The sequence below is a fragment of the Thermodesulfobium narugense DSM 14796 genome (assembly GCF_000212395.1).
GTDB classification, from domain to species: Bacteria; Thermodesulfobiota; Thermodesulfobiia; order Thermodesulfobiales; family Thermodesulfobiaceae; genus Thermodesulfobium; species Thermodesulfobium narugense.
Genome location: NC_015499.1, coordinates 913,839 through 1,029,181, shown reverse-complemented (window position 1 = coordinate 1,029,181; position 115,343 = coordinate 913,839). Strand labels below are relative to the sequence as shown.

At 29.9% G+C, this 115,343-nt stretch carries 111 protein-coding genes and 3 tRNA genes (2 of these 114 cut by a window edge); 77 read left to right on the top strand and 37 right to left on the bottom strand.

All coding sequences use genetic code 11. From position 1 onward, the window contains the following. The 8 genes from pepV to THENA_RS09650 form a co-directional block, all read left to right on the top strand. Window positions 1-119: the end of a dipeptidase PepV gene (gene pepV, locus THENA_RS05215; protein WP_013756376.1), read on the top strand. It extends 1,264 nt beyond the left edge of the window; the window shows 119 of its 1,383 coding nt (coding positions 1,265-1,383); its start codon lies beyond the left edge, outside the window; the stop codon is at window positions 117-119. Window positions 120-177: 58 nt separating this feature from the next. Next, window positions 178-2,094, top strand: coding sequence for an OPT family oligopeptide transporter (locus THENA_RS05210; protein WP_013756375.1), 1,917 nt, complete (start codon window positions 178-180; stop codon window positions 2,092-2,094). Window positions 2,095-2,097: 3 nt separating this feature from the next. Next, window positions 2,098-2,451, top strand: coding sequence for a PqqD family peptide modification chaperone (locus tag THENA_RS05205; RefSeq protein ID WP_013756374.1), 354 nt, complete (start codon window positions 2,098-2,100; stop codon window positions 2,449-2,451). Window positions 2,452-2,461: 10 nt separating this feature from the next. Next, on the top strand, window positions 2,462-2,830 hold the full coding sequence (locus THENA_RS05200; RefSeq protein ID WP_013756373.1) for a hypothetical protein: 369 nt from the start codon (window positions 2,462-2,464) through the stop codon (window positions 2,828-2,830). A gap of 28 nt (window positions 2,831-2,858) precedes the next feature. Next, a complete protein-coding gene (locus tag THENA_RS05195; RefSeq protein ID WP_013756372.1) occupies window positions 2,859-3,953 on the top strand; it encodes a branched-chain amino acid aminotransferase in 1,095 nt (364 codons plus the stop codon). A gap of 25 nt (window positions 3,954-3,978) precedes the next feature. Further along, window positions 3,979-7,101 carry a UvrD-helicase domain-containing protein gene (locus tag THENA_RS05190; protein WP_013756371.1) on the top strand — a complete coding sequence of 1,041 codons (3,123 nt, stop codon included), beginning with the start codon at window positions 3,979-3,981 and terminating at the stop codon, window positions 7,099-7,101. Next, the gene (locus THENA_RS05185; protein WP_013756370.1) at window positions 7,094-9,943 is read left to right on the top strand and encodes a PD-(D/E)XK nuclease family protein; all 2,850 of its coding nucleotides are present in this window, start codon (window positions 7,094-7,096) and stop codon (window positions 9,941-9,943) included. The genes THENA_RS05190 and THENA_RS05185 overlap by 8 nt, the downstream gene beginning before the upstream one ends. Before the next feature lie 62 nt (window positions 9,944-10,005). Continuing rightward, window positions 10,006-11,016, top strand: coding sequence for an MORN repeat-containing protein (locus THENA_RS09650; RefSeq protein WP_013756369.1), 1,011 nt, complete (start codon window positions 10,006-10,008; stop codon window positions 11,014-11,016). A 114-nt stretch (window positions 11,017-11,130) separates the two neighbouring features. On the opposite strand, the gene THENA_RS05175 is transcribed toward THENA_RS09650, so the two are convergent. Further along, a complete protein-coding gene (locus THENA_RS05175; protein WP_013756368.1) occupies window positions 11,131-11,610 on the bottom strand; it encodes a peroxiredoxin in 480 nt (159 codons plus the stop codon). A 134-nt stretch (window positions 11,611-11,744) separates the two neighbouring features. On the opposite strand from THENA_RS05175, the gene THENA_RS05170 reads away from it, so the two are divergent. The 5 genes from THENA_RS05170 to THENA_RS05150 all read left to right on the top strand — a co-directional run bounded on the left by THENA_RS05170 (window position 11,745) and on the right by THENA_RS05150 (window position 17,129). Beyond that, window positions 11,745-13,706, top strand: coding sequence for an acetate--CoA ligase (locus tag THENA_RS05170; RefSeq protein WP_013756367.1), 1,962 nt, complete (start codon window positions 11,745-11,747; stop codon window positions 13,704-13,706). Window positions 13,707-13,754: 48 nt separating this feature from the next. Continuing rightward, window positions 13,755-14,165, top strand: a complete 411-nt coding sequence (locus tag THENA_RS05165; protein WP_013756366.1) for a hotdog fold thioesterase — start codon at window positions 13,755-13,757, stop codon at window positions 14,163-14,165. A gap of 237 nt (window positions 14,166-14,402) precedes the next feature. After that, a complete protein-coding gene (locus THENA_RS05160; RefSeq protein ID WP_013756365.1) occupies window positions 14,403-14,609 on the top strand; it encodes a hypothetical protein in 207 nt (68 codons plus the stop codon). Window positions 14,610-14,742: 133 nt separating this feature from the next. Beyond that, complete coding sequence (locus tag THENA_RS05155) at window positions 14,743-15,315, top strand: hypothetical protein (protein WP_013756364.1); 573 nt, start codon at window positions 14,743-14,745, stop codon at window positions 15,313-15,315. 167 nt (window positions 15,316-15,482) lie between these two features. Continuing rightward, window positions 15,483-17,129, top strand: a complete 1,647-nt coding sequence (locus tag THENA_RS05150; protein ID WP_013756363.1) for a formate--tetrahydrofolate ligase — start codon at window positions 15,483-15,485, stop codon at window positions 17,127-17,129. Window positions 17,130-17,161: 32 nt separating this feature from the next. Here THENA_RS05150 and THENA_RS05145 read toward each other — a convergent pair whose 3' ends face one another. Both THENA_RS05145 and THENA_RS05140 read right to left on the bottom strand, forming a co-directional pair. Beyond that, on the bottom strand, window positions 17,162-18,661 hold the full coding sequence (locus tag THENA_RS05145) for an MFS transporter (RefSeq protein ID WP_013756362.1): 1,500 nt from the start codon (window positions 18,659-18,661) through the stop codon (window positions 17,162-17,164). A 138-nt stretch (window positions 18,662-18,799) separates the two neighbouring features. Continuing rightward, window positions 18,800-19,363 (bottom strand): DUF996 domain-containing protein, encoded by a 564-nt coding sequence (locus tag THENA_RS05140; RefSeq protein WP_013756361.1) that lies wholly within the window; start codon window positions 19,361-19,363, stop codon window positions 18,800-18,802. Between the two features lie 79 nt (window positions 19,364-19,442). On the opposite strand from THENA_RS05140, the gene THENA_RS05135 reads away from it, so the two are divergent. The 10 genes from THENA_RS05135 to THENA_RS05090 all read left to right on the top strand — a co-directional run bounded on the left by THENA_RS05135 (window position 19,443) and on the right by THENA_RS05090 (window position 31,054). After that, on the top strand, window positions 19,443-20,774 hold the full coding sequence (locus tag THENA_RS05135; protein WP_013756360.1) for a deoxyribodipyrimidine photo-lyase: 1,332 nt from the start codon (window positions 19,443-19,445) through the stop codon (window positions 20,772-20,774). Between the two features lie 57 nt (window positions 20,775-20,831). Continuing rightward, complete coding sequence (locus tag THENA_RS05130) at window positions 20,832-22,037, top strand: class I SAM-dependent methyltransferase (RefSeq protein ID WP_013756359.1); 1,206 nt, start codon at window positions 20,832-20,834, stop codon at window positions 22,035-22,037. Between the two features lie 27 nt (window positions 22,038-22,064). Then, entirely contained in the window at window positions 22,065-23,003 is a 939-nt protein-coding gene (locus THENA_RS05125; protein ID WP_013756358.1) for a YbgA family protein, read from the top strand. A 96-nt stretch (window positions 23,004-23,099) separates the two neighbouring features. Then, a complete protein-coding gene (gene def, locus THENA_RS05120; protein WP_013756357.1) occupies window positions 23,100-23,597 on the top strand; it encodes a peptide deformylase in 498 nt (165 codons plus the stop codon). Between the two features lie 28 nt (window positions 23,598-23,625). Next, window positions 23,626-24,543: a methionyl-tRNA formyltransferase gene (fmt, locus tag THENA_RS05115; RefSeq protein WP_013756356.1), complete on the top strand. Its 918-nt coding sequence runs from the start codon at window positions 23,626-23,628 to the stop codon at window positions 24,541-24,543. Window positions 24,544-24,546: 3 nt separating this feature from the next. Next, window positions 24,547-25,809 (top strand): RsmB family protein, encoded by a 1,263-nt coding sequence (locus tag THENA_RS05110; protein WP_013756355.1) that lies wholly within the window; start codon window positions 24,547-24,549, stop codon window positions 25,807-25,809. Beyond that, the gene (gene rlmN / locus THENA_RS05105) at window positions 25,802-26,863 is read left to right on the top strand and encodes a 23S rRNA (adenine(2503)-C(2))-methyltransferase RlmN (RefSeq protein WP_013756354.1); all 1,062 of its coding nucleotides are present in this window, start codon (window positions 25,802-25,804) and stop codon (window positions 26,861-26,863) included. Before THENA_RS05110 ends, rlmN begins: the two co-directional genes overlap by 8 nt. Before the next feature lie 50 nt (window positions 26,864-26,913). Then, window positions 26,914-28,032, top strand: coding sequence for a bifunctional diaminohydroxyphosphoribosylaminopyrimidine deaminase/5-amino-6-(5-phosphoribosylamino)uracil reductase RibD (ribD, locus tag THENA_RS05100; RefSeq protein WP_013756353.1), 1,119 nt, complete (start codon window positions 26,914-26,916; stop codon window positions 28,030-28,032). Window positions 28,033-28,109: 77 nt separating this feature from the next. Then, a complete protein-coding gene (locus THENA_RS05095) occupies window positions 28,110-29,768 on the top strand; it encodes an NAD+ synthase (protein WP_013756352.1) in 1,659 nt (552 codons plus the stop codon). A 20-nt stretch (window positions 29,769-29,788) separates the two neighbouring features. Then, entirely contained in the window at window positions 29,789-31,054 is a 1,266-nt protein-coding gene (locus tag THENA_RS05090; protein ID WP_013756351.1) for a homoserine dehydrogenase, read from the top strand. A gap of 8 nt (window positions 31,055-31,062) precedes the next feature. On the opposite strand, the gene pgeF is transcribed toward THENA_RS05090, so the two are convergent. From pgeF to THENA_RS05055, 7 genes are all read right to left on the bottom strand, one after another. Then, the gene (gene pgeF / locus THENA_RS05085; RefSeq protein ID WP_013756350.1) at window positions 31,063-31,830 is read right to left on the bottom strand and encodes a peptidoglycan editing factor PgeF; all 768 of its coding nucleotides are present in this window, start codon (window positions 31,828-31,830) and stop codon (window positions 31,063-31,065) included. Then, a complete protein-coding gene (locus THENA_RS05080; protein WP_013756349.1) occupies window positions 31,827-33,512 on the bottom strand; it encodes an AAA family ATPase in 1,686 nt (561 codons plus the stop codon). The genes pgeF and THENA_RS05080 overlap by 4 nt, the downstream gene beginning before the upstream one ends. Before the next feature lie 33 nt (window positions 33,513-33,545). Next, window positions 33,546-34,343: an NAD(+)/NADH kinase gene (locus tag THENA_RS05075; protein ID WP_013756348.1), complete on the bottom strand. Its 798-nt coding sequence runs from the start codon at window positions 34,341-34,343 to the stop codon at window positions 33,546-33,548. Between the two features lie 15 nt (window positions 34,344-34,358). Next, window positions 34,359-36,260 carry a 1-deoxy-D-xylulose-5-phosphate synthase gene (gene dxs, locus THENA_RS05070; RefSeq protein WP_013756347.1) on the bottom strand — a complete coding sequence of 634 codons (1,902 nt, stop codon included), beginning with the start codon at window positions 36,258-36,260 and terminating at the stop codon, window positions 34,359-34,361. Window positions 36,261-36,294: 34 nt separating this feature from the next. Next, window positions 36,295-36,747, bottom strand: coding sequence for a divergent PAP2 family protein (locus THENA_RS05065; protein ID WP_041437943.1), 453 nt, complete (start codon window positions 36,745-36,747; stop codon window positions 36,295-36,297). Further along, the gene (locus THENA_RS05060) at window positions 36,728-37,471 is read right to left on the bottom strand and encodes a polyprenyl synthetase family protein (protein WP_052296061.1); all 744 of its coding nucleotides are present in this window, start codon (window positions 37,469-37,471) and stop codon (window positions 36,728-36,730) included. Before THENA_RS05060 ends, THENA_RS05065 begins: the two co-directional genes overlap by 20 nt. A 92-nt stretch (window positions 37,472-37,563) precedes the next feature. Beyond that, a complete protein-coding gene (locus tag THENA_RS05055; protein WP_013756344.1) occupies window positions 37,564-40,743 on the bottom strand; it encodes an AAA family ATPase in 3,180 nt (1,059 codons plus the stop codon). A gap of 70 nt (window positions 40,744-40,813) precedes the next feature. Between THENA_RS05055 and THENA_RS10255 the strand changes: the two genes are divergently transcribed. The 38 genes from THENA_RS10255 to THENA_RS04865 all read left to right on the top strand — a co-directional run bounded on the left by THENA_RS10255 (window position 40,814) and on the right by THENA_RS04865 (window position 75,740). Next, window positions 40,814-40,996: a 4Fe-4S binding protein gene (locus THENA_RS10255; protein ID WP_013756343.1), complete on the top strand. Its 183-nt coding sequence runs from the start codon at window positions 40,814-40,816 to the stop codon at window positions 40,994-40,996. A 25-nt stretch (window positions 40,997-41,021) separates the two neighbouring features. Continuing rightward, complete coding sequence (locus THENA_RS05045) at window positions 41,022-41,234, top strand: 4Fe-4S binding protein (RefSeq protein ID WP_013756342.1); 213 nt, start codon at window positions 41,022-41,024, stop codon at window positions 41,232-41,234. Window positions 41,235-41,459: 225 nt separating this feature from the next. Then, entirely contained in the window at window positions 41,460-42,335 is an 876-nt protein-coding gene (gene ftsY, locus THENA_RS05040) for a signal recognition particle-docking protein FtsY (protein WP_013756341.1), read from the top strand. Between the two features lies 1 nt (window position 42,336). Beyond that, window positions 42,337-43,650, top strand: coding sequence for a signal recognition particle protein (locus THENA_RS05035; RefSeq protein ID WP_013756340.1), 1,314 nt, complete (start codon window positions 42,337-42,339; stop codon window positions 43,648-43,650). Window positions 43,651-43,681: 31 nt separating this feature from the next. Then, the gene (rpsP, locus tag THENA_RS05030) at window positions 43,682-43,927 is read left to right on the top strand and encodes a 30S ribosomal protein S16 (protein ID WP_013756339.1); all 246 of its coding nucleotides are present in this window, start codon (window positions 43,682-43,684) and stop codon (window positions 43,925-43,927) included. Window positions 43,928-43,929: 2 nt separating this feature from the next. After that, entirely contained in the window at window positions 43,930-44,175 is a 246-nt protein-coding gene (locus THENA_RS05025) for a KH domain-containing protein (protein ID WP_013756338.1), read from the top strand. Between the two features lie 8 nt (window positions 44,176-44,183). After that, complete coding sequence (gene trmD / locus THENA_RS05020) at window positions 44,184-44,945, top strand: tRNA (guanosine(37)-N1)-methyltransferase TrmD (RefSeq protein WP_013756337.1); 762 nt, start codon at window positions 44,184-44,186, stop codon at window positions 44,943-44,945. Between the two features lie 2 nt (window positions 44,946-44,947). Then, complete coding sequence (gene rplS, locus THENA_RS05015) at window positions 44,948-45,298, top strand: 50S ribosomal protein L19 (RefSeq protein ID WP_013756336.1); 351 nt, start codon at window positions 44,948-44,950, stop codon at window positions 45,296-45,298. 9 nt (window positions 45,299-45,307) lie between these two features. Continuing rightward, a complete protein-coding gene (gene lepB / locus THENA_RS05010; protein WP_013756335.1) occupies window positions 45,308-45,823 on the top strand; it encodes a signal peptidase I in 516 nt (171 codons plus the stop codon). After that, entirely contained in the window at window positions 45,787-46,407 is a 621-nt protein-coding gene (locus tag THENA_RS05005) for a ribonuclease HII (protein ID WP_083816143.1), read from the top strand. Before lepB ends, THENA_RS05005 begins: the two co-directional genes overlap by 37 nt. Then, on the top strand, window positions 46,400-46,753 hold the full coding sequence (locus THENA_RS05000) for a YraN family protein (protein ID WP_013756333.1): 354 nt from the start codon (window positions 46,400-46,402) through the stop codon (window positions 46,751-46,753). Before THENA_RS05005 ends, THENA_RS05000 begins: the two co-directional genes overlap by 8 nt. Next, on the top strand, window positions 46,750-48,276 hold the full coding sequence (locus THENA_RS04995; protein WP_013756332.1) for a YifB family Mg chelatase-like AAA ATPase: 1,527 nt from the start codon (window positions 46,750-46,752) through the stop codon (window positions 48,274-48,276). Before THENA_RS05000 ends, THENA_RS04995 begins: the two co-directional genes overlap by 4 nt. Next, the gene (gene dprA, locus THENA_RS04990) at window positions 48,269-49,309 is read left to right on the top strand and encodes a DNA-processing protein DprA (RefSeq protein ID WP_013756331.1); all 1,041 of its coding nucleotides are present in this window, start codon (window positions 48,269-48,271) and stop codon (window positions 49,307-49,309) included. Before THENA_RS04995 ends, dprA begins: the two co-directional genes overlap by 8 nt. After that, window positions 49,306-52,518, top strand: a complete 3,213-nt coding sequence (locus THENA_RS04985) for an FAD-dependent oxidoreductase (protein WP_013756330.1) — start codon at window positions 49,306-49,308, stop codon at window positions 52,516-52,518. The genes dprA and THENA_RS04985 overlap by 4 nt, the downstream gene beginning before the upstream one ends. Before the next feature lie 61 nt (window positions 52,519-52,579). After that, entirely contained in the window at window positions 52,580-52,957 is a 378-nt protein-coding gene (queD, locus tag THENA_RS04980; RefSeq protein WP_013756329.1) for a 6-carboxytetrahydropterin synthase QueD, read from the top strand. Further along, entirely contained in the window at window positions 52,954-53,883 is a 930-nt protein-coding gene (argF, locus tag THENA_RS04975) for an ornithine carbamoyltransferase (protein ID WP_013756328.1), read from the top strand. The genes queD and argF overlap by 4 nt, the downstream gene beginning before the upstream one ends. A 23-nt stretch (window positions 53,884-53,906) precedes the next feature. Next, window positions 53,907-54,584: a hypothetical protein gene (locus THENA_RS04970; protein WP_013756327.1), complete on the top strand. Its 678-nt coding sequence runs from the start codon at window positions 53,907-53,909 to the stop codon at window positions 54,582-54,584. Window positions 54,585-54,590: 6 nt separating this feature from the next. Beyond that, a complete protein-coding gene (locus THENA_RS04965; protein WP_013756326.1) occupies window positions 54,591-55,211 on the top strand; it encodes a precorrin-2 dehydrogenase/sirohydrochlorin ferrochelatase family protein in 621 nt (206 codons plus the stop codon). Continuing rightward, entirely contained in the window at window positions 55,202-56,497 is a 1,296-nt protein-coding gene (gene hemA / locus THENA_RS04960; RefSeq protein ID WP_013756325.1) for a glutamyl-tRNA reductase, read from the top strand. Before THENA_RS04965 ends, hemA begins: the two co-directional genes overlap by 10 nt. Further along, window positions 56,494-57,306 (top strand): cytochrome c biogenesis protein CcsA, encoded by an 813-nt coding sequence (gene ccsA / locus THENA_RS04955; protein WP_013756324.1) that lies wholly within the window; start codon window positions 56,494-56,496, stop codon window positions 57,304-57,306. Before hemA ends, ccsA begins: the two co-directional genes overlap by 4 nt. Window positions 57,307-57,318: 12 nt before the next feature. Next, window positions 57,319-58,212, top strand: a complete 894-nt coding sequence (hemC, locus tag THENA_RS04950; protein ID WP_013756323.1) for a hydroxymethylbilane synthase — start codon at window positions 57,319-57,321, stop codon at window positions 58,210-58,212. Next, complete coding sequence (locus tag THENA_RS04945) at window positions 58,184-59,212, top strand: interleukin-like EMT inducer domain-containing protein (protein WP_013756322.1); 1,029 nt, start codon at window positions 58,184-58,186, stop codon at window positions 59,210-59,212. Before hemC ends, THENA_RS04945 begins: the two co-directional genes overlap by 29 nt. Then, window positions 59,212-61,392, top strand: coding sequence for a type I DNA topoisomerase (topA, locus tag THENA_RS04940; RefSeq protein WP_013756321.1), 2,181 nt, complete (start codon window positions 59,212-59,214; stop codon window positions 61,390-61,392). Before THENA_RS04945 ends, topA begins: the two co-directional genes overlap by 1 nt. Window positions 61,393-61,395: 3 nt before the next feature. Next, window positions 61,396-62,736: a methylenetetrahydrofolate--tRNA-(uracil(54)-C(5))-methyltransferase (FADH(2)-oxidizing) TrmFO gene (gene trmFO, locus THENA_RS04935; protein ID WP_013756320.1), complete on the top strand. Its 1,341-nt coding sequence runs from the start codon at window positions 61,396-61,398 to the stop codon at window positions 62,734-62,736. Beyond that, window positions 62,723-63,619, top strand: a complete 897-nt coding sequence (locus tag THENA_RS04930; protein ID WP_013756319.1) for a tyrosine-type recombinase/integrase — start codon at window positions 62,723-62,725, stop codon at window positions 63,617-63,619. The genes trmFO and THENA_RS04930 overlap by 14 nt, the downstream gene beginning before the upstream one ends. 22 nt (window positions 63,620-63,641) lie before the next feature. Next, a complete protein-coding gene (gene rph / locus THENA_RS04925) occupies window positions 63,642-64,367 on the top strand; it encodes a ribonuclease PH (RefSeq protein WP_013756318.1) in 726 nt (241 codons plus the stop codon). Window positions 64,368-64,386: 19 nt separating this feature from the next. Beyond that, a complete protein-coding gene (locus THENA_RS04920; RefSeq protein WP_013756317.1) occupies window positions 64,387-65,001 on the top strand; it encodes an MBL fold metallo-hydrolase in 615 nt (204 codons plus the stop codon). Window positions 65,002-65,033: 32 nt separating this feature from the next. Continuing rightward, window positions 65,034-66,236 (top strand): molybdopterin molybdotransferase MoeA, encoded by a 1,203-nt coding sequence (locus tag THENA_RS04915; protein ID WP_013756316.1) that lies wholly within the window; start codon window positions 65,034-65,036, stop codon window positions 66,234-66,236. Window positions 66,237-66,289: 53 nt separating this feature from the next. Continuing rightward, window positions 66,290-68,194, top strand: a complete 1,905-nt coding sequence (locus THENA_RS04910) for a molybdopterin biosynthesis protein (RefSeq protein WP_013756315.1) — start codon at window positions 66,290-66,292, stop codon at window positions 68,192-68,194. A 2-nt stretch (window positions 68,195-68,196) separates the two neighbouring features. Beyond that, window positions 68,197-69,171, top strand: a complete 975-nt coding sequence (moaA, locus tag THENA_RS04905; protein ID WP_013756314.1) for a GTP 3',8-cyclase MoaA — start codon at window positions 68,197-68,199, stop codon at window positions 69,169-69,171. A gap of 1 nt (window position 69,172) precedes the next feature. Next, window positions 69,173-69,637: a cyclic pyranopterin monophosphate synthase MoaC gene (gene moaC / locus THENA_RS04900; RefSeq protein ID WP_013756313.1), complete on the top strand. Its 465-nt coding sequence runs from the start codon at window positions 69,173-69,175 to the stop codon at window positions 69,635-69,637. A 31-nt stretch (window positions 69,638-69,668) separates the two neighbouring features. After that, window positions 69,669-70,166: a MogA/MoaB family molybdenum cofactor biosynthesis protein gene (locus THENA_RS04895; protein ID WP_013756312.1), complete on the top strand. Its 498-nt coding sequence runs from the start codon at window positions 69,669-69,671 to the stop codon at window positions 70,164-70,166. Further along, entirely contained in the window at window positions 70,153-71,295 is a 1,143-nt protein-coding gene (locus tag THENA_RS04890; RefSeq protein ID WP_013756311.1) for a molybdopterin-binding protein, read from the top strand. Before THENA_RS04895 ends, THENA_RS04890 begins: the two co-directional genes overlap by 14 nt. Before the next feature lie 196 nt (window positions 71,296-71,491). Continuing rightward, window positions 71,492-72,466 carry an AMIN domain-containing protein gene (locus THENA_RS04885; RefSeq protein WP_013756310.1) on the top strand — a complete coding sequence of 325 codons (975 nt, stop codon included), beginning with the start codon at window positions 71,492-71,494 and terminating at the stop codon, window positions 72,464-72,466. 50 nt (window positions 72,467-72,516) lie between these two features. Next, window positions 72,517-73,215 carry an orotidine-5'-phosphate decarboxylase gene (gene pyrF, locus THENA_RS04880; protein WP_013756309.1) on the top strand — a complete coding sequence of 233 codons (699 nt, stop codon included), beginning with the start codon at window positions 72,517-72,519 and terminating at the stop codon, window positions 73,213-73,215. Further along, a complete protein-coding gene (locus THENA_RS04875) occupies window positions 73,212-73,829 on the top strand; it encodes a phosphoribosyltransferase family protein (protein WP_013756308.1) in 618 nt (205 codons plus the stop codon). The genes pyrF and THENA_RS04875 overlap by 4 nt, the downstream gene beginning before the upstream one ends. Next, on the top strand, window positions 73,826-75,076 hold the full coding sequence (locus tag THENA_RS04870; RefSeq protein ID WP_013756307.1) for a histidine kinase dimerization/phosphoacceptor domain -containing protein: 1,251 nt from the start codon (window positions 73,826-73,828) through the stop codon (window positions 75,074-75,076). The genes THENA_RS04875 and THENA_RS04870 overlap by 4 nt, the downstream gene beginning before the upstream one ends. A 34-nt stretch (window positions 75,077-75,110) precedes the next feature. Continuing rightward, complete coding sequence (locus THENA_RS04865) at window positions 75,111-75,740, top strand: ANTAR domain-containing response regulator (RefSeq protein WP_013756306.1); 630 nt, start codon at window positions 75,111-75,113, stop codon at window positions 75,738-75,740. Here THENA_RS04865 and THENA_RS04860 read toward each other — a convergent pair. Next, window positions 75,727-76,776, bottom strand: coding sequence for a hypothetical protein (locus THENA_RS04860; RefSeq protein WP_013756305.1), 1,050 nt, complete (start codon window positions 76,774-76,776; stop codon window positions 75,727-75,729). The two genes, THENA_RS04865 and THENA_RS04860, sit on opposite strands and share 14 nt — an antisense overlap. Window positions 76,777-76,901: 125 nt before the next feature. Between THENA_RS04860 and THENA_RS04855 the strand changes: the two genes are divergently transcribed. From THENA_RS04855 to THENA_RS04845, 3 genes are all read left to right on the top strand, one after another. Beyond that, window positions 76,902-77,672 carry an inositol monophosphatase family protein gene (locus tag THENA_RS04855; RefSeq protein ID WP_013756304.1) on the top strand — a complete coding sequence of 257 codons (771 nt, stop codon included), beginning with the start codon at window positions 76,902-76,904 and terminating at the stop codon, window positions 77,670-77,672. Between the two features lie 230 nt (window positions 77,673-77,902). Next, window positions 77,903-78,475, top strand: coding sequence for a hypothetical protein (locus THENA_RS04850; RefSeq protein ID WP_041437940.1), 573 nt, complete (start codon window positions 77,903-77,905; stop codon window positions 78,473-78,475). A 134-nt stretch (window positions 78,476-78,609) separates the two neighbouring features. Beyond that, on the top strand, window positions 78,610-79,005 hold the full coding sequence (locus tag THENA_RS04845; protein ID WP_013756302.1) for a hypothetical protein: 396 nt from the start codon (window positions 78,610-78,612) through the stop codon (window positions 79,003-79,005). Window positions 79,006-79,052: 47 nt separating this feature from the next. On the opposite strand, the gene THENA_RS04840 is transcribed toward THENA_RS04845, so the two are convergent. After that, complete coding sequence (locus THENA_RS04840) at window positions 79,053-80,894, bottom strand: aldehyde ferredoxin oxidoreductase family protein (protein ID WP_013756301.1); 1,842 nt, start codon at window positions 80,892-80,894, stop codon at window positions 79,053-79,055. 243 nt (window positions 80,895-81,137) lie between these two features. Between THENA_RS04840 and THENA_RS04835 the strand changes: the two genes are divergently transcribed. The 3 genes from THENA_RS04835 to THENA_RS04825 are packed head-to-tail and all read left to right on the top strand — an operon-like array spanning window position 81,138 to window position 84,781. Then, a complete protein-coding gene (locus THENA_RS04835; RefSeq protein ID WP_013756300.1) occupies window positions 81,138-83,162 on the top strand; it encodes an LUD domain-containing protein in 2,025 nt (674 codons plus the stop codon). A 1-nt stretch (window position 83,163) separates the two neighbouring features. After that, the gene (locus THENA_RS04830) at window positions 83,164-83,583 is read left to right on the top strand and encodes an LUD domain-containing protein (RefSeq protein ID WP_013756299.1); all 420 of its coding nucleotides are present in this window, start codon (window positions 83,164-83,166) and stop codon (window positions 83,581-83,583) included. Between the two features lie 10 nt (window positions 83,584-83,593). Continuing rightward, window positions 83,594-84,781, top strand: coding sequence for an MFS transporter (locus THENA_RS04825; protein WP_013756298.1), 1,188 nt, complete (start codon window positions 83,594-83,596; stop codon window positions 84,779-84,781). A gap of 13 nt (window positions 84,782-84,794) precedes the next feature. Here THENA_RS04825 and chrA read toward each other — a convergent pair whose 3' ends face one another. Next, the gene (gene chrA / locus THENA_RS04820) at window positions 84,795-85,997 is read right to left on the bottom strand and encodes a chromate efflux transporter (protein ID WP_013756297.1); all 1,203 of its coding nucleotides are present in this window, start codon (window positions 85,995-85,997) and stop codon (window positions 84,795-84,797) included. A 214-nt stretch (window positions 85,998-86,211) separates the two neighbouring features. Beyond that, on the bottom strand, window positions 86,212-86,577 hold the full coding sequence (locus THENA_RS04815) for an ArsR/SmtB family transcription factor (RefSeq protein WP_013756296.1): 366 nt from the start codon (window positions 86,575-86,577) through the stop codon (window positions 86,212-86,214). Window positions 86,578-86,786: 209 nt separating this feature from the next. On the opposite strand from THENA_RS04815, the gene THENA_RS04810 reads away from it, so the two are divergent. Then, on the top strand, window positions 86,787-86,999 hold the full coding sequence (locus THENA_RS04810; RefSeq protein WP_013756295.1) for a hypothetical protein: 213 nt from the start codon (window positions 86,787-86,789) through the stop codon (window positions 86,997-86,999). Window positions 87,000-87,535: 536 nt separating this feature from the next. Here THENA_RS04810 and THENA_RS04805 read toward each other — a convergent pair. The 11 genes from THENA_RS04805 to THENA_RS04755 form a co-directional block, all read right to left on the bottom strand. Beyond that, complete coding sequence (locus THENA_RS04805) at window positions 87,536-88,333, bottom strand: hypothetical protein (RefSeq protein ID WP_013756294.1); 798 nt, start codon at window positions 88,331-88,333, stop codon at window positions 87,536-87,538. A gap of 65 nt (window positions 88,334-88,398) precedes the next feature. Further along, the gene (locus THENA_RS04800) at window positions 88,399-88,923 is read right to left on the bottom strand and encodes a PocR ligand-binding domain-containing protein (RefSeq protein ID WP_013756293.1); all 525 of its coding nucleotides are present in this window, start codon (window positions 88,921-88,923) and stop codon (window positions 88,399-88,401) included. Between the two features lie 296 nt (window positions 88,924-89,219). Next, complete coding sequence (locus tag THENA_RS04795; RefSeq protein WP_013756292.1) at window positions 89,220-89,555, bottom strand: hypothetical protein; 336 nt, start codon at window positions 89,553-89,555, stop codon at window positions 89,220-89,222. An 86-nt stretch (window positions 89,556-89,641) separates the two neighbouring features. Then, window positions 89,642-90,673, bottom strand: a complete 1,032-nt coding sequence (locus tag THENA_RS04790; protein WP_013756291.1) for a sulfite exporter TauE/SafE family protein — start codon at window positions 90,671-90,673, stop codon at window positions 89,642-89,644. Between the two features lie 149 nt (window positions 90,674-90,822). Then, the gene (gene rho / locus THENA_RS04785) at window positions 90,823-92,424 is read right to left on the bottom strand and encodes a transcription termination factor Rho (protein ID WP_013756290.1); all 1,602 of its coding nucleotides are present in this window, start codon (window positions 92,422-92,424) and stop codon (window positions 90,823-90,825) included. 71 nt (window positions 92,425-92,495) lie between these two features. Next, the gene (gene hflX, locus THENA_RS04780) at window positions 92,496-93,752 is read right to left on the bottom strand and encodes a GTPase HflX (protein ID WP_013756289.1); all 1,257 of its coding nucleotides are present in this window, start codon (window positions 93,750-93,752) and stop codon (window positions 92,496-92,498) included. 5 nt (window positions 93,753-93,757) lie between these two features. Next, the gene (locus tag THENA_RS04775; protein WP_013756288.1) at window positions 93,758-94,975 is read right to left on the bottom strand and encodes an LL-diaminopimelate aminotransferase; all 1,218 of its coding nucleotides are present in this window, start codon (window positions 94,973-94,975) and stop codon (window positions 93,758-93,760) included. A 17-nt stretch (window positions 94,976-94,992) separates the two neighbouring features. Beyond that, window positions 94,993-95,067: transfer RNA gene (locus tag THENA_RS04770), tRNA-Gly, on the bottom strand. 13 nt (window positions 95,068-95,080) lie between these two features. Beyond that, window positions 95,081-95,164 (bottom strand) — tRNA-Leu (locus tag THENA_RS04765). Window positions 95,165-95,230: 66 nt separating this feature from the next. Continuing rightward, window positions 95,231-96,100, bottom strand: coding sequence for a carbon-nitrogen hydrolase (locus THENA_RS04760; RefSeq protein ID WP_013756287.1), 870 nt, complete (start codon window positions 96,098-96,100; stop codon window positions 95,231-95,233). A 4-nt stretch (window positions 96,101-96,104) separates the two neighbouring features. Next, window positions 96,105-97,127, bottom strand: coding sequence for an agmatine deiminase family protein (locus THENA_RS04755; RefSeq protein WP_013756286.1), 1,023 nt, complete (start codon window positions 97,125-97,127; stop codon window positions 96,105-96,107). A 60-nt stretch (window positions 97,128-97,187) separates the two neighbouring features. Here THENA_RS04755 and THENA_RS04750 point away from each other — a divergent pair, with 60 nt between their 5' ends. The 4 genes from THENA_RS04750 to THENA_RS09645 are packed head-to-tail and all read left to right on the top strand — an operon-like array spanning window position 97,188 to window position 101,634. Further along, window positions 97,188-97,997 carry a J domain-containing protein gene (locus THENA_RS04750; protein WP_154645316.1) on the top strand — a complete coding sequence of 270 codons (810 nt, stop codon included), beginning with the start codon at window positions 97,188-97,190 and terminating at the stop codon, window positions 97,995-97,997. Continuing rightward, a complete protein-coding gene (locus tag THENA_RS04745; RefSeq protein ID WP_013756284.1) occupies window positions 97,994-99,814 on the top strand; it encodes a WD40 repeat domain-containing protein in 1,821 nt (606 codons plus the stop codon). The genes THENA_RS04750 and THENA_RS04745 overlap by 4 nt, the downstream gene beginning before the upstream one ends. 50 nt (window positions 99,815-99,864) lie before the next feature. After that, window positions 99,865-100,335 carry a hypothetical protein gene (locus tag THENA_RS04740; protein ID WP_013756283.1) on the top strand — a complete coding sequence of 157 codons (471 nt, stop codon included), beginning with the start codon at window positions 99,865-99,867 and terminating at the stop codon, window positions 100,333-100,335. Window positions 100,336-100,341: 6 nt separating this feature from the next. Next, entirely contained in the window at window positions 100,342-101,634 is a 1,293-nt protein-coding gene (locus THENA_RS09645) for a GGDEF domain-containing protein (protein ID WP_013756282.1), read from the top strand. Here the strand turns inward: THENA_RS09645 and THENA_RS04730 are convergent. Together THENA_RS04730 and wrbA are read right to left on the bottom strand one after the other, a co-directional pair. After that, the gene (locus THENA_RS04730; protein ID WP_013756281.1) at window positions 101,631-102,599 is read right to left on the bottom strand and encodes a 2-hydroxyacid dehydrogenase; all 969 of its coding nucleotides are present in this window, start codon (window positions 102,597-102,599) and stop codon (window positions 101,631-101,633) included. The two genes, THENA_RS09645 and THENA_RS04730, sit on opposite strands and share 4 nt — an antisense overlap. 18 nt (window positions 102,600-102,617) lie before the next feature. Then, window positions 102,618-103,277, bottom strand: a complete 660-nt coding sequence (wrbA, locus tag THENA_RS04725) for an NAD(P)H:quinone oxidoreductase (protein ID WP_013756280.1) — start codon at window positions 103,275-103,277, stop codon at window positions 102,618-102,620. Between the two features lie 121 nt (window positions 103,278-103,398). On the opposite strand from wrbA, the gene THENA_RS04720 reads away from it, so the two are divergent. Then, window positions 103,399-103,474 (top strand) — tRNA-Thr (locus tag THENA_RS04720). A 65-nt stretch (window positions 103,475-103,539) separates the two neighbouring features. On the opposite strand, the gene THENA_RS04715 is transcribed toward THENA_RS04720, so the two are convergent. Both THENA_RS04715 and THENA_RS04710 read right to left on the bottom strand, forming a co-directional pair. After that, complete coding sequence (locus tag THENA_RS04715) at window positions 103,540-104,085, bottom strand: flavodoxin family protein (protein WP_013756279.1); 546 nt, start codon at window positions 104,083-104,085, stop codon at window positions 103,540-103,542. Window positions 104,086-104,200: 115 nt separating this feature from the next. Continuing rightward, window positions 104,201-105,415 carry an MFS transporter gene (locus THENA_RS04710; RefSeq protein ID WP_013756278.1) on the bottom strand — a complete coding sequence of 405 codons (1,215 nt, stop codon included), beginning with the start codon at window positions 105,413-105,415 and terminating at the stop codon, window positions 104,201-104,203. Between the two features lie 180 nt (window positions 105,416-105,595). On the opposite strand from THENA_RS04710, the gene THENA_RS04705 reads away from it, so the two are divergent. After that, window positions 105,596-106,480, top strand: a complete 885-nt coding sequence (locus THENA_RS04705; RefSeq protein ID WP_013756277.1) for a LysR family transcriptional regulator — start codon at window positions 105,596-105,598, stop codon at window positions 106,478-106,480. Window positions 106,481-106,507: 27 nt separating this feature from the next. Here the strand turns inward: THENA_RS04705 and THENA_RS04700 are convergent, their stop codons facing one another. Genes THENA_RS04700 through THENA_RS04690 form a run of 3 tightly spaced genes read right to left on the bottom strand, consistent with a single transcriptional unit; the run spans window position 106,508 to window position 109,245 of the window. Then, window positions 106,508-106,855 carry a DsrE family protein gene (locus THENA_RS04700; protein WP_013756276.1) on the bottom strand — a complete coding sequence of 116 codons (348 nt, stop codon included), beginning with the start codon at window positions 106,853-106,855 and terminating at the stop codon, window positions 106,508-106,510. 53 nt (window positions 106,856-106,908) lie between these two features. Then, window positions 106,909-108,636, bottom strand: coding sequence for a thioredoxin domain-containing protein (locus THENA_RS04695; RefSeq protein WP_013756275.1), 1,728 nt, complete (start codon window positions 108,634-108,636; stop codon window positions 106,909-106,911). 54 nt (window positions 108,637-108,690) lie between these two features. Further along, a complete protein-coding gene (locus tag THENA_RS04690; RefSeq protein WP_013756274.1) occupies window positions 108,691-109,245 on the bottom strand; it encodes a helix-turn-helix domain-containing protein in 555 nt (184 codons plus the stop codon). A gap of 149 nt (window positions 109,246-109,394) precedes the next feature. Here THENA_RS04690 and THENA_RS04685 point away from each other — a divergent pair, with 149 nt between their 5' ends. Both THENA_RS04685 and THENA_RS04680 read left to right on the top strand, forming a co-directional pair. After that, window positions 109,395-110,105, top strand: a complete 711-nt coding sequence (locus THENA_RS04685; protein WP_013756273.1) for an AzlC family ABC transporter permease — start codon at window positions 109,395-109,397, stop codon at window positions 110,103-110,105. Then, on the top strand, window positions 110,092-110,433 hold the full coding sequence (locus THENA_RS04680) for a branched-chain amino acid transporter permease (RefSeq protein WP_013756272.1): 342 nt from the start codon (window positions 110,092-110,094) through the stop codon (window positions 110,431-110,433). Before THENA_RS04685 ends, THENA_RS04680 begins: the two co-directional genes overlap by 14 nt. A gap of 8 nt (window positions 110,434-110,441) precedes the next feature. Here THENA_RS04680 and THENA_RS04675 read toward each other — a convergent pair whose 3' ends face one another. From THENA_RS04675 to THENA_RS04665, 3 genes are all read right to left on the bottom strand, one after another. Continuing rightward, window positions 110,442-110,849 carry an arsenate reductase ArsC gene (locus THENA_RS04675; RefSeq protein ID WP_013756271.1) on the bottom strand — a complete coding sequence of 136 codons (408 nt, stop codon included), beginning with the start codon at window positions 110,847-110,849 and terminating at the stop codon, window positions 110,442-110,444. A gap of 86 nt (window positions 110,850-110,935) precedes the next feature. Continuing rightward, window positions 110,936-112,315, bottom strand: a complete 1,380-nt coding sequence (locus THENA_RS04670) for an MFS transporter (protein ID WP_218914889.1) — start codon at window positions 112,313-112,315, stop codon at window positions 110,936-110,938. A gap of 55 nt (window positions 112,316-112,370) precedes the next feature. Continuing rightward, a complete protein-coding gene (locus THENA_RS04665; RefSeq protein WP_013756269.1) occupies window positions 112,371-113,402 on the bottom strand; it encodes a radical SAM protein in 1,032 nt (343 codons plus the stop codon). A gap of 132 nt (window positions 113,403-113,534) precedes the next feature. Here THENA_RS04665 and THENA_RS04660 point away from each other — a divergent pair, with 132 nt between their 5' ends. Beyond that, window positions 113,535-114,224 carry a type 1 glutamine amidotransferase gene (locus tag THENA_RS04660; RefSeq protein ID WP_013756268.1) on the top strand — a complete coding sequence of 230 codons (690 nt, stop codon included), beginning with the start codon at window positions 113,535-113,537 and terminating at the stop codon, window positions 114,222-114,224. Between the two features lie 8 nt (window positions 114,225-114,232). Here THENA_RS04660 and THENA_RS04655 read toward each other — a convergent pair whose 3' ends face one another. Beyond that, the gene (locus tag THENA_RS04655) at window positions 114,233-114,604 is read right to left on the bottom strand and encodes a hypothetical protein (RefSeq protein ID WP_013756267.1); all 372 of its coding nucleotides are present in this window, start codon (window positions 114,602-114,604) and stop codon (window positions 114,233-114,235) included. A 106-nt stretch (window positions 114,605-114,710) separates the two neighbouring features. Then, window positions 114,711-115,343 carry the 3' portion of an SIMPL domain-containing protein gene (locus THENA_RS04650; protein WP_013756266.1) on the bottom strand. The gene runs 111 nt beyond the window's last position, so 633 of the gene's 744 nt are visible here — the last part of the coding sequence; its start codon lies beyond the right edge, outside the window; it ends in the stop codon at window positions 114,711-114,713.

Sequence of the window (115,343 nt, the reverse complement as noted above, 5' to 3'; positions counted from 1 at the left end):
CCCTTTTTGAAGGTGAAGAGGATTTGTGTCACCAGGCAAACGAATTTGCTAAGATTTCAGACTTAATTAAGTGTTCTGCAATATATGCTGAAGCGTTGTTAAAATTATCAAATTGCTAAGATCTAAAAAGCTAAACTAAACTAATTAAATTTTTAATCTATAGAAGGTGAAAAGATAATGGAAAATAGAAAGAAACTTAATTACCTAAACGTCTCTGGACAAGAATATGTACCTTATATATCCGCTGATAAGGTTATTCCAGAGTTTACAGTGACAGCAATTTTACTTGGTGTTTTTTTGGCAATAGTTTTTGGTGCAGCCGATGCATATTTAGGTATGAAAGCAGGTTTGACGGTTAGTGCTAGCATTCCTGCTGCAGTTATGTCTATGGGTATTTTGAAGGGTATTTTCAGAAGAGGTACGATTTTAGAGAACACCATTGCTCAAACAATTGCTTCTGCAGGTGAAGCAATCGCTTCAGGAGTAATATTTACAATACCTGCTTTGTTCTTGTGGGGATATAATCCTGGACTTTTGGAAGTTGACACAATGGCATTACTAGGTGGTGTTTTAGGAGTAGTTTTAATGGTACCACTTAGAAAGCTTCTAATAGTTAATGAACATCACAATTTACCTTATCCAGAAGGGACAGCCTGTGCGGAAGTTTTGGTTGCTGGGGATCAAGGTGGTACAGGTGCAAAAACAGTCTTTATGGGTATAGGTGTTGGAGCGTTGTATCAATTTTTGATGGACGGCTTGGGTCTTTGGAATGAGACTCCTGATTGGGGTATTCCTGGATTAAAAGGAGCTGCAATAGGTTTTGATACGTTGCCTGCTCTTTTGGGCGTAGGATTTATAATAGGACCAAGAGCTTCCTTTACAATGCTTACAGGAGGTATGCTTAGTTGGCTTGTTTTGATGCCTTTGATTTCATATTTTGGTAGCGGATTAACTGCTCCAATTTATCCTTCGAAAGTACCTATTTCACAGATGAGCTATTGGGCGCTGTGGAGCACTTATATTCGCTATATTGGAGCAGGTGCTGTTGCAGTTGGAGGTTTGATAACGCTTATAAAATCTTTGCCAACTATTATTGGATCTTTTGACGCAACAATTAAAGGTTTAAGTAAGAATAAAAATAACAATGGTATTAAAGACATACGTACTCAAAGCGATATGCCATTTTTATTGCTCTTAATTATTGTAGGTATTATATTTTTCTACGTAGCTCTTACCCCCCAATTCAATATTGGATTCCTTGGTGCATTTCTTATGTTAATATTTTCTTTCTTCTTTACAACGGTGTCATCTAGAATTGTCGGTATTATTGGTTCATCTAGTAACCCTGTGTCAGGAATGACAATAGGAACAATAATTTTGGTGGCTATAGTTTTTAGATTGTTTGGTTGGGTTGGAGATACTGCAATGGTTGCAACACTTATAACAGGTGCTTTAGTTTGTATTTCAATTGCAGTTGCTGGGGATACATCACAGGATTTAAAAACGGCATTTTTAGTCGGCGCTACTCCTAAAGCTCAGCAATATGGAATGATTATAGGTGCTGTTGCATCATCCTTTGTAATTGGTTCAATTTTAGTCATGCTTAGTCATGCTTATGGTTTTGGAACAAAGGAATTGCCTGCTCCACAAGCTATGCTTATGTCTTTGGTTATTAAGGGTGTAATAGGTGGCACAATGCCATGGGCATTAGTAGCAATCGGTGGTTTTGTAGCTATTATTGCTGAGATTTTAGGCTTGTCTGTTTTAGCTTTTGCTGTTGGGATGTATTTGCCAATTTTAACGTCTGCTGCAATTGCAACAGGTGGATTATTACAACTGGTTCTTTCCAAAACTGTTAAAGATAAGGATATTTTAAAAGCTAAGATAGAAGAAGGGGTCCTCTTGAATTCCGGCTTAATTGCTGGAGGATCTTTGATGGGTGTAATTCTTGCCTTTCTAGTATATGAAAATATTAATATTGCAGTTAACTTTACATGGGGCGGATTTGTTAATGCTGTTTCTCTCTTAATTTATTTCCTCTTGGCAGTTGGCGTTTATATCTATCTTATGAAGAAAAAAGTTGAGGTAGAATAAATTTTGTTTGGAAGCAAAAAAAATAAAGGTAATCTTTTGGAAATGTATCCTGTAAAAAATTCAAATGTCTCAGATGAAATGATAGACGGTCAGCTTAAGCTGACCGTCTATCATGCTGGTATTTTTCGTTCAACATATGAAAAATGGTTCCCTAATTATGGTAAGAGCTTTATTAATTTAGATAAATATGGCCAATTTGTATGGCAGCACTGTACAGGAAATTTTACTGTAAATGATATATTTATTCAAATGCAAAAGCACTTTAGCAACGAACCAGATCTGACTCTTGAAAGACTTGTTGTCTTTATTAGAATTTTGGTTAATAATAAATTAATTAAATTGTTGAAGGAAAAATGAGGGTTTTTGTATGAACATTGAGTTTTATATTTTGGGCACTCTATCCTTTGCAATTATGGGAGCTTTGCTTTATATATATGGTTATAAGCGTTCCTATAATATGCCGAAAGAACTTCAAAAGCAAATAGGCTTAAAACTTGAAAAGAAGGTAATATCATTTATTTCAAGTCATTCACAAGGAGTTACTTTAAATGATGTTGCAAATGCAATTAAAGATGTGAAAGTAGGAAGTCATTTTCAAGGGTATAAATTTAGTGTAAGCGATCCTTTAATTGCTGCTGAAGCAGTTTTAGACAAATTAATAGAAACTAATAAAGTTAAAAAAATAAAAAATAAAAATACAACGAAGTATTTTTTAGTGAGCGAAGAAGTAAAATAAAATTATCTTTAATTTAGGAGGATTACAGATGGAGATTAGTTACAAATTGAAAAGTAAATCAGATAGAAGATCTGAACCTTTTAAACCTACCTCAACTCTTTCTTTTGGCCAATTAAGAACAGATCATATGTTTTTGTTAAATTATGAAGATTCAAAATGGCAAAATGCTAGAATAGTGCCATATTCAGATATTCCAGTTTCCCCGGGTGCAATTGCAATTCACTATGGCCAGGCTCTTTTTGAGGGCGCAAAAGCTTTTATGCATGAGGATGGTGAAATATATTCATTTAGAATTGATAAGAATGCTAAAAGATTAAATGTGTCTGCTGAAATTCTTTGTATGCCTCAACTTGACGAAGAATTACAAATAAAGGCTATTCATGCTCTAATAGATGTTGATAGATTATGGTTTCCGCTTCAAGAAGGAGCATCGCTTTACATAAGGCCATTCATGTTTGCGACAGAAGACTCCCTTGGAGTACATCCATCTAGTAAATATATTTTTGCTGTTATACTGTCGCCTAGTGGTCCTTATTATCCTGCTGGATTTACTAAGCCCATTAAACTTCTTATTACAAAAAAATTTCATAGAGCTGTGAGTGGAGGTACAGGTGCCGCAAAGGCTGCGGGAAATTATGCTGCTTCTTTAAGAGCTGGAGAATTTGCAAAGAAATTTGGTGCTAGTCAGGTATTGTATTTGGATTCTGAAAACAAATACATAGAAGAAGCAGGAGCAATGAACCATTTTCATATTGAAAAGGATGGTACAGTTGTTATACCTGAGTTTACAGACACTATTTTAAGGAGCATTACATCAGAGTCTATTCTTGAGTTACAAAATGTTTTAGGTTTAAAAGTTGTACAGAGAAGGGTTTTATTGGACGAATTTGTTGAAAAAATTAAATCAGGCGAAATAATAGAAGCTGGAGGATTTGGCACTGCTGCTGTTATTTCACCAGTTGGGGAATATATTTTTGAAGATGGTTCGTCGATAACAGTAGGAGATGGAAAAGTAGGAAAATATACGAAAAAAATTTATGAATATTATACTGGCATACAAAACGGCAAAATAAAAGCTCCAGATGGTTGGTTAAAGAAGGTTGAAAGAATCAATAAAGATTAATATTATTTTGTGTGGATAGTATTCTTTGGAAGATGGGTTAAAGAGAGTATCAAGATTACAAAGAGATGATGAACTAACTTTTCCCCACTTTTATTTAGTAAGCGCATCTGCAGGTTCTGGCAAAACTTATACTTTGTGTATGAGGTTTTGCCAGTTTTTGTTGTCAAAATGTATACAAAATAATAATTTATCAAATATCATTGCTCTAACGTTTACAAAAAATGCTGCAAACGAAATGAAGCAAAGGATTTTGGAATGGTTAAAAAGAATATCTCTAGGTTTGTTAAGCGAAGATGATAAAAATAATTTAATTGAATTACTATCTCTCCCCTTTAATGAAATCGTTACTCGATCTGAAAAGCTAATAGATTTAATATTTAATAATTTTTATGAATTTCAGGTAAGCACGATCGACAGCTTTATGTCAAAAATTTTTAAGGTGATGGCATTTGAAACTAACATTTTAGCAAGTAATATAAAAATTGATATTGAAGAAATAATTGATTTTGCTGTTGATAAATTCATACAAGACATTGATTTTCTTGAGCTTGAGGAGTTTATAAAAGTTATTGCTTCAAACAACTCTATAAGCTTTAACCCAAAAGAAGATTTGAAAAAAAATTTATTAACTTTATTGAATTTAGAGAATAGGAAACTAGGATACTTTAAAGAAAATAAGGATATTGAGCCAGCTTTAGATAAAGTAAAATTACTCATGAGAAATTTAGCTTTATTGGCTGAAAAGTCTTTAAGAAAGAGTTTTAAGCTAAACGGAAAAATTAAAGAAGAGAATTTCTATAAACTTATAGAAAAATTAAATAATCCTGAAAAAAATATAATCAACATTATTAAAAGTATTTATAAAACCTTCCCCTTTAATAAAGAAAAAAGTGATGATTATATCTATTTGAAATCTGAATGGGAAAAAAATATTTCTGAGATATACACATATTTACCAATTTTGAGTCAAATAAGATTTCAGCCATACATTAAATTGCTTAGTAAATTCAAATTAACTTTAGAAAATTGCTATAAAGATTTTGGTGCTATTTATATTGGCAACATGAATAAAATGATTTTTGAAAATCTTAATGAAGAAACTATTACAAAGATTCAGTTTTGCTTAGGAAGTTACGTTTATCATATTTTAATAGATGAATTTCAGGATACAGATGAAGTTCAATGGGCCTGTATAAAAAAACTTTGTGATGATCTTTTGTCTAGAAATGGTTCAGTCTTTGCTGTCGGGGACATAAAGCAGTCTATTTATAGTTTTAGAGGGGCCAACTATAAGATTATGAAGGAAACAATAGAAAAACCAACTAAAAATACTTTTTTGCTGAATCTTGAGAAAAATTTTAGAACTGATGGAATTATAATTGAAAATATCAAGAATTTTTTTCAAAGGGATATATCTGACAAAGTATCTGAAACGAATAATATTTCAGGCTTAAAGGATTTTATTCAATTTCCTTTGGAAGAAAGAAAGAATTCAGGATTTTTTAAAAGCCAAATAGTTTTTTTTGATGAGCCTGAAGATAAAGAGATTCTCGATAGTAAAGATGTTAGAATAGGTACTTTAAAAACTGAACTGCTTAATTTGATTTATGAATTGAGTAAAAGATATAAATTAAGTGATATTGTAGTACTAGCTAGATCAAATTCTCAAGTAAACAAAGTTGCCACGTGGCTTATAGAAAATGGATATAACGTAGTTTCAGAAAGCTCAATGGATATCAGAGATAGGAAAATAATTCGAGAAATTGTTTCGTTACTAAAATTCATAGAATTGCCTAATGATAACTTAAATTTTTCTATTTTTATTTTAGGCAAGATAATGAACAAAATTTTTGTTGATAATAATATTTCTCAAAATGAGATAAGAGAATTTATATTTTTAAACAGAAATAAAAATTTATTTAACTCATTTAAGAATAATTATATAGACTTATGGAATAAATATTTCAAAGAAATATATTTTAAATCTGGCTATATCTCAATGTATAATCTTATTACTTTGATTTACTCAATTTTTAAAATTCCTGAAAACTTCCCAGAGGAGTCGGCCTATTTAGTAAAATTGTTGGAAATTATTTCTGAAATAGAATTGACAGGATATGTAGACATAAATAAGCTGCTATATCTTATCGAACAAGATAAAAGTGAGTTTTTTAGAATTGAAATTTCTAATTTTACTGATGCATTAAAATTAATGACTGTTCATAAAGCAAAGGGTTTAGAGTTTCCTGTTGTAATAAATGTAATTGATGCTGAAAATAACTATGCCCTTATTAATAAGAAAAAGCTAGATTATAGTTTCTTTATTTATGAAGAAAAAACCAATTTTGAAGCGGATAAAAGCTCACTTTCACTGCTTCATATTACAAGAGAAGTAGCACAAAAGAATAACTTTTTAAATGAGATTTTATCTGATAAGGATGTTGATTGTATTTTAGACGACTTGAATCTTTTATATGTTGCAATGACAAGGGCAAAATTTGAACTTTATAATTTTATGTGTATTAAAAAGATAGAAACTAGTGACAATTTGTATAATCTTGAAAAAGAAGATGGAGAAAAAAAGAAAATAATTGATGTTGAAGTAAATGATTTTGAGTTTGATAATTTTAAAATTAATTATGAATTTACGGTTGAGCCTTTGGGTATAGAACAAAATTGGAAAAAGAATGACATAGCAAGTATAAAAAGAGGAATTTTATTTCATAAAATTTTGGAAAGAATAAAATATAAAGAGGATCTTTTTGGCTTGGAAAATATAACTAAACTTTATGAAAACGATATAAAGCTTTTTGAACCAGAAATAGCAAAAAAAATTTCATCTATAGTTATGAACGAACAATTTTCTAAATTTTTTAGCCCTCTTAACAAAATTTTTACAGAAGTTGATTTTGTTGATAAAAAGGGTAATCTTTTTAGGATTGATAGATTGGTAATAGAGAAGGATATTATTTATGTTGTGGATTATAAAACGAGCTTAAAAGAATATTATAAAAATTTTGAAAAGAAAAACTATCTTAGGCAGATTAAGCTTTATATGAAACTTGTAAAAAACTTTTACAGGAGAAGTACTGTAGGGGTAATATTAGATATTGATAATATGTCGAAAGAAATTATAAAAGATGAGTAATCTTAATTTTTGGACTAAAAATAGTGAAAAAATAATATGGTTAAAGGAAGATAGCGATCTAATTGATGAAATTGTTAACTGCATAGCTAGTAATTTAATTTCTGAAGAATATATCGTTATTTTTCCAAATAGAAGGGCGATTCATTATTTTTACTCAAAAATTGCTAAGCGCATACGAACAGCATCTAAAATTCCTGCGACTTATTCTATTGATGATTTTGTTGATTATATATATGAAAGAAAGATTAATGTTTATAGGAAAATTAATATTATAGAATCTATTGACATAATCTATATGCTATTGGGTAATCCAGAAAAATTTGATTCCTTTAAAAAAATTCATAATTCCTTCGAAGAATTTATTCCTTGGGGTGAAGAATTTTTTAAAAATTTTGAAGAGCTCTTGATTAACAATGTAAATTTTAATAGTTTTGATAAAATAAATGTTTTTTCTAGTTCAAAATTATATGAAAACTCTTTAATTTATAAAGTCTTAAAAACTGATTTTACTAACATTATTAAGGATTTCTTTGAGTTGTATAAAGACTTTTACTCAGAACTTGAAAATAGAAAACTTTCTACAAGAGCTTCAAGATATAATTTTGTCCAGAGAATAGAATTACCAGAGAAAACTTATATAATTGGAGGTTTTTCACGTTTAAATAAATGCGAAGAAGAACTTTTTAAAAACATATTAAGTAGTAGAAAATCACACATTTTTGTGAAAAAAAGTTTTAATTTTTATGATTTGGAAAACAAAAAATTTTATATATATCAATCTCAAACTTTAAATGGTCAGGTTCTTAAATTGAGAAATATATTAGAGCAAAAAAAGCCTTTAAACTATAAAGACGTTATAGTATTAACCTCTGAAAATAGTTTATTTCCTGTATTATATAATGCTATTCCTGCAGGGGAAAAGTACAATGTTTCAATAGGCTATCCTCTTTCAAGAACACCAATATACTCTTTGTTTGATATGGTTTCTATTTTACTATCCAGAATGAATAACTTAAAGTTTTATGCTAAAGACTATATAAATCTACTTTTTCATCCATATATAAAAACTCTGAAGTTTGATAAATTTTCTATTGTTTCAGAAAATTTCCCAAATATAGAAAATTTTGTCACTAGAATTATTTTCCAAAAAATTCAAGAAAATATTAGGAACAAAAACAAAATTTTTATTTCATTAAGCGAATTTGAAAGAAATTCAGAAATTTTTAAAGAGGTTCTTGATGCTATTAAATCTTTTGACGTGAAAATTAATTCAGAAGATAATTTTACATCTTCTTTGAGCGAGTTTCTAATTGAAATTCATAACAAAGTAATTAAATTATTTTTAAATATAAAGAATTTTCCTGATTTTATACAGAGAGCAGTTGATTTATTGGATTATATATCAATAAAATCTTTAGGGCACCTGAATCTTTATGGAAACAACTTTTTTAGATATGCATATGAAACTCTTTTCGACTTATATTCCACTAGGATCTCACACGCTAAGTTTAAAAATTTAAATCAGTACTTTAATTTGTTAAAATTTTTTATGCAAAGCTCCAGGATTCCATTTTCTTCTTCTATTTTAGATGGTATTCAGATTTTAGGTGCACTTGAAACAAGAAATATTAATTTCGATAGAGTTTTCTACTTGGATATTAGTGATGATAAACTGCCAAATGTGAATAAAGAAGAACTTTTTTTGACGCAAGATATAAGAAGAATTTTAGATCTACCTACAATAAAAGAGAGAGAAGAACTTCAAAGAACTAACTTTATTAATTTAATAAATAGTGCTAAAGAAGTTTATTTTTTTTATTCTAATTCTGACTCAAGAACAATTTCGAGGTTTGTAGAGAATATAGTTTGGGACTTACAAAAGATAAGAGGATCTATTGAAATGCCTATTGACAGTAAAGGCATAAATTTTCAGGCTTCATTTGCCCAAGAAAATCCTGTTCCTATCGAAAAAAATGATGATATTATAAAGTTTCTTAAAGACTTTGAGTTCAGTCCTACTTCTATCGACAGATATCTAAGGTGTCCACTTTCATTTTATTTTGCCTATGTCTTGAATTTGAAAGAGCACAAAGAGATAGAAGAAGATATTAGCAGCATAGAAATAGGCAATATAGTTCATGAAATTTTACATTTTTATTTCAAAAAATGGCTTAACGTTGAATTTATAAATGTAGATTTTGATAATGAGTTAAAAGAAATATATAAAATTTTAGATATAAAATTTCAAGAAATTGAATCAAAAGAAGTTTTGCTCCAGAAGGAACAATGTAGACTAGCATTAAGGAATGTTTTAGAAAAAAATATTAAGGAACTTAACAGTATGAAGATCTTGTTTCTTGAAAAGGAGTTTACTACAAAACTTTCTTTTAATGAGTTGAAAGTAAGGTTGGTTGGAAGAGTTGATAGAATACACAAGTTGAAAGACGAATATTTTTTGATAGATTACAAAACAGGTGTTTCGAAGATTCCTAAATCAAATTTTTTGCCGACGTTAGAAAACAGAAATTTGTGGTTTGAGAATATTAGATCTTTTCAGTTGCCATTTTATATATTTTTGTTTGAAGAGTTTAAAAAAATAAACTTTGAACAAATAATAGCTGGTACTTGGAGTTTAAAAAATATTGATGATGAAAAATACTTTCAATTTAATTATGAAACTCATAATGCTTATTTTAATGCCTTGAAGTATCTAATTTCAGAAATTTTGAACAAAGATGTGCCTTTTTTGCCTGTTTCTAATAAAACTGAACAAAGATGTGCCTTTTGTCTGTATCAAACTATTTGTTCGAGACAGTGGGTAAAGAAAAGAACTATTTTATAATTTTTAAATATACTTATATTGATCTGATATAATAACATATATTAAATTTGAGGAGGATAATTGTGGGGATTTTTTTGAAGGCAGCCTTTATGATTACTATTTTTCTATCTTCATTTATTTTTACCCAAACTGAAAGTTTAGCTATTCAAAGTTCTGCTACTGATCCCAAAACAAATTGCCAGGTGCTTTGGTCATCTGATAGCTATAAAATTATTTCTGTTAATTGGGATGGTGATTGTGTTAATGGTAAAGCTCAGGGTAAGGGCAAGATAAGTTTAATTTTGCAAGACGATAAAGGGTTAGGCTACAAAGGAAGTGGTGTCGGCGAATTTGATAATGGCTTCCTCAATGGTCACGCTGCTATGAACTTTTCAGATGGTGACTCCTTTAATGCAGATTTTAAAAACGGACAAATGAATGGAAACGGAATGTATAAATCTTCGGATGGTTCTATCTATGAGGGCGAATTTAAAGATAATAAACCAAATGGACAGGGTACGTATACTTGGGCTGATGGAAGAATTTATAAAGGCGAGTGGTTAAATGGCTTTATCGCAAGAGATTTAAATGGTTTTATAGGAATTCAATGGGGTTCATCTGTCCAAGAAATGAAAGATGTTATAAAGGATCGACCAAATACAAGCTTCTTGAATAAATTGGAGGATAGCAATAGTAAAACTTCTACTTACATTTATCATACTACTTTTTCAGATAAAGGAGCAAATTTATTTTTATATTTTATCGACAACAAGTTTTATTATGGTGTTTTTTTAATTAACATTAACAAAAATGAAATCAGTCAAAACGATATGATGAACTATTTTTCTAATTTAAGGGATTCGATTACTCAAAAATATGGTCCTTATAATACCTGTACAGGCAAAGATTTTGATGCTTCTTGCATCTGGACTTTTGCTACGAAGTCAAATTTTCCAAACGCTATTCACTTAGGGTTCGACAAGATAGAGCCTTCTACTTTGAATTTCCCATATGTAATAAGATTAGATTATATAAATGGCGAAATGTTCAATAAAATTGAAAAAGTTATTTCAAAGCCTCCTAGTGATTTGTAAATTTTATATTGTTTTATAAATAATTGTTTTATAAATAACTTTTTCTCATTGGAAGTCTTTTTTATAAAAGTATTAGTTGATGGATCAAATGGAATTTGACTATTATTGTATTATTTAATCAGTATTTTCAAAATATTTTAAAATAGTATCGACATGACCTTTTGCTTTGACATTTCGCCATGCTTTTTTCAATACCATATCAGGTGTAATTAAAAATGTAGATCTAATAACTCCCATACTTGTTTTTCCATACATTTTCTTCTCACCGTATGCGCCAAAAAGAGTTAAGATCTTCTTCTCAGGATCAGAAAGAAGAGGAAAGTTCAAACTATGCCTTTCCTGAAATTTTTTATGTGACGCAATAGAGTCAGGGCTAACACCTGCAACAGCAGCATATTTCAATATGAAGTTCATATTATCTCTGAAATCGCACGCCTCTGTTGTGCAGCCTGGTGTATTATCCTTTGGATAGAAATAAAGAATAAGGTTTTTTTTATCCTTTATTAAATCCTTAAAACAAAAAACTTTTTCATTTGAGTTTTCATCTATCCCATTAAGACAAAAATCGCTTACTTTATCTCCCTCATTAAACATTTTTAGGCCTCCTTTTTGAGTATTATATAGCTCCTTTACAAAATATTTATTTTGTTGTAAAATTCTGACAATTTAAATTTTTATGATATACCAATAAATAATTTTTATTCTAAAAAAATTTTAGGAGGTATAAGATGTCTATTGAAGCTAAAAATGAGACTTTAAATATGATTAAAGAAAGTAAAATAATATTTCCAAATAAAGATAAAGTTAAAAATACCAATGCAGGCAGCATTGATGCCTTTAATAATTTATTAAAAAGGTCCTGGGATGAACCAGAAAAATTTTGGGAAGATGTAGCAAATGAATTGTCCTGGTTTCACCCATGGTCAAAAACAATTGAAGGAGAATTTCCAAACTTTAAGTTTTTTACAGGGGGGATAACAAATCCAGCTTTTAATATGTTAGATAGAAATATTGAAAAGGGATATGCAAATAAGCTTGCACTTATATGGGAAGGCGAAAATTATGAAACGAAGTTTTATACCTATAAAATGCTTCTTTGTGAAGTTAATAAATTTTGTAATGTTTTAAAAGGCTTTGGTTTGAAAAAAGGTGATAGAGTCTCAATTTATCTTCCAAACCTAGCTGAGACAGTTATTGCTGTTCTTGCTTGCTATAGAATGGGAGTTTTATTTAATACCGTATTTTCTGGTTTTTCTGCCAATGCACTTAGAGAAAGGCTAAATCACTTTGAGCCACAAGTATTTATTACAGCAGATGGAATTTATAGAAGAGGTAAGGTTATTGCTCTCAAAGAACAGGCTGACATTGCAATTGAAAAGGTAAGTAGTATAAAAGCCTCAATTGTTGTTAAAAGAGGCGGAAACCCTATAAGTATGAAGTCAGGTAGGGATTATTGGTGGGATGATTTAATGAGAAAATCTGAAGCTGAATTTCAGCCAGAACTTATTGAAGCAAATGAACCTGGTTTGGTTTTCTATACTAGTGGTACCACTGGTAAACCGAAAGGCGTAGTTCATTCGGGTAATGCTTTTGTAATAAACAACTATATTTATGCTAAATATCATTTAGATTTGCATCAAGATGATGTCTTTTGGTGTATGGCTGACATTGGATGGTTGACAATGCATATTTGGGGTATAGTTGGTGCATTGTCGAATGGTATAACAACTATTTTTTATGAAGGAGCAATAGATTATCCAGAACAGGATAGAGTTTATCAAATTTTGGAAAAGTATAGAGTTAACAAGTGGTGGACTTCTCCAACTGCTACTAGAATGTTGATGAAATTTGGGGAAGAAAAATTGAAGCCTTATGATCTAAGTTCATTAGATGTAGTTGCTTTTGTGGGAGAACCTTTAAACCCTGAAGCTTGGAAATGGGTTTATGAAAAAATTGGAAAAGGTAAGATATATCTAAATAATACTTATGGCCAAACAGAAACTGCCGGATGTCCTTTAGCAGGTGCTGCATGGCTTACCCCTATGAAACCTGGTTCATGTGGTATTCAATTTTTGGGAGCACAATTAGACATAGTTGATGATTTTGGTAACCCAGTAGAACCAATGACAGTAGGAAATCTAGTTTTCAAAAAACCAATACCAATGTTGATTAGAGATCTTTGGAAAGATCATGAGAGATACCTTGATACTTATTTTTATAAAGTGCCAGGTACATATTTTACATATGATGCTGCTGTGAGAGATAATGATGGCCATATATGGGTGCTTTCTAGAACTGATGACGTTATAAACGTATCAGGGCATAGAATTAGTACTATGGAGATTGAAAGCGCAGTTATGGAAGTTGAAGGAGTAGTAGAGTCGGCTGTAATAGGAAGTCCTGATGAAGTAAAAGGTATGATGCCTGTTGTTTTTGTTACAGTTAGAGATGAAAATAACGAAGAAGAAATTATAAATAAAATAAAATTAAAAATTGTTGAAAAAATTGGCAAAATAGCTCTTCCTAAAGATGTTTTTTGTGTCCCAACTACTCCGAAAACTCCTAGCGGAAAGATTATGAGAAGATTTTTAAGAGAATTGGTTATTAAAGGTAAGATTGTAAGCGATACTACAAGTTTGGAGAATCCTGATAGCATAGAAATTATCAGTAAAATAATTTCAGGGATCTAAGATAATTATTGATTTCATTAATTTTTTATTTAACTAGGAGATAACAGCGTGAATGAGAAAATTGTTAAGTTTATGAGAGAAAATGATAAAGTGGCAGTATGGCTTAATGTAAAAATACTTGAAGTTAGAACTGGATATTCTAAAATTTCTATGATTGTTAGAGAAGACATGTTAAATTCTGTAAAAATTTGTCAGGGAGGAGTTATATTTTCGTTTGCAGATTTTGCCTTTGCTTTAGCATCAAATTCTCATGGTAAAATTGCTGTTGGGATTTCTGCAAACATAAATTATTTAAAGCCATCACTTGCAGGAGAAGAGCTTATTGCTGAATGTTTTGAATCTGGCAGATCGAGAAAGTTAGGACTTTATGATGTTAAAGTATATAAGAATAAAAATAAAGAGCTTATTGCTTCTTTTACTGGGCAAGTGTACATAAAAGAAGAGAGATTTGAAGTATAAGTTTTAAGCTTTTTTAAATATTTAAACAGCACTTTGTGTATTCTGTAGATATTCTTTTACATTAACAGAAATTTTAGATTTGCTAATTAATTATTTATTTTAAACAGATTACTTCTAAAATATTTTTCCACTTAAATTTTGTAGAAAATTCTGAATATTTTATAAGTAATTTTTATGTTTTAAATAAATAATATTTATTGTATAATAAGCTTAACAAAGGGCGAAGGAGGGAGAAAGATGAACCTTTATATGGTTTGCTTAAAGTGTGATCCAGATATTTGTGTAGTTATAAATGCAAAGGATGAGGAATCGGCTAAGTTAAAGGGATGGGACATAATACATTCTAAGGGTTTTAAGTGTGACTCTTCTTCTGTTGAAGTTTGGTGTCTAAACACGTCTTCTCCCGATGAAGAAGAATATTTGGTAGTACCTTTTGCATCGTAAATTTAATAAATTAAATTAATTAAAAACCAGTAAAGACAAGCAAAAAGCACTTAGTTGTTGCTTGTCTTTTTTTGTTTCATAAATTGTATAATTTAACTACTGTTAGAAATAATTTTTGGGGAGAATAGTATCTATGAATAATTTGCCTATTAATAGAAAATTAAGAGAATCAATTAAAGAGCTTATTAGCATTTCAAAAAAACTCGAGATAGCCAAGACTTTTTCTTTTGAAAAATATGATGTAAATAAAATTTTAAAAAGAGAACAGAATCTTCCAAAAAATTTATTAAACTTTTCAAGTAAAATTATAAAACACGTTTTTAGATTTAATTTTCAAGTTATAAATGAAGAAAATAATTATTTAATTGGTTTTTTAAGTGAAGCAGGTGAAAACAAATTAGTTCTTGCAAATAGACTGTTAATTAAATGTTTTGAAAATCTTGAGGAACAAAAAAAATCTAATCTTTATAAATTTAAAGAAGATTATTTTTCTATTGATGAAGAATTTAAACTACTTGTTTATCTATTAATAATTTATAAAATTGGGATAAATTTTGAATCATTTAATTTTTATAAAAAATTCACTAATGAATTAAACAGGTTAGAAAGTTATGATAAAAAAAATATTTTAGAACAAATAAAAAAAATTAGCGTTAATTCTGACAAAAGCATCAAAATGCCATTTATAAAAGACTTTATTTTTTAAAAATTTACTTAGTTTATAAACACCTACTATTTTATAAAAGATTACTATTTATAGTAATAAAATATTCTAATAGTAAAAAACTTTTTAAAAATTACAAATATTTGTTAAAATTAATTATATTAAGTAATTAATAATATTTAAAAATTAGGAGACCGATATGACTGATTATGAAATTTCAAAAAATGCTAAAATTAAAAAAAATTTTTGATATTTCAAAAAAATATGAAATACCTGAGGAATCATTGAGGCCATATGGTGATTATATAGCAAAAGTAGATTACAGGCTTTTATACGAGTCCATGAAAGATTTTGGTAAGCTTATATTTGTTACTGGAATTACACCCACTCCTTATGGTGAAGGCAAAACTACTACTGTTATTGGTTTAGTAGATGCTTTAAATAGGCTAGGGTATAAATCCCTTGCTTCTATAAGGCAACCATCACTAGGTCCAATTTTTGGTATCAAAGGTGGAGCTGCAGGTGGAGGATATGCTCAGGTTGTACCTATGGATGATATAAACCTTCTTTTTACGGGAGATTTTCCTGCTATCGAGTATGCAAATAATCTTTTGGCATCTCTTATTGATAACCATATTTTTCATGGAAATGAGTTAGGAATTGATTCTAGAAAAATTAAGTTTAGAAGAGCTATAGATATGAATGACAGATCTCTTAGAAGTATAGTTGTTGGTTTGGGCGGAAGTGCTAATGGATTTCCTAGAGAGGCAGGATTTGATATTACTGCAGCTTCTGAAGTAATGGCCATATTTGGTCTTTCGCTGAATATTAACGATTTAAAAAAGAAATTAGGAGAAATTTTGGTTGGTTTTTCATATGACAAAAAGCCAATTTATGCTAGAGATTTGAAAGCTGAAGGTGCAATGGCTGCTATATTAAGAAGAGCAATTAATCCGAACTTGGTTCAGACTCTTGAAAATAATCTTGCTTTTGTACATGGCGGGCCCTTTGCGAATATAGCTCATGGCACTTCTTCTATTTTATCTATTAAACTTGCTTTAAAATTTTCAGATTATGCCGTGGTAGAAGGAGGATTTGCTACCGATCTTGGTGGAGAGAAATTTTTAGATATTATTGCAAGGCTTGGAGATTTAAAAGTTTGTGCTGTGGTGATAGTGGCTACTACTCGGGCACTTAAGTATCATGGGGGTTTGAAAGTAAATTATGTTGAAGACTCAAACAAAAATCTTGTAAGAGGTCTACAAAATTTAGAAAAACATATTGAAAATATGCAAGCCTTCGGGTTAAAAGTAGTTGTTGCATTAAATAAGTTTAGTGAAGATACAAAAGAAGAGATCAAAATTGTAAGGGATTTTGTCGAATCTATGGGAGTTGGGTTTGCTCTTTCAGATGTTTGGGCACAAGGCGGCAAAGGAGGAGAGGAACTAGCTAAGAAAATTGTTGAGATTGAAGAAGAGAGAACTCCAAGATTTATATATAAGCTTGAACAATCTCCAAAAGAAAAGATTGAACGAATTGCCAAAATTATTTATGGTGCAAGTTTAGTAGAATATTCTCAAGAAGCAGAAGCAGACCTTAAGGATGTTTCTTTGGTAGGAATGGATAATTCTTTTGTTTGTATGGCAAAGACCCCTTTATCTTTATCAGCTGATCCTAAATTAATTGGTAGACCAGAGGATTTTAAAATTATGGTTAGAGAAGTCAGAATTTCTCATGGGGCTAATTTTATTGTTCCAGTGCTTGGTAAGATAATGACTATGCCTGGGCTTCCAAAAATACCTCAAGCTGTAAAATTTGATATATTTGAAAATGGTGAGATGCAAGGAATATATTGATGTTTTAAACTCATAAAAGTTCCTTTTAGATCTTATAACATATCTACGCTTTCAAAGTTTTGTTCTAATACATCGGTTCTTTTTATACTTTTTTTAGTAAATGATATTATCACAGCTATTATACATACCACTAAAAGACTTATCATTGATACTGAAAAACCTTTCATGAAAGCTATTCTATAAATTGTAAACGGAGCTTTTGATTCAATAAAATATCCATGTTGTGCGAGCACATCTAATTTTAAAGTTGTGAACATCATACTTGATATGTCTACTCCAAATATAAGACCTAGAGCTCTCATCATATTTAATATGCCACCCGCGACGCCAAGCTTATCTTTAGGTGCAGAAAGCATAATTGCACTATTATTGGGAGGTGTAAAAATTCCCATACCAATACCAAGTATTACAAATATAAATGTTAAAAAATAAATATTAATGTTGTCACTTAAAAAGGATAAAAGAAGTGTAGCTATTACACAGACTGTCATTCCAATAGTAGTCATAATTCGCGATCCAATTTTATCAGATATTGCTCCAGCAAATGGTGCAATTAATGCCATTGCAAGAGGTATAGGGGTAAGTAAAGAGCCAACAATTTCTGCATCGTAATGCATGATATCTTCAAGATAAAAAGGCATTAAAAAAAGAACTGAAAAAAGTACATAATATGATAGAAAGCCTGTAATGTTTCCGGTTGAAAAATCCCAATTTTTGAAAATTCTTAAATCCAGCATAGGATTAGAAATTTTCAGTTCCCTTAAAATAAATAAAGGTAATATTATAAAAAAGGTTAAAAAACAAAAGATAATAAATGGTGACGTCCATCCTATTTTAGTTCCTTGATCTATTCCAAGCACAAGAAAACCTAATCCTGTAGCACAAAGAAATACTCCAAGAAAATCTATTTTATTGTTTTTGTTTAAATTACGTTTACTTTTAGGCAAGACAAAGAGTGCCAATATGGTTCCGAAAATACCTATTGGGACATTAATATAAAAAATCAATCTCCAATTTAAAAGAGAGATGAGTATACCGCTTATAAATGGACCTATAGACATTGCTATGGCTTGGACTGCTCCCTGGATTCCAATAGCTTTACCTAATTCATTTTTTGGAAATGATTGTGTTATTATTGCTACTGAGTTTGCCTGGAGTAAACCTGCGCCTACAGCTTGAAGTACTCGAGAAAATATTAAAAAATATGCATTTGGAGAAATTCCGCACAAAGCTGAGCCAATTGTAAATATAATAAATCCAATGTTATACATTTTAGTTCTTCCAAACATATCAGCAAGTTTCCCAAAAAATGGTAGAAAAACTGTTAATGTTAACATGTAAGCCATTACGACCCATTCGACTAATGCCATTGGAACTTCAAATCTATTTTCGATTGTTGGAGTGGCAACATTTACTATACTTACATCTAATGCAGACATTGTGGCTCCAATTAAAACAGTAAGTAGAATAAACCATTTCCATTTTGGATTTGAAGAGAAATAAGGATGAGGGAATACCATCTTTTTAATCATAAACTAATCTCCTTTAGTTTACTTAAAATATTTTAAATATTAAATTTAGTATTAATTTATGAGATTAAAATTAGGGTAATGTTAAGGTTGAATTAATTTTTTATTAGAAATAATTGGGATCTGTTATTACGAAAACATTTAATTAAATTTAAGATAATCTGAATCGAATTGTGAATTTTCAGCCTTAGAAGTTTTCATTAAATCTGGTAAAGTAAAAAAAGCAATAGCTAAAAGAATCCATGATATAAATATTCCGATAAATCCTATAACGAAAATTGTTAATACTGTGCTCCAGAACATTACATCTCCTGATGTCTTGAAAAGTTCGTTGTCAGTAAGTGAGGCAATCATAATTAAACCCTTTCGAAAAAAGACAGCAGAGGCAATTATAAATGAATAAAAAATTATGAAACTTAAAAGTATATTTGTTCCAAAATACCAGTGCCCAGAAAATACTGATGCAAAAGTGTATAATCCGAGAAAAAGAGAAATAACAATTCCTATAATGCTTATTAAAAAAGATTTTATAATATTTGAATAGATATCACTTTCTTTTAAGAGTTTTGATATGCTATATATAGATATAATAAACATTATTACACCAAGTATAAAAGATAAATGACCTATCCCCGGAATTAAAGAAAATGCAATTAAGATGGAACCTACTCCACCAAGAATTTTTTCCTTTGTGATATTTAGCATTTCAACTCCTCAATATTTTATAAAAGACTGTAGAATATATTTTAATATTGTTGAAAAAATTTTTAAAATTGAGGTTTTTATGAAATTTTATAAAAGAATAGAAAAGGTTCAGACTTTTGAAAAAGTAGGTAAATATATTTTATATTGGATGCAGGGAGCTTTTAGAGTAAAATATAATCACAGTTTTGAATACGCTAAATATTTATCAAATAAACATAATATTCCTTTATTGGTTTTGATTATAGTAGATTTTTCTTATCCTGAGGGAAATTTTAGAAGTTTCAAGTTTTTTCTTGAAGGCTTAAAGGATGTTTTTGAGGAAACTATATCTCAACAGATTGGAATAAATATAGTTGTTGGGAGTTTTCAAGATGTATTAAAGTCTTATATTGATAATGCAAAAATAATGATTACTGATAAGTCATATTTACCTAATTTGATAAATATTAAAAATACTATTTACTCTGAAAATAAAATTACAATTTACCAAGTTGACACAAATTTGGTCATACCTGTAAATATCGTTAGTCAAAAAAAGGAATATGCAGCATATACTATTAGGCCAAAAATACTTAAACTTCTTTATGAATATAGAAATGACTTTGAGGAAATTAAATATAATGGAAGCTTTTTAAAACCAAAAACTGAGGTTGATTTAAATAACATAGAAAATGAATTAAGAAAGCAGAATTTAGTTAATGTTTTGCCTGCACCATACATTGGTGGTTATAAAGAAGCTAAAAAAATACTTGATTACTTTGTTAGCAAAAAATTTAAATACTACAAAGATAACAGGAATAACCCAGAAAAAGAGTCAGAAAGCAACATTAGTCCATATTTACACTTTGGAAATATTAGTCCACTTGAGATTTTAGATACTTTAGAAATCTTTGACAAGTCTTCAGAGAATTATTATTCTTTTTTTGAAGAAATGGTAATTAGAAGAGAATTAGCTCACAATTTTACTTATTATTCAAATGATCTGAATAATTTAGAAAACTTATTGCCTGCTTGGGCCTTTAAGACCTTTTATGAGCATAAAGATGATAAAAGAGAATATGTTTATTCATTGGAAGAGTTTGAAAATAGCAAAACTCATGACGAAATATGGAACGCATCTCAGCGAGAATTGAAAAAAAGAGGCAAAATTCATAACTATATGAGAATGTATTGGGGCAAAAAGATAATCGAATGGTCTAAAAATATTGAGGATGCCTATGACGCTATGATTTATCTAAATAACAAATACGCACTTGATGGTAGAGATCCAAATAGTTATGTGGGCATACTCTGGTGTTTTGGTCTACATGATAGAGCCTTTAAGGAGAGAAAAATATTTGGCAAAGTTAGATGGATGTCACAGGGTTCATTAATTAGAAAATTTGGGTTAAATAAATATATAAGAAATTGAAAATGTGTATTATAATATTTATTAAATTTTACTTTTTTAGTAAATTGCGGAGGTTTTGTGATAGATATATCGTCTTACAATGCAGTTGTAGAGCTTTCCATAAAGTGGAAAGCATATGATATTTCACATGAAGATAGATATTTTATTTCTAAATTAAACCTTTGGAGGGATATTTTTCCTAAAGATTTTTATGACAAATTAGTAAATTCGGATGTTGGATCCGTTGTTGAAAAAGAATATTTAAAAGGGGAATATATTGAAAAATATGACTCAAAAAATACTTTTTATATTAATTGTTCTCAGTTTAATAAAAAATTTATAAAAGATAGAATAATTGAACCAAAATTTGGTAGATTTTATCCAAAAGGAATAATTGAAGGAATTTCAAACATATTTAAAGATAATTTTGAACCTTTTAGAGTGATAGGAATAGAAAGGGACAAAATTTTAGTTGATTTTAATCATCCTTTTTCTAACTATAACTTTATTGTGAGTGCAAAAATAATTAATTTAAGGCCGAAAAATCCTGAAATTGGTGGTTCTTGTTTCGATTGGATAGATAAAGTTGCATTTGAAGCTGGAATGAAGGCTAGATGGAACAATATGCCTACTGACTTTTTTTCTGGTGACTCTTTTAAACGGGATGATGAAAGTGAAGATTCATTATTTTATTCTTTTCCAAGATTTGTAAATCATATTGATGCTACTGCTATGGAACATATTTCCTCAATTTATAGTGTATTACTAAAACCAGATACCGATATTTTAGATTTCATGTGTAGTTGGAATTCACATTTACCTGGTAAAATTAAGTTCAAGAGAGTAAGTGGACTTGGATTAAATGAACAAGAATTATCTAAAAATAAAGTTTTAGACGATTGGATAGTGCAAGATCTAAATTCTAATTCAACACTTCCATACGATGATAACTCTTTCGATTCTATTATATGTACAGTTTCTATTGAATATTTGGTTAATCCTTTTGAAATATTTAGTGAAATTTTAAGAATATTAAAGCCCGGTGGGATTTTTATTGTAACTATTTCTAACAGGTGGTTTCCTCCAAAAGCCATTAAGATATGGCAAGATTTGCTCGAATTCGAAAGAGTAGGTATGGTTTTGGAATATTTTATTCAGTCTGGGTTTAGAAATATTAATACTTTGTCCATTAGAGGTTATCCACGCCCTGAAGGTGATAAATATTTTTTTAAAGAAAATTTTTCAGATCCTATTCATGCTATATGGGGTTTCAAAAAGAATTAATTAAAAGGATTTTAGAGGTATTTTTTAATGACATTTTACAAACCAAGAATTATAATTAGCGCTTGCTTAGATATGCAACAAGTTCGCTATAATGGCTCGTTTGTTAAAGATGATTTTGTTTTAAAACTTAAAAACTACTGTGAATTCATTCCAATTTGCCCAGAAATTTCAATAAATCTTGGTGTTCCTAGAGATAGATTAATATTATATAAGTCTAATAATGAGATCAGATTATTTCAAACTTTAACAAATAAAGATTTAACAGATGGAATGCTTAGATTTTCGGATAATTTTCTTAAAAATTTAAATGACTTTGATGGATTTTTGCTTAAAGCAAAATCGCCTTCTTGTGCAATAGGTAATGCACTAGTATATAAGGATAAAGAAGCAAAGGTTTTTCACGCTAAAGGAAGAGGAATTTTCGGATCAGAAATCATAAGAAATTTTCCTAATTATCCTATAGAAGATGAAGGAAGACTTAGAGATGTCAATATAAAACAAAATTTTTTAATAAAAGTATTTGCCCTTGCTAATTTAAGAAATTCAAAATCTACTATGAATAACATTAATAAATTAATGGAATTTCACAGAGAAAATAAATACTTACTGATGGCTTTTAATCAACAAAAATTAAAATCAATGGGAACTCTTATTGCAAAGTTTAAAAAAGATGATAATTTTGAAAAAATAAAAGAAATTTATTTTAATTTATTTGTAAGTTCACTAGCTAGTTATGTGAATAAAGGAAAATATTTAAACGTTTTACAACATATTTATGGATATTTTTCTGATAAACTTAATAAAAATGAAAAAAAATATTTCATTTCTTTAACTGATAAATACATAAACAACATAGTCGATTTAAGAACACTTATTGAAATTTTAAAAATATGGTCTTTAAGGTTCGAAAATAAATATATTCTGAATCAAACTTTTCTTAACCCTTATCCAGATGAACTAGGATAGAGGTTAATCTTCTAAAATTAATAAACTGCTTTATTTTTTTCTATATTCATTGACATGTTAAAATAAAATATATACTTTGAGAGGAGAAACATTCAGTTGATTTGCAAAAGAAAAATAATTACACATCCCAATTCACTTTTGAGAAAAAGAAGTTTGCCTGTATTGCAATTTGATAAAAATCTTGAGAGTTTGGTTGAGGAGATGGAATACCTGATGATTTCAAATAATGGTGTAGGTCTTGCTGCTCCTCAAGTTGGAGAATTGAGCAGATTATTTATATATAAGATAGATGATAATCTGCAGGTGGTTATAAACCCTGAAATAATTGAAAAAGTGGGTTCAGAGGTTGATGTTGAAGGATGTTTATCCGTCCCCGGGGTTTTTGGTCCTGTAGAGAGAGCTTTTAAAGTAATTGTTCAGGCTCAGAATATATATGGAGATACAATAATTCTTAACAAAGAAGGTTATGAAGCTAGAGTTATTCAGCACGAATTTGACCACCTAAATGGTGACCTCTTTATTGATAAGGCCGAATATTTAGAAACTGCTGAGGAAAGAGCAAAAAAACAAAAAGAAAAACTTGAGAAAGATTAGTTATTAAAGTTTTTAGGAGGAAAAATTTTTGGATTTAATTTTCTTTGGAACACCTATTTATTCTGTAAACGTTTTAGAAAGGTTAGAACAGTCGAAACATCGAATTGTAGGAATAGTCACAAAAAAACCATCTCCTTTTGGAAGAAAAAAGATTTTAAAACCATCTCCAGTTGAAACGTTTGCGAAACAAAATTGTATACCTCTTTATGTTGGAAGAACTAAAGATAAAGAATTTTTAGAATTTTGCAAGGAATTGAATCCTGAAATAGGAGTAGTAGCCTTTTTTGGTGAAATAATTCCAACTAGAGTAATAGATTTATTTAAATACAAGATGATTAATCTTCATCCTTCCTTATTACCAAAGTATAGAGGTATAGCTCCAGTTCCAAGGACTATTTTAAACGGCGAGAACATCTTTGGGATAACAATACATGAAGTTATTAAGGAATTGGATGCAGGTGACATATATGATCAGATTTCATTTAAAATTTCTGAAAAAAAAAGTTCAGGAGAACTATTGGATTTTTTATCAAAGGAAGGCTCAGATTTGCTTGTTCATGTTCTAGACAATATCGAAAAAGGTTGTTTAAAAAAGATCCCCCAAAACCACAAAGAAGCAACATATGCTGAAGTGTTAAAGCTTGATGAAGTGATATTTTCCTTTAATGAAAAGGCAATTGAGATTGAAAGGAAGGTTTTGGCTGCAAACCCTGATCCTATTGCTAGGACAAAAATTAGTAAGGGTGATCTTTTAGTCTATAAGGCTTATGCTAGTGAAGGTAGAGGAGAGCCATCTAAAATTGTAGGTATAGAAAAAGATGCTTTAAAGATCGGAACAGGAGAGGGGATCATTATTCTGTTAGAAGTTCAATTTCCAGGGAAAAATAGGATAAAAGGAAAAGATTTGTTAAATGGTTTAAGATTAAAAATTGGAGATTTTCTTTAAAGTTTGAGCATTACAGCATCGAGATTTTATGCTTTTAAAACTTTAAAAAGAATAATTTATCAAGGTGCTTATCTACATCTTGTTACGAGAAATATTAATTTAAATGGAAGAGACAGGGCTTTTTTTAAATTATTAGTTAATCTGGTTTTGAAAAGTGGATATAAATTATTTGAGAAACTTTCTAAAGAAAAATTGTCAAATAGTGAAGTAATAGCATTAATGATGGCACTGGTGGAGCTTAAAATTCTTGGAAAAGAAAAATATATCGTATTTAGCCAATATAAATCAATTCCTGAAAAAGATTTTAGTGAAAAAAGATTTTTTAAAACATTGAAAAAATTAGAAAATGAAAAAAACTTGATTGAAAATGAGATCAGCCTTCCAAATTTCATAATAAATCAAATAGTTGATTCGAAATTAGATATAAATAGCTTTACTAAAAATTTTGTATCAACACCAATGACGGGTTTTTTTGTTTTATCTCATAGTAAAGAAATTTTAGATTTATTAAATTCACTATCAGGAAAACTTTATCCTGGTAGGATTTTTAAAAATTACTATTATACTGAATCATTTGCTGAAGTATTAGGAATTTTGCCAAAAGATTGTTATATTGTTATTTCCGAAAGTTCAATGTTGTCAGTCTTACTTCTTGAACCAAAACCAGGAGAAAAAATTTTAGAAGTAGGCGCCTCACCTGGGGGCAAAAGTGTATTTTTGGAATATGTTTTAAAAAATTATAAAGACAATTTAAACAAGCCTAAAAAGGTTATTTCAGTTGATATTTCGGAAAGTAGGATTAGTGCCTTGAAAAAAACTTGTGAAAAATACAAATTAAAACTAATTAATCCTACGTTATATACTAAAAAAACAGTTTTTGACGTTTCTGATAAAATTCTTATAGATGCACCATGTAGCGGCCTTTCCACACTTGATAGTAAACCTGATATTATTTTTCACTTAAAAGAGAGCGATATAAAGTTACTAGCCAAGAAACAAGAGGATATTTTGAATTATTATAAAGATTTTATTAGAGTGAAGGGAAAATTAGTTTATTCAGTTTGTACGTTCACTGAAATGGAAGGGAAAGGTCAGATTGAAAAGTTTTTACAAAAAAACAAAAACTTTAAGACATTTGAGGGTGTTTTGTCTTCTAAATATATTAATCAGGATATAATTATTAAAGATGGGATGTTAGATATTGACTGGAATGCACTTTCGTTAGAACCTTTTTTTATATGTTGTTTGGAGAAAGTGGATGAATAAAAGGAGTTTTTTTGAGTTATCCTTTAGTGAACTTGAAAAATTTTTTACAGATTTAGGTTTTTCTAAATATAGAGCTAATCAAGTCTTTTCATGGGTATATAAAAATAACATTTACGATTTTATGCAAATGTCAAACCTGAGTTTGAATTTAAGAGATCTCTTGAGCTCAAGTTTCGATCTATCATTTCCAAAAATTCAGAGTACAGTTGAATCTGCAGATAACAGCTTTAAATTTTTGCTTCATTTAGGCGAAAATGATTTTATTGAAACCGTTTTTATTAACCATAAGAATAGAAATACAATATGTATTTCTTCTCAAATAGGTTGCCCGGTTGGTTGTGTAATGTGTTCGACAGGTAAAATTGGTTTCAAAAGAAATTTAAAGGTATCAGAAATAGTTCTTCAAGTTATGGCTGTGGAAAATTTTGTTAGATCTAAAATGGGAAAAATTGACAATATAGTTTTTATGGGGATGGGTGAACCTATGTTAAATTTTGATAACGTAATAAAAGCCATTAAAATTTTGACGGATAAAAATGGGAAATCTTTTAGTCCTAGAAGAATAGTAATTTCTACAAGTGGGTTTGTTGATGGTATAAAAAAATTAAAAGAAGTTGGTCTTCCAATAAAGTTGGCTGTATCTTTGCATGCAACTACTGATGAAATAAGATCTAAGCTTATACCTATTAATAAAACTTTTGGTATTAGTGAACTTATTAAAGCATCTGAGGAATATGCATTGGCTTCTAAAAGACGTGTAACTTATGAATATGTTCTGATGGAGTCAATAAATGATAGTGACCAAGATATTATTAGATTAAAGGATCTCTTAAAAGGGCTTCATGCTCACGTTAATCTTGTAAAGTATAATCAATCACTATCTAATGTTAGAATAAAAACAAACATCCGTAGGATAAAATTATTTGAGAAAATGCTTAATAATTTTGGTATTAAAACCACTATTAGATTTTCTAAGGGTGAGGATATAAATGGGGCATGTGGTCAACTGGCTCTTTTGAGTGGATTAAATAGTGGTGCGTGTAGCAGCATCTAAGTTGCTTTTATATAATTTATTTGATAGAAAAGGGGGTAGAAGGAGCAATTATGTCGGAAAAATATGTTAAAAGTGAAATGGTTTTGCATGAATCTTTTATGAAAAAGGCTCTAGATCTTGCATTAAATGGAAAATATTACACATCTCCTAATCCCATGGTGGGCTGTATTGTGGTAAAAGACAAAAAAATTATTTCTCAGGGCTATCATAGAGCTTACGGTGAACCCCATGCTGAAGCAAATGCCTTAAAACCGAAATATATAGACTTTAGTGGTGCTGATTTATACGTTACATTGGAACCATGTCTTCATTACGGTAAAACTCCTTCTTGTACTTCAAAGATAATTTCTTCTGGAATAAAAAGAGTATTTATAGCTACCCTTGATCCAAACCCTAAAATGAACGGAAAATCTGTTGAAATATTAAAATATGCTGGGATAGAAGTTTATACGGGTATCTTAGAAAAAGAAGCTAGGTTTATTAACAGGCATTTTTTTAAAGCAATGGAAAAATCAATGCCATGGTTGATATATAAGTGTGCTATGACTTTGGACGGTAAAACTGCAGACCATAATTTCAAAAGTAAATATATATCTTCAGTTAAATCAAGAAAATATGTTCATGAACTTCGTGCTGAGTGTGATGCAATTATAGTTGGTTATAGGACTGCAATTTTTGATGATCCGCTTTTAAATATAAGACTGAAAGGAGTGCAAAAGAAGGTAAATAGAGTAATAATAGATCCAAAAGCTGCTCTTCCAAAGGATTTAATGGTTTTTAATACACCTAATGAGGGGCACACAATTCTTGTAATACAAAAAGGTTTTAGAAATAAGGTAACAGATCAGATTGAAAGTCAAGGGGTAGAGGTACTTGAAGTAGAAGAAAAAAATTTTTATGTAGATCTAATGAAAGAACTTTTTAAGAAGAACCTTATAAAAATTTTGCTTGAAGGAGGGGGTTCCCTTGCTTGCCATATGTTGAAAAACAGATTAATTGATGAATTAAACTTTTTCATTGCTCCAAAGATTTTAGGTGGTAAAAATTCACCTACACCATTTTCTGGAGCAGGATTTGAGATTGATCAAAACACAGTAGTACTAGATTCGTTGAAGACAAAAAAGATAGGCACTGACATTTTAATTACCTCGCTTGTCAAATATAATTAATATTTAATATATTATTATGAAAAATTATGAAAAGAATTTGCTTGAATTAATTTGTACAGTGAAAATGGAGGAAAATATTGAAGATAGTTATTGGTCAAGTTAATCCCATTATTGGGAATTTTGAATACAATTTTAAATTAATACAGGATGCTTACAAAAAAGGATTAGAAGTTAATGCTGATCTTGTAGTATTACCTGAGATGGTAGTGACTGGTTATCCACCTAAGGATTTGTTAGAGAGAGATAATTTTTGCAAAAGAGCTTTTAAATATAACGAACTGATTGTTGATTTAACTAAAGATATCCCAATCCTTTTTGGTTCTATTCAGGAAAACGATAAAGTAGGTAGAAAAATTTATAATGTAGGAATTTTGGCTAAAAATAGAAAAATTATTGGCTGTGCAAGGAAGATTCTTTTACCATATTATGACGTATTTGATGAAACAAGATATTTTGAACCTGGAGATAGTCCATTTTTTATAAATATAGCAAACAAAAATATTCTTATAACAATTTGTGAGGATTTATGGGGGTTAGGAAAGGAAGGATATTTATATGGCAAAAATCCTATTAAGGACGCACTGTGTAAAAATAAAGATAAGCAAAAAATTGATTTAGCAATTAATATATCAGCATCACCATATCACTATATGAAGTTTAATCAAAGAAAAGAAATTTTTTCAAATATTACTAAAGAATTCAAATTTGATCTGCTTTACGTGAATTGTGTTGGAGCAAATGATGAATTAATTTTTGATGGTGCAAGTTTTTTTATGACGAGTATGGGTGAACTAAGATATTTAGCATCTTTTTTTGAAGAAGATATTTCATATTTAGATACCGACATAATAAGTTTTGAAAGTCATTCTTTAAATGAAAATTTTGATGTTACCGAACTAATGTATAAGGCTTTAGTATTTGGTTTAAAGGAGTACGGGAAAAAAACGAATTTTAATGGAGCAGTATTAGGACTTAGTGGTGGGATAGACTCTTCATTAACTGCTTGTATAGCATGTGATGCTTTTGGCAGTGATAATGTAATGGGTCTTATTATGAATTCCCCCTACAATTCAAAGGAGAGTTTAGAAGATGCCTTAGAACTTTCTAAAAATCTAAACATTAGGTCCGTTATAATTCCGATTGAACCGTTAATGAAATCTTATGATGAATCTTTAGCAGATATTTTTAAAGGATATAAAAAAGATGTTACAGAAGAGAATCTTCAGGCACGAATAAGAGGAAATTTATTAATGGCTGTCTCAAACAAATTTGGAAAGCTTTTGTTAAGTACTGGGAATAAATCTGAAATGGCAGTTGGTTATACAACGTTATATGGCGACTTGGCAGGCGGTTTAGCTGTTATTTCAGATGTATACAAAGAAGATGTTTATAAAATAGCAAGATGGATAAATTCTAAGAAAAAAGTTATTCCTGAAAGAGTTTTTATAAAAAAACCTTCTGCTGAATTAAGACCGGGGCAATATGATCAAGAAAAATTGCCACCTTATGAAATTTTGGATAAAATTTTAAAATTATTTATTGAAGAAGCAAAATCAATAAATGAAATTATTTCTTATGGTTTCGATCGAAATACTGTGACAGAAGTAGTTTCAATGGTTATTAAGAATGAGTATAAAAGAAGACAGGCTCCTCCTACTTTAAAGGTTACGGGAAAAGCTTTTGGCTATGGCAGAAGGTATCCAATAGCTATGAGGCCAAAGTTAGAGGATATATAAAATTTAAGGAGGCTTTTTGAGTGATTAGAATAGCTATTTTAGGATTGGGAAATGTAGGAACGAGTGTTTTAAATATTATTAGAAATAATAAGGATATAATTTATCAAAAAATTGGGGAAAATTTTGAAATAGTAGGTGCTCTTGTCAGGGATAAATCTAAACATTTGAAAAAAGAAGTATATTTAGCATCTTCTTTTGAAGAAATACTTTCTTTAAAGCCAGATATAATAGTTGAATTAATCGGATCTGTACATCCTGCACTCGAATATATCATCAAATCGTTGGAAAATAATATTCCAGTTGTTACGGCAAATAAAGAAGTACTAGCAAAGTATCCAAACGAAATATTTGCTCTTGCAGATAAAAAAAGAGTCCCTATATATTTTGAAGCTGCTGTTGGTGGTGGAATTCCAATTGTTAGGCCACTAAAGGTATGTTTGGCTGCAAACAGAATAAAAGAAATTATGGGTATCTTAAATGGTACTACTAATTATATATTAACAAAATTAGATGAAGGTTTTGAGTTTGAAAGTGCTTTAAAACAGGCTCAAGAAAAGGGTTATGCTGAAGCTAACCCGGAATCTGATCTTTCTGGAATGGATGCGCTTTATAAAATTGCCATCTTGTCGTCTGTATCTTTTGGTATACTTATAGATATAAATGAGCTTTCTTCAGAGGGTATAAGCAATATTAGTCTTAAAGACGTTTTATATGCAAGAGATCTGGGATATAAAATTAAGCTTATTGCAAGGTCATGTGTTAAAGATAATAAATATGATATAAGAGTATATCCAATGTTACTTCCTTTTTCACATCCCTTAGCTTCTGTTAGTAATAATATGAATTCTATATTAGTAAAGGGTGATTTCGTAGGATCGGTAATGTTTTATGGCCAAGGGGCAGGTGGAAATCCTACAGCTTCAGCTGTTGCAAGTGATATCATGGATATTAGCTGGCATATAAGAAATTCTCATACACATAGGCTTTCTGGTAATATAAAGTCAAAAGCTATAATATTGAAACCAAATGAACTATTTTCTAGATTTTATTTGAGAACCATTGTTAAAGATAATCCTGGAGTTCTTGCGAAGATTGCTAAAGTTCTAGCAGATCATAATGTAAGTATAAAGAGTATGGTTCAAAAAACAAGCGATAAAGGTTTTGCCGAATTAGTATTCATTTTGCATCAGTGTAACGAACAAAATTTTTATAAGTCTATAGAAGATCTAAAATTAGTTGATAGTGTAAAAGAGATAGCCTTGACACTTAGAGTTTATGAAGATTGAACATTGTTTTAAAATGATATTATTGCCCCTTGTCTTCCGGTAACTTTACTTCTGCGATATGAAAAGAAAAGGTCTTCTCTTTCGTATGTACAAAGTTTTAATGAACAAATATCAAAAACGTCATATTTTCTAAATATATGTTCAATTCCACCTGCTATGTCAATAAAATACTTTTCTTCATGTTTTTTTACGTGAAAAGAGAGGTCTTCATGAGCTTCAAATGATTCTGCAATATCTTTATCAACTTCGAGATGTTTCCATGATATCCCAGGTCCAATTGAGACAATGAGATTTTGAGGTTTGATTCTTCCAAATTTTATTATATCAAAAAAAGATTCTATTATGCCTTTATATAATCCTCTCCAACCAATGTGGAGCACTGCAATAAAGCTTCTTCTCTTTTCTGTAATAAGAACAGGATAACAGTCAGCTGTTTTTACAAAAAGGGGTAAATTGTTTTTAGAAGTGATTAACCCATCTGCTCTTTTTATAGTTTCTGCACTAGAAACTTGTGCAACGTAGAACGAGTGAATTTGTTCTGCCTCACACCAACTAGTTTCAACATGTGTTTGTGAGCTTAATATTTTGCGATTTTCAATAACATTTTCAGGCAAATCGCCTGTTTGAAAAGATAAGTTCAAACTATCATATGGCTTTTGGCTTACTCCGTTTAATCTTGTTGAAAATCCATGTTTTATTCCTAAATGCAAAAGCCTTTCATCCTGTATAAGTGATTGAGAATTGAAAATAAAAGGATAATTCAATTGTTCACTCATTTTAGAAGCTCCTTTGCGTGTTTTAGTCCATATTCGCTAACATTACCTGATAGCATTCTTGAGAGTTCTTCAAGTCTCTCATCTCTATGCAATTTTTTTACAAATACTCGGGTAATATTATTTTTTTGGTCTTTTATAATTTTAAAATGTAAATCTGCGCATGCTGCAATATTTGCTTGGTGTGTAATTATCAATATTTGATTATATTTTGACAATTCTATTAATTTTTCTCTCAATTTAACTGCAGCAAAACCACCTATACCAGCATCTATTTCGTCAAATATAAAAGTTTTACAATTCTTATCCTTCTCGTTTTTCAATAATTCAAGAGCAATTACGATCCTTGAAAGCTCGCCTCCTGAAGCTACTTTGTTGAGCGTTTCTAGAGGCATTTCAGGATTTGCACTAAAGTAGAATTCAACTTCTTCTGCACCATATTTTGAAAAGGACTTGTTATCTATCTTAATTTCGCTAAAGGGTTCGCTAAAAATTGCCATAAATCTTGCATTAGGAATGTCTAAGTCTTTTAATTGATTTTCAACCATGTATGAAAAGGTTTCTATGTTTTCAGCTCTTTTTTTGCTAATCTCACCTGATAATTTTAATATTTCTTTTTTAGAATTTTCTAATTCGATTTCTAGTAGTTCCTTTTCTCTTTCTAAGTCTAGAATTTTATTTATTTCTGATTCAATATTATTTTTTGCTGCTTCTATTTGCGATATTTCTTGAAGCTTTAAGATTCTTCTAATTTTTTCTGCTGAAGATAGTCTATCTTGTATATACATAAGTCTGTTTGTAAAATCTGGCATTTTTTGAATTTTTGCCTCTACTTGTTCGCAAAAATTTTCATAAGAGGATTTAAAATTTATAAAAGAATTTAACAAATCATCAATTTCTTCATATTTTGATAATTTTTTTATTTCAATTGATATTGAAGACATATAGTCAGAGAAACTTGATGGATACGAAACAATTTCCAAGATTTTTTGAAGTCCTTCATTTATTAATTCATACTGTTTAAGGCTATCTTTTTCTTGTATTAACTCGCTAATTTCCCCAGGATAAAAGTTCTCTTTTTCTATTATTTTTAAGAGGTCTTGTAAAATCTCCTTTCTGTTCTTTAGTTCATCTAAATTCGAATTTATTTTATAAAGTTTTTCTGATAAAGCTTTATAATTTTCAAAAGCTTTCTGGTATAACTTTCTTAATGAAGTAGTATTTGAAAAAGAATCAAATATTTCGTTTTGGTAAGACTTTTTAAGAACTGATTGATTTGAATGTTGACCAGTTACTTCAACAAATTCAAGAATAGATTTAATTGTTTTTAAATTTGATATTTTATCGTTTACGTAAAAAGTACTTTTACCGTTTTGGTTTGTAATTTTTGTTATTTTAATATCATCTTGTTTTATCTCATCCGATTCATTTTTATAAAATCCGGTAATTTCTAAGGTTATAGTTGAAGGACTCTCAGTTTTTTTGGGAGTAAATACGATTTTTTCTCCCAAAAATGAGGCTATAGCTCCAGTTATCAAAGATTTTCCCGCACCTGTTTCCCCGGTTAATGCATTTATTTTCGAACTAAGCTCAATTTTGATATTATCAATTATTATGGCATTATCAATTATTAATTTCTTAATTATTCCAGAAGTAAAATTTGGATTCAATATTTCATTTTGCATAAGACCATACCTCAAACTTATTTATGTTTAAGATCATGCACCCCATGTAAGCTTTTCTTTAAGTTTTTTGAAAAAGGATGGTTTTTTATTAAATAAAAGGGTGATATATTTTGAAGAGGGCGTTATTATAGATTTTTCTATGCCCTTTAAGGGCGTTATACATTGTCCATCTACACTATAGTAAAGAGTATCATATCTTGGGTCAAATTCTATTTCTACAGGTTTTTTTTCAATAACCATAGACCTGCAGCGAGGATCTCTAGGGGAAATTGGCGTGATGATCATGCAATCAAAAAAATGTTCTACTATTGGGCCTCCTGCTGAATAAGAATAAGCAGTAGACCCAATCGAGGTTGAAACTATAATCCCATCTGAAAAAATCTTAAAGGTTATGCCGTCAATTTTAATTAGCCATGGAACCATTAAGGGATCAGATCTTGAAAAAATTATTTCATTAAGTGCGTATCTGATTTTATCTAAAGTCATTATCTCTAAAAGATTTATCCTTTCTGAGTATACAGAGGGAAAATTTTTGAGAAACTCTTCTAACTCGTTAACAGAACCAGTAGATAAGAAACCAAGCCTCCCAAGATCTAGAACGTATATTGGTATTTGTTTTTCAAGGTTAATTTCATGAATTAACCTTAAAAGTGTTCCATCACCACCAAAAGTGATTATTGCATCAGCCTCTTTTTTAATCGGAAAGTTTGTAATTAAATTTGTTTCTTTATCAATAGAAAAGAAACTATATTTTTTACTTAATTGATATAAGAAATCTAAGTTATATTGTTTTTTGGGGTTAATTTTAATTAAAAAATTATAATTTGCCAATTTTACCACCTTAGGTTAAGATTTTTTTGCTATATTTTCTAATTTCTTACTTGTTATTTGTAAATTTAGAAAATTATTTATAGATTTTAAGATACTTTCTTCATCAAGGCCAATTTGTTTTAATATTGATTCATTATCTCCATGTGGCATAAAATAATCGGGGAAACCTAAAATATCTAAGAATTTATCTGCTAGTCCAAATTTTGATGCTATAAACAGACAATATGAACCAAATCCGCCTATAGTAGAATTTTCTTCAACAGTAATAATCTTTTGATGCGTTTCTAAAATTTCTCTAAAAATTTTTTCAGTTTTTTCACTCCATGGTTTTATTTTTTTGAATGCAAATATGCTTACTTCTTTTGTAAGATTGTTCTTTTCTAACATATCAAGACATCTCCAAGAGATAGGTCCTATTGATAATATAGCAATTTTGCTTCCTTTATTGAGTAGTTCTGGTTCATCAAAATCTGTCGATGCGTTGCTTCTTTTTGATAAGATTTTACCTTTTGGATATCTAATTATTACTGGTTTATTAAGATTTATAGAGTGCCTTAACATATTTTTTAGGTCAATTTCATCGGAAGGAACAAAAATATGTAAGTTTGGTATTGGCATCAAGAAAGAAACATCAAATGCACCATGATGAGTTGGTCCATCAGGTCCACACAACCCAGATCTATCTAATACAAATATTACTGGTAAATTTTGTAAAGCTACGTCATGAATTACTTGATCGTAGGCCCTTTGTAAAAAAGTAGAATAAATTGCAACAACAGGTTTTAATCCTTGAGTTGACAAACCTGCAGCAAAAGTTACTGCATGTTGTTCTGCAATTCCAACATCAAAAAATCTATCAGGAAATTCTTTTGCGAATTTTGTAAGACCAGTACCATCTGGCATTGCAGCTGTTATAGCAACAACGTTTTTATCATTTCTGGCAATTTCTACAATTTCTTCGGAAAATATTTTTGTAAAAGATATATCCTTATGAATGGGTTTTCCAGTTGAGATTTCAAATTTAGGTGCACTATGATAAAAAGTAGGGTTCTCTTCAGACATCTTGTATCCGTAACCCTTTTTAGTTACTACATGCAGTACTTTCGGACCTGGATGATTAAGAGTTCTTTCTATTGTATATTCTAGAAGTTTTAGATTATGACCATCTATCGGACCATAATAATTTATACCCAGTTCCTCAAAGAAACACTTTCCAATAAGAACTTCTTTAAAAGCATCTCTAAATCTTAGTGCGAAGTCTAAAAATGTTTTTCCATTTGGTAATCTATTGCTAAGAGTTTCTATTGTTGATTTGAAATTTTTATAAAATGGATGGGTTCTAAGTTCTAATAGCGTTCTTGCTAGTGCTCCTACATTTGGTGAGATAGACATTTCGTTGTGATTTAGTATCACTGTCAGGTCGGATTTTGTATGTCCAAGATAATTAAAGGCTTCAAGAGCCATTCCACAAGTCATAGCGCCGTCGCCAATTATAGCTACCACTTTACCCTCTTTGTTTAACAGTTCTTTTCCAATACAAGCGCCAAGCGCAGCAGATATTGAAGTACCAGCATGTCCAGTTCCAAAAAAGTCATAAGGGCTTTCTTCTCTTTTAGGAAAACCGCTTATACCATTGTATTGTCTCAATGTTGCAAATTTATCAAATCTGTTTGTCAATAGTTTGTAGGGATATATCTGGTGCCCAACGTCAAATATAACAAAGTCTTTTGATAAATCCAATTTGGACAGAAGTGCTATTGTTAATTCAACAACTCCTAAATTTGAAGATAAGTGTCCACCATTCTTACTAACAGTTTTGATGATCGTTTTTCTTATTTCTTTTGCTAATTTTAACTTTTCGTCTATGCTTAATTTTGAAACATCTTTTGGATCTTTTAGATTATTCAAAATTTCCATAATAAAGTAATCTCCTTTCAACGCTGACAAGTAACTAGTATTTCATAAGTATCAAACTAACAAGTATCCCTAAAAAACAACCGGCAATTACTTCAACAGGGGTGTGTCCAATAAGTTCTCTAAGGTGTTCTTCTCTAAAGTAATATTTGTGACTAAGTTCATTTATTATTTTATTTAAGACTTTCGCTTGTTTACCAGCTGCTTGTCTTACGCCAGCAGCATCGTACATTACGATAAAGGCAAAAATTATTGTAACTGCAAATAATGAACTATCTAAGCCTTCTTTGATTCCTATTACAGTAGCCAAAGAACTAACAAGTGCACTGTGAGAAGATGGCATACCTCCTGCTTCAGTGAGGTGCCTCAAATTGATTTTATGATTTTTCCTCCAATAGTAAAACATCTTTAAAATCTGAGCGATAATACTTGCTGTAAAGGGTATCCATATTAATTTATTTGCCAGAAATTCATTCAAATAATTCTCCATTAAAACCTAATTTGTTAATTAAAAGCCACTTATACCTTTCAAAAAACTCAGTGTCGAAATTTTCTAGCATACTTAATATTATAGAATCAATAAGCTGAGTTTTTAATCTATCTATAGTTTCTTGATTGGCATATCTAAATATATTTGCTTTTTCACCACTGTTCTTATCTTTCTCATCATCTAGTATTTGGAAAAGTAACCCAATACTTTTTCCTATTTCTTCAAGATTTTTTATTTGTTTATCTTCTAATCGCCCAACAACACCGCCCATCATAAGACTTGCTTCGAATAAAGCTCCAGTTTTTAAGGCCATTATATTATAAATTTGTTCAAAGTTTTCTATATTTGATATGTCTAAAATTTGTCCTCCAATCATACCTTTAACTCCTGCTTTGTCTGATAAAATTTTAATTAATTTAACTGCCAAATTAGTATCTTCTATATTTGATAGTATATTAAAGGGCATTATTTGTAGTGCATCTCCAGCCAAAATAGCAGGACCTTCTCCGTATTTTTTATGTAGTGTTAATTTGCCTCGTCTGAAGTCATCATTATCTATAGCAGGTAAATCATCATGTATAAGGGAAGCACAATGCATCAATTCTAGCGCTAATATAGCTTCTTTAAGACCGAGCATTGTATCGTAATTTGATTCTGATACAACGTTGATTAGAAAAATAGGTCTTATTCTTTTGCCACCGCTTAAGACACTATATATTATCAATTCTTTAGTTTTATCGGGAATACTCTCTAACTTTGCTAAAAAATTACTAATAACATTATTAATATAATCGATCTGCTTTTGAAAAATTTTTTCTATCTTTTCGTTGTAATACAGCTTATTTCTCCTTCCATATTTTTTGAAATACCAATCAAATTGTCTGCTGCTTCCATTGTAGTACGTTGATGGGAAACTACGATCAGTTGTTTTCTTTTTTTTAGTATATTTAACAAATTTACAAACCTTATAAGATTTGCTTCATCCAATGATGCATCTACTTCATCAAAATAACAAAAAGGCGTTTGATTATTTTCCATTAGAGAAACATACAATAAAATTGAAATCATAGCCCTTTCTCCACCGGATAGCATGTTCAAATTTAAAAATTTTCTGCCAGGTATTTTTATTTCCAATGAGATGCCATTTGTTATAGGATTTTTGGTAGATATTAATGAGGCATTTCCATTAAAGATTTCTCTAAAGTAAGAGTCCAATTTTTCATTTATTTTTTGTACTGAATTGATAAGTTCATTATTTACATGGTTATCTAATGATTTTATAGTTAAATTTGATCCTTTAAGAATTTCTTTAATACTCTTTATTTTTGCTTCCTGTTCAGCAATTTCCTCTTTTAACTGATCGTAATTTTCTTTAACTTTAAAATTTATAGGTCCTAATTCATCTCTTTGTTTTAAAAGCATGTTAAAAGTACTTTGGAGTTCCTCAGTTGAATAATTTTTATAATTCTTATTTTTGAACATTTCTATGTTGGTATCGTTAATATTTTTAAGAAATTCGTTATTATTTATCAATTCTTCTATTTTTGTTTTTAATAATTGCATTTTATTATTAATTTCAAAAATTTTCTTTAAAAGTTCAGATTCTCTTTGTGCTAACTTATTAGATTCTACTACAAAATTTGTTTCTAGATATTTAGTTTGTTGTTCTTTTAAAAGTTTAATCTCTTTTTCAAGAATTGTTTTACGGTGTAATGACTCTTCTTTAAATCTTCTTTCCTTCTGTAGTTCTTCTTTTAAAGCATTAATTTCTTTATTTGTTTCTATTTTTTTATTTTCTAGTTCTTCTAGTTCCATATTAAGTTTAAGAACTCTCTTTTTATTATTTATGATTCTTTCATTTACATTATTAAGTTCGAAGACTATTTGTAAATTTTCTCTTAAATCGTATAAGTTTTTATCCAATTGATAAAAAGATTTTTTGGTGTTGTCTGAGTTAGACAAAGTAAGCTCAATAGAGCTAATTTCTTTTTCTAATCTTTCTTTTTCTCGTAATATAATTTTTATTTGAGCATTAAGAGAATTTTGTTCAAGAACTAATTTTTGGATATCTTCTTTTACTTTTTGAAGATTTAAGTTTAAATTTTCTGTTGAAGCTTTCAATTCGTTATATTCGGTTAAGTTAATTGGCTTTTTTAGACCTTTGTCCAAAATTTGTATTTGACCATTGGTTGAAAAAATTTCCCCATCTAAAGTTACTAATCTAAACTTCCAAAGTGATTCGTTATTTCTTAATTTTATTGCTTCTTCAAAAGAATTTAATAATAAAGTATTTCCAATAAGGTTATAAAAAAGTTTTGTTAATTTACTATCAAAATTAATAAGGTCAATTAAACGTTTTAAGTTATATTTTCTTAGGATTTCTTGCTTAAAATCTTGGTGGGAAATATTCGGTATAAGATCTAAAACAAAAACGTTTATATTTTTATTTATTCTTTTTACAGCATTTTTAAGATTATTTAATTCACTTTTAGTTTGCAAAACTAGAGATTTTTTAAAACTGCCTAGCGCAACGCTTACTGCAATATTGTATTTTTCTTCTGTACTATATAAGTCTTCTATAAAACCTAAAATACCACTTACTTTAGTTGTTAAATAATTGATAAGCTCATTTTTTTCACTTAATCTTTTTTCTTCTAATATTTGATCCTTTTCTAATGTTTTATTTATATTTTTTAGTTTCATAATATTATTATTAAATTGTTCTTCTAAAATCATAAGTTCTTTTTGTTTTTCATATAATTTAGTTGATATCTTCTCTAAAGAAGCTTTATTAATCTCTAATTCATTAGTGAAATGATTGAGGGTTATTTTTTTGGATTCAAGCTCTTTTAATAGTGAATTATTTCTTTCAATTTCTGAAATATTTTTTTCGAAAACATTAAGTAATTGTAAAATTTCACTAGGGTCTTTTTCCTTAAGTGTATCTGGCAAAAAATCTTTTAAATTTTTTAATTTTTTGATATTTTCTGAATTATTCAAATTTATTGTTTTTATTTCATCTTTTTTTGTATTAATAATTTTAATATTTGAATCAAGTTTGGATTCAAGTAGTTTAATTTGACCATCTAATCTTTCTAGAGAAATTTCGTTCTTATGGATTTCTTCGTTGATTTTTTCTAAAATAGATCTTTTTATGTTTATTTCATTCTCGATGTTCTCATTTAATTCTTTAAATTTTAAATATTTGTTTTCAATTTCTTTTTTATAATTTAGCAGTTTTGAATGCTCTTTTTCGATATCTATTTGTTCTTTTTCAGTATTTAGCTTCTCATTTTTTAATTCGTTATATTCTCTAAAAACTAATTCTTTTTTCAGCAAATCAATTTTATTAGAAATTTCAACATAAATGTCATATATCTTCAAGTCTTTATAAAGAACTTCTAGCCTTGATTTGTTTTTTTTCAACTCTAAGTTGAAAGTTTCAATTTGCTCTTCTTTTTCTAAAATTTTTGACTCTAACTCAGCTTTTTCTGCTTTATAGTTTCCATATCCTAAGGATTCTAAGAATATTTGACAAAGTTGATCAGAATTTAAGTTTAGGATTTTATCAACTGTACCTTGATCAATAATTAAAAAAAGAGTTGAACCTAAGCCTAAAGGCCTGAGTATGTCTGTCATTTGTTTTTTTTGAACTTCTACGTTGTTTACGTAATAATTATTAATTCCACCTCTTGACATGTATCTTTTTATGTTTAGCTCAGTATTGTTTTCTTTTAATTCATCAGAAAAGTTTATCTCGACTTCACAATAATTTACAGGTTTAAAATTCTTATATCCTGAAAACAATAATTCAATCGAAGAATCTGCTCTGATTGAAGAAATTCTACCGCCAAGTGCCCATTTTATACTCTCCCCAATATTGCTTTTACCAGAACCGTTTGGCCCAATTATTACATTTAACTTTTTGTCAAATTCGAATATAAATTCTTTATAAAAGCTTTTAAAACCAAATATTCTTAAATTTTGAAGATAAATTTTTCTCCTCCAAAATTATATGTTTTTGATATAATGAAATATAATGATAACATATAAATGAGGTATATATTTGCACGTCAAAATTAATTTTAAATCTTATATATGTGTTGGTTGTGATTCATGTGTTTTAATGTGTCCAGTTAATGCTATAACTTTAATAAATTTTAAAGTTTTTTTTGATTGTAGTAAATGTATAAAATGTAAATTTTGTGAATTTGTTTGTCCTATGGGTGCTATAGAAATTCAAGATTAAAGCTTAAAGGTTTAAGGAGGAAAATTTGGCCAAGGGGATAGCAGTAGTTTTTTCAATAGATCCAGATTTGTGTGAAGCATGTGGTGCTTGTGTTCTTATTTGTCCAACGGGAGCAATTTTTATAAGCGAAAAGGACATTGAATTTTCAGTAATTGATCCAGATAAATGTCAAGGTTGTGGAGTTTGTGCAATTGTTTGCCCAAATGGAGCAGTTAAAGAAAAATTAAATGAGCCCTAACTTTACTAACTTTGTTTTTTTAGAATTTAACAAATGTCTCAATATCTTTTTTTACTAAGTAAGGTAGAAATACTTGATTATTTTGCTATTTTTTTTTATTATTAGTGAGTCTACCTGTTAAATATTCAAAATAAAGTTAAAAAGGCTAAATTTTGTGTTAGAATATTTCCTTATGATTAAGAGTGATTCATCATTTTTTGAAGTATAAAGGAGGAAAGCAGATAGTTGTTCCTATTCGATAAAGTTAAAGAAGCGCTAACCAAAACAAGAAGGGTTTTTAGTTCTGTTGTAGGAATGGAAAGCATAGATTGGGATGAAATACTAGAAAAGTTTTTGCTTGTTGATGTTGGTGCTGATATTGCTCAAGAAATTGTTAAAGATGCTAAAAAAAGGTGGTTAAACGCTGCTCCCATTGAAATTGCACTTAAAGAAGCAATAGAGGACTTTTTGCCAGAAGGCAAACCCCAGCTTTTTTTTACTAATTCACATCCTTGTGTTTGGCTTTTAATAGGTGTTAATGGAAGTGGAAAAACTACTACATGTGCTAAGCTTGCAAAATATTCTATCGAAGAATTTAAGGCTACCCCTATACTTATTGCAGCTGATACTTTCAGAGCTGCTGCAATTGATCAGCTGAAAATCTGGGGGGAAAGGCTTAATATTGACGTTATTTCTCAAAAAGAAAATTCTGATCCTGCAGCTGTAGTTTTTGATGGTTTGAAAGCTAGTAAAAGTAGGAAGAGGAATCCTATTATAATTGATACTGCAGGCAGGCTTCACACAAAGGATAACTTAATGGAAGAGCTTAAAAAGATAGAACGGGTAATAGGCAAAGAAATAGAGGGTGAACCATCTGAGGTTCTTTTAGTGTTGGATGCTTCTACCGGATACAATGCTGTAAAGCAGGCTGAAGTTTTTAGCCAATCTTTAAAGGTAACTGGTATAATTCTTACAAAATTAGACAGTTCTGCAAAGGGTGGTTATGTTTTGAATATTACAAAAAAGTTTAATATTCCAGTTAAATTCATTGGTGTAGGAGAAGGTGTAGATGACCTTGTACCTTTTGATAAAGTCCAATATGCAGAAGGGTTGATCCCGTAAGATGCTTTCTGATTTTAGCGAAAAGATCCAGAGCCTTTTCAAAAAGTTTAGAGGATATGGTAAATTAACAGAAAAAGAGATTGGTGAAATTTGTCGAGATATAAGGCTTTTATTCCTTGAATCTGATATTGCATTATCAGCTACTAAAAAAATTGTAGAAGAAATTAAAAATCGCTTGAGCACTTTGGAATTTACTACTGAAACATCTCCTGGAACTTTGGTTTCTAATATAGTTAGAGAAGAACTGATTAACCTTCTTGGTAAGCCAGGTAATATTGATTTTTCGGAAAAGCCTACTTTGGTAATGATGGTAGGTATTCAGGGAAGTGGAAAAACAACAACTTCTGCAAAGATTGCCAATTATTTTGCTACAAAAGAAAATAAAAAACCTTTACTCGTAGGTGCTGATGTAAGAAGACCTGCTGCACAGCTACAATTAGAAAAATTATCTCAGCAGATAAAGATCCCCTTTTTTACAGATAAAGATCCCTTTTTAGCTTGTGAGGGAGCTTTAAATCTTGCAAGATCTAAGGGCTATGATCTCATAATAGTTGATACTGCAGGCCGTACACATGTTGATGAGGAACTTCTTGATGAACTCAAGACTTTAAATGAGAGGTTTCAGCCAAAAAATAACATCCTAGTTATTGATTCCATGATGGGGCAAGAAGCAACAAAAGTAGCAAAAGCTTTTTTTAATACCATCCCCTTGACAGGAGCGATTTTAACAAAGTTTGATGGTGATGCAAGAGGTGGAGCAGCTTTTTCTTTAAGAGAAGTTACTGGTGTACCACTAATCTTTTTAGGTGTAGGAGAGAAAATACAAAATCTTGAAAAATTTGATCCTGTAAGAGTGGTAAACAGAATTGTAGGTATGGGCGATATCGAGGGTTTAATTGAAAGAGTATCAGACATCAAAATTGATACCAGCAAAAAACCTCCAGAAGAAATAGAGAAGTGGAATTTTGATACATTTTTAGAAAGTATGCGTCAGATTAGAAAAATGGGCCCTTTGGAAGAGCTTTTGTCAATGATACCTGGTTTTTCGAATATAAAACAAATGAAAAATATGATTCCAGATGAAAAGCAAATGAAAAGGATTGAAGCAGTAATGTTATCTATGACTCCTAAAGAAAGAAAGAAGCCTGAAATAATAGATGCAAGCAGAAAAAGAAGAATTGCAAAAGGTTCTGGAACCTCAATCCAAGAAGTAAATCAGCTTTTAAAACAATATGAAATGTTCAAAAAGATGTTTAAATCAAAAAATCTAAAAAAAGGCATAAAATTACCAAATTTTCCAATAGGAAGAATTTAAATTATAAAACTTAGTAGGAGGTTTATTATTAGTGGTTAGAATTCGTCTTCAGCGTGTAGGTTCAAAAAATAGGCCATCATATCGAATTGTAGTTGCTGAAAAAAGAGATCCGTTAAAGGGTAAAACTCAAGATGTAATAGGATTCTACAATCCTTTGCCAGAAAAAGCGTTATTTAAAATTGATGTTGAAAAGTACAATAACTATATTTCGAAAGGTGCTAAACCCTCAGAAACAGTTGAAAAGTTGTTTGCAAAGTTTATTAATACGAAGGAGTAATATTGACTGATTTTTTAAAGATTACAATAAAAAATTTAGTAGAGCATCCTGCAGAAGTTTTAATAAACGAGTCTGTAGAAGAAAATAGTGTTTTTTATGAAGTTTATCTTAAACCAGAAGACGTAGGAAGAGTAATTGGAAGACACGGACAAATAATAGATTCAATTAGACAAATATTAAAGGCAGTAGGAAAGAAGAAGGGTATTAATTATTTCATAGAAATCAAAGAACATTTAGTGAAAAATTGAGGATGTAAATGAATTCTTATTATGTTTTAACGCTATTTCCTGAAATATTTAATACCTATTTTAGCATTGGTCTTGCAAAAAAGGGTTTAGACAAGGGCCTTTTTAGTGTGGATATTATTAATCTTAGAGATTTTGCAAAAAATAAGTTTAAGAAAGTAGATGATTACCCCTTTGGAGGCTCTTCAGGTTTAGTTTTGCAGGTTCAACCCATTATGGACGCTATCAATTACATTGAAAGTATTTGCCCCGATGTGGTTTTTTTCTATCCATCTCCAAGAGGTGAAGTTTTAAAACAAAAAAAGCTTTTTGAAATTTCTAAAAAGTTTGATAAAATATGTTTCTTGTGCGGTCATTATAAAGGAGTAGATGAAAGGATATTTAAGTTAAAAGAGATAAAAGAAATTTCTTTGGGTGATTATGTCTTAAATTCTGGTGAGATAGCTACAGTAGTATTGTTGGACGGTTTATTGAGGTTAATACCTGGATTTATAGGAAATGAAAAATGTATAATGGAAGATTCAATTTCAAGTTGCCTTTTAGAATCTCCAAATTATACGAAGCCAAGAGAAATTTTTGGTGAAGCAGTTCCAGATATTTTATTGAGTGGTCATCACGAAAATATTAAGTTTTGGCAAATGAAAGAATCTTTTAAAAAGACTATAAAATCTAAACCCTATTTAATTTTAGGAAGAAGCTTTAGTAAGAATGAAAAAGCTGCTTTTGCACAAGCAAAGGCAGAAATTTTAAAAGAATTGTATTCTGGAGGTTAGAAATGTCGCAGGAACTTATTAAAAAGGTAGAGTCAAAATTTCTTAAGGAGACTGTGCCAACATTTAATGTTGGTGATACGGTTAAAGTTTATGTCAAGGTAAAAGAGGGTGAAAAGGAAAGAACTCAAGTGTTTGAAGGTATAGTTATTGCAAAGAAAAACGGCGGTTTACGAGAGAGTTTTGTTGTTAGAAAGGTGTCATACGGAGTAGGTGTAGAGAAAAGCTTTATGCTTCATTCACCTAATGTTGAGAAGGTTGAAGTAATTCGAAAGGGTAAGGCTAAAAAAGCAAAACTTTATTATCTTAGAGATAAGATCGGAAAACTTGCATCTCACGTAAAAGAAAAGTTTTAAGGTAGTAAATTGAAAAAGAAACCATTCTGGAGAGAAACTTTAGAATCTCTTGTAATTGCCCTTGTTTTGGCTTTTTTTGTTAGAACTTTTCTTTTCCAAATATTTTATATTCCTAGCGGTTCAATGGAGCCAACTTTGATGCCTGGAGATAGGGTTTTGGTTTCAAAGATAGATTATCATTTTGTTCCCATTCAAAGATTTGATGTAATAGTTTTTAGATACCCTGTAGATCCATCAAAGGATTTTATTAAAAGGGTTATTGGTTTGCCTGGCGATGTAGTTGAAGAAAAAGATGGTGTTTTCTATGTAAATGGTAAAAAGTTAGTTGAAAATCATCCTATGTATAAAGATAATTTTAACTACCCCCCTACAAAAGTTCCTGAAAATTATTATTTTGTGCTTGGAGATAATAGAGGAAATTCTGATGACTCAAGGTTTTGGGGTTTTGTTCCTAAAGAGAACATTATTGGAAAGGCTTGGTTAATTATTTGGCCACCTGGAAGGATAGGTTTGATTCCTCAATAATAGATTTTTTCCCATCTTTAGGTATGGATGAGGTGGGGCGGGGTGCTTTGGCTGGTCCATTAGTTGTTGGGGCTGTTTATTTTGATAAAGATTATATGATTGATGGCTTAAAGGACTCAAAGCTTCTTAAAGATCAAGAGAGAAGAGAACTTTGTGATATTATCAAAAGAAAAGCTTCTTATTGGTCTATTGGATGGGCATACCACTGGGAAATAGACAAATTGAATATTTATAGTGCTCTTGTACTTGCATGTAAGAGAGCTATTTTAAATATGAATTTTTTGCCAGAGGCAATTTTTTTTGACGGTTCTTTAAAATTAAAAACTTTTCCATTTAAGCATATAGTTTTTCCTAAAGCGGATAGATTAGTTCCCTCTGTTGCTGCTGCATCTATCATTGCAAAAGTTGCCAGAGATGATTATATGATTAATATTTCAAAATATTATCCCGATTATTTATTTGATATACATAAAGGTTACGGCACAAAATTTCATTTGGAAGTGCTTGAGAAAAAAGGTCTTTCAAAAATTCATAGAAAAACTTTTTGTAGGTTTTTAGATAAACAGAGGTTATGTTTTGAGTAATCGTGATAAAGGAAATATATATGAAAGTGTTGCTTGTAGCTATCTTATAGGCAATGGATATATGATTTGTGAGAGAAATCTTTCAACTGGAGTCGGCGAAATTGATATATTAGCAAAAAAGGATAATATATTAGTTTTGGTTGAGGTTAAAGGTAAAAGTTCAGAAAGATTTGGTCATCCTCTAGAATTTATAACCAAAAATAAGTTGTTAAGAATTAAAAAAGCCTATAATCTTTTACTCTCTCAAGGTGTTTTACCAGAACATGAGATAGTTAGAGTTGATCTGATATACTTCAAACCTAATAGTGAGTACGTCCATATTATTGGAGATGATTGGATTTTATGATATCAAAGATTAAAAGTGTTACTTTAAATGGACTTGACGCTTATTTGGTTGATATTGAAGTGAGTTTTACTACTGGATATCCCGGTTTTACTATTGTAGGCCTTCCTGATACGGTTATTCAAGAATCAAGAGAAAGAATTAAGACTGCACTCAAGCATGTCTACAGTGAAATACCTGTTAAGAAAATTACAGTAAATCTTGCCCCTGCTGACTTAAGGAAAGAAGGTTCTTATTTGGATTTGCCTGTTGCAGTTGGAATTTTAGAGGCAGCAGGAATAATCAAAAGAGTTCCTGAGAATATGGCGTTTATTGGTGAATTGGGGCTTGATGGACAGATTCGTGGCGTTTCAGGTGCTATTTCTTTAGCTCTTGGGGCTAAAAATTTAGGCATTGAATCATTGGTTCTATCTATAGAAAACGCACATGAGGGTGCAATAGTTCCAGAAGTAAAAACTTATAGTTTTTCTAATCTTAATCAAGTTATAGAAGTCTTTAGAGGAGATATTTCAATTGAAAATTTTCTTGCAAAAAGAGAATTAGAAGAAGAGATAGAGACTAATTTTGATATCGACTATGCTGATGTAAAAGGACAAGAAAGGGCAAAAAGGGCAATAGTAGTTTCTGCTGCAGGAAGACACAATATACTTTTAATGGGGCCTCCAGGTTCTGGAAAGTCTATGTTAATGAAAAGATTTCCAACAATTCTGTCTAATCTTGATGATGAAGAAAGTATAGTTGTAACACAAATTTATAGTTTGATAGGTGAGATGAAGAATAGAAAAAATCTTATAAGAAAAAGACCATTTAGAAGTCCTCATCATTCAATTTCGCTCGCCGGTCTTGCTGGCGGAGGATCGCCACCCAGACCTGGGGAAATGAGCTTGGCTCATAGAGGAATATTGTTTTTGGATGAAATTCTTGAATTTAGAAAAGATTTGATCGAATCTTTAAGACAACCTCTGGAAGACGGCAGAATTACAATTAGCAGAGCTTCCTCTTCGTTAACTTTTCCTGCACAATTTTTATTAGCAGCTTGTTCAAACCCATGCAAATGTGGTTATTTTAAAGATAGATTTAATCCCTGCACCTGTGCTCTTAATGACATTAAAAAGTATAGAAGTAAACTTTCAGGACCTATTAGAGATAGATTCGATATTATGCTTGAAGTTCCCAGGCTTTCAAATGAAGAATTATTGGGTATGAAACCTGGCAAAACTTCTGAAGAGATGAAAAATGAAGTATTAAAGGCAAAAAAATTTCAGTTAGAAAGAACTAAAGGAATTGTCAAAAATAATTCTGAACTTAGCCCGAAAGAGATAAAAAAATATATAATTTTGGATGATAATGCAAAAAAACTTTTGGCAAATGCTATAGATAATCACCATTTTTCTGCTAGGGCATATGATAAAATTCTAAAACTTTCAAGAACTATAGCTGACTTGGATGAAGAAGAGATTGTAAAACCACAGCATATAGCAGAGGCTATTTCTTTAAGAAATATAAAATGGGATCCATATGACTGATATAGAATTATGGTTAGCTCTTTCTCTTTGTAAAATACCATTTAAGAAGATTAAAGAAAGATTAGAAGATAGAACATTCCTTGAATTTTTGATTAAGGGATTTTGTGATAGAAATTACATTAAGTTAGATGAAAAAGTTAAATCAACTATAAATTTTGCAGAAAAAACCAATACTGAATTAATTCCTTATATTTCAAAAAAATATCCTGAAAGTCTAAAGCATTTAAACGATCCGCCAGTTTTACTTTATTGCAAGGGCAATGTAGATCTTTTAAAAAGTGAAAAGATAATATCTATAGTAGGTTCAAGAAGGGCAACTGCATACGGGAAATCTCAAGTAATAGAATTTTCTAAACAACTTTCAAGTTTTGGGTTTACTATTGTTTCTGGTTTGGCAAGAGGTATCGATGAATATGCTCACAGATCTTGTTTAGAAGTAGGAGGAAAGACTATTGCAGTACTTGGTAACGGATTAGATATATTTTATCCGATTGAGAACAGAGAACTTCAAATTGAAATATCAGAAACAGGACTATTGGTTAGTGAATATTCTTTTAAGGAAAGTCCAACAACTTATTCTTTTCCTCAAAGAAATAGGATTATAGCAGCTCTTTCTAAAGGTATACTGGTTGTTGAAGCAGAGAAAAAAAGCGGTGCGCTTTTGACTGCAAGTTTTTCTTTAGATCTTGGGAGAGATGTATTTTCTCTTCCCGGCCCTGTAAATTCTCCAAAAAGCTTTGGAACTAACACTCTTATAAGGAACGGTGCTATTTTAGTGAGGTCTTTTGAAGACATATTAGATGAATTTGGATACAAAATTGTAAAAGAAAATTATAAACAAGAGCAACTTGATATTCTAACACCTCATGAAGAACGAGTTCTTTCATGTTTAAATTCTACGAGTTATACTCCATTTGAATTAATTTCTTCTAAAATTGAAGATTTAAAACCTCAAGATTTAATACTTATATTAACAGAGCTTACATTAAAAAATAAAATTGAAGAGTTTGGGGGAAGTTACAAAATTTTATGAAGAATTTTAAGTACAATTTTTTAATATTTTTATCATTTATTATTACAATTGTTATAATTTTTTTTATCGGGTTATTGTTAAATAAAAAGAATAATATTATTTATTCAGGAAGTTGGTTACAATCAGGTTACGACCAAGCTGGTATAAGATATTCTGATGTAAAAATTCCCCTTCATCCTAAAGTAAAATGGGCCTATAATGCTAAGGGTTGGATTGTAGGCAGCCCAGCTGTAAAGGATGGTTTTGTTTATGTAAACGTTTTAGGGGGAGAACTTCTTAAATTAAACTTAAACAATGGTAATTTAATATGGTCTACAGGTGAAGGCGGTTTTGGTTCTGTAGCCCTAGAAGATGATAGGGTTTATGCTGGAATGGTTGGGAAATATGGACTTTCATCTATTGACCCAAATAATGGATATGTATATTTTTCAAATCCTTTATGGAGAGGAATTCGTTCTAGTCCTGTCATAGATAAGAATATGGTATTTATAACATCTTTGGATGGGAACATATATTCATATAATTCCATTACTGGAAAAAAAATTTGGTCAAAATTTTTGGGAGAACATGAAATGGCTACTCCAGCTGTTTCAGGTGGTAGGGTGATTGTTGGTAGCGAAGATAAGGTTTTATATTGTTTGTCGGAAGAGAACGGTAAAATTTTATGGAAATTAAAATTATCTAACATCATCAGAGCAGCTCCTGCTATTTTTGATAAAAGGGTTTATATTGGTGATTTTTCTGGCAATTTTTATAGTATTGATCTTGAAAACGGGAGAATTTTATGGACTTACAAAACCGATGATGCAATTCTCAATTCTGCTGCAGTTACTCCTGATGGAAATGTTTATCTTCCTTCTTGTGATGGGTATGTATACGCACTAAACCCTTATGGCAAACTACTTTGGAAGTTTAAAACCAATAGCTATCCATCTTCTTCTGTTACTGCTACTAAAGACAGTTTATTATTTGGTACATATGATGGTGGGATTTATGCTTTAAATATAACCGATGGCAAGCTAATCTGGAGACTGTACGCAGGTGGACCAATTAGATCAAACGTTGTTCCAATAAACAACATGATCATTGCAGGTTCTGATGATGGTAAGGTTTATGCTTTTACTGATGATGGAACCCTTCCTGCAGATAAAAAAATAGTATCATATACTCAAGACAAAGTGACTTACGCTAAATTAGAAAACAATAAGGTTATTATTCCTTCTGAAGATCTTAAATGTTCTGACAAAGTTGATGTCTTAATTTTTGGTGGATCAATTAGTGCACTTACAGTGGCAAAACAGATAAAAGAATCTGGTAAAAGCGTAATGATAATTGATAGTGCTCCCTTTCTTGGCGGGAAATTTACTCAAGGTTTTTCACCTTTACCATTTTCTGAGTTAACTAATAGTTTTGGAAATTTTATCAAAAATATTCAAAATACTTACTACAAAAACATTTCAAATGACAAATATGTTGATACAGAAATATTAAAGTTTGCTCTTGATAAATTTGCTAAAGACAACAAGATCCCGGTTTTATTTCACTCTTATCCATTGAACGTGTTTAGTAAAGATGGTTATAAATACACATTATTTATCTCTAAGGGCGGACATCAAATAATACGCTCAAAAATCGTAATAGATGCTTCTAATAATTCTCTTCTTTTAGGGACAATAGATCCTTCAATTTTAAACTTTGACAGAGCTGTATTAAACTTTTCAGTAATAAATTCTAATTACAAAAATATTAACACTGCTTTTAATGATCAAAAAGTCTTATCTTTTAGTTTGGAAAGGCCGGTAGAAAACTCTACCGAATATATTGATGCTGAAGAGTATCTTAGAAACATGTACGCAAACTATATTCTTTCAAATCACACATTTGTGCCAGGAGTATCGCCTATAAGTTTGGTTTTGAAGGGATCAGGTAATGAATTTAAAGAAGTTAAAAACAATGAATTCTTATTGCCTGATAATCCATATACTCCTGAGAAAGATATAGAAGAAATTTTAGCTTCACTACAAAACACTGAAACTAGTAATCCAGAGAATACTTTTCATGTAAGTCAAGAAGAAGTTCCTGTTTTAAAAAGGTATGATGTTGTTGTTGTTGGCGGAGGACCTAGCGGATTTGCTGCATCAATTATGGCTGCTAAAATGGGTATGAAAGTAGCTCTTATAGAACAGTACCCATTTTTTGGTGGAATGGGAACTGCAGGGGGGGTTAGTTATTTTGAACCTGGTTCTGTTGGAGTAATTTTTAAAGAAGTAAGAACAATGCTTTATGGTTCAAAAAATCTGCCAAATACTGGTAGACTTTTTGATACTGAGATTGCAAAATCAATTTATCAAAATATGGTTCATAATGAAAAAAACATTACAGTTTATTTCGACTCCTTTGCCCTAATGCCTGTTATGGATTCGAAGAAAGTACTTGGAGTAGTAATTAAAAGACCGTACGACTGTGTAGCTATTTTAGGGAAAAGGGTAATTGATGCAACAGGCGATGGAGATATTGCTGCTAAAGCAGGTGTTCAATATGTTTTTGGAAGAACATGGGATCACAAAATCATGCCACTAACAACAATGTTTACAATGTACCCAACTGGCCCAAAAAGAGAAAAAGGAGTATGGGTTCTTTCTAGCGGTAAAGTCTTAGTAAATGAAACTAGAGTTTATGCAAACCCACTTAATATTGATAAATTTTCTAATGCAGAAATGATTGGTAGAGAACAAATGTGGGATATTTTTTCCAAAATTGAGAAAAAATATAATTATAGGATTTTATCTTCAGGGCCTCAAATCGGAGTTAGGGAATCAAGACACTTTCTTGGGGAATACACGCTTCAAGAGAAAGATATTTTGGTAGGAAGATACTTTTATGATGGCATTGCACTATGTTTTTATGGCGTTGATATTCATAATCCCTACGGAGGACCTGGAGGTTTTCAACTACCGATTATTCCTTATGAAATACCCTTAAGGACCTTGATTCCTCAAGGAGTTGATAACCTGATAATTGTCGGAAGAACTATCAGCGCACAACCACTTGCAATGGCATCATTCAGAGTTCAATCTACTATGATGAGCGTTGGTGAAGCTGGTGGCCTTTTGGCTGCAGAGTCGATAAAATCAAACTTGCCACTAAAGGATATAGATGGAGCAAAGATTAAACAAATCCTAAGAAATATGGGGGTATATCTTCCGTAGAATATGTTAATATTATCAATGTATGCTGTTAAGAATATTAAGTGAAATGGAGAAAACATAGATGTATACTCTTATAGTTGAAGATAGCTTTTCTTCTGCTCATTTTTTAACCCGTAATGGGGAAATTGAATTTGAGCCTCTTCATGGGCATACCTTTAAAGTAAGCGTTGAAATTTCTGGTAATTCGCTTGATGAATTTGGAATGTTGATTGATTTTAGAATTATAAAAAAGAAGTTAAAAGAGATTTTAGATACTTTTGATCATAAACTTTTAAATGACGTTGTTCCATTTAGCCCCACTTCAGAAAATTTATCAAAGTATATATTTGATGAATTTGAAAAATTTTTAGAAAATTATAGAGGATTGAATGTTAACTCTATTACTGTTTGGGAATCACAAACAACTTGTGCAAAATATCAAAAAGAGGTGCAAAGATGAATAAGAAATCCTTCTTAGATTTGACAGTTTTTGACAATCACTCATTAAAAGAGATTATAAAACTTTCAGATAAGCTCTCTACAAATAGATTTTTGCTTGGTGATGTTTTAAAACAAAAAATCATTGCTTTAATTTTTTTAAAGCATTCAACTAGAACAAGAGTCTCTTTTGAGGTTGCTATTAGAGACCTTGGTGGAAGCACTATCTTTCTTGGCAAGGATGAACTCCAAATAGGAAGGGGTGAACCTATAAAGGATACTGCCAGAGTGCTAAGTGGTTATGTTCACGGGATAGTTGCAAGACTTTACAGCCATGATTCTTTAATAGAGTTAGCAAATTATTCGACCATACCAATTATTAACGCTTTAACTGATTATAATCATCCTGTACAAATACTTGCAGATCTGCTAACAGTCTATCAAGAGTTTAGAACTTTGAATTTAAAGTGGGCTTATGTTGGGGATGGCAACAACGTAGCCAGGTCTTTAGTGGAAGCTGCTAGCATAATTGGCTTTGAATTGACTATAGCTACTCCAGAAGGGTATGAACTTGAAAAAGAATTTAAGGAAAAGTATAGTAATTTTGATTTTATCAAGTTTACTAACGATCCTGTTTTATCTGTAAAAGGAGCTTCTGTTGTATATACTGATACCTGGATTAGCATGGGTCAGGAAGCAGAAAAGGAAAAAAGAATTAATGACTTTAAAAAGTATATTGTTGACAAAGAACTTTTTTCTCATGCAAGAGAAGATGCTATATTTTTACACTGTTTGCCGGCTTATAGGGGGCTTGAGGTTAGTGAAGATGTTTTAGAGGGAGAAAGATCGAGGGTTTTTAAACAGGCCCACAACAGATTACATAGTGAAAAGGCTCTTTTGTGGTCAATATACAGTGGTTATTTATCTGATAAAATTTTGTTAAAGTAAACTATTCTGGAGGTTATCAACTTATGAGGTTCTTGGTTATTTTGCTTTTGTTTTTAAGTTTATTAATTTCTGCCAACCTTGCTTTTGCAGAAAAGGGTACAAAGGTGGAAGAGAGTTCAAAAACAGAACAAAATGCTCCTGATGTGTTTAGTAAACTTGAAGATGTACCTGATATGACTTTTAAAATTAATTTTGACTCGTTTAAATACAAAAAAGCAAAATCTGCAGACATTTATCTTAAGCCTGGGAAAATCCTCATTAGTTTTAATGGTCCTTTATTTTTAGGTCAACAAACTCAAATTCTTGCACTTAGCAAGGATAGATCAGTATACTTTATGTTACCAGTTTTACAAAGGGCTATAAGATTTGAAGCAGACAAATTCCCAAAGTATACAAAAGAACTTAATGAGTTTTTCATACTTCCTACTTATGGTGAACAAGTAATGAAAGATGATAGTTTTAAAAAAATTGGTGAAGAGGAAGTTGAAGGCGAAACTTGCTATGAAATGCAGAAAAAGATTGAAGGGAAAGAACTTACAGTATGGGTGGGTAAATGGACTCATTATGTAAGAAAAGCAGATTTAACTTCTTCTAAAGGGACTACTCATATTACGATAACTGATTTGGTTTGGGGATTCCCTGTTTCTGACGATTACTTTAAGATTCCATCCAATATGGTAGTTTATGACTGGAAGAAATAGAATAAGATGTACTTTCCATTTTTAGTAAATTTAGATGATAAAGCTATATTAGTTATTGGTGGAGGAAAGGTGGCATATAGAAAAGTTTTGTTATTCAAAAAATTCTCCACAAATATAACTATTATTGCTCCTGAAATATGTTCTGAGATGGAGAAAGAAATTAAAAAGAATAACTTTGTTTATTTAAAAAAATGTTTTGAAAATGGTGACACCCTAAAATTTGACATAATAATTGCAGCGACAAATAAAAGGGATGTGAATAAATTGATCTCTTTAGAATCAAGAAGAAATAATAAACTTGTGAATGTAGTAGATGATCCTGAACTTTGTGCCTTTATAGTGCCATCTATAATATCCTACGAAAATTTTTTGATTGCTTTTTCTACATTTGGTAAAGCACCATCATTATCAAGAGTTTTTAGGGAAGAATTTGAGAAGGATTTTAATTCAAATTTTGATAGCATTATTAAATATTTAGAATCTTTAAGAGAAGATATTAAAAATAGAAATTATCTTCCGGAAGAAAAAGAAAAAATATTACTTAATTGTTCGCGTAAAGCTTTTAAATATTTTCGAAGAGGGAAAAGCCTGTCTGAAATTAAGGCGATGATTGAAAATTGCAATTAAAATTGTTGGGCCTTAACTATAAGAGCGCAACAGTAGATATCAGGGAAAAAATCTCTTTTCCAAGTTACAATAGTTTAATTTCAGGTTTAAAAACTCTTTTTTCTATTGTTGAACCTGATGAAGCAATTATTATTTCTACATGCAATAGAACTGAAGTTATATGTGTGAATCCCAAAAAAGATATAATAGAATTTTTTTCATATATTGCGAATATTCCCAAAGAGTCTATGAGAAAATTTACTTATTATTTTGAAGATATTCAAGTTGCTAAGCATTTGTTTATTGTAGCCTCCAGTCTTGACTCTTTAGTAGTAGGAGAAAGTCAAATTCTTTCTCAAATTAAAGATGCTCAGGAAGTTGCGAGCACAAATAAGTTTAGCGGTTTGATATTAAATCATTTGATTTCTCAAGCTATAAGAGTTGGAAAAAGAGTAAGAACAGAAACTCAAATAGGAAAGGGCAACTTAAGCGTTGCAACTGTTGCTATTGAACTTGCTAATTCAATTTTTGGATCCATAGAAAAAAAGAAAATTTTGGTAGTTGGCGCGGGCAAAATGTCTAAACTTTTTTTAAAAACTTTAAAGAATCATGGTGTTTCAAATATATTTATTAGCAATAGGAGTAAGGAAAAAGGAATTGAAATTTCTAATGAATTTAACGGTAAATTTTTAGATTTCGAAAAAAGATTTGAAATATTAAACGAAGTTGATATTGTACTTTCTTCTACTGGTTCTTGTGATTACATCTTTCCTTTTGATTTAGTTAAAAAAAGTACAAGCAAAAGAGCTGAATCTTTATTTATGATTGACATTGCTATTCCGAGAGACATAGATCCAAAAGTTAATAACTTAGAAAACGTTTTTTTGTACAATATTGACGATTTAACTAAAGTTGTCGAAAAAAATAGAAATAAAAGATTGAAAGAAGTACCTAGAGTAGAAGAAATAATTGAAGAAGAGTTAAAATTATTTAATCACTGGTGCTATCTTAATAAAATTATTCCTACTATTTCAAGAATTAGAATAGGTGCAGAAAAAATTAGAAAGGCTGAAGTAGAAAAAACTCTTTCTAAGTTAGAAGGAAAGCTCTCAGAGAAAGAAATTGAACAAATAGATGCTATGACTAAGGCTATAGTAAAAAAAATATTACACAATCCAACTGTCCAATTAAAACGACACATCAATGATAAGAATTTAGAAAATATAATTAATATAACGGAACTTTTATTTAATTTAAATTCTGATTCACTATTGCCAGATTTTGGTAAACACAAGGAGTCAAAATGATTTTAGTAGCTATCGACTTAATTGTTCTGTCTATTTTTTTCTCTATTTTAAATGTTTTCAAAAAAAATAAAATCAATATATATTTTTCTATATTTTTGGCTTTGCTTTGTTTTTTTGATTTAGGGGTTTATATTATAAGATTGTTTTTGAGTTTACAGTTTTTTTATATTAATATTTTCATTTACGAAAAATTAATTAGTACTTTTTTGTTGCTTGTTTTTATATACTTTAATTTTAAAGAAAGTTGGAGAATTATTGCTCTATTTGTTATTTTATTTTCTTTATTTTTTCTTATTCACTCAGAAATATTCGAATTTTCACAAATAATTATTGCTACAAACATTTATAATAAAAATTTCCCTCATATCCTTTTATTTTATCATTATATTTTTGCATCTATTGCTCAAACTTTATTTTTATCTTCTTTTATACTTTCTTTCTTTTTCTTTTACGAAAGATGGAGGGTGAAACATAAAAGATTTGGACCCTTTATAAAACTTTTGCCTTCGCTGCCAGAGCTTGATAAAAAGATTTTGACTTTTATTTCTTTAGGATTTGGTTTTTTAACCGTTTCAATATTTCTTGGTTTTTTAATATTAAAAGAAATATATAATGGTTTCTATTTGATTGATCCAAACAATGTGTTTAATGTTGTATTATGGTTAATGTTTTTAATATATATAATAGTAAGAAAAAAAACTAGAGTGATGACAGAAAAACTTTCCTTGTTGGTCTTGATTTCTACAATTTTAACTTTTCTATCAATTTTTCTTAGTTATTTTACTATTACCTTCCACAATTTTAGGTAAAGGAGAACTCATTTGATCGAAAGAATCGTAATTGGTACTCGCGGAAGTAAACTCGCTCTTACTCAGGCAAGATATGTAGCCGAATTTATTAACAAATTTGATAGTACAATTAAAATAGAAATAAAGATCATTAAAACTACAGGCGATAAACTTATGGTTGCACTACACGAAGCTCCTGAAAGAGGATTGTTTGTTAAAGAAATTGAAGAGGCACTCTTGAATAAAGATATAGATTTAGCTGTACACAGTATGAAAGACATGCCTGCAGAAGCTGTAAGCGAACTAGAAATTTTCGCTGTTCCTGTAAGAGAAGATCCATCTGATGTGATTGTACCAAGAAAAGAATTAAGTATTGAAAATTTAGATGATATTAGTCCAAACTCAGTATTTGCAACTAGCAGTCTAAGAAGGATATCTCTTTTAAATAATTTCTTTACATTTAAAGAAATTAAGGATATAAGAGGAAATATTGATACTAGATTAAAAAAACTTGATGAAGGTTTCTGTGATTATCTTATAATGGCAAAAGCTGCTTTAAATAGGCTTGGAATAAAAAGAAATTACATTACTCTTGATCCGTTTACCTTTGTTCCTGCCGTAGCACAGGGTGCTCTTGCTATTCAAGGAAGGAGAAAGGATTTCAATAGGTTTGCCAAAATTATAAAATTTTTAGATGATTTTAATACAAGAATTTCAACAGATATCGAAAGAAGGGTTTTAAAGCTGATTGGTGGTGGGTGTCAAATTCCCTTTGGCTGTTATGTTTGTCCTATTAAAAACAAATCTTTTAAAATTTCTGCTTTTATAGAAAAAGATGGTAATATAAGAAGAGTTTTATTTGAAGAAGATTTTAAAAAGGATAAAAATGAGGTTGCTAATGAAATTTATAAAAGGCTTTTCTCCTAATAGAGTTGTTAGTCTTATTTTTTATTTTTTTGTTTTTGTATTTATACTCAACTTTGTCTTTCTTAAAACAGCTGCCTATTCACAGGAAAGCACTTTAAGTTTGAGATTGGGGAATGGAATGGTAGTTGTTCTTGGTGAACAATCATCTTTAAGTAAAATTAAAGATTTGATTCTTACAAGCAAAAAAAAATTTGAGACGATTCAGGATTTAGCTGACTTTATTTCTAGTGAACACATAAGTGGAATTAAAGAAATTGGGTTGTTTGTTTCTGATAATTTACAACCCAATGAAAATGTGAAAAAGGTTTTTGATGGAACATTAAAAGATGCCATCGAAAAAGGTGTAATACCATATTTACCAAATAATATAAAGTTTACTCAGGCAAGAGAATTTTTAGAAAATTTTGGTTATAATGTTATTTTCGGACCAGGTATCTATCCTTTTAAAGATAAGTTGAGATGTGAAGTAAAGCTTGTAAGTTATGGTCTTAAAAGTGGAAGCTATATTGAAATTGATGGAAAAAAATATTTCCCTAAAAATCTAGGCTACTTCTTGATTGCTATAGATCCAAATAATGGCAAAATAATTAGTCAAGGCAATTTCGATACATCTTTTCATCATCAAGAAAATGCTGCCCTGGTTAACTACCTTCAATCTGTACCAAAAAATGCTTTTTTGCTGGGTGTAATAAATATAGAAGCTACAAGAAAAATGGATAGTGATTCCTATATGCTTCTAAATCAAATGGGATTGCACTTGGTTCCTCTTGGGTATTATGGATATAGCCATGTATTTATTCTTGATGTAAAAGAAAAAAAAGCACTTGAAGAAAGATCTTCAACTATATCAGAGTTATATTATGTTCCCCCAGAGAAATTAGATGAATCAAGCTTTATTAAACTAATTAATAAAAAACCACTTCCGACAATTTATCTTGATGGCTTGAGTCCTGATTCTAAAATCTTAGTTTTTTCACTGCCGCAAAATGGGAGGTTTTGATGTCTGAAAGTAAGAAGAAAGTAATGATTGTTGAGTCTCCATCAAAAACAAAAACTCTTTCTAAGATTCTTGGCAAGTCTTTAAAGATTTTAGCATCGAAGGGTCATGTTCGCGACTTGCCAAAAACGAGACTTGGTATTGATATAGATAACAATTTTGAACCGACTTTCAGAATTATGAAAGAGAAAAGTAAACTTATTGAGGATTTAAGAAAAGAGGTGAAGGATGCAAAAATAGTTTACCTTGCTCCAGATCCTGATAGGGAGGGCGAGGCAATAGCATGGCATTTAAAAGAAGTCCTCAATTTAAAGGATGGTCAATACAAAAGAGTTTATTTCAATGAAATTACTGAAAAGGCTGTAAAAGAAGCAATGAAGCAGCCAAGAGATTTAGATACAAAACTTATTGAAGCACAAAAGGCAAGAAGGATTTTAGATAGAATAATAGGATACAAGATATCTCCGTTCCTCTGGAAAACTCTTCAAAGAGGGCTTTCTGCAGGCAGAGTCCAATCAGTTGCGCTAAGGATGGTAGTTGAGAGAGAAAGAGAAATAAGAAATTTTGAAATAAAAAAATATTATACCTTTCAGATCAAATGTTTAGATGACAACAACAAAGAGTTTACATTGAAGTTATGTGATAAAAAATATAATCCTGTAAAATTTTTTGATGAAAATGAAGCTGAGGAAGTTCTTAAAAGATTAGATGGAGCAAAACTTGCTATAAAAAGTTTAGAAACAAAAGAAAAGAAAAAAAGTTCCCCCTTTCCTTTTATCACTAGCACTCTTCAGCAAGAGGCGCAAAAAAAACACGGTTTTAGCTTGAAGAAAACAATGAAATTAGCTCAATCATTATACGAAGGTCTTCAAATTGGTCCTGAAGGAAGCACAGGATTAATTACATATATGAGAACAGATTCTTTCAACGTTTCTCTTGAAGCACAAGAAAGTGCAAAGGAGTTAATTATAAAATTATTCGGAGAAGACTTTTATAAAAAATATTATCCAAAAAAGAATAAAGGCAGTCAGGAAGCACATGAAGCTATAAGACCCACTTCGGTTTTTAGATTGCCGGACGAAATAAAGCAGTATCTTGGTAAAGAATATTATCTTTTATACGATCTCATCTGGAAAAGATTTATGGCAAGCCAGATGGCAAACGCAATCTATGATTCTCTTGAGATTAAAGGTGAAGCCAAAAATTATAATTTTTTCGCCAGGTTTTTAAATTTAAAATTCCCTGGATATATGGTTTTGTGGGACGAAGAAAAAGAAACTGAAGAAAATGATGAAGTTTTTCCTAAATTAACAGAGGGAAAGCTTTATGAAATAATTTCTATTGATAAAATTGAAGGATTTCTTTCCCCACCTCCTAGATATACTGAGGCTACTCTTGTAAAAAGATTAGAAGAGCTTGGTATTGGTAGGCCTTCTACATATGCACCTACTATCATCACTCTTCAAGAGAGAAATTATGTTAGAAAGGAGGGGAAAATTTTAATTCCTACAAAAATTGGTGAAGAAGTAACAGATATATTAATTAAATACTTTCCTAACATTGTGGATTATGAATTTACTGCAAAAATGGAAAGCGACCTAGATAAAGTTTTTAATGAAGAGGATAGGGTAAAACTTCTTAAGAATTTTTATCAACCGTTTGAAATGAGTCTTCATAATTTTGAAGAAACTTCAAGTGAAGTTCTTAGCTCTTTGGCTTCAGAGAAAAAATGCCCAATATGTGGTTCTGATATGAAACTAAGAATTAGTAAATTTGGCAGATTTTACTCTTGCTCAAGATATCCAGAGTGTAAAGGCAAATTACCCTTTGAGGACTCTTCTAATAGTGAACAAAATAGCAATGAAGAAAGTTTGAAGAAAAACGAAATTGATGTTAAAGAATCAGATGTTGAATGCCCAATATGTGGCAGCAAAATGGTTGAGAAGAGAAGCAAATTTGGAAAGTTTTTAGCTTGCTCAAGATACCCAGAATGTAAGGGGACTCTTCCTTATGGAAAGAAGGTTGAACAAAGGTGTCCAAAGTGTGGTGGTCAATTAATTAGGACTTTTAGTAAAAAAGGCAAACCATATTATAAGTGTGTGAATAAGGATTGTGATTTTTATAGTTTCAAACTACCGGGTATTAGCGAAAACCTTAAGGTTGAAGAACCTATAAAAGAATAGAAAATGTATTTTAACAAAGAGAGAGATAGAATTAATATAATAGGCGCAGGTTTAGCAGGAAGCGAAGCAGCTCTTTTTTTGCTAGAAAAAGGATATTTGATTAACGTTTATGAAATGAGACCGAAAGTCAAAACTCCTGTTCACAAAACGGATCTATTTGCGGAACTTGTATGCAGTAATTCATTAGGGAATAAAAATATTTTCTCGGCTTCAGGCTTGCTTAAAGAAGAGATTAAAATCTTAGGATCTAACCTTATAAGATTAGCTGAAGTTTCCTCAGTAGAAGCTGGGCAAGCACTTGCAGTTGATAGAGAAGAGTTTTCCAGGCATGTTACTAATAAGATACTCTCTTATCCCAATGTTAATGTTATTAGGGAAGAAGTGAGAGAGATTCCGGAAAACACTTTTACTATAGTAGCAACTGGACCTTTAACATCTGAAAATTTGTTTAAATATTTTCAAAAATTTTTGGGTAGTAAAGACTTGTACTTTTATGATGCTACATCACCTATTATAAAGTATGATTCTATCGATTTAAATTTTGCATTCTGGGCAAACAGGTATAATAAAGGAGATAGCGCATATTTAAACTGTCCCATGTCAGAGAAAGAATATGATTTCTTTTATGAAGAACTTATAAAAGCAGACAGTATAAGAAGTCATTTTCCTGATGAAGAAAGATATTTTGAAGGTTGCTTGCCAATAGAAGAATTGGCTAGAAGAGGTAGAGATACTCTTTTGTATGGTCCATTAAAGCCAAGGGGGTTAAAAGATCCTAAAACAAATAAAGAACCCTATTGTGTAGTTCAGCTTAGACCTGAAAATAAAGATAAAACTTTATTTAATATGGTTGGATTTCAAACCAGACTCCCTTTTAAAGAACAAGATAAAATATTTAGGCTTATTCCTGCCCTAAAGAATGCAGAATTTGTAAGATACGGAGTAATGCATAAAAATATTTATTTTAACCCTTCCTCGTTAATTAAAGAAAGTTTAGAGTCAAAAAAGTTTAACAATCTGTTTTTTGCAGGGCAGATTACTGGAACAGAAGGTTATGTTGAGGCGATTGCAACAGGATTATTGGCTGCAATAAATTTACATCTGAAAATTCAAGGAAAACCTCATCTCGTCTTACCAAAAACAACAGTTTTAGGTTCTTTGATAAATCATATTATTAGTGTTTCAGTTGAAAAGCCTGCTCCAATGAACGTATCATTTGGTTTATTGCCACCCATTTTAAAGAAGATGGACAAGAAAAGAAGATACGAAGAATATGTAAAGAGGTCTTTACATGACTTAAATAAATATCTTTCTGATTTCAAATACGACTATGAAAATAAATAAAGATCAGATTTTAGATTTTTTAGATTATTTACAGTTTAGTAAGCTATGCTCTAATAATACTATTAGAGCATATAGAAGTGACCTTATTAGCTGGTTTGAATTTTTAAAAAATTCAAAAAATAATTTAAATGAACTTGAAATAACAAAGTTAACTTATGATTGGCTGATAGAAGATCAAAATTCAAAATTATTAAAAAAAAGTTCTGTTTCAAGAAAAATTTCTGCAGTTAAGTCATTTTTAAATTATCTTTATAAGTTTAACGTTATAAATAACAAATTATCTTTAACCTTAAAAAATCCAAAAAAGGATAGAATACTTCCAAAGTATTTAAATTATTCTGATGTAGCTGATGTAATTAACAAGAATTTTACATCCAGTAATTTTTACAGTTTTAGAAACTCTCTTATTATTCTTTTGTTGTTTAATACAGGTATAAGAATAAGTGAATTAAAAAATATAAAGCTAGAAGATATTAATCTTGATAGAAATGAAATTAGGGTAATTGGAAAGGGAAACAAAGAGAGAGTTGTCTTTTTTACAAATTTTACAAAAAATTTTTTGAAACAATATATTACTGAGAGACTAAAGCTAAAAACAAAATGTAGGTATCTTTTTATTTCAAGACTAAAGAGTAGAATTAGTGAAAGAATGATTAGATATATTGTGTCTAATACATGGAAAACTCAAACTGGAAAAAGTATTACACCTCACCAACTTAGGCACTCTTTAGCGACCTTCTTGCTCAATCAAGGAGTAGAATTAAAGTATATTCAAGAAATTTTGGGTCACGAAAATATTAATACTACAAATATTTATGCTAAATTAACTGAAAAAACTATAAAAAAGGAATACTACAAATCGCTAGATAAATTAGAAAAGTAAAATTCGAGAGGAGTGTTTAAAAATTAGACTTGATAAGTCAAGAAAAAATGATGAATTAAGACATATTGAAATTATTAAGGATTTTTTAATCTATCCTGAAGGGAGTGTTTTGATCTCTTTTGGTAATACTAAAGTTATTTGTAATGCTTCTGTCGAGGATAAAGTTCCACCTTTTTTAAAAGGTTCTGGCAGCGGATGGATTACTAGTGAGTATAGTATGATACCTCGAGCTACACAAGATAGAAATGTTAGAGAGAGCACTTCTGGTAAAATTTCTGGCAGAAATCAAGAAATTCAAAGGATAATAGGCAGATCACTAAGAAGCGCTGTAGATCTAAGTCTTCTTGGCGAAAGGACAATATATATAGATGCAGAAGTAATTCAAGCTGATGCAGGTACAAGATGTGCTAGTATAACAGGTGGTTTTGTTGCTCTTGTACTTGCATTAAGAAAATTAAAAGAATATGGGTTAATAAAAACTAGTCCACTAAAATATTATGTAGCAGCTGTTTCTGTTGCAGTTTTAAACGATGAAGTTATATTAGACCCAAACTTTGAAGAAGACGTGATTGCTGATGTAGATCTTAATATAATTGCTAACGAAAACAGAGAAATTATAGAAATTCAAGGAACTGCTGAGAAAAAACCATTTTCCAAAGAGAAGTTGAACGAGATACTTTATATTGCTTATAGTGGGATAGAAAAGATAATAGCCATACAAAAGAAAGTATTAAAGCTTACACGTTAAGATTGAAATTGAGGTGTTAATGATGAAAATTAAAGCTCTCATGGTAGGGTTTATTGGTGCAAACTGTTATATTATTGAGTTTGATGACAAAAGCATAGCTCTTATTGATCCTGGTGACGAAGGCGAAAAGATTTTAAAAGAATTTGATGGTGGGAAATTAAAGTGGATTCTTTTGACTCACGGGCATGCAGACCACATTATGGCAGTAAATATGCTAAAAGAAAAATTTGATCCTAAAATTATTGCATCTATTAATGAAAAAGAGATTATTGAGAATCCTGAACTTAACCTTTCAAGGCAGTTTGGAATTTCTTACAGTGTTAAAGCTGACCTTTATATTCAAGAAGGTATAATCAAGTTAGACAATCATGATATAACAATACTAGAAACTCCTGGTCATACTCCTGGATCGGTTATTTATATAATAGGAAACTATATGTTTACAGGAGACACACTTTTTAAAGATTCAATTGGTAGAATGGATTTGCCTGGTGGAGATAAGGATTCTATGAAGAAAACTTTAAGAAGATTATCTGAAATAGAAGCTGATTATATTGTGCTACCTGGTCATGGTCCATCAACTTCTTTGAAACGTGAACAAAAAAATAACCCTTATTTCATTTCATTTCTATAGTGCCAAAGAATGTATAGGAAGTTGTAGAAAATATGATTAAATTTCTAAAACTGTCATCATATCAAAAAGCTTTAAGTTTTTGTGAACTTTTTTTACCCATTGAGGTTTATGAAGAAATAAATGTTTTTGAACTGAATAATAGAGTTTCTTTTGAAGATGTGTTTTCAAAGTTTTCTTTGCCAATGTCAAATAGGTCAAGTGTTGATGGTTTTGCGGTTTTTTCAGAAGAAACTTTTGGTTCAAGTGAAAATACTCCCGTATTGCTAAAACTTCAAGGTGAACAAAAAGTAAATGACCCGCCTATAGAAGTTAAGAAGGGTGGGTGTGTAAGGGTTGCTACTGGTAGTTCACTTCCAGATAATTCTGATGGTGTTGTAATGATAGAGAATGCGAAAATTTCTGGAGACTTTGTTGAAATATATAAACCAATTTCTTATTTTGAAAACGTATTAAAAAAAGGTGAAGATTTTAAGGAAGGAAGTGTTCTTGTAAACAAAGGAAAGAGGATTAATTTTAGGGATAGTGCACTTTTGGCTGCGGCAGGATTTGAAACAATAAAAGTTTATAGAAAACCAAGAGTAGCAATAATATCTACAGGTGATGAAATAATTTCTTATAAGGAAAAAATATCAGTTACTAAAATATACGACGCTAATGGACCATTAATTGCTAATGGGATAGGAAAATATGCTGAGGCGTTTTTCTTGGGTGTTGTAAAGGATAGTAAAAAAGATCTTGAAGAAAAGTTTGAATACGCAATAGAAAACTGTGATTGTATTTTTATTTCTGGGGGTAGTTCGGTTGGTGAAAGAGATTATATTGAAGAAGTAATAAAAAATTTTGGAGAAGTTATTTATCACGGTTTTCTTGTAAAACCAGGAAAACCACTTTTACTTGGCAAAAGGAATAATATTCCAATTATAGGTTTTCCTGGTCATCCATTGCCTGTAATGATTCACCTTAATCTTGTAGGAATTCCAGTTTTAAAAAAACTTGGTGGAGATAAGAATTACTATCCAAAATCTAATAAAGGAATTTTAGGCGATCCTGTTTTTTCTATTCCTGGTAGAGTTGATTTGATTATGGGCTATAGAAAAGATAATCTTATAATTCCTTTGTTAAGTAAATCTGATTATATTTCTTTGGCAGCTAAATCAGAGTTTATTATTAAAATTCCTGAAGATAGAGAAATTATTTTAGAAGGTGAAGAAGTAGAAATATATCTTTGGGATTGAATTAAGAAACTCTTTTTAGAGTCATTATTTATAAATCTTTGAGGGGTGTTAATATGGCCAGAAAACTTTATAGAAAGCTTATGGATCCTAAAGATGCTCTTGAACTCTTGCTAAACGAGGTTAAATTTATAAACAAAAGTCCTATTGGTTCTGAAGAGATAAAAACAGCAAATGCAGGTGGTAGAATTGCGAGTAAGAATATTACGGCTAAAATTGCATGCCCGAACTTTCAGTCTTCTGCTATGGATGGGTATGCACTTATTGCAAAATCTACAAAAGAGGCGAGCGTTCATTCTCCGCTTAAGGTTAATAAAAATGAGTTTATTGAAGTTGATACAGGCGATTATGTTCCATATCCGTTTGATTGTGTGGTAATGGTAGAAAAAACTAAACAAAACTCAGACGGATCTATTACTATATTTGAAGCTATGCATCCTGGAGAAAATATAAGACTTATAGGAGAGGATTTTAATCCGGGAGAGATAGTTGTTTATGAGGGGCAAGAGATTTCTACTTTTGAAATTATGTCACTTCTGGCTACTGGGAATGATGTTGTAAGCGTAAATAAAAAACCTAAGGCTGTAATAATTGCAACAGGCGATGAAATTACAGATAGTTACGAAAATATAGATAAAAACATGTATTTTAATTTTAATGGACCTGCAATATCTTATTTTCTTAAGGAAAATAAAGCTTTAGTAGAAGAAACACCTATATTGCCAGACAATATTGAGGTTTTACAAGAATATTTAAACAAATATTCTGAATTTGATTTAATATTAATGATAGGCGGATCTTCGTTTGGTAGAGACGATTATACAGCTAGTATTTTAGAAAAAAATGGCAAGCTACTTGCACACGGTGTTTATCTAAGGCCTGGAAAACCAGTTATACTTGGTTCTATTAATAAATCAATTTTTATTGGTCTACCAGGCTATTCTGCTGCATGTGCAGTTGTTTTGGATTATTTTGTTAAACCAGTTTTAAACATGATGAGTGGGAAAGTAGAATTCACTAAAAAATTCCCTGTAAGTATTTACAAACCTTTAACCTCAAGTTCTGGAGAGGAAGAGAGAATACGAGGACAGGTAGCAAAGGTTAAAAGTAAAATGTATTTTTATCCTTTGACCAGGTCTTCTAGTTCGGTTTCTTCTTTATTGTATGCTGACGGTATTTGTATCTTGGAAAAGGGTATACAGGGAAGCAGCGAACAAGAAAGTTTTGATTTTATATTTTGGAAGAAAGAAGACCTTAGTGAAAATTCAATCGTAGTATTAGGCAGCAATGATCCACTTTTGCCTTATATCTCGTCAAAATTGTACAAAGACTTTAAATTAAGGATTGTTTCTTCACCTTCAGGAAGTTTGTCTGGCATAGTTTCTTTAAAAGATGGACTTTGCCACGTTGCAGCAACTCATTTATTTGATAGCGAGACTGAGGAATATAATATTCCATATATATTAAAATATTTTGATAAGGGTGATACAATATTATTAATGTTGGCATATAGACAACAGGGTATGATGGTAAAAAAGGGGAATCCTTTCAATGTAAATTGTCTTGAAGATATAGTGTCAAAAGGTCTAAGAATAGTTAATAGACAAAAGGGTGCTGGTACAAGAGTGCTTTTGGATTTTGAAATGAGTAAGTTGGGGATTAAACCGTCGCAAATTTTGGGATATGAGAATGAAGTTTTTACGCATTATGCTGCAGCTACGAGTATTCTTAGTTCAGTTGCAGATGTTGCATTTGGCATTCAATATATTGCTGATTTTTTGGGGTTAGATTTTATTCCCTGGAAAAAAGAAAATTTTGAACTTTGTATTTGTAAAGATAACTTAAGCGATCCAAAAATTTTAGCTTTGATCGATTTGATAAAGAGCAAATCCTTCATTGATAAGAATTTAAATTTTAGCGGTTATGATTTTTCTGATACGGGTAAAATAAGGGAGGTATAAAGTTGACGGATTTATATGGAAGAAATATAGATTATGCTAGAATTTCAGTTACTGATAGGTGCAATTATAGATGCGTTTATTGTATGCCTGAAGAAGGGGTAAATTTCATTCCGCATAAAGAAATTTTAAGTTTTGAGGAAATTGTTAGGATTATAAAAATTTTAAAGGAACTTGGTATAAAAAAAATAAGATTAACAGGTGGCGAACCTTTGGTAAGAAAAAACATAGTTGAGCTTGTTGGAAAGATAACAAAAATTGGCCTGGATGACGTGTCTCTTACCACTAATGGCTCTCTTTTAAAGATATATGCTGAAGATTTGTTTAAATCAGGGCTAAGAAGATTAAATATTAGCCTTGATACCTTAAATTGTGAAAGATTTGCAAATATTACCAGGAAAGGTACTCTTATAGACGTTTTAGAGGGGATAGAAAAAGCTATTGCGGTAGGTTTTAATCCTGTAAAGTTAAATGTAGTTGTTATGAAAGGCATCAACGATCAAGATGATCTGATTGCTCTTGCAAATCTTACGATAGATAAAGAGATACACGTAAGATTTATTGAAATTATGCCCATTGGGGATAATGATCAAAAAGATAAGTTTATAAGCTGTGAAGAAATAAAAGACAATATATCAAAATTTTTTAAACTTGAAAGTACTAAAGGCCCTTTTGGAAATGGACCAGCAGAATATTACAAGCTTAAAAACTCAAAAGGTACTATAGGCTTTATTTCACCGCTTAGCAAACACTTTTGTGCAAAATGTAATAGAATAAGGATTACATCAGATGGGATGATAAGGCTTTGTTTGTTTTCTGATGTTGAGTATAATTTGAAAGAGAGACTTAGATCAAATTTAACTGATGATGAAATAAAAAAATTTATTTTAGAAACTTTGTCATTTAAACCAAAGGGTCATCCATATATTCAAAAAGCAAGAGAAATTTATCACAGAAATATGTCTGCTATTGGAGGGTAAAGTGTTTACTCATTTAGATGATAAAGGAAAGGCTCATATGGTAGATATAGGAGAAAAGATCGATACCGTAAGAGAGGCTAAAGCTCAAGCCTTTATTAGATTGTCTGAAAAAACTCTTAATATGATTAAGGATCAAAGTATTCCAAAAGGCGATATATTTTCTACTTCGAGAGTTGCTGGGATTTTGGCTGCAAAGAGAACGTGGGAGCTAATTCCATTAACGCATCCAATACCAATTAATCAAATTAATATAGATTTTGAGATTAAAGATAACGGGATTTTAATATTTTCTCAAGTAAAGACTAATTTTAAAACAGGGGTAGAGATGGAGGCATTGGTAGCAGTTAATTTAGCGGCATTAACTATTTATGATATGATAAAAGCTGTTGAGAGAGGAGCTATTATTGAAGACGTCAAATTATTGTATAAATCTGGTGGCAAATCTGGTACATATGAATATACCTAAAATTAATAAAAACTTTTTTGAGGTGTAAGTTATGGATAAAAAAGTTACATTTGCTGTGATAACGCTATCTGATTCTGGGTATAAAGGGGAAAGGGAAGACCTTAGTGGGAAAAAAATTATCGAAATTTGTAAAGAGAAGGGTTTTTTGCTTTCTTGTTATGAAATTTTGCCAGATGAAAAGAGTTTGTTAATAGAAAAGTTAATTGAACTTTCTAATCAGAAAATAAACCTAATTCTTACAACTGGTGGAACTGGTTTTTCTGAAAGAGATATTACCCCTGAAGCTACTAAAAAAGTTATTGAAAAAGAAATACCTGGAATTCCTGAAGCTATGAGAAATCTTAGTCTTAAGAAAACAAATAGAGCAATGCTTACAAGAGGAGTATGTGGTATTAGAAAGAAAACAATAATTTTAAATTTGCCCGGTAGTGCAAAAGCAGTAGAGGAGTGTTTAAGCTTTGTTATTGATCCTCTTGAACACGGAATTAATATTTTAATGGGATGGGATAGAAATTGTGCAAGAACGTGAGGAAAAAAAAAGAAACTATTCAGAAATAGTTGAAGAACTTTTAAAATATTTGCCACCTCTTGGTTCACAAGAAGTTTTGTCTTCTGATTGTGTAGGAGAAATATTGTTTGAGGACATAATTTTGAAAGAAAACTACCCAAAATATTTTGTCAGTAAATATGATGGATATTTATGCAAAGGTAATCCTCCATTTAAATTAATTAAGGAAATTTATCCAAAAGATGAGTTGAGTTTCTTTATAGATGATGGTTATTGTGTATTTCTTGCTACTGGTTCCTCTGTAATGGAATTAAATGATGATTTGAAATTTTTTAAGATAGAAGAAGTAAATATTGAAGACAATTTTGTATTCCCCATAGCTGATGATACTAAAAATAATTGGATAAATCCAGGAAGTGAGCTAGCCTCAGGTGAAAAAATTTTTTCAAGAGGCAGAAAAATCTCTTATAAAGATAGATTTGCTTTAGAACTTTTAGGTATTAGATTTGTTAGAGTTTTTAAAAGATTAAAATTAAGCATAATTAATACTGGAACTGAATTAGTCAATAAAAGTGATGAACTTAACGTTATACCTTTATCAAGTTGGATAATTTCTCCTATAGCACAATTTGATGGTTTTAATGTAATTCATTCAGGACCAATTGCTGACGAAGTAACTCTTTTAGAAGAGGTCTTAGAAGAAAACTTGAATAGCGATATTATTCTTTTTATTGGGTCAACAGGTAAGGGAAAAAGAGATCTTATTAGAAAGGTTTTAAATAAAAGAGCTAATCCAATATTTGAGACTTTTAATACTCCTTTGGGTAAAAATAGTTATGCTTATTTGTGTGAAAAAAAAATTATTTTAGGCTTTTCAGGAATTGTACAGGCAAGTGTCGCCCTTTATTATTTAATTTTACGAAATTTGATATTTAAGCAAAGAGAACTACAAGTAGAAAATTTAGTTGATTTTTGTGATATTTTAGAAAAACCTGAAAATGGAAGAAGTTTTTGGTATAAAAATGAGAATATTGAAAATGGCAAATTTATTTTAAAAAAGTGTAATTTTTTAAATTCTGAATTCATAGGTTTTTATTTTGATGAAAAGTTATACATACAAAGAACATGTTTTTTCAATCAGGTTTTTTAATGTCATAGACAGTCAAAATGATATAATATTTTAGGTCAACTTTATCTCAAAAGAATTTTTTCAAATATTCTGGACGACAATCTTTTAATTATTTTTTATTTATGGGGTGAGATTGAAATGAAATTTTTTTAGTTTTTTAGTTTTAATTTTTTTATTTACAAATATAGGAATTTCTTATGCTGATACGCTGCCAAAAGTGCAAAATATCTCTTATAAGACAACAGAAAATGGGGTAGAGGTTTTCGTCGATGTTAAGGGTAATCCAAATTTTAATTATTTTAGACTAGCTGATGGTAGAATTGTATTGGACATCGATAATTCGATTATTTCTAAGAAAGGCAATATTACGACGACATCTCCGATTGCAAAAGAGATTCATTTTGCTCAAAATACGCCTAATAAAGTTAGAGTGGTTATAGAAAGTGATAAAAATTATCCGTATATTGTATCTAAGGTATCTGATGGTTTAGAAGTTAATATAGGAAATTTTAAAATGATAAACAATGGCTCAGAGAATATTAATAAGAGTTCCCCTGTCCCTAATTTTCTAAGTAATTCTACTACATCGCAAAATTATAGAACAAACTTTATTGAAAGACAACCTGAAATTATTGGAAATACTGGCGCAAACAATCCAGGCAATCTTAGATCTAAATATGGAGGGTTTAATAGTTATAAAGATATAAATTCTGGTATATATGCTGCATACTACAATATTATTCGAAAGCCAGGTTATTATAATGGCGGAAATGAGTCAATAAAGAATATTATTTATACATGGGCGCCTCCCAGTGAAAATAATTCCTCCAGATATTTAAACGATGTTATAAGGTATTGCAATAGATCAGGTTTGAACATAAGTGCAGATACGAATTTTTCTAGTCTCTCACTTGAACAGCAAGAAATAGTTTTATGCGCAATATTTAATGAAGAGGGAAATAGAGACTGGATAAATACAACTAAAAATTTGTCTGAACAGCAAAAAATAGCTTTGATTAACAATTCTATTGTAGAATATTCTTCTCCAAATTACATTGCATCTAACTCTCAAGAATCACAGCATAACGTGTCAAACCCTACAATTGAAGGAAGTAAAACTAAAGAATCTGCAGAAGGAATAGATAAGGTATTAGGTAAAACAATTGTTGGAATACTTCGAGCTATCTTTTAAATTCCATATAAACTAAGTGGACTACAATAAGCACACTGGATGGTGATAAATTGGAATCAAATGTAATAGTTGCACTTGATCTAGAAGATTTAAGAGAAATAGAAGAAAGAGTTAAAGAACTCTCATCTTTAACAAAGTGGTTTAAAATAGGCTATCAAATGATTTCTTCTATTGGCATAAAAGAATCTGTAAGAATTGTAAAATCCTTTGAGTGTAATGTATTTCTAGATATGAAATTGTATGATATTCCTAATACGGTAAGTAAAGCTATTAAAAATCTTACGAAGCTAGATATTGATATGATTACTATACACGTTAGTGGCGGTCCAAAAATGATAAAAGAAGCTTTAAACAGCGTTGATAACAAAAGTAAAGTCGAACTTTTAGGGGTAACTCTTTTAACTAGTTTTTCTGAAGAAGAAGCAAAAAAAATTTATAATCAAGAAGATACTATTGATATTGTAAAAAAATTTGTAAGAATTGGTTATGATGCTGGACTAAGAGGTTTTGTGTGTAGCCCTCATGAGTTAAAACCCTTAAAAAAGGAATTTCCTGATTGCTACTTTGTTGTACCGGGGATAAGGCCATCATGGAGTTTCAAATATGATCAAGAGAGATTTGCAACACCATATGAAGCAAAATTAAATGGTGCAACATATATTGTAGTTGGTCGACCTGTGATAAAACCAGGTAACAATTTAAAACCAACAGATGCCCTAAAATCTATTATTGAGGAGTTCAGTAAATGAGTGAGAACAACGAAGTATTAGTTTTTTTAAAAAAACATAACGCAATTGTTTATGGACATTTTTTATACACATCTGGTAAACATGGTGAAGTTTATATTAATAAAGATGCTATCTATATAAAACCGAAAGTCGTTTCAGAACTTTGTCTGAAGATGTCAATGATGGTAAAAGATATAGATTTTGAGGTTGTTTGTGCGCCTACAATTGGTGGGGTAATACTTTCACAATGGATTGCTTATCACAGTTCAAATTTAAAAAACACTGAGATATTGTCTGTATTTTCTGAAGAGGTAAACGGGAGAAGAGTTTTAAAAAGAGGCTATGACAAGGTTGTTGAAAATAAAAAAATTTTAGTAGTCGATGACATCCTTACTACAGGTTCATCGATAAAAAAGGTAATTAATGCAGTAAGAGATTGTAAAGGAATTGTTCAGGGCAGTGTCTGCTTGGTAAATAGAGGCCAAGTAAAAGCCAAAGATATAGACTCGCCCTTTTTGACAAGCCTTTTAAGTATTGATTTTAAATCATATGAACCTGAAGAATGTCCTTTATGTAAAAGAAATATTCCTATTAATACTGACCTTGGTAAGGGTAAGAAATTGCAAAATTTATGATATCAAATGAAAAGTGGAGATTTAAATTTATATCAAATGTTTTTAATGTTGAAGTTTTTTTGATAAGTTTTTCTGGCGAAAATACTTATAATATCGAAACAATCATAAATAATAAGGAAACAATTACAATATCAAAAAAATTTTTAGACTTTGCAAAAAAAAATCGTTACAAAGACTATGTGTTGCCTTTTTTTTATAAAGAAAAAGGCAACACATATTTTGAAGAATATTACTATTTGGATTACAGTACATATATTATGTTCAAATTTAACACAAAAAATACACCAAATTTTAAAGAATTTAATGAGTTTAAAAATACTCTTATTCTTGAATCTCTTAATTCTAACCCATGTAAAAATCTTTTTGAAAGTGATTTTTCGTCTGAAGATGGAATTGTTATTTTAGATGAGAATGCAAATGAATTGTATGCTTCCTCTAATGCAAAACTAATTTGTACAAAGGCTACAAATGTTATTGATTTTTACAATAGAGGTATTTGGAAAGAATTTCTTTCAAAAAGTAAATTTATAAGCCCAAAATTTTTTACAAAAACTCTTAAAAATGAAAATTATATAGCGAAGTTAGACTTTTACCCAATTTTTAGGGAAAATAAATTGAAATATTTTGTTATAGTCGTAAGGGACCTATCAAAAAAATTATTACTTGAAGTTGAAAAACAAAAACAATTAAATACAATGAAAGAAATTAATCATATGATTAAAAATAATCTTCAAATAATTAAAAGTATATTAAATATAAAGTCACGAAGATTATCCGATAGAGAACTTATTGATGATATTTCAATAAAACTTGAATGCTTGGCAAAGGTACACGAACAATTAATCAAACTTTCTGAGGAGGTCTCTCTTAAGACGCTATTAGAGAACTTGTTTAAAGTTATAACTAATTCTGGAAAAGAGAAGTTGTACGTTTATGGTGATCTTATAGGTGAGTATCAAAAAATATTACTATTAATACTTGCGCTCATCGAACTAATGCAAAATTCAGTAAAACATGCATTTTTAACAGAAGAACAATCTAAGATATTTATCTCAATAGTTAAAAGTTTTGAAAAAATTAGAATTACCTATCAAGATTTTGGCGAATTTAAAGCTGAAGAGCCTGCTTCTAAGGGACACGGCAGTGACCTTGTAAAGGCCCTTTTAATTGATGGTTTGAATGCTTCTTTTACTCGGCTATCTACAAAAAAGGGATCTTTGTTTGAAATTATCTTAGAAAACTTTTGATATAATTTTTAAATAAAAGTTTTGGAGGTAAAGCTTGAAAGGTGATATTAAGCAGTCAACTAAAGGTAAAAATCAAATAAGAGTTTTTATTGCTGACGATGAATTTCTGATTAGACTGGATATGAAGGAAGAATTAGAAAAAGAGGGTTTCGAGGTTATTGGAGAAGCTAAAGATGGTGCTCAGGCATTTTCTGAAATAATAAGATTAAGGCCTGATGTAAGCATTGTAGATATTATGATGCCACACATGGACGGTTTAAAGTTGGCTGAGAAGTTGAAAAATGAAAATTTGGGCGCTGTTGTTTTCTTGACTGCTTATAACAATAAAGATTTTATAGAAAGAGCATCTAAAATTGGCGCTTTTTCTTACTTACTAAAACCATATAGAATTAGCGAACTGAAGAGCGCTATTCTCTTAGCATTTGAAAGATACAAAGATAATAAAATTTTAAAAGAAAAAAATTTTGAGCTTGAAGAGTCAATTAAAACGAAAAATTCGCTATATCGTGCAAAACTATTTATAATAGAACAAACTCGCTTGAGCGAAAACGAGATACACAAAAGGATGCAAGAATACTCAATGAAAAATAGAATTTCTTTAAAAGAGCTTTCTGAGTTGATTTTAAAAACTAAGAGTATACCTGAGGAGATCAAAAATCCTTAAATATTTTTGGATTTACTTCATAACCAATTTCATAAAGATCAGAACCAATTTCTTCCTGATTAGGATGATATCTTAAGCTTGAGAATTTATTTATTAGTTTTATGATAATTAAATTTGATAACCAGATATAACCGGTAGAAATAATAAAAATAAAAAGAACACCAAATCCACTTATTAAGCTAAAAATAATTATTAAAGAAATAAGACTTATTGCAACTGGCACTGTAAGAAAAAGCGGGTCATCAAACAAAAATTTTATTTCTACTTTGTTTTGTATATATATATTTATAAATGATATTATAAACGTTAAAGCCAAAACAACATATGGTGGACTAATTAAATTACTAGCTACAGTAAATATCATAAATGAAAAAAGTGATGAGATTAAAATTAAGGGATCTATTTTTTTTGCGATAAAGATAGAAGATAGTGAACTAGCTAAAATTGATAAAGAAAAATTTGAAAAAACAAATTGTAACCAATGGGGATCAAATTCCTGAAAGAAGTTTATTATAGAAAATATGAAAGTCAATGAACCAAAATAAATAAATATTATATTATTTCCAGGTATTGCCATGGGCCTTCCATCCTTTGTAAATCTTCCAATACGTGGTCCAATAAACTGACTAACAGAAAGACTGGATATTGAAGAGTATAGTGCTACCAAGAAAATGAAAGTGAAATGATCCGACTGATAAATGCTGAATATTTTTAAGAATAATAAAAATAAAAAAGAATAAAATGGATAAATCAATAAGGCTTGAAATATTGAATATACTAAAATAATCTTTATTGAAGTTTTTTCAATGAACTGAGTTATGATTATTGATTGCGCTAATAATGAAAATATAAAATATATAACGTTAATTTGTAAGTTTAATATGTAAAAAAAAGCTAAAGGCAGAAAGTTTAAAGCACTTAAAATAAGAAAAGTAGTAATTAGAGTTAATACGTTTTTTATTCTTATAGAACCAATCGCTAAAATTTGAAATCCAAGAAAAGCTATTAAAAATGATATAAAGTTAAAGTAATTCATAATAATATTTTATAACAATTTTGTGAAAAATTCTGATTTGCTTGTTGCTTACTGTTGCATTTTAAAAGAAAAATTTTAAAACTGAGTTATAATAGTTCCTAAAATTGTTTATAAGGAGCATAAATTTGGAAAAAAGAATAGAAGTAATTAAAAAATGCGCGTTAGAGGCGGGCGAAATTTTAAAATATTATTATTCAAATGAATTAAATACAAGGTTTAAGGGCAAGATCGATATGGTTACTGATGCTGACATTGCTTCTCAAGAAAAAATTGTAAGTATTATAAAATCTGAATTCCCACTCGACGAAATAATAGCCGAAGAGAATTCGAAAAATACTTATAATCTTGACTCCACATGGGTTATCGATCCTTTGGATGGAACAACGAATTTCGTTCATAGACTTCCATGGTTTGCTATATCTATTGCTTATATAAAAAATAACGAAATAAAAGTTGGTTTAGTTTATGTACCATTGTTAAATGAACTTTTTCTTGCTGTTAAAGGCGAGGGCGCATTTCTTAATGAAAAAAGAATTTCTGTAAGTAAAGAAGATAAGCTGGAAAGAAGCCTTGTTGGCACAGGATTTCCTTATTCAATTCATGAAAATTATGAAAAGATACTCAGTAGATTTAAAAACGTTGTAATAAATGTAAGAGGGATTAGAAGACCAGGTGCTGCTGCACAAGATCTGGCTTATGTTGCATGTGGTAGATTGGATGCTTTTTATGAAGATGGATTAAAGCCTTGGGATGTTGCTGCTGGAATACTTTTGGTTAGTGAAGCTGGGGGAAAAGTAACAGACTATAATGGTAACGAATATATAATTGGACAATCTGATCAGATATTAGCTTCAAATTTTTTGTTACACGACAAAGTTAAAAAACTTTTATCTTAAAAATTGGGAGGGTTAATATGAGATCTAAAGTAATAGTTATCCTTTGCAGCACTGATGAACAGGTAATCAGAACTTGAATAATGTATAGAACTCATTTATGTTGGTGAAACTTTATCAAATCTAATTAACGAGGGTTGTGTTCCAAAGAATTATTATTAAAAATTTTTATATGTTATATTCTTTATAATTTTTTTTAAAAAAATTATTAAAATACTAAGGGGATGATAGGTTTGGGTTTTATCTTAAATAGAAGGGTGCTTAAGAATATATTCTTTATCATTTTTTTTTATTACTTTAACTTAACTCTTATTCAATCTTTTTCTTATGCATCAAATGAAAATTTTGGCATGTGGCAAAATATAAAAGTTCAAACCTATAATTACAATGCATTTTTGCCCAAGACACTCTTTACATTTCTTTTAAAAAATGACGTGCCATACGATAAAGCAGTTGAAATGGTTGGGATAGCTGGGGCGGAGAGTAATTATAATCCAAATATTATTATAGATAATCCAAATGGCGGAATACTTCTAAGTTCTGGTAGGGCTTCTTTGCCTGAATATTCTGTAGGCTTGTTTCAAATTAATTTATTAGCTCATGGTAAAACTTTGTGCAAAGTTTTTGGCATATGTAACTGGAACGATCAGGTTAGTTGGCTATTAGATCCTTATAATAATGCAAAATTTGCAATTTATATTTCAGGAAACGGACAAAATTTTTCACCGTGGAGCACTTATCGTGATGGCAAATATATAACATATGCAGAACAATTTTATAAAACTTATAATCTATCTGAACACTAGATTACTAAAATAGAAAAAGAGTTACATGTTACTTACTTTGCTCTAAAATTAAATTTTTATAATGATTTATTAAATTGACTTAAGGTAGTGTATTCTTCTAAGATTTTTCTCAAAGGAGGGTTTGAAATAAAGAAGTGTTTTTATTATTAAAAAGGCCTAAGGTACTCTCGATTTTATTACTTTTTATAATTCTTTTTGTTTCACAAGCAAGGTGGGAATATGTCGGTTCAAATTTTTCTAACAATGAATTTGTAAGATATAAGATAGATAGATTTACAGATTTCAAATATGTAGAGGTTTTTAGCAGTACAGGTAGTGGAGATAGACCTGCTTATAATGAGTTTTCTCAATATTCTATATATAAAACTGCTGAAAATATTGAAAATATAGAAGAAACAATTATTAGAATTCTGTTAATTTTTGATATAATCTGGATAATTATAGTTTGGTGTATATTACCATTTATTTATTTTGTTAAAAATAAAATTTTAAAAATTAATTTAGATTCTAAAACAATACCCCCAGATTAACATGTTTAAGTTGGGGGTATTGTTAGTTTTATCGGATTATTATTAAATTAATCATTACAAAAATAATTCATATCAAGCCTATCTAGTTCTAATCTTTTTATTGTTTCAGGCAAAATTTTGCCATTTTCATCAAGACCTCTTAATTTATAATAGTTATCAAGGTGTTTTTCAAAATCGTAAACAGCCTTACCTTTACGAGGACCAGTTTCTGCAGCTTTGAAAAATCTTTCTGGAAGAGTGTCATCATTTCTGTCAAATCCATAATTGTTGTTTATCATCCTTTGCAAGATAAAAATCCTTTCAGAAGTCTTCATTAATTCTTCAATATTTGTATCCCATCCAGTTACTAGATTGACACCTTTTACCATATCGTCTGCTGTTAAATTTCCAAAGAGATGGAAAAAGCAAATTGTAAGGGAGTTTAATAGACATGAGAGATCTTGTGATCTAATAGCAAGCAATTCTTTATTTTCCATGCTATCAAGTGACGTTTTAATTTCAGTTCCGAATTGATTAAGAACCCCAGCTCTTTCTCCTACATGAGAAGCGCCTCTTTGGTGACATGCACCTCTGTTGCCAGTAGCATAATTTATAGATAGAGAATAAAAAGCTCTAGGATCATGTGCAGGTATATCCAGATTTTTTACTGTTACGTTAAACGATTCTGGCATATTGAAAGCATTTATCAGATATTTTGAGCCTTCAGAAATAATTTTTCCTATTCCTCTTTTTTGGCAAGTTAAGTTTATTAAATTTACTAAAGTTTCAGCATCACCCCATTTTGGTATGAATCCTATATCTTTTTGCTTAATATACCCTGCTTCATATCCTTCTATAACAGTAGCTATTAGATTTCCCATTGTGATGGTATCAATGCCATATCTGTTTGACAGATCATTTGCAGCACACACTGTATCAAGATCTTTTATATCTAAATTTGTTCCAAATAAGGCAAGAGTTTCGTATTCTGGTCCTATTCCTTTATAACCTGTTGGTGATTCTACGTATCTGTGACATCCAATTACACAACCAAAACAGTACCTACTCTTTGCATTAAGATATTCAGTATATCTTGGAGCAGCAAGTGCTTTTGCTCCTTCTTCCCATTCATCTTTAAGCCAATGATGAATAGGTACATCTCCAAGCCTTTCAATAGCAGCCATTACAGCTGGAGTTCCCTCACCGTTAAATACATTTGCCCTTTTTAGTTTTTCAAATAAATTCTTTCTAAATTCGGCAAGTTTTTTGTTATCGTACACCTTACACATTTCGCCCTGAGCCACTACAATAGCTTTTAGATTTTTTGAGCCCATAACAGCTCCGGCTCCACCCCTTCCACCAAAACCGTGCGCATTGCTCACAACACAAGCAAATTTAACGAGGTTTTCTCCTGCTTGACCTATTGTAATGGTTGAAACGTTCTTTCCTTTATACTTTTCTATAAGCATCTCATGGGTTTGGTATGCATCTAAACCCCACAGTGAATTTGCGTCAACAGTTTCGATATTATCTTGAGATATATATAAATAAATTGGCTTATCTGCTTTGTTTTGTATTACAATTGCATCTAGTCCCGCTGACTTTAAGTGAACAGAAAAGCTGCTTCCTGCTGAAGTATCAGAAAAAGTCCCTGTAAGTGGGGATCTACACATTACAGAAATCTTTCCACACCCGGGCAACATTCCCGCCTGCCAGGGACCTGATGCTATTACAATTACATTCTCTTCTGAAAGAGGATCTGTTTCCCTTTTAACAAAATTGTTTATGAAGTAAGCACCAAATCCACTTCCGCCAAGAAATTTCTTATAGAAATCTTCATTAAAATGTTTTATTGTAGTCTTTCTTTCCTTAAGATCTACAAATGCAATTTTTCCGTTATTTCCAAACACAATCTTCACCCCTTTTGTATGTTATAAATATTATTATATTATTTTTATAAAATTTTACAAAAAAAAATCTTGATTATTTTAATTAATTTTGTGTAATAAAAATGTATTTAAAAAATTATTTCTACTAATAGACTTTAAAAAGTGAAGTGACTTCTTGAAAGAGTATATTCTAAATTATTACAAAATAAAGTTTTTTTCACTATAATATTTCTATATATTTTTTAAATATTAGAGGTAAAAAATTTGGGAAAAAGAGAAGAAATATTTTCTAACGATCAATTTCTTCAAAATGCACTTAATAGAGCAGAAAAAAGTTATTTTGAAAAAAGAAGGAAATTAGAAAAAATTTTTGATTTTGATAAATTTAAAGATGAAATAAGAGATATTAAAGAAAAGAATATTAAAAATTTAGAAGAAAATATTTTATTTCTCTTAAATAATCTTAGATCGAAAGGTTTTAAAGTCTTTTTTGCAAAAGATTCTAGAGAAGTGCTTAATTTTCTTTACAATATACTTAAAGAAAAAAATATCAAAAAGGTTGTAAAATCAAAGTCACTAACTACTGAAGAAATAAATCTAAATACCTTTCTTGAAAAAAACAATATTGTGCCTGTTGAGACAGATCTGGGGGAGTGGCTAGTTCAGTTAAATAACGAAAAGGCTACTCATATGACAGCTCCTGCAATCCATATGTCAAAGGAAAAGATTGTAAGCCTTTTAAAAGAGAAGTTTAACGTTAACCTCAAGCTTGACATAAAAGAAATGGTTGATTTTTGTAAAAAAGAAATAAATAAAGAGTTTGATAATACAAACTGTGGAATTTTTGGGGCTAATGCCGTCACACGAGATGGGACGTTTTTCATAGTAAGCAATGAAGGAAATATTCAGCATGTTTTGAACCATGATATAAATATCTGTATTGTAGGCATTGACAAAATTGTAGAAGATATAGATGAAGCTTTTAAAATTGTCTCTTTTTTGCCAAAAAATGCTACGGGTCAGGTTATTACTTCCTGGATAGACGTTTTTACAAAGCCTCCAGGGGATGAATTTTTCATAATAATTCTTGACAATAACCGTTCAAAAATTGCCAAAGATGAAAAGTTTAGTAAGGTCTTAAACTGTATTAAATGTGGTGCATGTCAAATGGCATGCCCGGTTTACACTACTGTGGGCGGTCAGTTGTTTAGAGGTAATACCTATGCTGGTCCAATTGGCATACTGCTTTCTTATATGGAAAATTACGAAAAGATGAATGAATTGTCTTTTTTGTGTTTAGGATGTATGGCTTGTGATGAAGTATGTTCGTCTAAAATTCCTATTCAATCACTGATATTAGAAATAAAATCAAAATATGAGAAAAATAATATTATTAAAAAATTTGTAATTAAAAGCATGAGAAATTACAGATTATTAAGAGCTCTTATATCATTTGCAAGTCCATACTTTAAAGATGGTATAAAGATAAGAAGATTCAAATTTTTAAGAGATGAATTTGGACTAAGTTTTAGAACTCTTCCAGCCATTAATAATGAATCATTTGACACAATAAAAACTAAATCTTCAAAAATTGGATTATTTGCAGGTTGCTCTACTAATATATTTTATTATAATTTAGGTAAAGATTTAATTCATCTATCCAATTTTTTAAATATTGACATAAAAGTTATAAATCAAAGCTCTTGCTGCGGGGCAGCTGCCCTTTACAATGGCTTAAAAACTGATGCAATAATTCAAGCGCAGAAGACGCTTAATGACATTGAAAAGTTTGACAAAATTTTATTTCTTGATCCTCACTGCGCACACATGGTTCAAAGAGATTACTCTGAATTTTTTAACATAGATCTATCGAATAGAGTAGTGGATGCTGGATTTTATCTTGTAGGATTTTTAAAAAATAAAGAGTATAAATTTACTCCTTTAAATAAAGTCGTAACCTATCATTATCCTTGTCATCTTTCAAGAGGCATGAATCAAGCCTTGCAAATTGAAAATTTTATAAAGGAAAAAGAAGAAAAATTTTCTGAATTAAATGAAAAGGATAGATGTTGTGGCTTTGCAGGAACATATTCTATCATGCACAAGCACATTTCCAATAAACTAGTACAGAGAAAAATAGACAATATTATTAAGTCAAATTCAGAAGTTTTAATTACCTCTTGTCCAGGGTGTATGATGCAAATATCAGGAGCCCTGGATGTTATGAATAACAGAAATATTAAAGTAGTACACTTTATATCATATCTAAAAAATATTTTGGGAGCCTAAATTGATAGAAAAATTTATAGAAATAGCGAATCTAAATGGTGTTGAAGTAAAAGTTGTTAAGAATATAGACTTTTTAAATGAATATGGTCTAAATATTCTTTTAGATTATGATTCTAATAAGAACGTTGGATTTGTAAAAGCTCAATCAGGTGCGACCGAGAGCGCAAGTCTGGTCATCAATATTTCAAAACGTGAAAAACTAAAATCTATATTAACCTCAAAAACTCTTTATATTTCTGTTGAAAACTCTGTTTTGAGAACTACACTAAGCGAAGCATATTTTTTAGCAAAACAAAAATGCAAGGATGAATATATGCTATTTATTTCTGGAGAGAGCAAAACTGCAGATATAGAGAAAACATTGGTTAGTGGCGTTCAAGGACCTGAAAAAATTGTATTTTTAATAATCGACAATGGTTGAAGATATTTAAGTGATTAATAATTTGAATTTTTCAAAGTCTCAAATAGTTGTTTTATTAATACTTTGGTTAGCATTTCTTTTTTCCTTTGTGGACAGGCTTACGTGGGCTCCAGTCATTCCTCTTGCTGCTAAAGCACTTTCGCTAAATGCTAAAGAAGCAGGGAGTTATATGAGCGCATTTTATTTTGGCTACATATTGACTCAACTTCCCGGCGGATATCTGGCCGATAGATTCGGATATAGAAAAGTTTTACTTTATTCCTTTTTCATAATGGGTTTTTTTACTATATTAATGGGCACAGTCGGAAGTTTTTGGCAAGGGTTTTTTTATAGAATATTCGCTGGTATGGGTTCAGGAGCTATATTTTCTGCCTGTGTAAAGGGGATATTTGATTGGTTTTCTGAAAAAAATAGATATACTGCTATGGGTTTTTTTATGACCGCATCCTCTGTTGGAGTTTTCCTGGTAAACATTTTTGTGCCCACAATAGCAAAATTTCATGGATGGAACGCTTCATTTTATGTCGCAGGAATACTGCCAATTATTACGTTCTTATTTGCATACTTTTTTCTTCATGAGAACAGCTCTTCAAATGAGACAAAATCAATGTTGAGCTTTGTTTGTGACATAAAGATCCTTTTTAAAAATAAAGAATTTATGCTAACGGGTTTAGCTGGTTTTTTTGCAATGTGGGCTACATGGGGTACAGCTACTTGGGCTAACTCATATTTAAATAGGGGATTAGGGCTTACTCTGATAGAGGCAGGCTTTTTTATGTCTATTTTTGGAATAGCTGCACTAATATGTAAGCCTATTGCTGGAATAGTAACCGATATTACTGGTTGGAAGAAAAAGAATATTATATTTTTTATGTTAATTTTATTTTTTATTTCTTTGGTCGTTTTTGGATTAAATAGAAGCATCTTTGCACTGCATTTTCTTGTACCTATACTTGGAATTCTCGCCTTTGTCTACAGTCCTGTGATGAACACCTTTGTAGGGGAACTGGTAGATAAAAGAAATATTGGCATTGCAATGGGCTTAATAAATGCAATATGGCAGCTTGGATCGCTAATTTCACCACTTGCTGTTGGAATCGTGCTTGATTTAACACACAATTATTTTTATGCATTTTTAACTCTTGGAATTGGTCCACTGTTAGGATCTATTATTATGTTGTTGGCATCGAATAAATAGTAGATTATACTGCTTAATGAATTAAGCAATTATTACAAAGCAAATTTAAACACCAATACGTTATTCCTGTGCATATAATTACCCAAATAGTTCTAAACTTGCTAAACCTTAAGAGTCCTAAAGTTAATAATGCGACAATAATTGACGCTACATTGACAAGAGCACTCTTTGCAATACTAATTACCACTAAAGCCATTATGCCAGTAAAGGCAGCCATCATACCTCTGATAGCTGCCTTTACAATTTTATTATTTTCAATTTTTTTATGAATTTCAGCAGTTGCTATAACCAAAAAAAATGAAGGAAGAAAAATTCCTAGTGTAGCTACAATTGCACCGATAATTGATGCAACTTTGTAACCTATGAAAGTTGCTGTGATTAGAATAGGACCTGGCGTCATCTGACCCATAGCTATTCCAACCATAAAGTCGTTCATGCTAACCCAGTGGTAATTGTTTACTACTTCTTGTTGAATCAGAGGAATCATGGTGAATCCATTACCAAAAACAAATGCGCCAGTGCTGAAAAAAACCCATCCTAACTTGAATAATACAGGATTATATGATAAAAGATATATACAAATTATAAGCGTTATCGCAAGTATTATAAGTTTTTCAATAGAAAATTTAGTTTTATTTACTTGACCTGAATTTATTGTAGAAATATCTTTTTTCATTACAGGATGGTATATTACAATGCCAGCAATTGCTGATATTATTAATACGATAAAAATATTTTGATATATTAACATATCAAGAAATACTGCTAATGCTATTAAAATTCCCTTCCAATCTTTTATTGCAGATTTACCTATTTCAATAACAGTGTTGACAACTAGGCCAACAATTACCACCACTATGATTTTGAAAAAGATATTAATTTCTGATAGCGAACCGTATGTAAAGTATGTATATGAAAGTAGTAACATAGTAAAAAATGGAGTTATAAGAAGACCTATAAAGCTTGCAATTGCTCCCAAAACCCCTTTTAATCTATAGCCAATATAAACAGTAAGGGAAACAAATGTCGCTCCTGGCAAAATCTGTCCTAATGCTAATCCATTTAAGAATTCTTCTTCGTTAATCCACTTTAAATTTTTAACAAGGCGTTTTTTAGTTTCTGAAGCCATCGCGGGGCCAAATCCAACACTGCCTATTATAAAATATTGTAAAAAAATCTGCCATAGTGAGATAGATTTTTTCTCTCTTGATTGCACTATATTTATCTCCTTATAGATTGTATTACACTAAATTTGCTTTCGTTTAAATCATATTAATTTTTACTTAATCATATTAATTTTTACTTAATCATATTAATTTTTACTTAATTATATAAGATATTTTTAAAATATGCAACTGCGCCATTAAAAGTCCTTTAATTAGAAAAGGAAGGTAAATTTTGAATTATTTTTGCGTTTTTTAAAAATAAATTTATTTTTTAAATTGCTTTTTTCGTTCAGAAAATTTAAAATCGCATTTACACGGAGTTTTTTCATCTAAAGATTCACGAGAACAAAAATTTTTATTATTTTTAGGTAAATCGGCAAATTTACTTAAAGTTTCTGCCATCTTGCGAATTACATTTCTTTCTACAATGTAATGTGTCCAATAACCTCTTTTTTCTCCTTTTACAATTCCAGCTTTTCGAAGTATTTGTAAGTGCTGTGAAACAGCAGCAGATGATATATTCAATTTGCTAGCTAATGCTCCCACGCAATAGTCATTTTGCAATAGAAGTTCAATGATCTTAAATCTTGTCTCATCGCTTAATATTTTAAATATTTCAATAATTTCCAAAAAATATCACCGCTTATCTATATAAGTATTCTCTTAACAATATATTACCGAAAAAGATCTAAAAATACAACAAATTTTAATTTTTTCTTTTACATTCAAAATTTAAGATTAGTTAATTCGTGATAAAATTTTAAAATTATATTAGTAAGCCTTTTAAAATATTGAAATATATTTTTGCTACAGATTAAATAAAAAAGAGGAGATTTAGCGTGGATAAAGTTTTCGAAGCGGGCAAGATGTTAAAGGCTTTAGATTTTATATACGATAAGGCGCTCACAGGTGTGGCCAACTTTAATACCGCTGAAGATCTAGCAAATAGTTATTTAAGAAAGCATTCAGATAAAATCAAGGCTGCAAATTCTTTGGTTAATAATCAAGTGAAAATTCTTGTCGATATAGGAACTCACGATGACGTTAATTAAATAGAGAAGAAGAGTTTATAAAAGTGCTGGAAAAGATGTGATAAAATAGATTATTTAAACTCTCCTTTTTTAAGTTTAGTTAATTAAACTTTTTATAAACTTTTATGTGTTTACGGTAACGTACAAAATTTTCTGTAAAAGGGAAATGATTATCAATAAAGAAATATAAAAGATCATCGTTTTCATTTACTTATAAAATATTTATAAGCAAAAAGGGTAATGCTCCAGTAAGAAAGAAAAAATAATAAGCCACCTAATGATATTAGTAAAACATTCTAAAAAATCATCCAAAAATTTAGGCTCACATTTGAGCTAATTATATACTTAGACATATAAAACATCAAAAAATATTTTTCATTTGATCTAAAGCGAAATTTCAGCGTTTTTAAAGATAAATGGCTTTCTTAAGCAATTCTGATAAGCAAAAAATAAATTTTATTCAGATTCTTCCAAGATATTCAGAATTTTTAAATATTCAATTCAGAATAGACGTGCCTATAAAAAATTTTTCATTTTAGTTTACATAAGATACATTATCAGCAATTCAAAACAACCTTTTGAACTGAATACCTCGCATGAGAAATTATTTGAGCTCCAAATCTAATGGCAATTTTATCAGTCGAAAAGGATGCAAAAAAAGGAGAAAATCTATCAGAATATGATTTAACTGATTCAGTCGTTGCTAAAAATATTTTTTCAGGAATTATAAAATATCCAATATTGTTTGGACACAATGGTTCATGAAGAATTAAAAGTATATCATGATAAATACTATCAAACCCAATATTTTTAATATCTGGATTATATGATCTGTTGTCTCTTGATGGTAAAGAATTAATGAATAAATTAAAGAAGTTAGTGCCTAAAAATAAATATGATGGATAAATATCATTAATTTCTTCAAACTTTTTTGCAGCATTCATAACATTTGGTACTGTCAATTCATAATCAATGAAAATTGGTTCATATGAGTACTTATCAAAGTTATTAATATTCTTAGGAAAAGCTGTATAATAAACTTCATCCAATATACTTTTTATAAAAATTTTTGAAAATTGTTTTACTTGTGAATAGCATCTTGATTGTTCTTTTTTTATTAAGCTGTTAAATGACATATCATCTAGTATTTCGTAATCTTCTTTTAATAATTTTGTAGTGTAAATATCATCTAAATAAAGTTTATTCCCTTCAATGTTAGTAATTCCTTGGAAAAACTTAATGTTTTTTAATAACAAATAGAATAAAGGGCTAGATTGTAAGCAAGTTTTGAAAGATCTCTTAACAAAATAATCATTTATTATATTTAACATTTCATCGTAAAAATTTTTATTCATATTTTTAATTTTATATTAAATTTTTATTTTTGTAACTTTTCCCCTCCCCCCAAAATTTATTTAGTTTATTTTATTTCTTTTAGAGTTTTAGTGAATTGTTCAATATAAGGCTTTATTCTGTTTCTAATAAATGATATTACTTCATTCATCTCATCCTTTGATATTTTCTTTATAGTTTTTGCTAGTTCTTTTATTTCTGACTCATCTATCCCGGTTAACTTTGAAATATAAAAGGTTTCTACAGAATCCTTATCATCAGCTAAGCGTCCGCATCCGCCAATTGTACCTAAAAATTCACTGCCTACAAAAATAGGGATTACAAATTTAACCATTTCGGCATCGCATTCATTAATAACGGTTTCTCTGCTATCAAATGCATCTTTCCCTAATATTTGTTGTGCTACGGAGCAAATCATAAGCGAGTTACTATTATCCTTTATATAGGGGCACAAAGCATTTCCCATCTCTTTTGATCTAACCAAAATAAAGTTATCAGGCTTATAAACTACTCCAGTAAAACCAAACTTCTCGTAGATTTCTTCGACAAGCTTTCTTAATTCTGACATAGGAATAACATCAGTAATTTCCATAAATAGGACCTCCCTGAAAATAAATTCTATTAAGTATGTAGTTGGTTTTTATTTATTCTAAATGTTATTACAATAAATTAAAACCAACATTTTCACAAAGCAACAAATTAAAATTATATCACTTAATAAATCTTTTTTAATTAAAACCAAAATAATAAAAAAATAAAATTTTTATATAATACAATCTAATTTTGTTATTTAAAAATCATTTGTAAACCATGTTTGTACAAATAAAAAACTCGCAATCCACTTGTTTTCAACCTCTTTTAAAAATTTAAGTGAATTGCGAGAACTGTTTAGTTTTTTAAATTAAAATTTTTAATATTTAGGAAAAAAAATCTAAAAATAAAATACAAAAACATGCACACAAATATATAGTTAACAGGATAAAATAACATCTTAACATTATCTAACAGAAAGCTTGAAATTAAAATATAGGGTATTAATATTACAAAAAATAACGCATTGGTAGCTATTTTAAGAAAAAAGTATTTACCATAAAGATCGTTAAACTCATATTCAAACCCTTTTTGTGCATCTTTATTTTTGTGTGCTAGAGCAAGCATTGTGTAATACTTGATTTCTTCAAGTCTAACCTGATATTTGTAAAGCTTGTTATAGTTTTCTTTCAATAGCTTAGGCCCTAACAGATCGTTTACCTTATCTGCAATAAAAATAACAAAGAAATTTATTGTAACAAATATAACGTCTATAATCTTTATACTCCAGGAAGCGCTATTGCGAAAAAGCCCTTCATTATATAACCCACACCTACATATATTGCAAGGACTCCAAAGAGAATGTAGAGAAAGTTCATAGGCAAATACTTTTGAGTTTTAGGGCCAATGTATGCGCCAATTAGTATTCCTGCCATACCTATAAGAATTGGTGGCGCTATCTTTATGCCAAAGACCAACCAACCTACTATTGTTGAAAGCATTCCAAGAGTTACTGCCATTACTGATGCACCTGGAACGATGTAGAAAGGAAGTCCAAGGACTATTGAGAGAAATGGAACGTATAGAAATCCTCCACCTACTCCTGCTACAGCAGATACAAATCCTACTATTATTCCAAACAAAAATGGTCCAAAGTTCTTTACCTTGAAGTGTTCTCCAAAGAAGTCAAATTCTACTGCTGCTAAACTAAGCTTTAGATTTTCTATGCCCTTTAATTCATTAAGACGTCCTTCAGCTTTTAGTTTTTTTACTTCTTCTTGGAACCTCTTTGCAGCATCCTTTCCTTTGCTCTTTGCCTTTGCAGCAAAAGGAGTTACTTGATAGAACATAAATATAGATACAAGAAGTGTAAGACAACCAAATATACCTATAACGCTTGACATGTTTAGCTTGCCGCCTGTAAGCCATACTCCTGCTTGAGCACCAAGTACACTACCAATACCCATAGCAAGGCCAGCAGTCCAAATTAACCTCTTGTTTAAAAACCACTGGATAGTACCCATAGTAGAATTTACGCTTGTAATAAGTGAGTTAGACAGCCTTATGTTGTCTGACAGATACTTTCCTGAATCTACTTCCTTGCCATTTACTGTAGCCTTTATACCTTTTAGAGAGCTAGCCTTTGCGCCAAGACCTAATACAGATATATGGCCAAAACCTGCCATAATACCCCCAAATGCACCTACCGTTGCCATAATCCAACCGTTCCAAATTGACCAAAGAAAATAAACTACTGCATCAATCTGAACTTTTTGATCCCCAACTTGAAGCCAATCTACTGGAAAAATCATACGTCCTCCTTTCTAAGATATATTTAACCTGTTATGTATACTAATATATTACAACTATTAATGCAAGCATTATACTTATATTTTTATATAACAATAATTTATCTTTTTATAAGTATGGTTTTGTATAGTTCATAAAAGTAGTAAAGCTTTTAAAACTGTCCCCCTCTTTCATCTATCTTAGCCAAAAATTCTTTATTATTTTTGGTTTTCTTTATATATTCAAGAATGAGTTCTGTAACATCACTTCCTTCTCTTGATGATAAGACTCTTCTTAAATGCCAAATTTTTCTTAATTCTTCAGGCGTTAAAAGAAGTTCTTCTTTTCTAGTACTTGACTTCTTAAGATCTATTGCCGGGAAAATTCTTTTATCAGCAAGTTTTCTGTCTAATATTAGTTCCCAGTTTCCTGTTCCTTTAAATTCTTCAAAAATGACATCATCCATTCTACTTCCTGTTTCTACTAAACAGGTAGCTAATATTGTAAGACTTCCACCCTGTTCTACACACCTCGCTGCACCAAAAAATCTTTTTGGTTTATGTATAGCAGAAGCATCAATTCCACCAGAAAGAGTTCTGCCAGTTGTTTGAATCGTAGTATTGTATGCTCTAGTTAATCTTGTAATAGAATCCATAAGTATAAGCACATCTTTTCCAATCTCTACTAATCTTTTTGCTCTTTCAAGAGCTAATTCAGATATTCTTGTATGATTTTCCTGTTCTTCATCAAAAGTCGAACTTATTACTTCACCCTTTACAGATCTTTTCCAATCAGTTACTTCTTCGGGTCGCTCATCAATTAGGACTACCATTAGATGAGTGTCTGGATGATTAATTTCTATTGATTGAGCAATTTTTTTAAGAAGAGTAGTTTTTCCAGCTTTAGGAGGTGCAACTATTAACCCTCTTTGTCCCTTACCTATTGGAGTGAAAAGATCAATAATTCTTGTCGATTCGTCTTCCAATGAATTTTCTAATTTAAATCTTTTGTGAGGAAAAACAGGAGTTAAGGATTCAAAGTGTTTTCTGTTCTTTAGTTCTTCAGGCAATATGTCGTTTATATGATCTATTTTTATTAAGCTATAATATCTCTCGCTATCCCTTGGCGGCCTAGTAAGTCCAGAAATTTCATCTCCTTGGAGAAGTTCAAATCTTCTTATTTGAGATGGAGCTACATAAATATCGTTTGGTGATGGCTTATAGCCATTTACCCTTAAGAAACCGTACCCTTCTTGAGTAATATCAAGTATCCCACTTGATCTTACAAGGTCGTCTCTTTTATCATCTCTAGGATATTGTTTATCTTTAAAGGTGTAAAATTCTTTCTTTTGAAAGGTGCTAACTTCTTTAGTTTGAACATTATTTTTGTTGGTTTCCTCTTGAGTTTTGATAGGTTTTTCTTCAGTAACTAATGCCTGTGTTTGTTCCTGGTTTGAAGAAATATTATTTTCTTTTTTTCTTGAGCTCTTCAGTTCAATTTTTGCATCAGAGATTTTGTCAAGCAAAGATTCTAAATTAGTGTTGTTTGAAGTTGTTTGAATTTCGCTTTTACCTTCACTTTTTGTGCTATCTTTGGCAGATTTTATTTTTTTGCTCTCTTCAACTTTGTTCTCAGATTTCTCTATTGCATTCAAAATTCTCTCAATTAATTCTGTTTTTTTCATAATGAAATAACCAGTGACTCCTACTTGTTTTGCAATTATTCTAAGCTCCTTTACAGATTTTTCATTTAATTCTTCATTAGTAAATTTCATAGTGTCTTAGCAAGACTTGGGATTGTCCCTTGTCCTTCCTCCTTTCGTTTTTAAAATTAATTAAATTAAATTTAAATAATATAATCATTTAAAAAGTCAGCGTAATCTTGAGGAATGTCTAAAATAATTTTTACTCCAGATGTTGACCATTCTTTTTCTAATATCTTTCCAGAAAAGTTTTTAATTAGATTAATAATTTTGGTTTTCTCGTGGGGTAAAAAAATTTTAATTATTATTCTATTAGGGTATAAAAAGTATTTTATTTTTTCTAATAATTTATCAATTCCATAACCTGTTATGGCACTTATAAAACAATATGGTTTATATAATTCAGCAAGTTCATGAACATTTGTTAGATTTGTACATTTATCAATTTTATTAAAAACAAGAATGCTTGGGATATCATTTGAATTTATTTCCTTGAGTACCTCATTAACGCTTTTAATATCCTGCTTTATAATTTCAATAGGTTTTGAGGCGTCTACAACATGTAATAAAAAGTTCGATTCGCTTATTTGAGACAATGTAGCCTTGAAAGCTTCTATTAATCTGTGAGGCAGCTTTCTTATAAACCCAACTGTGTCTGTAAGAAAAACTTTTGTATCATCATTAAACTTTATTATAGCAGTTTTTGTATCAAGTGTAGAAAAGAGTTGATCTCTTACTAAAACAGTCGAATTAGTTAAAACGTTCATAAGAGTAGACTTTCCTGCATTAGTATAACCTACCAGAGATATATTTGGAAAATTTGAAATATTTCTTTTCTTTTTAATAATTTTGTTTCTTTTCTCAATTAACTTTATCTCATTTTTTAACCTACTGATTTTCAAACTTAGTGTTCTTTTATCTATTTCTTTTTTTGTTTCGCCAGGTCCTCTAGTACCTATTCCTCCACCTAATCTAGATAAAATTTTCCCCCACCCAGAGGTTTGAGATAATAAGTAATTTAACCTTGCTAATTCTACTTGCAACTTGCCTTGTTTTGTGCTAGCCCTTTTTGCAAAGATTGAAATAATTAATGAACTCTTATCAATCAATTCAACATTCCAAAACTCACTAAGAAACCTAAAAAAATGTGGGTCTACTTCATCATCTATTACTACCGCTTCAATTTCATTCTCTAAAATTATCTTTTTTATCTCTTCAATTTTTCCTCTGCCAATAAAGAAAGTTGAATCCTTATTTTTTAATTTATATAAGATCGAAACTACTGGTTCAAAATTTGCAGTTAAGCACAACGCCTTTGTTTCGTCTAAAAAATACTCTACATTCTCATTTGAATGATATGTCTCTAAGATTAAAGCTCTTTTAAACTTGCTTTTTAACAAATTTTTTAAAATTGGATACTTTTCGACTTCATTCTTTCAATAGCCTCTTTGATTCTATCTTCACTGACAGTTATGGCAAATCTAACATACTTATTTCCCTCGGAACCATAACCGCTTCCAGGAGTAACCACAATATTTGTTTCCAACATCAATCTTTCCGTAAAAGATGACGCATCGAACTCTTTTGGTGTTTTTACCCAAAGATAGAAAGAACCCTTAGGTGGTTTTATATCTGAACCTAAACTCTGAAGACCGCTAACTAACAAATTTCTCCTTCTAACGTATATGTTATTCATTTTTGCTATGAAATTAGAATCATCCCTTAATGCAACCTCAGATGCTTGTTGAATTGCTACAAAAAGTCCTGAATCTATATTTGTTTTTATAATGCCCAAAGCTTTGATAGCCTGACTAGATCCAACAACAAAACCTACTCTCCAACCTGTCATATTAAACATTTTTGATAAAGAATGAAACTCAACACTAACTTCTTTTGCGCCATTAATTTGTAATAAACTAGGACTTATATAATTGTCATAAGTCATTTCAGAGTATGCCATATCATGACAAATTAGAAAATCATATTTTTTAGCAAAATAAACAGCTTTTTCAAAAAATTCAAGATTAGCTACTGCTCCAGTTGGATTGTTTGGATAATTTAAAAACAAGATCTTTGTCTTTTCTAAAATTTCAACAGGTATTTTATCAAATTCAGGCAAAAAATTGTTTTCTTCATTTATGGGCATAAAGTAAGGTTTTCCACCAGCAAGAATTGTCGCAACATTATAAACTGGATAGGAAGGATTTGGTACGAGAGTATAATCACCTTCATCGACAAAAGAAAAAGGAATGTGTGCTATCCCCTCTTTAGAACCAATTAAAGCCATAACTTCATTGTCTGGATCCAGACTAACGTTAAACCTCTTTAAAAACCACTCTGAAACGGTTTTTCTAAAAGAAAAGGTTCCCTCATATGGTGGATATCTATGATTTCTAGGATCCTCAACAAATTCTTTCATTGCATTGACTACAAACATGGGAGTTGGTAAATCTGGATCACCTATACCAAAATCTATTAAGTCTCTACCCTCAGCTCTAAGCTTATTTTTCTTTTTATCAATTTCAGAAAATAAATAAGGCGGTACGTTCTGTATTCTTTTAGCGATTCTGATTTTTAGTTCCTCCTCAAGAAGAAATTTATTAACTAAAGTTATTATCTCCAAAGTTTATTTTTTGAATATGGAGCGGGAAATGGGATTCGAACCCACGACCCTCGCCTTGGCAAGGCGATGCTCTACCGCTGAGCTATTCCCGCATAAGCTTTTTCCTGGTGGGCGAGAAGGGACTTGAACCCCCACGGTTTTATCCACCAGATCCTAAGTCTGGCGCGTCTGCCATTCCGCCACTCGCCCCAGTGACTATGAAGTATTATAGTTATAAATTTTTTTTTGTCAATTGTTTTTTTAAAAAACTTAACTTCAATCAACAAAACATTTTATAATCTCTGCATAATCATTGTATCTTCTATCTCTAAAAAAAGGCCATAATCTTCTTACTCTTTCACTTTGATCTAAATCAACATTTACGTATAATATTTGTTCTGTTTCTTTTGCTCTTTCTAAAAATTCTCCTTGAGGACCGCAAACAAAACTATTACCCCAAAATCTTATTTTCTGTTTATTATTTGATTCTAATCCTACTCTATTAACTGATATTACTGGTATAGAATTCGCAATTGCATGAGACCTTTGGATCGTAAGCCAGGAATCTAATTGTTTTTTTTGTTCTAATTTGCTATCATTTGGATCAAAACCAATTGCTGTAGGATAAATCAGCATTTGCGCGCCCTTAAGAGCCATAATTCTTGCAGCCTCAGGAAACCATTGGTCCCAACAAATTAAAATCCCTATTTTTCCAAAGCTACAAGTTATGGGTTCAAAACCAAGATCCCCAGGCGTAAAATAATATTTTTCAAAATAACCTGGATCGTCTGGAATATGCATCTTTCTATATTTTCCAGCTATACTCCCGTTTTTATCAAAAAGTATAACGCTGTTGTGATATATACCTTGAGATCTTTTTTCAAAATACGGAAAAACTATAGCAATATTATTATTACGAGCAAGATTTTGAAAAATCTTAATAACATTCGAATTATCATCAAATGCAAGGTCAAAATTTTTTGGGTCATAGGATATACAAAAATATCTATTTAGAAATAGTTCTGAAAAAACTATAATGTCTGCATTATTTTCTCTTGCCTGAGATATTATTCTTTCAGATTGCAAGATATTTTCGTCTAATGTAAAATTACAAATTTTCTGTACTAGACAAACTTTAATATTCATTTTTTTAAACCTCCTTTTTAAGAAAACCATGTGGAATATTATTAGTAGCACAATGCAATGCTCCACCCTGAGTAATTAATATCCTTGAATCAACTGGTATTATTTCTTTATCAAAAAAAATTCTTTTAAACACATCTAAAGCATGTTCATCTTCTTTTAAATGATAAACCGGAACTAAAACTGCAGAATTGAATAGTAAGAAGTTAGTATAAGTTGCAGGCAAATAATTTCCTTGTATATCTTTAATCTCTGGTAAAAATAGTGGAATTAAGTTAAAGGGTTTATTTTCACAATCTCTAAAATTAGCCAACTCCTTTTCCATTTGATTAAGTTCATCATAATATGGATAATTTTTATTTGATGATTTTGAATAAACTATTGTATCTTTATTTACGAATTTAGCTAGCATATCAATATGAGAATCAGTATGATCGCCCATTAATTTTCCACTTTTCAACCACAGAATTTTTTTTTGCTCAAATACATTTAAAAATAATTTTTCAATAGCTTCTTTGGAATATTGAGGATTTCTGTTCTTATTAAGCAAACAATTTTCTGTAGTTAAAATTATCCCATCAGAATTATAATCAATACTACCGCCTTCCAAAACAAAGTTTACATCTTTTTTTATTACTCGTTTATCAAATATTCCAGATGAAAACAATTTATTATTTAAATCATTGTCAAATTCAAAATTAAATTTATTGCCCCAACCATTAAATTTAAAATTTAAGAAAGTAAAATTGTCATTTTTTTTAATAAAGATTGGTCCATTGTCTCTGATCCAAGTATCATTGGTCCTAGCTTTTAAACAGATAAGATCTTTATAGTTGAAGTTTAATTCATTTTTACAGCTCAAATCTTCAGGAACTATCAAAATTACCTTTCCAAACTTAATAACTTGATCAATCAAATTATGATAAAATAATCGAACATTTAACAAACTATCTTTCCAATCAGTCTTTTCATGAGGATAAATAAGAATTAAACCGTCTTGTTTTTCCCATTCTGCAATTAATGTGCTCAAGGATAAACCTCCATTTTCATGTGTTATATAATTTTAACTTCTTTATATATAATTAATACTATGACACATAAAAATAAAAAAATTAATAAAGATATGACTAAGGAAATTTTAGAACTTCAAGTTCATATTAATAAATTGCAACATAAGCTTGAAAATTTAAAAAGTGAATATTACTCACTCAAAAACAAATTATTTTTATTTTATAAAACTTATCAAGAAAAAGTAGGAAAGTTATATATTGAATTAGATAGGTTAAAAATTAAAGTTGCCAAACTTCAATTAGATAAAAACTTAAACAAATCAAATAATGATTTAATCCACCAATATATAAGAACTTCTTTAACTGAAGAAGAAAGAAGATTAAATAAGATTGAAAAAGAAATTTTTTATAACCTACAAGGAGAAGAAAATAACGAAGAATTTCAAGAAAACTTACATTGTATAGTTAATGATGAAATAAAATTTTTTTATAGAAAGCTTGCCTCAAAATTTCACCCAGATAAAGCAAAAAGTGATGAAGAAAAGATACTCTTTCACAATTTAATGTCAGAAATTAATTTAGCATATAATCAAGGGGATCTAAAAAAGTTGCAAGAATTAGCTAATTCTTTAGTTAACGAACATGATAATGCTTTAACTTCTCAAATTAAAATTTTAAAAAAGAAGATAATATCTTTAAATGAAGAAATTGATGAGATTACTTTTAAGATCCAGAATTTAAAAAGTTTGAGCATATATACTCTATATGTTAAAGTAGTTGAAGCAAGAAAGCAAGGCATTGATCTACTAGCACAAATTGAATCATCAATTTTAACAGAAATAGAAAATTATAAAAAAAAATTTGAAGATTTTAGAAAAGTTGAGCTATGAAAAAAGAGTCCATAAAGCTCTTAGACAATAACAATTTTAATATTTCACTAAATTCTACAATCTTAAATAAGATTGTAGCAAGAAGTATTGAAGAAATAGAGATATTGGAGGTAAATCTTAAAAAAGAGAGAAAATGCTTGAATGTTAATAAAATTTATTTTGATATATTGCATAAAATTTATTGGGATAACTCTTACCCTACTTCTTCAACAATTTCGAAAAACGCAAAATTTTTGGTTATTGGTTTTTTTAATGGTGTTATTAATTTTTGGTCAATGATTGATGGTCTATATCTTGGAAAAATCAAGTTATCAAAAAGCCCAATAATTTCAATTTCAACAAGCGAAAACGAAGAATTTATTGCTGTAGGAACGTGGGATGGTTATATATTTATCTATTCAATATTACAAGGAAAAATTATTTATAATAAAAAAATTGAAAATAAACCGATTAGAAAAATTCACTTTCTTGATGATTCAGATTTAATATCATATTTAACAGATGACTCCAAAGTATATTTTTTGTCTTTAAAAAACAATAAAAAACTCTTACTTCATGAAAACAATTTAAAGATTACGGCTTATGATGTTATACTCAACGATGGTTTAATCTTTTTAGGTTTTGTTAATGGATTAATTGAGATGTTTAATTTCAACAGAAACGTTGTTGAAGATAAATTTTTTAAAAGCAAATATAAGATATTAAATTTATCAGTTTCAAAGGATTGCAAATATCTACTCTCTGCTGATGAAGGTCATTCAAATTCATTAGGAGTATATAATATTAACCATTTAAAGCCCATTTATTTTTTAGATACTTTTGGAACCTGCCTTGATGCACGATTTGTTAACTTTTCAGATATAGTTATTTCTGTTATAAATTCTTCATCTAATCTTAAAGTTTTAAGTAAAAAAAATTCTTTTATTTCAAAATCTGTTATAGTTAGTGACAAAAATACTTTAGATTTGTTAAAAAGGGATTTTTTTGAACTAAATGAACAAATTTCTACAGCATTTATTACAAGTGATACCAAAAATGTTTGTTTTGGGACAAAAACAGGATTTGTCAATATTTTTTCTTTAGAAAACAACAATCTAGTCAATTCTGAACTAATAGAAATTAACGTTCCTGTTAAAAAAATTTTTATTAACAATGAAATATCTAGATTGATTTTTGTAAGTAAAAATGGGAACGTTTACATATATAAAGACGTAAATCTTAAGAATTTTTATATTTTAGATGTTGAAACTAACAACTCTAATTTATTCATATCTGAAAACAATATATACTGGACTAATAATGATAAAAGATTATATATATTAGATTTTTTGGCGGAAAATGTTGTTGTTCAGTCATTTGATATAGATTTTAATCCTCACAACACTTTATTATTTAAAGACTTTTTCTATTTATCAACTTATGATGGGCAAATTTTTATATTTGATTTTATTTCGAGAAAATTAGTTGACTGTTTTAACACAGAAATTGAGGATGGTAAATTTTCAGTAAATGAAAAATTCAATATTATTTGTTACTATAATAATAAAAATTTAAAGCTATACGATAGATTGGGCAGATTATTAAATGAAATAAAATTTGATTTTAGAAAAATTAGCTTATTAACTTTCTCAAGTGATGGTTTACATTTCGCTTTTGTTAATGATGATGAAATCTTTTTGTATGATCTAGTTTCATCAGAAAAATTAAAGACTTTAAGAGGTCATTACGATAAGGTCGCACACATTAGATTTAGAGGAAATTCAAATATTCTTTTATCTGTAGGTTTTGATAAAATAATTAATTTTTGGAAATTTTGATTTATAATTTAGGGAAACTAAAACAAAAATAACTTGCAGGGAGGATATTTATGAAATATTTTATTGCATTATTTATCTTCTTAGCTTTAACATTCTTAAACTCTCTAGGATTACAAGCAAAGACATTAGAATTTAATAAAGAAAATTTTTTAAAGGGTTATAATTCAACCAAGGAATGCTATTTAAACACTAAAACTCCCACTGATTTTGTAATATGTTCATCAGATGTGTACGAAAAGGATAAAAAAGAAAAATTTTTTGACGATAGCTTTAAAATGGGATATGATTTTTCTGCATGGTATATAATGAACAAATATAGCTTAACAGAAGATTTTAATCAATTAGAACTTGCTGTCACTAGGGATTATTTTCTTGGGTTTAGACAATACCAGGTAGATTTTAATATTAATGACAAAGCCCTTTTTGACTTAACTGATGTGGACCAACAAAAAACTAAAGATTGGATAATGCGCTGGGCAAATATATTAAATGAGGATCCATATGCTTCAAAAGAAAAGTAATTTAAAATGAAGTCAGATGATATAGGACAATTTTTATTTAAAAAAATTCAACACTTTGTAGATAATGTTCCTTTTAGTAACAAACTTCTTAATACTTTATTTTTAAACATTTTAGAGAATATTGAAGAAGCATTTGTAGTTTACGATAACAATTTTAATTCTATTTTTTATAATTCTAATTATTTGAAAATATTACCTTTAGATTTAGAAACTAATAATTCTTTTACGTGGGACATTAAAGAAGAAATTAATGTTTTATCAAAAAAAGTTTTAAATTTGTCTTCTTTTTCTAATAAAATTCCTGAAATCTTAGATTTCGATAAAGAAACCTTTGATATTATTGAATTTAAAGACGGAAAGATTATAGAAAGACGCTCTGTCCCACTATTATGCGAGCAGTTATTCAAAGGAAAGATACTGTTTTATAAAGATATTACAAATAAAATACACGAAAGCTTGTCAACAAATTTAGATAAAGAATTGACAGCTACTTTAATTCAAAAGTTGCCATTTTATCTACTGATTGTTGATAAAAATTTTAATGTGATATTTGCAAATCAACAAGCTAGAGAACTTGATAATATAAGTTCAAAATGTTACAGTTTATTGTTTGGCAGAGAAAGCCAATGCAATGAATGCCAACTAGAAAACGTAATTAATAAACATATAAATTTTGCATCGGAAATTGAACTGAAAAATAAAAAGACTTTTTCCATAATGATGTCGGGTTTTAAAGACTCTTTAGAAAATGAATTGGCAACAATTTTTGCAATGGATATTACTAGGTACAAAGAAATAGAAAAACAAAATCTCTATCTTTCCTATATAGATCCTCTAACTGAAATATTTAATCGTAGGGGATTTTTTGCTTATGCAAAGAAAAATTTTAACCAAAATCAATTAAATTTTAAAAAATTATTTCTATTTTTTTTCGATTTAGATGGTTTAAAGAAAATTAATGATGCTTATGGTCATATCAAAGGAGATATCGCAATCAAGAATTTTGCAAAAATTTTAAAATCATCTTTTCGTGAAAACGATTTAATCGCACGCTTTGGAGGTGATGAATTTATTGTATTGGTAAGATGCAGGTCGAAGAAAGATTCTATACAAATTTTAGAAAGATTAAAAAGTAAGACTAATGATTTTAATTCTTCGAAAAAATTAGAATTTGAAATAACATTTTCCTATGGGATATCAGAAATAAAACCTGATCAACTCTCTGAAATTGAGAACATAATTCATCAAGCTGATCAGGCAATGTATTTAGATAAAAGACAAAAAAGAGCTTTTTACTAAAAAACCTCAGGATTTACACAATATTTTGGTTTTCTTCCATTTAAAACATCTAAAAGATTTTCGGCAGCAAGTTGCATCATATTTAATCTGGTTTCATAAGTTGCTGTTCCTATATGTGGTGTAATAATAACATTCGGTAAACTCAAAAGTGGGCTATTATGAGGAATCGGCTCAGGATCTACCACGTCTAATGCAGCAAAAGCAATTTCTTTATCTAATAGAGCCTTATAAAGATCTTCTGTTACCACAATCGGGCCTCGTGCTGCATTTATTAAAATTGCAGTCTTTTTCATTCTCTTAAAAACATCGTAATTGAATTTTCCTCTAGTTTCAGGAGTCAGTGGTGAAAGTATTACTAAATAATCAGAGGTCTCTATTAGCTCATCAAAACTAACATATTTGGCGTTCAAGCTTTTATCGTCAGGTTTTGGTTTTCTATTGTGATATATTACGTTCATCAGCGAAGCGTTGGCTCTTCTTGCTAGAGCAGATCCAACATTTCCCATTCCAAAAATACCAAGCGTTTTGCCGTGCAAATCATGAGATAATGGATAGCCAAAATTTTTAATCCATTTACCCTCTTTAACATAATTTACAGCATTTATAATATCTCTTGCTGCACAAATTAGTAAACCATAAGTAAGTTCAGCAGTTGCTTCTACAACGACATGTGGAGTATTACATACAGGTATTTTCCTTTCAGTACAATAATTTACATCAATATTGTCATAACCCACAGCACACTGACTAACAACTTTAAGTTTTTTTGCATCTTCTAATAAAGCTTTTGTTACAGGATAAAATGTAGAGTAAAGCCCATCAGCATCTTGAAGCCAATCTTTTATGACTTCATGAGGTGGTTGACTTTCTTCTTCCCAACAAATAAGGTTAACTCTTTCTTTAAGCCAATTATAAGGCTCATCTAATATCTTATTTGTCATTACAACTTTAGGTTTTGTAGACATTTTATCCTCCTTTAATTTTTAATTATTAAGCGAAACTAAAGTCTTGAAATATTTTTCTCTATTATTAGAAATATCTTTTGTGATAAGCGCAACATATTTTCCTTGAAAAAAGGCACCGGCTATTTCATTTTGCGAAACATTTCTAGAAGAATTTTCACCAGCAACACAAGATGCTCCGTAAGGAGAACAACCACTTATTTCGCTCATAATTGTTTGCCCCTTAAACAGGTAAGGTAAACCTACAACTATCATTCCTTGATGAAACAAATATGGCAAAAAGGTTAGAATAGTTGATTCTTGCCCGCCGTGCTGAGTATTTGAGGAAACAAAAACGCTACCAACTTTACCAAACAGTTCTCCTCTTGACCATATACTTCCGGTACTATCTAAAAATGTTTTCATTTGAGCACACATGTTTCCAAATCTTGTAGGAGTTCCAAATATTATAGCATCAGCATTTGTTAAATCATCTAATGAAACTTCAGAAACTGTACTTTTTATTTTCTGTTGGATATCTGTAGCTCCCATTTTTTCTATAATATCGTTAGAAAGAGTTTCTGGAACTCTTTTTATGCTTACTTTTATACCATCTACACTACTCGCCCCCTCACCAATGGCTTCAGCAAGTTTGTGAATATGACCATACAAAGAATAATATACAACTAAAACTTTGGCCAAGAATTTCACTCCTTTCCCAATATTTAAAATTATATATCAATTTTTAATTAATTTCTTATTTTTTTATAGATCTTTTTAATACTTTTCAAAATCTAACTTATTATGTTATAATTTGACCATTGCCGAGGTAGCTCAATAGGCAGAGCAGCTGATTTGTAATCAGCAGGTTGTCAGTTCGACTCTGATCCTCGGCTCCATTTTTTTTAAAAACAATTACAGCACTTTCAAATAAAATGAGTTAAAACTTATGTTGTTAAAATTTTCAAATATTTTTTCCTATTTCCTCCAACTTTTTTAGCCAATCAGTTTTTAATATATCTTTCTTTTCGTGCATCCCCTTTATTGTTATAACTCCTTTATTAGTCCACTTCATATAATTGGCTATCAACTCGTAAGATGTTGTAATCCCTTGAAATTCTTTTTGGTTTTCTGTAGCTCCACAAACAATTAACAAGCTTTCTTTAATTTTCAATGTAACATTTCCAATAAGGAATGAATAAAATTTATCAATTGCAGCCTTAAGCTTGGATGGGAATGAAAACCAATATAAAGGTGTAGAAATTACTAATAGGTCAGAATTCATAGCTATTGGGGCTAATTCATTAAAATCATCAGAAAAGAAACACGCTTTATTCTTTGTAAAACACTTATTACACGCTTTGCAACCATCGATATTTTTTTCGGCAGTTATAAATTTTGTAACATTATGCCCAGCAACCTTTGCTCCGTCAATAAAAGCGTCAGCCAATAGATCGCTATTACCCTTCTTCCTTGGACTTTCAGTTAAAACGAGTATATTTTTTGACATTCCTATTTCCTCCATAATCATAATAAATTTACTAAATATATTTTTTATAATCAAATAATACCACGAATTCTCTAAATGGGTTTAATAAATATAAAATTGTTGGGACTAAAAGCTGTTATTTAGAAAAAACTTTTACAGGATTGAAGCTTAAAATGTTAGACAATGGTCTTACTGAAGAGAAAAATGCAATAATTAACAATATGCTAACGTAAAAAACTATACCATTCCAGCCAAATAATTTAAGAAAAAAACCACCTGCCCATCCCAAAAGGCTCGCTCCTAAATAGTAGAAAAACAAATAATAAGATGACGCTTGACATTTTTGCCTTCTTGATGAAAGAAAGCCAACCCAACTACTAGCTACGGCATGCCCAGCAAAAAAACCAAATGCCACTAGCGAAACTCCTATAATCTTGAAAAATAATAATGGTTCCAATGTAAGCAAAGTTCCACTAAGAAAAATTGATAGTGCAATGCACATTATAATGCGTCTTGAATACTGATCGGATAAGTTACCGAAATAGGCTGAACTAAAAACTCCCACCAAGTTAACTACAAACAAAAAGCCAAAAGCTGTTTGACTTAAGTCATATGGATCTCTACTTAGTGGATACCCAATGTAATTCAATATACTAATATATGCTCCCATTAATAAAAAACCTGTTAGATATAGGTTTACAAGTTTTGAATTGAACAACGTAAAAATTAAAACAGATTTTAAACGGCAAAAAGAAATATTAGTTTTATTAAAATTCTTTGAATCGGGTAAATTAAACGTAAACCATACACTTGCTAACATGAAAATAGATCCTTGTATTAAAAATGCTACCTGCCAGCTAAATAAATCAGTAAATATTCCCGTTAAAATTCTACCCAGAAAACCACCAATTGCTGTTCCAGATACATAATATCCTAATATTTTACCAATATCTTTTGGTGAAAATTCTTCGTTTAAATATGTCATTGCAATAGATGGAAAGCCTGCCACAACAATTCCTTCAAAGAATCTTAAAACTAAAAATAAGTAAAAATTAGATAAAAATGCTGTAAAAATGGCTAAGAGAGAAGTTAAAATTAGCGAAAAACTCATTATTAATTTTCTGTTCCAGGAACTTATAAAAAGAGAGACAAAAAACAAACATATCGACATTGTAATAGTAGTTAAAGAAATAGATAAACTTGCTGTTTCAGGTGAAACGTGATAAAGTTCAGAATATAAGCTTATTAATGGCTGTGGCGAATACATTAGTGCAAAATTTACTATACTGCCTATTAGAATACATAAGGATACTTTTTTATACTCTTTACTTCCAATTTCTATATAATTCAATTTAAAACATCTCCTTTTTTGTAATCAAAAATATCTAACATTAAAAAAATATTCGCTTGAGAGCCTTGACAGCCTCAAGCGAATATACTATAACAAAAAAACAATTATATTTAAAATATCTAATTTATATTGAATTATATGAATTAGATATGATAACTTCTTATTAGGGAGATATTTTCAATGGATATTAGACAAATTCGATATTTTCTTGCCATAGTTCAAGAAGGACAGTTCACAAAAGCTGCAAGTAAACTTAATATAGCACAGCCACCGTTAAGCCAGCAGATAAAATTGCTTGAAAAAGAATTGGGGGTAGAACTTTTAATCCGTAAAGCTAAAGGTATTGAACTTACTGAAGCGGGACAAGTATTTACAGCTAGAGGTGAACAAATTTTAAATTTGGTTGATTCCACAAAAAAGGAGTTATCTGATTTAAGTAGAGGTCATCATGGAACTGTTACAATTGGTACAGTCTCATCGAGTGGAGTTTCAATATTGCCAAAATATATAAAAGAATTCCACGAAAGGTATCCTGATGTTACATTTCAGGTTTTTGAAGGAAACACAATTAAGATTTTGGATCTTGTAAGCAAAGGTGTTGTAAATATAGGAATTGTTAGAACCCCTTTTAATCTAAGTAATTATGAATATATTGTTCAAGCTTCAAATAAACCTAATGATCCTATGGTAGTTATATACACTGACAACTGGCAATTTCGAAATGAAAAGGTTGGTTTAGCTGACTTAAAGGATATTCCTTTAATTATTCATCGCAGATATGAGGAAATTATAATGAATGCATTTAGTAAGCATAATATAATTCCAAATATTTTATGTAAAGGAGAAGATGTTCGTTCAATTATAGCATGGGCAGAGCTAGGAATAGGAATTGCTATGGTACCAAAACCTCCAGCTAATATTTTTAAACCTAAAGATATGAAAATGAGTGAAATAAATAGCAAAATGTTAGAAACAAAAACAGTTGTAATATGGCTTAAAAATATCTATTTATCAAGCGTTGTAAAAAATTTCATAAGACTAATTAGATCACACGATTCTACCTAAAAAAAATATTAAAATTATGTTTTTCTTTTAAAAGGTTATGACCTCGAATCCTTCATTGATAAATCTTGCCATTCCAGCATGGCCAGACATGTCAGATAATATATTAAAACTCCTCTTTTTAGCATCTTCTATAGTACCCATCATAGTTGAACAAGCTTTGCACACACCTTCAAATAGATTTAGCTTTAACGCTTTTTGAGCAAGATTAAAAAGAGGACCATTTTCGTTATAAAGTTCTGGAATCAATTTTGTAGATTCACCCTCTAACACTATTCTAGTATCTATTCCATTCTGACTAAGCTCAATACCATAAAGCAAAACATGAATAAAACACATAGAATCCCCTCTAAAAGCAAAAATAACAACTTTTTTCATTATATCCTCCTATAAAAAATTATCTTAAAAAACTTAAAAATTTGATTATTGCCTTATAATTTCCATTCCAGAAAACACTTTACTGCAAGAGCCGTATATTGAGAATATTTTGCTATCTTTCCAGAGTAACTACTTATGCTCTTTTTTATTATGTCAGAAAATTCTCCTGAAACGTAGCTATTTAGTCTAAGATTGTTCATAATCATCAAGGAAGCGCTCGATGGATAAGATTCATCAAAAACATCTGCAGTAGTCTTAAACTCATCCAAACTAAAATACCAGATTTCATCAAAAAAGTTATTCGCATCCTTTGTAAATTTTATTGCCAATTTTAGATATTCTTCTTCTTGGGTAAAGTAATATCCTTCTATAAGAGCATCGACAAGATAAGCGTAGTCCTCTAAAAATGCCTTTATCTTTACTTTTTTGCCACGCACTCCACAGTGATATAGAGTGTCATCCTTATACAGAAAGTTAAGTAAGGCTTTTAGGCATTCTTTAGCTAATATAGAGTATTTTTCATTAACTTTTGCTGTTTTAAATAAACTCTTTATCATCATTGAATTTATTGATGTAATTATCTTCTCGTCTATAAAAGGATATTTTCTTTCTTTTCTAAGATTTTTTAACTCATTAAACAAATTTGCTAATTTGCTTCTATCAGAATCCTTTGAGAGCCTTAATATAATTTTTCCTTCGAAGTTACCATCTTTTGTTACAGACAATGTTTTAGGATCAATGCTATATTTTTCTAGGATTTTTGAAATTTCATCGTATTCGTATGTATAGTATTTGCCCTCTTCTCCTTCGGTATCAGCATCGCTTGATGAATAAAATAACCCATTCTTTTGCATTTTTTCCAACATAAATTCAATTGTTTCTATGGCAATATCCAGATACAACTTATTTTTGGTAACCTGATATGTGTCCAAATAAACTTGTGACAAAAGCGCATTATCATAACTCATCTTTTCAAAGTGTGGTACGAGCCAGATATCATCTGTGCTATATCTGCAAAAACCACCATCTACAAGATCATATAACCCACCTAATGACATATTCTTTAAAGTATTCTCAACCATTTCTAAAGGTTTGTTCTCCTTTTTCCTATTGTAAATATAGAGTAGGGTGTCTAAAAGTGAGACTTGAGGAAATTTTGGCGCTCCTGAAAACCCACCGTGGACAGCATCGTAATTGTCCTCTACTTTTTTTATGAATAGATCAGATATATTGTCTCCTATTTCAACTGCCGCTTCAACTTTGCTCAATGAATCAACGTATTTTAGGATATCATCTCCGAATTTAATTAGCATTGACTTATTGTTAAGATATTGAGATGATATTGCGTTTAAGATGTCAGGAAACGCATACCCGCTTGATTTCTTTTCTACTGGAATATAGGTAGCAGCAAAAAATGGTTTTAGATCATGAGTCATAAATATGCTAAGAGGCCAACCGCCAGTGCGATTGTTGAACACTACGTGGACGTTTTGATAAAATTTGTCAATTTCTGGATGCTCTTCTCTGTCAACTTTAATTGAAACAAATTTTTCGTTTAAGATTTTGGCAACTTCTTCGTTATTGAAAGATTCCTTTTCCATTACATGACACCAGTGACAACTACTATAACCAATACTTAGAAAAATAGGCTTATCCTCATCCTTTGCTTTTTTTAAAGCTTCGTTGCTCCAGGGATACCAATTAACTAAATTATAAGAATGCTGAAGCAAGTAGGGCGAGCTCTCATTAATCAATGAGTTAGATTTATTAAAATTTTGCACTTTTTCCTCCAATTTTATAAAACTAATAAAACTTAAGATAATTAAACATCATTATTAAATTGGATAATAAAGAATCATGCTTACTCTTGTAATTGAAGAGTGGATATTAAAGTAAATATGTGGTTTATCAGCAGAAAATCTTATTGAATCACCTTTACTAACAATTAATTCTTCACTTTCCAAAGAAACTTTTAGTTCTCCCTCAAAAACTGTAATAAATTCTTGCGTTCTATCTGGATGCGCTACAGCTTTCAATTTGCTACCTTTATCAAATTCAACTATATAAATTTCAAAACGTCCATTTCCATCAAAAGTAAAAACGGGATAAACTCTATATTTTCCATCATCTTCTACTATTGGTGTTATATTATTGAATTTTACAATATCAACATTTGGTTTAGGACTTTCTAAAAGAGCAGTAAAAGAAATCTTTAGTCCTGTAGTTATTTTTTTTAAAGTTGTTACTGTCGGATTAGATTCCCCCCTCTCAATTTGACCAAGCATTGATTTACTTACTCCTGTAATCTCTGAAAGTTTATCAAGACTAAGTTTTCTTTCCTCTCTTATTTTTTTTAAATTATTAGCTATTATAAAATTCAAATTGTTCAATAAAACCTCCTAAAATATTGCATTTCAAAACGAAATGCTATATTATAACAATATAATGCACAAATATATAATATAATATACACACTTTAAAATAACTATTACTACTATTTTAGACCATTTTTTTATAAATTATTATTTAAGGAGAAAAGATGAAAATTAAAAAGAATATTTTAGACACTACTTTCTTTCATGCCGCCTTAACAACAATGCCCATAATGTTTGGTTATGTTTCAGGAGGAATAGCATTTGGGTTGTTATTAACTAGCAAGGGCATCCCTTGGATATTTGCACCTATTATGAGCTTTTTTGTTTATGCTGGTTCAATGCAATTTATAGCTATACAATTTTTTTTGTCAAATACAAATCTTATTACTATTGCAATTGTTACCATACTAATAAACTGTAGACATATGTTATATGGTCTTTCATTGCTAGAAAAATTTAATCTTACAGGAAAATTTAAGCCTTATATGATATTCACTCTTACTGACGAAACCTATGCACTATTAACAACTTTAAAAGAAATCAATAAAGTAAATAAATCTAAATTTTATATATACATAAGCTCATTAAACCATTTTTATTGGGTATTTGGAACCATTCTAGGTGCTATTTTAGGTAATACCATAAAATTTAACACAAAGGGTTTAGATTTTACTTTAACAGCACTTTTTTTAGTAATTCTTATCGAACAAATTAGATCTTACAAAACACGTTTGCCATTATGGATTGGTGCTACTTGTGCCATAGGATCAATTGCACTTATAGGCAAGGAAAATATGCTTTTACCATCAATTATAATGTCTATTTTGTTTTTAATGATTTTTAAGAAGAGAGTAATACAAAATGAACATAATTAATATCATAATATCTATAATAATAATGGCCTTAATTACATTTCTTGCAAGAGCTTTCCCTTTTATATTTTTTAGAACAAAAAAACCATCTGAAATGATCGTTTTCATTGGAAAGTATGCACCTTTTAGTATTATAACCATTTTAGTAATTTATTGTCTAAAGGATATTTCTTTTTCTAAACCGCCATTTGGGTTAAATGAATTCATTGCAATTTTATTTGTAATCTTTCTTCACTTAAAGTTTAGGAATTTTTTTGTTAGCATATTTTTAAGTACTTTTATATTTATGCTTTTAGTTCAATTAAATTTATTAAGAGTTTTCCACTTTTAAATAAATTGTTATTTAAAATACTCTAAAATCCATTCTTTAATTTTATCTCTAACTTCTCTAAACTTAACTAGTTTTTCTTCATATGTACCAGAAAATGATGCAGGATCTTCAAAACCTTTATGTAACTGCTTTTTTCCTCCTGCAAAGTAAGGGCAGCCCTCCTTCGCGTTATCACAAACGGTCACGATATAGTCAAATTCATCATTTAAATACATATCAAAATTTTTTGAATATTGATTAGAAATATCAATTCCAATCTCATTCATGACTTTAATTGCATATGGATTGATGGAAGTCGCAAAAGTTCCTGCACTAAAGGCCTCATAGTTTTCTGACAACATGACATTCATCAAACCTTGTGCCATTTGTGAGCGAGCGCTATTGTGTGTGCATAAAAATAAAACCTTTTTCCTCATTAACCTCACCTATATTTATAAATTTTATTGTTTTATTTTATTAAAATACTGTTAAAAGTATGTTAATGAAGAATAAAAAAAATATTTTATTTGCCTACTATTTTAGAATACGAACAGTCTTCGAGGCTCTTTCCCTTTGGTTCAGTCAGAACAGACGTGGTTATAATTCCCATAAAACATATAATCGAAACAATAACAAATGTCATATTTAGTCCCAAAAAAGACTCGGTAATAGGGAAAAATAACACTCCAAAAAAGGCTCCAAGTTTCCCAATTCCTGCAGACAAGCCATGACCTGTTGTCCTATATTCGGTTGGGAAAAGCTCTGAGGGAAGGACAAAAGTGGTAGTATTAGGTCCAAACTCAGTAAAAAGATAGCTAAGCCCATAAAGTATAAGAAATCCTGTAACATTACTTTCTATATCAGGTATTAATCCTAATAATAAAAATGAAAATGCCATAATGCCAAAACCCATAAGCTGAATATATTTTCTTCCAATTATATCCATAAATATTATTGATAAAATATATCCTGGTAAAGCGAAAACAACAAATATTACAAGAGAATAAATCATCTTCAGTTCTAAAGAAGAACTATCACAAATTGCATTCATTACAATTGGAGTAGAAATTGTGTTACCATAATAAGCCCAATCAAGCAAAAACCAGCTACCAGCTGTCCCAAATAAAGTCAAAGTATGTTGTTTGTTTGAAAAAAAATCTTTTAACCTATGATTAATTTTCGGATTTAAATGTATCGGTTCATAGCTCTTATTACCATTACCAGTAAAATTTACAAAAGCAGTTAAAGCTGCTTTTTTATCGCCAACTATTTGTGAAAGATAGCGAGGAGATTCTGGTAATTTTCTCCTTAAATAAATAACCATAAGTGAAGGAAGCGCTCCTAACCCAAGCATTAAACGCCATGCAAAGTCAAGTGGAATGTGTAACAATAATAAGCTTAAGGCAACAAGAGGACCAATTATAAGACCAAGTGCTTGCATAGAAAAAACTAACCCAACCAATTTCCCTCGATCAGATCTATTTGAATATTCACTCATAATAACAGCACTAACAGGATAATCTCCACCAATGCCTAAACCCAAAATGAATCTTGAGAAGAGAAGAAACAAAAAATTTGGCGAAAATGCTGACATTAAAGCGCCAATTGTCATTATCAGAGCTTCTAAACCATAAATCTTCTTTCTACCAAAATTATCTGCAAATCTACCAAAAAAAATCGAACCAAACAAAGCAGCCAAAAGAGAACTACTACCAAGGAGTGCAATTTCTGAACTTGTAAGTCCCCACACCGGAGCAATTAAAGATAAAGCTACACCAATAATGAAGAGATCATATGCATCAGTAAAAAACCCCATTCCTGAAACAAACATCGCTTTTAAGTGGTGCTTGCTTAGTTTTAGTTCGTCTAAATTTTTCTCAACCATATAAAATAATTCTAACAAAAAATTTGAATTATGTTAAGTTAAGAAATCTAAATACTAGTATAAATGGCTTTAATTAGCTAATCGGTATGGATACAAAAGTTGAATCAAAAGTTGTTTCTATTGGAAAAATGTATCTTTTTAGGCAATCTTTACATGGCATATTACATAATTCTTTTTCAAATGAAGCTCGAAAGTCTTTATACTCCTTTGAATTCCAAATTTTGATTAAATCATCTTCTTCAATATTACCAAAAACTAATTTATTATAATTCTTATTATCATCTGTTGAATTCAAAATCAAAGGCAAATTTGTAAAAACACAAGGAGATACAGATCCATCACTCCCCAAAAAAAAACTTCTTTCAGGATTTTCACTACAAGTTTTTAATTTGTTTGTTAATATTGGTACATTACAATATATTTCTAAACCATAATCTTTTCCCAGCTCAATTAGTTTTTTTATTTTCTTTTGAAATTCGTATGATTCATTTAAGTTATTAAATTTTAACGATTCATTTTCAAATTTTGATGTAGGTATAAAGTCAAGTGTAGAAATAACTATTTGATATATCCCCCTGCCTTTTAATAAGTCTGGTAAATTATGAATTTTCCCTAGTTCAGATGGAAATAATAAATACGCAATATTTATCTTTGGCAAATTAATTTTTAACTTCTTTTTTGCTTTATTGATTTCATCTATTGCATTTAAAACTCGTTCTATTGAAGTTCCTTCTCTATGTATGTCATTATCTTTGTCAACCCCTGCTAGTGAAAAAGAGATATTGTCTATTCTTGAAACTACTATTCTTTCTGATAATTCTTTATCAATAAGATTTGCATTTGAAGTAGTGCCTACTCTACAACCAAGTTTTTTAGCAATCTCAATCATATCAAATAATTTTGGATTCAAAAATGGCTCTCCCCATCCCTGAAAATAAATAAGTTTTATTTTATCTAAATGTGATATTAATTTTTTAAAAATTTCCATCTCAAGATGTCTATTAGCCCAATTTTTTTTATAAACAGTATGAGGACAATAATTACAATTTGCATTACAAAGGGACGTTACTTCAACTTGCATCCAATCCCAAATTTTATTTTGCATGATTATCCCCTTAATTTTTTAATATTTAATATTATTTTAAATCAAATTATTCTTTTCAACAACGAACATACTAAAATTTTCATTATGGAATATAATATAGTTTTAAACTTTAAAGTAAATTTTGGAGGTATTATGAGAATTCTTGCTATTAGACACGTTAAGGAAGAGGGGCTTGGCTATCTATATAACATTTTTTCCGAAAAAGGTTTTGGAATAGGAACAAATGTAATAGATATTTGTGATATCACAAAAAATAATACCAGTAAAATTGATTTAGATGAGTATAATTTTCTAATTATTTTAGGTGGATATATGGGCGTTTATGAATATGACAAATATCCATTTTTAAAGGATGAGTTTAAAATCGTAGAAAGCGCTTTAAATAAAGATCTACCTATTATCGGCATTTGCCTAGGATCACAAATACTTGCACATGTTCTAGGAGCAAGAGTTTATAAAGGAGAAAAGGGTAAAGAAATCGGCTGGTATGAAATGTATAAACAATACGACCATAAATTCATCCATAACTTCCCTACGAAATTTAAGGCCTTCTGTTGGCATGGAGATACTTTTGATCTGCCAAAAGATTCACTTCATATTTTTTCTTCTGAAAAATATCAAAATCAAGGATTTATTTATAAAAATTCTATAGGTTTACAATTTCACATAGAAGTAGATACAAACATGATATTGAAATGGGCAAATTTATATTCTGACGAAATAGCTAATGAAAAGATTGATAAAAACTCCTTAATACCAGAGGTAGAAGATATAAAAAAAATACAAAGTTATCTTACTTCACTAATTGATAACATGCTATAATTTTCTAACTATATTTTAATATTTTCGCTATCAGCAAACATATACATTGCATAAGAGTTCTTTCTTATATACGATTCACAAGCAATATGGGAACCCAATAAACCTTTAATTGGTAAACCCTCAGACTTACAATGTTCAAATGTGTTAAATTTTATAGCACATGTCTTGCAAACACCTAATATATTTCGCCTTATGTCCATGTATAAACTATTTAATGGATTTGACGAATCGCTAAATGCTAAGGGTATTAACACTGCTCTACATTCCAATATAATTTTTGCCTGATTACCACTTTCATTTAAAAGCTTAACATGCTTAAAGAGGCGATAATATTTGCTAAAATCAGATGGATCCTCACAGGCATAAAATAACATTTTCATTGTTTGAACCTCCAAATTTTATTTATCGCGCATATATCACTCCTTCTTTAAACTAAAATATTAATTTTAATATTAAGTTAATTTATAGTTAAATATAAGTTAAAAACTATTCAAATATAAAGACCACTTGCAGACTTGCTTTAACTTCTATTTCTCCTCCTTCTACTGGGAGATTTTGACTAACTGTTTCTAGAGATTTGTTATATACATCTTCCTTTAACATAGGACTAGGTACAGTAATAGGAGAGACTGTTACACTCTTTATTCCTGATATCTTATACATTGTCTTACTTAATACAGCTTCTGCTTGCTTTCGTGCGTCATTCATAGCCAATTCAATGGCCTGAAGTTTTAATTGATTCATGTTTGATCTTTCAAATTTAATATTGTTAATACGATTTACACCGCTATTTGTGAGCAAAGAAATTATTTTACCGGAATCTTCAACAGATGTTTTTAAAATAAAATATTCTCTAGCATTATAACCATCTAATACTTCCTTGTTTGAGTTCTTATCGTAAAAATATATTGGTTGAAGAATAACATTTAAGGTTTTAACATCGCTTCTATTAATTCCCTGTTCATAAAGGTTTTGTAAAAGGCTGTTTGCTTTTTGAGCCAGATTCTCCATTGCCTTGGAGGGATCGATATTTTTTAAATCAATTTCAAAGTCAATCTCTGCAATATCAGGTTTTTCTTTTATTATACCGGTTCCAACAACTGAAATAGTTTTGTCATT

Excerpts from the sequence above, each read along its gene's own strand:
- THENA_RS05125 (WP_013756358.1), top strand. The coding sequence starts at position 22,065 with ATGACATTTTACAAACCAAGAATTATAATTAGCGCTTGCTTAGATATG.
- THENA_RS05035 (WP_013756340.1), top strand. The coding sequence starts at position 42,337 with ATGCTTTCTGATTTTAGCGAAAAGATCCAGAGCCTTTTCAAAAAGTTT.
- THENA_RS04675 (WP_013756271.1), bottom strand. The coding sequence starts at position 110,849 with ATGAGGAAAAAGGTTTTATTTTTATGCACACACAATAGCGCTCGCTCA.
- rlmN (WP_013756354.1), top strand. The coding sequence starts at position 25,802 with ATGAATAAAAGGAGTTTTTTTGAGTTATCCTTTAGTGAACTTGAAAAA.
- THENA_RS05200 (WP_013756373.1), top strand. The coding sequence starts at position 2,462 with ATGAACATTGAGTTTTATATTTTGGGCACTCTATCCTTTGCAATTATG.
- THENA_RS04700 (WP_013756276.1), bottom strand. The coding sequence starts at position 106,855 with ATGAAAAAAGTTGTTATTTTTGCTTTTAGAGGGGATTCTATGTGTTTT.
- THENA_RS04760 (WP_013756287.1), bottom strand. The coding sequence starts at position 96,100 with ATGAATATTAAAGTTTGTCTAGTACAGAAAATTTGTAATTTTACATTA.
- queD (WP_013756329.1), top strand. The coding sequence starts at position 52,580 with ATGTATACTCTTATAGTTGAAGATAGCTTTTCTTCTGCTCATTTTTTA.
- THENA_RS04660 (WP_013756268.1), top strand. The coding sequence starts at position 113,535 with ATGAGAATTCTTGCTATTAGACACGTTAAGGAAGAGGGGCTTGGCTAT.
- THENA_RS04910 (WP_013756315.1), top strand. The coding sequence starts at position 66,290 with ATGGCCAGAAAACTTTATAGAAAGCTTATGGATCCTAAAGATGCTCTT.
- THENA_RS04665 (WP_013756269.1), bottom strand. The coding sequence starts at position 113,402 with ATGCAAAATAAAATTTGGGATTGGATGCAAGTTGAAGTAACGTCCCTT.
- THENA_RS05195 (WP_013756372.1), top strand. The coding sequence starts at position 2,859 with ATGGAGATTAGTTACAAATTGAAAAGTAAATCAGATAGAAGATCTGAA.
- THENA_RS04685 (WP_013756273.1), top strand. The coding sequence starts at position 109,395 with ATGAAAATTAAAAAGAATATTTTAGACACTACTTTCTTTCATGCCGCC.
- ccsA (WP_013756324.1), top strand. The coding sequence starts at position 56,494 with ATGATTTTAGTAGCTATCGACTTAATTGTTCTGTCTATTTTTTTCTCT.
- trmD (WP_013756337.1), top strand. The coding sequence starts at position 44,184 with ATGAATTCTTATTATGTTTTAACGCTATTTCCTGAAATATTTAATACC.
- THENA_RS04930 (WP_013756319.1), top strand. The coding sequence starts at position 62,723 with ATGAAAATAAATAAAGATCAGATTTTAGATTTTTTAGATTATTTACAG.
- THENA_RS04875 (WP_013756308.1), top strand. The coding sequence starts at position 73,212 with ATGAGTGAGAACAACGAAGTATTAGTTTTTTTAAAAAAACATAACGCA.
- THENA_RS04965 (WP_013756326.1), top strand. The coding sequence starts at position 54,591 with ATGTACTTTCCATTTTTAGTAAATTTAGATGATAAAGCTATATTAGTT.
- THENA_RS05135 (WP_013756360.1), top strand. The coding sequence starts at position 19,443 with ATGAAATTTTATAAAAGAATAGAAAAGGTTCAGACTTTTGAAAAAGTA.
- THENA_RS05065 (WP_041437943.1), bottom strand. The coding sequence starts at position 36,747 with ATGGAGAATTATTTGAATGAATTTCTGGCAAATAAATTAATATGGATA.
- THENA_RS04705 (WP_013756277.1), top strand. The coding sequence starts at position 105,596 with ATGGATATTAGACAAATTCGATATTTTCTTGCCATAGTTCAAGAAGGA.
- THENA_RS04970 (WP_013756327.1), top strand. The coding sequence starts at position 53,907 with ATGAGGTTCTTGGTTATTTTGCTTTTGTTTTTAAGTTTATTAATTTCT.
- THENA_RS05210 (WP_013756375.1), top strand. The coding sequence starts at position 178 with ATGGAAAATAGAAAGAAACTTAATTACCTAAACGTCTCTGGACAAGAA.
- THENA_RS05185 (WP_013756370.1), top strand. The coding sequence starts at position 7,094 with ATGAGTAATCTTAATTTTTGGACTAAAAATAGTGAAAAAATAATATGG.
- THENA_RS05160 (WP_013756365.1), top strand. The coding sequence starts at position 14,403 with ATGAACCTTTATATGGTTTGCTTAAAGTGTGATCCAGATATTTGTGTA.
- THENA_RS04920 (WP_013756317.1), top strand. The coding sequence starts at position 64,387 with ATGATGAAAATTAAAGCTCTCATGGTAGGGTTTATTGGTGCAAACTGT.
- THENA_RS05170 (WP_013756367.1), top strand. The coding sequence starts at position 11,745 with ATGTCTATTGAAGCTAAAAATGAGACTTTAAATATGATTAAAGAAAGT.
- rho (WP_013756290.1), bottom strand. The coding sequence starts at position 92,424 with ATGAAATTTACTAATGAAGAATTAAATGAAAAATCTGTAAAGGAGCTT.
- topA (WP_013756321.1), top strand. The coding sequence starts at position 59,212 with ATGTCTGAAAGTAAGAAGAAAGTAATGATTGTTGAGTCTCCATCAAAA.
- THENA_RS04655 (WP_013756267.1), bottom strand. The coding sequence starts at position 114,604 with ATGAAAATGTTATTTTATGCCTGTGAGGATCCATCTGATTTTAGCAAA.
- THENA_RS04745 (WP_013756284.1), top strand. The coding sequence starts at position 97,994 with ATGAAAAAAGAGTCCATAAAGCTCTTAGACAATAACAATTTTAATATT.
- THENA_RS05150 (WP_013756363.1), top strand. The coding sequence starts at position 15,483 with ATGAAATTTCAAAAAATGCTAAAATTAAAAAAAATTTTTGATATTTCA.
- THENA_RS05080 (WP_013756349.1), bottom strand. The coding sequence starts at position 33,512 with ATGCAAAATGAAATATTGAATCCAAATTTTACTTCTGGAATAATTAAG.
- THENA_RS04860 (WP_013756305.1), bottom strand. The coding sequence starts at position 76,776 with ATGAATTACTTTAACTTTATATCATTTTTAATAGCTTTTCTTGGATTT.
- pgeF (WP_013756350.1), bottom strand. The coding sequence starts at position 31,830 with ATGAGTGAACAATTGAATTATCCTTTTATTTTCAATTCTCAATCACTT.
- THENA_RS05175 (WP_013756368.1), bottom strand. The coding sequence starts at position 11,610 with ATGTTTAATGAGGGAGATAAAGTAAGCGATTTTTGTCTTAATGGGATA.
- THENA_RS04800 (WP_013756293.1), bottom strand. The coding sequence starts at position 88,923 with ATGGAAATTACTGATGTTATTCCTATGTCAGAATTAAGAAAGCTTGTC.
- argF (WP_013756328.1), top strand. The coding sequence starts at position 52,954 with ATGAATAAGAAATCCTTCTTAGATTTGACAGTTTTTGACAATCACTCA.
- THENA_RS04790 (WP_013756291.1), bottom strand. The coding sequence starts at position 90,673 with ATGATTTTTCCAGTAGATTGGCTTCAAGTTGGGGATCAAAAAGTTCAG.
- THENA_RS04740 (WP_013756283.1), top strand. The coding sequence starts at position 99,865 with ATGAAATATTTTATTGCATTATTTATCTTCTTAGCTTTAACATTCTTA.
- THENA_RS04945 (WP_013756322.1), top strand. The coding sequence starts at position 58,184 with ATGAAATTTATAAAAGGCTTTTCTCCTAATAGAGTTGTTAGTCTTATT.
- THENA_RS04870 (WP_013756307.1), top strand. The coding sequence starts at position 73,826 with ATGATATCAAATGAAAAGTGGAGATTTAAATTTATATCAAATGTTTTT.
- THENA_RS04730 (WP_013756281.1), bottom strand. The coding sequence starts at position 102,599 with ATGTCTACAAAACCTAAAGTTGTAATGACAAATAAGATATTAGATGAG.
- THENA_RS05155 (WP_013756364.1), top strand. The coding sequence starts at position 14,743 with ATGAATAATTTGCCTATTAATAGAAAATTAAGAGAATCAATTAAAGAG.
- THENA_RS04715 (WP_013756279.1), bottom strand. The coding sequence starts at position 104,085 with ATGTCAAAAAATATACTCGTTTTAACTGAAAGTCCAAGGAAGAAGGGT.
- rplS (WP_013756336.1), top strand. The coding sequence starts at position 44,948 with ATGTCGCAGGAACTTATTAAAAAGGTAGAGTCAAAATTTCTTAAGGAG.
- THENA_RS04915 (WP_013756316.1), top strand. The coding sequence starts at position 65,034 with ATGATTAAATTTCTAAAACTGTCATCATATCAAAAAGCTTTAAGTTTT.
- THENA_RS04985 (WP_013756330.1), top strand. The coding sequence starts at position 49,306 with ATGAAGAATTTTAAGTACAATTTTTTAATATTTTTATCATTTATTATT.
- THENA_RS05145 (WP_013756362.1), bottom strand. The coding sequence starts at position 18,661 with ATGATTAAAAAGATGGTATTCCCTCATCCTTATTTCTCTTCAAATCCA.
- THENA_RS04805 (WP_013756294.1), bottom strand. The coding sequence starts at position 88,333 with ATGAATAAAAATTTTTACGATGAAATGTTAAATATAATAAATGATTAT.
- dxs (WP_013756347.1), bottom strand. The coding sequence starts at position 36,260 with ATGGAAATTTTGAATAATCTAAAAGATCCAAAAGATGTTTCAAAATTA.
- THENA_RS04895 (WP_013756312.1), top strand. The coding sequence starts at position 69,669 with ATGGATAAAAAAGTTACATTTGCTGTGATAACGCTATCTGATTCTGGG.
- THENA_RS04750 (WP_154645316.1), top strand. The coding sequence starts at position 97,188 with ATGACACATAAAAATAAAAAAATTAATAAAGATATGACTAAGGAAATT.
- dprA (WP_013756331.1), top strand. The coding sequence starts at position 48,269 with ATGACTGATATAGAATTATGGTTAGCTCTTTCTCTTTGTAAAATACCA.
- ribD (WP_013756353.1), top strand. The coding sequence starts at position 26,914 with ATGTCGGAAAAATATGTTAAAAGTGAAATGGTTTTGCATGAATCTTTT.
- THENA_RS04995 (WP_013756332.1), top strand. The coding sequence starts at position 46,750 with ATGATATCAAAGATTAAAAGTGTTACTTTAAATGGACTTGACGCTTAT.
- trmFO (WP_013756320.1), top strand. The coding sequence starts at position 61,396 with ATGTATTTTAACAAAGAGAGAGATAGAATTAATATAATAGGCGCAGGT.
- THENA_RS09645 (WP_013756282.1), top strand. The coding sequence starts at position 100,342 with ATGAAGTCAGATGATATAGGACAATTTTTATTTAAAAAAATTCAACAC.
- THENA_RS05140 (WP_013756361.1), bottom strand. The coding sequence starts at position 19,363 with ATGCTAAATATCACAAAGGAAAAAATTCTTGGTGGAGTAGGTTCCATC.
- THENA_RS04680 (WP_013756272.1), top strand. The coding sequence starts at position 110,092 with ATGAACATAATTAATATCATAATATCTATAATAATAATGGCCTTAATT.